Origin of the sequence: Haematospirillum sp. H1815, assembly GCF_012102705.1 — a bacterium.
GTDB lineage: Bacteria > Pseudomonadota > Alphaproteobacteria > Rhodospirillales > Rhodospirillaceae > Haematospirillum.
This window is the reverse complement of the sequence record NZ_JAAVTA010000003.1, coordinates 113,758-207,500: the sequence shown is the minus strand read 5'-3', so window position 1 is coordinate 207,500 and position 93,743 is coordinate 113,758. Positions and strand designations below refer to the sequence as shown.

96 protein-coding genes and 1 tRNA gene (1 of these 97 running past the window's edge) are annotated in these 93,743 nt (G+C 56.1%); 44 read left to right on the top strand and 53 right to left on the bottom strand.

What is annotated here, in order from left to right; all coding sequences use genetic code 11:
• Both nagA and arsC read left to right on the top strand, forming a co-directional pair.
• Nucleotides 1-346 carry the 3' end of an N-acetylglucosamine-6-phosphate deacetylase gene (nagA, locus tag HEQ60_RS04825; protein WP_168070059.1) on the top strand. 839 nt of this gene lie to the left of the window's left edge, so the window shows 346 of its 1,185 coding nt (coding positions 840-1,185); its start codon lies beyond the left edge, outside the window; the stop codon is at nt 344-346.
• Between the two features lie 15 nt (nt 347-361).
• Entirely contained in the window at nt 362-709 is a 348-nt protein-coding gene (gene arsC, locus HEQ60_RS04820) for an arsenate reductase (glutaredoxin) (protein ID WP_168070057.1), read from the top strand.
• A gap of 51 nt (nt 710-760) precedes the next feature.
• On the opposite strand, the gene rho is transcribed toward arsC, so the two are convergent.
• The 4 genes from rho to hemE all read right to left on the bottom strand — a co-directional run bounded on the left by rho (nt 761) and on the right by hemE (nt 4,885).
• Nucleotides 761-2,017: a transcription termination factor Rho gene (gene rho / locus HEQ60_RS04815; RefSeq protein WP_168070055.1), complete on the bottom strand. Its 1,257-nt coding sequence runs from the start codon at nt 2,015-2,017 to the stop codon at nt 761-763.
• A 294-nt stretch (nt 2,018-2,311) separates the two neighbouring features.
• The gene (hemJ, locus tag HEQ60_RS04810) at nt 2,312-2,764 is read right to left on the bottom strand and encodes a protoporphyrinogen oxidase HemJ (RefSeq protein ID WP_168070053.1); all 453 of its coding nucleotides are present in this window, start codon (nt 2,762-2,764) and stop codon (nt 2,312-2,314) included.
• Nucleotides 2,736-3,830: a ferrochelatase gene (hemH, locus tag HEQ60_RS04805; protein ID WP_168070051.1), complete on the bottom strand. Its 1,095-nt coding sequence runs from the start codon at nt 3,828-3,830 to the stop codon at nt 2,736-2,738. Before hemH ends, hemJ begins: the two co-directional genes overlap by 29 nt.
• Nucleotides 3,827-4,885 carry a uroporphyrinogen decarboxylase gene (gene hemE / locus HEQ60_RS04800; RefSeq protein ID WP_209315414.1) on the bottom strand — a complete coding sequence of 353 codons (1,059 nt, stop codon included), beginning with the start codon at nt 4,883-4,885 and terminating at the stop codon, nt 3,827-3,829. The genes hemH and hemE overlap by 4 nt, the downstream gene beginning before the upstream one ends.
• Before the next feature lie 424 nt (nt 4,886-5,309).
• On the opposite strand from hemE, the gene HEQ60_RS04795 reads away from it, so the two are divergent.
• Genes HEQ60_RS04795 through dnaQ form a run of 5 tightly spaced genes read left to right on the top strand, consistent with a single transcriptional unit; the run spans nt 5,310 to nt 8,894 of the window.
• Complete coding sequence (locus HEQ60_RS04795) at nt 5,310-6,134, top strand: pyruvate, water dikinase regulatory protein (RefSeq protein WP_416046633.1); 825 nt, start codon at nt 5,310-5,312, stop codon at nt 6,132-6,134.
• A gap of 17 nt (nt 6,135-6,151) precedes the next feature.
• On the top strand, nt 6,152-6,754 hold the full coding sequence (locus tag HEQ60_RS04790; RefSeq protein ID WP_168070044.1) for a Maf family protein: 603 nt from the start codon (nt 6,152-6,154) through the stop codon (nt 6,752-6,754).
• Nucleotides 6,751-7,599 carry a shikimate dehydrogenase gene (locus HEQ60_RS04785; RefSeq protein ID WP_168070042.1) on the top strand — a complete coding sequence of 283 codons (849 nt, stop codon included), beginning with the start codon at nt 6,751-6,753 and terminating at the stop codon, nt 7,597-7,599. The genes HEQ60_RS04790 and HEQ60_RS04785 overlap by 4 nt, the downstream gene beginning before the upstream one ends.
• Entirely contained in the window at nt 7,596-8,195 is a 600-nt protein-coding gene (gene coaE / locus HEQ60_RS04780) for a dephospho-CoA kinase (RefSeq protein ID WP_168070040.1), read from the top strand. Before HEQ60_RS04785 ends, coaE begins: the two co-directional genes overlap by 4 nt.
• A 6-nt stretch (nt 8,196-8,201) precedes the next feature.
• Nucleotides 8,202-8,894: a DNA polymerase III subunit epsilon gene (gene dnaQ / locus HEQ60_RS04775; protein WP_168070037.1), complete on the top strand. Its 693-nt coding sequence runs from the start codon at nt 8,202-8,204 to the stop codon at nt 8,892-8,894.
• A gap of 33 nt (nt 8,895-8,927) precedes the next feature.
• Here dnaQ and hslU read toward each other — a convergent pair whose 3' ends face one another.
• Together hslU and hslV are read right to left on the bottom strand one after the other, a co-directional pair.
• Nucleotides 8,928-10,238 carry an ATP-dependent protease ATPase subunit HslU gene (gene hslU / locus HEQ60_RS04770; protein WP_168070035.1) on the bottom strand — a complete coding sequence of 437 codons (1,311 nt, stop codon included), beginning with the start codon at nt 10,236-10,238 and terminating at the stop codon, nt 8,928-8,930.
• Complete coding sequence (gene hslV / locus HEQ60_RS04765) at nt 10,239-10,787, bottom strand: ATP-dependent protease subunit HslV (RefSeq protein WP_168070032.1); 549 nt, start codon at nt 10,785-10,787, stop codon at nt 10,239-10,241.
• Nucleotides 10,788-11,022: 235 nt separating this feature from the next.
• On the opposite strand from hslV, the gene HEQ60_RS04760 reads away from it, so the two are divergent.
• Entirely contained in the window at nt 11,023-11,235 is a 213-nt protein-coding gene (locus HEQ60_RS04760) for a hypothetical protein (protein WP_168070030.1), read from the top strand.
• Nucleotides 11,236-11,271: 36 nt separating this feature from the next.
• Here the strand turns inward: HEQ60_RS04760 and HEQ60_RS04755 are convergent, their stop codons facing one another.
• On the bottom strand, nt 11,272-11,748 hold the full coding sequence (locus HEQ60_RS04755; RefSeq protein ID WP_322099293.1) for a helix-turn-helix domain-containing protein: 477 nt from the start codon (nt 11,746-11,748) through the stop codon (nt 11,272-11,274).
• A 405-nt stretch (nt 11,749-12,153) separates the two neighbouring features.
• On the opposite strand from HEQ60_RS04755, the gene purH reads away from it, so the two are divergent.
• The gene (purH, locus tag HEQ60_RS04750) at nt 12,154-13,740 is read left to right on the top strand and encodes a bifunctional phosphoribosylaminoimidazolecarboxamide formyltransferase/IMP cyclohydrolase (RefSeq protein WP_168070027.1); all 1,587 of its coding nucleotides are present in this window, start codon (nt 12,154-12,156) and stop codon (nt 13,738-13,740) included.
• A gap of 36 nt (nt 13,741-13,776) precedes the next feature.
• Here purH and HEQ60_RS04745 read toward each other — a convergent pair whose 3' ends face one another.
• A complete protein-coding gene (locus HEQ60_RS04745; RefSeq protein ID WP_168070024.1) occupies nt 13,777-15,180 on the bottom strand; it encodes a hypothetical protein in 1,404 nt (467 codons plus the stop codon).
• Between the two features lie 129 nt (nt 15,181-15,309).
• Nucleotides 15,310-15,483, bottom strand: coding sequence for a DUF1674 domain-containing protein (locus HEQ60_RS04740; protein ID WP_168070021.1), 174 nt, complete (start codon nt 15,481-15,483; stop codon nt 15,310-15,312).
• A gap of 131 nt (nt 15,484-15,614) precedes the next feature.
• Here HEQ60_RS04740 and htpX point away from each other — a divergent pair, with 131 nt between their 5' ends.
• On the top strand, nt 15,615-16,577 hold the full coding sequence (gene htpX, locus HEQ60_RS04735; RefSeq protein ID WP_168070019.1) for a zinc metalloprotease HtpX: 963 nt from the start codon (nt 15,615-15,617) through the stop codon (nt 16,575-16,577).
• Nucleotides 16,578-16,669: 92 nt separating this feature from the next.
• On the opposite strand, the gene HEQ60_RS04730 is transcribed toward htpX, so the two are convergent.
• From HEQ60_RS04730 to HEQ60_RS04700, 7 genes are all read right to left on the bottom strand, one after another.
• On the bottom strand, nt 16,670-17,803 hold the full coding sequence (locus HEQ60_RS04730; protein WP_168070016.1) for a ParB/RepB/Spo0J family partition protein: 1,134 nt from the start codon (nt 17,801-17,803) through the stop codon (nt 16,670-16,672).
• Nucleotides 17,800-18,600 carry a ParA family protein gene (locus HEQ60_RS04725; RefSeq protein WP_168070014.1) on the bottom strand — a complete coding sequence of 267 codons (801 nt, stop codon included), beginning with the start codon at nt 18,598-18,600 and terminating at the stop codon, nt 17,800-17,802. The genes HEQ60_RS04730 and HEQ60_RS04725 overlap by 4 nt, the downstream gene beginning before the upstream one ends.
• Nucleotides 18,590-19,198 carry a 16S rRNA (guanine(527)-N(7))-methyltransferase RsmG gene (rsmG, locus tag HEQ60_RS04720; protein ID WP_416046632.1) on the bottom strand — a complete coding sequence of 203 codons (609 nt, stop codon included), beginning with the start codon at nt 19,196-19,198 and terminating at the stop codon, nt 18,590-18,592. The genes HEQ60_RS04725 and rsmG overlap by 11 nt, the downstream gene beginning before the upstream one ends.
• Before the next feature lie 120 nt (nt 19,199-19,318).
• On the bottom strand, nt 19,319-21,193 hold the full coding sequence (gene mnmG, locus HEQ60_RS04715) for a tRNA uridine-5-carboxymethylaminomethyl(34) synthesis enzyme MnmG (RefSeq protein WP_168070012.1): 1,875 nt from the start codon (nt 21,191-21,193) through the stop codon (nt 19,319-19,321).
• Nucleotides 21,194-21,354: 161 nt separating this feature from the next.
• Entirely contained in the window at nt 21,355-22,698 is a 1,344-nt protein-coding gene (gene mnmE, locus HEQ60_RS04710; protein WP_168070098.1) for a tRNA uridine-5-carboxymethylaminomethyl(34) synthesis GTPase MnmE, read from the bottom strand.
• Nucleotides 22,698-23,075 carry a (2Fe-2S) ferredoxin domain-containing protein gene (locus tag HEQ60_RS04705; RefSeq protein ID WP_168070010.1) on the bottom strand — a complete coding sequence of 126 codons (378 nt, stop codon included), beginning with the start codon at nt 23,073-23,075 and terminating at the stop codon, nt 22,698-22,700. The genes mnmE and HEQ60_RS04705 overlap by 1 nt, the downstream gene beginning before the upstream one ends.
• Before the next feature lie 36 nt (nt 23,076-23,111).
• Nucleotides 23,112-23,366 carry a DUF6489 family protein gene (locus tag HEQ60_RS04700; RefSeq protein WP_066133642.1) on the bottom strand — a complete coding sequence of 85 codons (255 nt, stop codon included), beginning with the start codon at nt 23,364-23,366 and terminating at the stop codon, nt 23,112-23,114.
• 182 nt (nt 23,367-23,548) lie between these two features.
• Between HEQ60_RS04700 and HEQ60_RS04695 the strand changes: the two genes are divergently transcribed.
• Complete coding sequence (locus HEQ60_RS04695) at nt 23,549-24,013, top strand: methylated-DNA--[protein]-cysteine S-methyltransferase (protein WP_322099292.1); 465 nt, start codon at nt 23,549-23,551, stop codon at nt 24,011-24,013.
• Between the two features lie 38 nt (nt 24,014-24,051).
• Here the strand turns inward: HEQ60_RS04695 and HEQ60_RS04690 are convergent, their stop codons facing one another.
• From HEQ60_RS04690 to HEQ60_RS04680, 3 genes are all read right to left on the bottom strand, one after another.
• Nucleotides 24,052-24,441 (bottom strand): helix-turn-helix domain-containing protein, encoded by a 390-nt coding sequence (locus tag HEQ60_RS04690; protein ID WP_168070004.1) that lies wholly within the window; start codon nt 24,439-24,441, stop codon nt 24,052-24,054.
• Between the two features lie 13 nt (nt 24,442-24,454).
• Complete coding sequence (gene secB, locus HEQ60_RS04685; protein WP_168070002.1) at nt 24,455-24,967, bottom strand: protein-export chaperone SecB; 513 nt, start codon at nt 24,965-24,967, stop codon at nt 24,455-24,457.
• Nucleotides 24,968-25,051: 84 nt separating this feature from the next.
• Nucleotides 25,052-25,525 (bottom strand): FxsA family protein, encoded by a 474-nt coding sequence (locus HEQ60_RS04680; protein ID WP_168070000.1) that lies wholly within the window; start codon nt 25,523-25,525, stop codon nt 25,052-25,054.
• A 129-nt stretch (nt 25,526-25,654) separates the two neighbouring features.
• Here HEQ60_RS04680 and HEQ60_RS04675 point away from each other — a divergent pair, with 129 nt between their 5' ends.
• Genes HEQ60_RS04675 through hemW form a run of 5 tightly spaced genes read left to right on the top strand, consistent with a single transcriptional unit; the run spans nt 25,655 to nt 29,995 of the window.
• Nucleotides 25,655-26,314 (top strand): Tim44/TimA family putative adaptor protein, encoded by a 660-nt coding sequence (locus HEQ60_RS04675; RefSeq protein WP_168069998.1) that lies wholly within the window; start codon nt 25,655-25,657, stop codon nt 26,312-26,314.
• 14 nt (nt 26,315-26,328) lie between these two features.
• Nucleotides 26,329-27,480, top strand: a complete 1,152-nt coding sequence (locus HEQ60_RS04670) for a murein transglycosylase A (RefSeq protein WP_168069996.1) — start codon at nt 26,329-26,331, stop codon at nt 27,478-27,480.
• 30 nt (nt 27,481-27,510) lie between these two features.
• Nucleotides 27,511-28,233 carry a ribonuclease PH gene (gene rph / locus HEQ60_RS04665; RefSeq protein WP_168069994.1) on the top strand — a complete coding sequence of 241 codons (723 nt, stop codon included), beginning with the start codon at nt 27,511-27,513 and terminating at the stop codon, nt 28,231-28,233.
• Between the two features lie 3 nt (nt 28,234-28,236).
• Nucleotides 28,237-28,833: an RdgB/HAM1 family non-canonical purine NTP pyrophosphatase gene (gene rdgB, locus HEQ60_RS04660; protein WP_168069992.1), complete on the top strand. Its 597-nt coding sequence runs from the start codon at nt 28,237-28,239 to the stop codon at nt 28,831-28,833.
• The gene (gene hemW / locus HEQ60_RS04655; protein ID WP_209315411.1) at nt 28,826-29,995 is read left to right on the top strand and encodes a radical SAM family heme chaperone HemW; all 1,170 of its coding nucleotides are present in this window, start codon (nt 28,826-28,828) and stop codon (nt 29,993-29,995) included. Before rdgB ends, hemW begins: the two co-directional genes overlap by 8 nt.
• Before the next feature lie 24 nt (nt 29,996-30,019).
• On the opposite strand, the gene HEQ60_RS04650 is transcribed toward hemW, so the two are convergent.
• Both HEQ60_RS04650 and HEQ60_RS04645 read right to left on the bottom strand, forming a co-directional pair.
• Nucleotides 30,020-30,589 carry a Smr/MutS family protein gene (locus tag HEQ60_RS04650; RefSeq protein ID WP_168069990.1) on the bottom strand — a complete coding sequence of 190 codons (570 nt, stop codon included), beginning with the start codon at nt 30,587-30,589 and terminating at the stop codon, nt 30,020-30,022.
• Between the two features lie 71 nt (nt 30,590-30,660).
• Nucleotides 30,661-31,233 carry a hypothetical protein gene (locus HEQ60_RS04645; RefSeq protein WP_168069988.1) on the bottom strand — a complete coding sequence of 191 codons (573 nt, stop codon included), beginning with the start codon at nt 31,231-31,233 and terminating at the stop codon, nt 30,661-30,663.
• Nucleotides 31,234-31,506: 273 nt separating this feature from the next.
• Here HEQ60_RS04645 and hrcA point away from each other — a divergent pair, with 273 nt between their 5' ends.
• Both hrcA and grpE read left to right on the top strand, forming a co-directional pair.
• A complete protein-coding gene (gene hrcA / locus HEQ60_RS04640; protein ID WP_168070096.1) occupies nt 31,507-32,547 on the top strand; it encodes a heat-inducible transcriptional repressor HrcA in 1,041 nt (346 codons plus the stop codon).
• A gap of 54 nt (nt 32,548-32,601) precedes the next feature.
• The gene (gene grpE / locus HEQ60_RS04635) at nt 32,602-33,261 is read left to right on the top strand and encodes a nucleotide exchange factor GrpE (RefSeq protein WP_168069986.1); all 660 of its coding nucleotides are present in this window, start codon (nt 32,602-32,604) and stop codon (nt 33,259-33,261) included.
• 59 nt (nt 33,262-33,320) lie between these two features.
• Here the strand turns inward: grpE and HEQ60_RS04630 are convergent, their stop codons facing one another.
• Nucleotides 33,321-34,013 (bottom strand): YggS family pyridoxal phosphate-dependent enzyme, encoded by a 693-nt coding sequence (locus tag HEQ60_RS04630; protein WP_168069984.1) that lies wholly within the window; start codon nt 34,011-34,013, stop codon nt 33,321-33,323.
• Nucleotides 34,014-34,050: 37 nt separating this feature from the next.
• On the opposite strand from HEQ60_RS04630, the gene HEQ60_RS04625 reads away from it, so the two are divergent.
• The gene (locus HEQ60_RS04625) at nt 34,051-34,674 is read left to right on the top strand and encodes a thiamine phosphate synthase (protein ID WP_168069982.1); all 624 of its coding nucleotides are present in this window, start codon (nt 34,051-34,053) and stop codon (nt 34,672-34,674) included.
• Between the two features lie 84 nt (nt 34,675-34,758).
• On the opposite strand, the gene HEQ60_RS04620 is transcribed toward HEQ60_RS04625, so the two are convergent.
• On the bottom strand, nt 34,759-36,033 hold the full coding sequence (locus HEQ60_RS04620) for a porin (protein ID WP_168069980.1): 1,275 nt from the start codon (nt 36,031-36,033) through the stop codon (nt 34,759-34,761).
• 326 nt (nt 36,034-36,359) lie between these two features.
• Entirely contained in the window at nt 36,360-37,631 is a 1,272-nt protein-coding gene (locus HEQ60_RS04615; RefSeq protein ID WP_168069977.1) for a porin, read from the bottom strand.
• Nucleotides 37,632-38,047: 416 nt separating this feature from the next.
• Here HEQ60_RS04615 and HEQ60_RS04610 point away from each other — a divergent pair, with 416 nt between their 5' ends.
• From HEQ60_RS04610 to ftsY, 9 genes are all read left to right on the top strand, one after another.
• Nucleotides 38,048-38,641, top strand: coding sequence for a DUF3576 domain-containing protein (locus HEQ60_RS04610; protein WP_245183755.1), 594 nt, complete (start codon nt 38,048-38,050; stop codon nt 38,639-38,641).
• Nucleotides 38,642-38,794: 153 nt separating this feature from the next.
• Nucleotides 38,795-41,374: a leucine--tRNA ligase gene (gene leuS, locus HEQ60_RS04605; protein ID WP_168069975.1), complete on the top strand. Its 2,580-nt coding sequence runs from the start codon at nt 38,795-38,797 to the stop codon at nt 41,372-41,374.
• On the top strand, nt 41,361-41,948 hold the full coding sequence (lptE, locus tag HEQ60_RS04600) for an LPS assembly lipoprotein LptE (RefSeq protein WP_168069972.1): 588 nt from the start codon (nt 41,361-41,363) through the stop codon (nt 41,946-41,948). The genes leuS and lptE overlap by 14 nt, the downstream gene beginning before the upstream one ends.
• Nucleotides 41,945-42,979: a DNA polymerase III subunit delta gene (holA, locus tag HEQ60_RS04595; protein WP_168069970.1), complete on the top strand. Its 1,035-nt coding sequence runs from the start codon at nt 41,945-41,947 to the stop codon at nt 42,977-42,979. The genes lptE and holA overlap by 4 nt, the downstream gene beginning before the upstream one ends.
• A gap of 64 nt (nt 42,980-43,043) precedes the next feature.
• Complete coding sequence (fdxA, locus tag HEQ60_RS04590) at nt 43,044-43,373, top strand: ferredoxin FdxA (protein WP_168069968.1); 330 nt, start codon at nt 43,044-43,046, stop codon at nt 43,371-43,373.
• A 413-nt stretch (nt 43,374-43,786) separates the two neighbouring features.
• Entirely contained in the window at nt 43,787-44,281 is a 495-nt protein-coding gene (locus HEQ60_RS04585; protein ID WP_168069966.1) for a CarD family transcriptional regulator, read from the top strand.
• A gap of 117 nt (nt 44,282-44,398) precedes the next feature.
• Nucleotides 44,399-45,244 (top strand): diaminopimelate epimerase, encoded by an 846-nt coding sequence (gene dapF, locus HEQ60_RS04580; RefSeq protein WP_168069964.1) that lies wholly within the window; start codon nt 44,399-44,401, stop codon nt 45,242-45,244.
• Nucleotides 45,241-46,530 (top strand): tRNA (N(6)-L-threonylcarbamoyladenosine(37)-C(2))-methylthiotransferase MtaB, encoded by a 1,290-nt coding sequence (mtaB, locus tag HEQ60_RS04575; protein WP_168069962.1) that lies wholly within the window; start codon nt 45,241-45,243, stop codon nt 46,528-46,530. The genes dapF and mtaB overlap by 4 nt, the downstream gene beginning before the upstream one ends.
• On the top strand, nt 46,530-47,651 hold the full coding sequence (gene ftsY / locus HEQ60_RS04570) for a signal recognition particle-docking protein FtsY (RefSeq protein WP_168069959.1): 1,122 nt from the start codon (nt 46,530-46,532) through the stop codon (nt 47,649-47,651). Before mtaB ends, ftsY begins: the two co-directional genes overlap by 1 nt.
• A 5-nt stretch (nt 47,652-47,656) precedes the next feature.
• Here the strand turns inward: ftsY and HEQ60_RS04565 are convergent, their stop codons facing one another.
• From HEQ60_RS04565 to HEQ60_RS04530, 8 genes are all read right to left on the bottom strand, one after another.
• Complete coding sequence (locus tag HEQ60_RS04565; RefSeq protein ID WP_168069957.1) at nt 47,657-48,352, bottom strand: class I SAM-dependent methyltransferase; 696 nt, start codon at nt 48,350-48,352, stop codon at nt 47,657-47,659.
• Nucleotides 48,349-48,879, bottom strand: a complete 531-nt coding sequence (locus HEQ60_RS04560) for a low molecular weight protein-tyrosine-phosphatase (RefSeq protein WP_168069955.1) — start codon at nt 48,877-48,879, stop codon at nt 48,349-48,351. Before HEQ60_RS04560 ends, HEQ60_RS04565 begins: the two co-directional genes overlap by 4 nt.
• A gap of 50 nt (nt 48,880-48,929) precedes the next feature.
• Complete coding sequence (locus HEQ60_RS04555) at nt 48,930-49,694, bottom strand: hypothetical protein (RefSeq protein ID WP_168069953.1); 765 nt, start codon at nt 49,692-49,694, stop codon at nt 48,930-48,932.
• 40 nt (nt 49,695-49,734) lie between these two features.
• On the bottom strand, nt 49,735-50,664 hold the full coding sequence (locus HEQ60_RS04550; protein ID WP_168069951.1) for an L-lactate dehydrogenase: 930 nt from the start codon (nt 50,662-50,664) through the stop codon (nt 49,735-49,737).
• Between the two features lie 94 nt (nt 50,665-50,758).
• Entirely contained in the window at nt 50,759-51,439 is a 681-nt protein-coding gene (locus HEQ60_RS04545) for a phosphatase PAP2 family protein (RefSeq protein WP_168069949.1), read from the bottom strand.
• Nucleotides 51,436-53,085, bottom strand: coding sequence for an ArnT family glycosyltransferase (locus tag HEQ60_RS04540; RefSeq protein WP_168069947.1), 1,650 nt, complete (start codon nt 53,083-53,085; stop codon nt 51,436-51,438). The genes HEQ60_RS04545 and HEQ60_RS04540 overlap by 4 nt, the downstream gene beginning before the upstream one ends.
• 119 nt (nt 53,086-53,204) lie before the next feature.
• Nucleotides 53,205-53,681: a helix-turn-helix domain-containing protein gene (locus tag HEQ60_RS04535; protein ID WP_209315410.1), complete on the bottom strand. Its 477-nt coding sequence runs from the start codon at nt 53,679-53,681 to the stop codon at nt 53,205-53,207.
• A 52-nt stretch (nt 53,682-53,733) separates the two neighbouring features.
• Nucleotides 53,734-53,937 carry a hypothetical protein gene (locus HEQ60_RS04530; RefSeq protein WP_168069945.1) on the bottom strand — a complete coding sequence of 68 codons (204 nt, stop codon included), beginning with the start codon at nt 53,935-53,937 and terminating at the stop codon, nt 53,734-53,736.
• Between the two features lie 398 nt (nt 53,938-54,335).
• Here HEQ60_RS04530 and HEQ60_RS04525 point away from each other — a divergent pair, with 398 nt between their 5' ends.
• Together HEQ60_RS04525 and HEQ60_RS04520 are read left to right on the top strand one after the other, a co-directional pair.
• The gene (locus tag HEQ60_RS04525; RefSeq protein ID WP_168069943.1) at nt 54,336-55,025 is read left to right on the top strand and encodes a helix-turn-helix transcriptional regulator; all 690 of its coding nucleotides are present in this window, start codon (nt 54,336-54,338) and stop codon (nt 55,023-55,025) included.
• 106 nt (nt 55,026-55,131) lie between these two features.
• A complete protein-coding gene (locus tag HEQ60_RS04520) occupies nt 55,132-55,761 on the top strand; it encodes an acyl-homoserine-lactone synthase (RefSeq protein WP_168069941.1) in 630 nt (209 codons plus the stop codon).
• A gap of 41 nt (nt 55,762-55,802) precedes the next feature.
• On the opposite strand, the gene HEQ60_RS04515 is transcribed toward HEQ60_RS04520, so the two are convergent.
• The 5 genes from HEQ60_RS04515 to HEQ60_RS04495 form a co-directional block, all read right to left on the bottom strand.
• Entirely contained in the window at nt 55,803-56,546 is a 744-nt protein-coding gene (locus tag HEQ60_RS04515; protein WP_168069939.1) for a helix-turn-helix transcriptional regulator, read from the bottom strand.
• Between the two features lie 163 nt (nt 56,547-56,709).
• The gene (locus tag HEQ60_RS04510; RefSeq protein ID WP_168069936.1) at nt 56,710-57,579 is read right to left on the bottom strand and encodes a 3-hydroxybutyryl-CoA dehydrogenase; all 870 of its coding nucleotides are present in this window, start codon (nt 57,577-57,579) and stop codon (nt 56,710-56,712) included.
• A gap of 200 nt (nt 57,580-57,779) precedes the next feature.
• Entirely contained in the window at nt 57,780-58,715 is a 936-nt protein-coding gene (locus tag HEQ60_RS04505) for an electron transfer flavoprotein subunit alpha/FixB family protein (RefSeq protein WP_168069934.1), read from the bottom strand.
• 1 nt (nt 58,716) lies between these two features.
• On the bottom strand, nt 58,717-59,466 hold the full coding sequence (locus HEQ60_RS04500; RefSeq protein WP_168069932.1) for an electron transfer flavoprotein subunit beta/FixA family protein: 750 nt from the start codon (nt 59,464-59,466) through the stop codon (nt 58,717-58,719).
• A gap of 148 nt (nt 59,467-59,614) precedes the next feature.
• The gene (locus HEQ60_RS04495) at nt 59,615-60,214 is read right to left on the bottom strand and encodes a cob(I)yrinic acid a,c-diamide adenosyltransferase (protein WP_168069930.1); all 600 of its coding nucleotides are present in this window, start codon (nt 60,212-60,214) and stop codon (nt 59,615-59,617) included.
• A gap of 121 nt (nt 60,215-60,335) precedes the next feature.
• Between HEQ60_RS04495 and lptG the strand changes: the two genes are divergently transcribed.
• Genes lptG through HEQ60_RS04480 form a run of 3 tightly spaced genes read left to right on the top strand, consistent with a single transcriptional unit; the run spans nt 60,336 to nt 63,701 of the window.
• Nucleotides 60,336-61,445, top strand: coding sequence for an LPS export ABC transporter permease LptG (gene lptG / locus HEQ60_RS04490; RefSeq protein WP_322099291.1), 1,110 nt, complete (start codon nt 60,336-60,338; stop codon nt 61,443-61,445).
• A 7-nt stretch (nt 61,446-61,452) separates the two neighbouring features.
• Nucleotides 61,453-62,976 (top strand): ArnT family glycosyltransferase, encoded by a 1,524-nt coding sequence (locus HEQ60_RS04485; RefSeq protein WP_168069927.1) that lies wholly within the window; start codon nt 61,453-61,455, stop codon nt 62,974-62,976.
• Nucleotides 62,973-63,701 carry a phosphatase PAP2 family protein gene (locus HEQ60_RS04480; RefSeq protein ID WP_168069925.1) on the top strand — a complete coding sequence of 243 codons (729 nt, stop codon included), beginning with the start codon at nt 62,973-62,975 and terminating at the stop codon, nt 63,699-63,701. Before HEQ60_RS04485 ends, HEQ60_RS04480 begins: the two co-directional genes overlap by 4 nt.
• Here the strand turns inward: HEQ60_RS04480 and HEQ60_RS10850 are convergent.
• A complete protein-coding gene (locus HEQ60_RS10850; RefSeq protein ID WP_168069923.1) occupies nt 63,656-65,005 on the bottom strand; it encodes a S1C family serine protease in 1,350 nt (449 codons plus the stop codon). The genes HEQ60_RS04480 and HEQ60_RS10850 overlap by 46 nt on opposite strands.
• A 207-nt stretch (nt 65,006-65,212) precedes the next feature.
• On the opposite strand from HEQ60_RS10850, the gene HEQ60_RS04470 reads away from it, so the two are divergent.
• Together HEQ60_RS04470 and HEQ60_RS04465 are read left to right on the top strand one after the other, a co-directional pair.
• Complete coding sequence (locus HEQ60_RS04470) at nt 65,213-65,542, top strand: phosphoribosyl-ATP diphosphatase (RefSeq protein WP_168069920.1); 330 nt, start codon at nt 65,213-65,215, stop codon at nt 65,540-65,542.
• 54 nt (nt 65,543-65,596) lie between these two features.
• Nucleotides 65,597-65,959, top strand: a complete 363-nt coding sequence (locus HEQ60_RS04465; RefSeq protein ID WP_168020832.1) for a histidine triad nucleotide-binding protein — start codon at nt 65,597-65,599, stop codon at nt 65,957-65,959.
• 13 nt (nt 65,960-65,972) lie between these two features.
• Here HEQ60_RS04465 and HEQ60_RS04460 read toward each other — a convergent pair whose 3' ends face one another.
• Nucleotides 65,973-66,956, bottom strand: a complete 984-nt coding sequence (locus HEQ60_RS04460; protein ID WP_168069918.1) for a hypothetical protein — start codon at nt 66,954-66,956, stop codon at nt 65,973-65,975.
• A gap of 136 nt (nt 66,957-67,092) precedes the next feature.
• The gene (ribA, locus tag HEQ60_RS04455) at nt 67,093-68,238 is read right to left on the bottom strand and encodes a GTP cyclohydrolase II (protein ID WP_168069916.1); all 1,146 of its coding nucleotides are present in this window, start codon (nt 68,236-68,238) and stop codon (nt 67,093-67,095) included.
• A 212-nt stretch (nt 68,239-68,450) separates the two neighbouring features.
• On the opposite strand from ribA, the gene HEQ60_RS04450 reads away from it, so the two are divergent.
• Both HEQ60_RS04450 and HEQ60_RS04445 read left to right on the top strand, forming a co-directional pair.
• A complete protein-coding gene (locus HEQ60_RS04450) occupies nt 68,451-69,143 on the top strand; it encodes a response regulator transcription factor (protein ID WP_066133514.1) in 693 nt (230 codons plus the stop codon).
• A gap of 104 nt (nt 69,144-69,247) precedes the next feature.
• Complete coding sequence (locus HEQ60_RS04445) at nt 69,248-71,662, top strand: DUF4175 domain-containing protein (protein ID WP_168069914.1); 2,415 nt, start codon at nt 69,248-69,250, stop codon at nt 71,660-71,662.
• Nucleotides 71,663-71,675: 13 nt separating this feature from the next.
• Here the strand turns inward: HEQ60_RS04445 and HEQ60_RS04440 are convergent, their stop codons facing one another.
• The 7 genes from HEQ60_RS04440 to HEQ60_RS04410 all read right to left on the bottom strand — a co-directional run bounded on the left by HEQ60_RS04440 (nt 71,676) and on the right by HEQ60_RS04410 (nt 79,279).
• Nucleotides 71,676-72,155, bottom strand: coding sequence for an RNA pyrophosphohydrolase (locus HEQ60_RS04440; protein WP_168069911.1), 480 nt, complete (start codon nt 72,153-72,155; stop codon nt 71,676-71,678).
• Nucleotides 72,156-72,203: 48 nt separating this feature from the next.
• Nucleotides 72,204-74,162 carry a divergent polysaccharide deacetylase family protein gene (locus HEQ60_RS10845; protein WP_168069909.1) on the bottom strand — a complete coding sequence of 653 codons (1,959 nt, stop codon included), beginning with the start codon at nt 74,160-74,162 and terminating at the stop codon, nt 72,204-72,206.
• 98 nt (nt 74,163-74,260) lie between these two features.
• The gene (locus tag HEQ60_RS04430; RefSeq protein WP_168069907.1) at nt 74,261-75,607 is read right to left on the bottom strand and encodes a S41 family peptidase; all 1,347 of its coding nucleotides are present in this window, start codon (nt 75,605-75,607) and stop codon (nt 74,261-74,263) included.
• Between the two features lie 9 nt (nt 75,608-75,616).
• A complete protein-coding gene (locus HEQ60_RS04425) occupies nt 75,617-76,801 on the bottom strand; it encodes a murein hydrolase activator EnvC family protein (RefSeq protein ID WP_168069905.1) in 1,185 nt (394 codons plus the stop codon).
• 25 nt (nt 76,802-76,826) lie between these two features.
• Nucleotides 76,827-78,410 (bottom strand): 2,3-bisphosphoglycerate-independent phosphoglycerate mutase, encoded by a 1,584-nt coding sequence (gpmI, locus tag HEQ60_RS04420; protein WP_168069903.1) that lies wholly within the window; start codon nt 78,408-78,410, stop codon nt 76,827-76,829.
• A 100-nt stretch (nt 78,411-78,510) separates the two neighbouring features.
• Nucleotides 78,511-78,999 carry a bacterioferritin gene (gene bfr, locus HEQ60_RS04415; protein ID WP_168069901.1) on the bottom strand — a complete coding sequence of 163 codons (489 nt, stop codon included), beginning with the start codon at nt 78,997-78,999 and terminating at the stop codon, nt 78,511-78,513.
• Nucleotides 79,000-79,090: 91 nt separating this feature from the next.
• A complete protein-coding gene (locus HEQ60_RS04410) occupies nt 79,091-79,279 on the bottom strand; it encodes a bacterioferritin-associated ferredoxin (protein WP_168069899.1) in 189 nt (62 codons plus the stop codon).
• A gap of 527 nt (nt 79,280-79,806) precedes the next feature.
• Here HEQ60_RS04410 and HEQ60_RS04405 point away from each other — a divergent pair.
• From HEQ60_RS04405 to HEQ60_RS04395, 3 genes are all read left to right on the top strand, one after another.
• Nucleotides 79,807-79,980 carry a hypothetical protein gene (locus tag HEQ60_RS04405; protein ID WP_168069897.1) on the top strand — a complete coding sequence of 58 codons (174 nt, stop codon included), beginning with the start codon at nt 79,807-79,809 and terminating at the stop codon, nt 79,978-79,980.
• A gap of 61 nt (nt 79,981-80,041) precedes the next feature.
• Entirely contained in the window at nt 80,042-80,695 is a 654-nt protein-coding gene (locus HEQ60_RS04400; protein WP_168069895.1) for a LolA family protein, read from the top strand.
• A 325-nt stretch (nt 80,696-81,020) separates the two neighbouring features.
• Nucleotides 81,021-81,707, top strand: a complete 687-nt coding sequence (locus HEQ60_RS04395; RefSeq protein ID WP_416046631.1) for a fumarylacetoacetate hydrolase family protein — start codon at nt 81,021-81,023, stop codon at nt 81,705-81,707.
• A gap of 3 nt (nt 81,708-81,710) precedes the next feature.
• Here the strand turns inward: HEQ60_RS04395 and HEQ60_RS04390 are convergent, their stop codons facing one another.
• The 3 genes from HEQ60_RS04390 to HEQ60_RS04380 all read right to left on the bottom strand — a co-directional run bounded on the left by HEQ60_RS04390 (nt 81,711) and on the right by HEQ60_RS04380 (nt 88,329).
• Nucleotides 81,711-82,949, bottom strand: a complete 1,239-nt coding sequence (locus HEQ60_RS04390) for a UbiH/UbiF/VisC/COQ6 family ubiquinone biosynthesis hydroxylase (RefSeq protein ID WP_168069890.1) — start codon at nt 82,947-82,949, stop codon at nt 81,711-81,713.
• Nucleotides 82,950-83,054: 105 nt separating this feature from the next.
• Nucleotides 83,055-85,541 carry a DNA translocase FtsK gene (locus HEQ60_RS04385; protein ID WP_168069888.1) on the bottom strand — a complete coding sequence of 829 codons (2,487 nt, stop codon included), beginning with the start codon at nt 85,539-85,541 and terminating at the stop codon, nt 83,055-83,057.
• Between the two features lie 289 nt (nt 85,542-85,830).
• Nucleotides 85,831-88,329 carry a Lon protease family protein gene (locus HEQ60_RS04380; protein ID WP_168069886.1) on the bottom strand — a complete coding sequence of 833 codons (2,499 nt, stop codon included), beginning with the start codon at nt 88,327-88,329 and terminating at the stop codon, nt 85,831-85,833.
• 315 nt (nt 88,330-88,644) lie between these two features.
• Between HEQ60_RS04380 and HEQ60_RS04375 the strand changes: the two genes are divergently transcribed.
• The gene (locus HEQ60_RS04375) at nt 88,645-88,959 is read left to right on the top strand and encodes a 4a-hydroxytetrahydrobiopterin dehydratase (RefSeq protein ID WP_168069884.1); all 315 of its coding nucleotides are present in this window, start codon (nt 88,645-88,647) and stop codon (nt 88,957-88,959) included.
• Between the two features lie 7 nt (nt 88,960-88,966).
• On the opposite strand, the gene HEQ60_RS04370 is transcribed toward HEQ60_RS04375, so the two are convergent.
• Nucleotides 88,967-89,692 (bottom strand): J domain-containing protein, encoded by a 726-nt coding sequence (locus HEQ60_RS04370; protein ID WP_168069882.1) that lies wholly within the window; start codon nt 89,690-89,692, stop codon nt 88,967-88,969.
• Nucleotides 89,693-90,033: 341 nt separating this feature from the next.
• Nucleotides 90,034-90,109, bottom strand: a tRNA-Thr gene (locus HEQ60_RS04365).
• 154 nt (nt 90,110-90,263) lie between these two features.
• Between HEQ60_RS04365 and HEQ60_RS04360 the strand changes: the two genes are divergently transcribed.
• Nucleotides 90,264-90,809 carry an HAD family hydrolase gene (locus HEQ60_RS04360; RefSeq protein WP_322099290.1) on the top strand — a complete coding sequence of 182 codons (546 nt, stop codon included), beginning with the start codon at nt 90,264-90,266 and terminating at the stop codon, nt 90,807-90,809.
• A 13-nt stretch (nt 90,810-90,822) separates the two neighbouring features.
• Here HEQ60_RS04360 and HEQ60_RS04355 read toward each other — a convergent pair whose 3' ends face one another.
• Complete coding sequence (locus HEQ60_RS04355; protein WP_168069880.1) at nt 90,823-91,815, bottom strand: ankyrin repeat domain-containing protein; 993 nt, start codon at nt 91,813-91,815, stop codon at nt 90,823-90,825.
• 172 nt (nt 91,816-91,987) lie between these two features.
• On the opposite strand from HEQ60_RS04355, the gene HEQ60_RS04350 reads away from it, so the two are divergent.
• A complete protein-coding gene (locus HEQ60_RS04350; RefSeq protein ID WP_322099289.1) occupies nt 91,988-92,773 on the top strand; it encodes a sulfite exporter TauE/SafE family protein in 786 nt (261 codons plus the stop codon).
• A 33-nt stretch (nt 92,774-92,806) separates the two neighbouring features.
• Nucleotides 92,807-93,397 (top strand): SCO family protein, encoded by a 591-nt coding sequence (locus HEQ60_RS04345; protein WP_168069878.1) that lies wholly within the window; start codon nt 92,807-92,809, stop codon nt 93,395-93,397.
• Nucleotides 93,398-93,743 lie beyond the last annotated feature (346 nt).

Here is a 93,743-nt window from a genome sequence, read left to right as displayed (position 1 = left end):
ACCTTTCCTTGTCAGCGATTCTATGCCCCTGTTGGGAACCGGAGACAATGCATTTTCACTGTATGGAACGCCTGTGTTCCGACGGAATGGACGGCTGGAAACAGAGAATGGAACGCTTGCCGGCTCCGATATCTCTATTCTCCATGGACTTAAATGGCTTCTTTCGATGACAGACATACAACGGGAAGAAGCCTGGCGTATGGCCTCTCTGTATCCATGCCAGTTTCTGGGACTGGATCAGAGCATGGGACGGATAAAAAAGGGAATGAGCGCCAACCTTGCCCTGCTAAGTCAAGATATGGATATATTGGCAACGTGGGTGCACGGTGTCAGTACCTCTCTGTAAGCTGAAAGAACGTTTATGACCTTTACCCTTTGGCATAATCCACACTGCTCAAAATCACGCCAGGCGCTCTCCCTTTTGCAAAGCAAAGGGTTAGAACCTGATGTGGTCCTGTACCTGCAAACACCCCCAACACCTGATGTCCTGAAATCTGTCCTCTCAAAACTTGGTATGAGAGCCATAGAGCTGGTGCGACAGAAAGAAGCGCGTGAAGAGGGAATGCCTCTGGAAACATTGTCAGACAATGAGCTCATTGCGTTTATGTGTGCTCACCCTAGGGTGATTGAACGACCTGTTGTCATACATAGGGAAAAGGCATGTCTTGGCAGGCCGCCAGAGAATGTTCTGGAACTTTTTACGGCATAAAAAAGGAGGGGATAGCCCCTCCTTTTCCTTTCTCAAGACACGCAAGCACAATCAGTTGTTCATGGCTTCAAAGAAGTCATTGTTATCTTTCGTTTCTTTCAACTTCCCAAGAAGGAAGTCCATACCATCTTGCGTACCCAGCGGGTTGAGAATACGGCGCAGAACCCACATTTTCTGTAAAGTCTGGCGATCAACCAAAAGCTCTTCCTTGCGGGTACCGGAACGATTGATGTCAATTGCCGGGAATGTCCGCCTGTCGGCAAGTTTACGGTCCAGGATCAGTTCGGAGTTACCGGTTCCCTTGAACTCTTCGAAGATCACTTCATCCATACGGGAACCCGTATCGATCAGAGCCGTTGCAATAATGGTCAGGGACCCGCCTTCTTCGATATTGCGGGCTGCACCGAAAAAGCGCTTGGGCCTTTGCAGGGCATTGGCGTCAACGCCACCGGTCAGAACTTTCCCTGAAGATGGAACAACTGTGTTGTAGGCCCGGGCAAGACGGGTGATGGAATCAAGGAGAATAATCACATCACGTTTGTGCTCAACCAGCCGCTTGGCTTTCTCAATCACCATTTCCGCAACCTGAACATGGCGGTTGGCCGGTTCATCGAATGTTGAGGAAATAACCTCCCCCCGGACACTGCGGGCCATGTCGGTCACTTCTTCCGGGCGTTCGTCGATCAGAAGAACAATCAGATAGGCATCGGGATGATTGGCGGCAATTGAAGTCGCAATGTTCTGCAACATCACCGTTTTACCGGTTCGCGGTGGCGCGACAATCAGGCCACGTTGCCCGAAACCAAGCGGCGATACCATTTCAATAACACGGGGCATCATATTCCGGTTGGTCGGATCATGCATTTCCAGCTTGACCTTCCGCGCAGGATACAGAGGCGTCAGGTTATCAAAGTTAATGCGATGACGGACCGATTCCGGATCCTCGAAATTGATCGTGTCGATACGCAACAAAGCAAAATACCGCTCCCCGTTATTGGGGGCACGGATCTGGCCTTCAACCGTGTCACCAGTCCTCAGGCCAAAGTGACGAACCTGGGTCGGACTGACGTAAATATCATCCGGACCTGGAAGATAATTGGCCTCCGGAGAACGCAGGAACCCGAAACCATCCTGCAGAACTTCCAGGACACCGGTTCCATAAATCGCCGTACCACGTCCGGCAAGCGACTTCAGGATACCAAACAGGATATCCTGTTTCCGCAGACTGCTGGCATTCTCAACATCAAGTTCTTCGGCCAGTTTCAGAAGATCGGCCGGTGTTTTCTTTTTCAGGTCCTTCAGATGCATACAGGTCTACCAGTCAGTATGCCCCGGTTCCGGTCTTCGCCTGTTCTGAACGATCAGGGGGCACGGTCGGAGACGATGGAGAAGCCGCCTGGACCTTTTCTGCACTGGATACAAATCCCTTGCTCTGAACGGCATGAACCAATCTTGGGGAACAAGGACAGAAACGTGTCTGGAAAAGGCAGCGGATAAGGGAGGGAAGAAGCCCGGACCAAATGCATGGCCGTGACTTCCATACCGGTACCGTTAAAATGAACTGAGTCCCATGTCAACGTTTTCCGTATACGGCGCAACGTTTCAGAACGGTTTGATAATAACCAGAATAATAATTCCCAGAAGAAGAAGCGTCGGAACCTCGTTGGCAATGCGGTAAAAACGATGGGAACGCATATTCTGCCCGGCTTCGAAATCCCTGCGCCAACGGGCATAAAAAGCGTGGCAAACCGCCATGCCAAGGGCCAGGACAATCTTCGCATGCAACCACCCCTGCCCTTTCAGCCAGTCCGGAGCCAAAAGAAGGCCGGTTGAGAATACAATCACCATTGAAGGATTCATGATTGCCCGCAACAAACGGCGTTCCATGACCTTGAAGGTTTCAGAAAGCGCTGAATTCCCTTCCCCTTCTGCAGCGTGATAAACATAAAGTCGTGGCAGATAGAACAAGCCGGCCATCCAGGTGATAACCGCGGTCACATGCAGGGCCTTGATCCACAGGTATGGGTCAGACCCCACAGGCATCAATGCAAACATCCGCTTTATCCTTTGTCATACGATCCGATGCATGGGGGCACCGGATTTTATCATCGCGGCACAATTTCCGGTCATGGCAGGAACGAAGCTGACCGGGGATCAAGAGCGTTTTTCGGACCTGGTCAGCTAACCCACTGATAAAACGCGGATTACACTGGACCGTCATAATCCTGTCATAGGACGGCACGCCGCTTTCACGGGCAAGGGCCCCATATTCGATGTCCAGTTCCACCAAGGTCTCGGAATGTTCGGACACAAAAGCAACCGGCACCATCACAACCGCAACCCCGTCCCTTCCGGCCCGAATAATTTCATTATCCGTTGACGGGCCAATCCATTCCAGGGGACCAACACGGCTTTGATAGCAGATCGTCCAGTCCAGGTTTGCAGTATCCACCCCCAGAAGCCCAAGACACTCGACCAGCGCATGACAGGTCTGCTCCACCTGATCTTGGTAAGGATCTCCCGCTGCAATGACTTTTTTTGGCAATCCGTGGGCCGAAAAAAGAACGCGTACATTTGTAGAAAGTTGCGACAGGGTGTCACGAATTTTCAGAGCCAAGGCATCGATCAAGCCAGCTTCATCGGGATAACAGCACAATGTGGACGTTGGCACATCAAGCTCCTGCTTCAAGGCTTCTTCTGTCCAAAGCTTGAGTGAGGATCCTGATGTCGTTGATGAATATTGCGGATAAAGGGGAAGAAGAACAATCTGGTCTGGTGCAAAGTCTTTAACAGCGCACACTGTTTCAGCCGTCATCGGATGCCAATAGCGCATGGCAACAAAGACTTTTACCGTATCGGCCATATCAGCCAATGCCCCTTCAAGAGCATTGGCCTGATTTCTGGTTTGTTCAAGCAGTGGGGATTTTCCTCCCAGATGCTCGTAAATTTCACGGGCAACCGGTGCTCTCCGCGAGGAAATAAACTTTGCCAGAAGCCACCGCACAAGCTTTGGTGCACCAATAATCGCCGGATCATTGAACAGGTTGAACAAAAAGGGCTTTACAGCTTCTGGATGATCTGGTCCACCCAGATTGAAGACGACAACAGCCAACCTTTTCACGATACTCTCCCGGGGGCAAAAGCACGGACACGCTCGACAAGATGACTTACGTTTTCCGGTGGCGTTGCAGGTAAAATGCCGTGCCCCAGATTGAAGACAAAGGGACCACGCCCAAGGGAATCAAGAATGGCATCAACGGCTTGGTCAAGGTACTCCCCCCCTGCCAAAAGAGCAACCGGATCCAGATTTCCTTGTACCGTCATGTGTGGCTGCAGTGTCCGGGCAGCCCATTCCAAGGGTACTGTGGTATCCAGACTCACTGCGTTACAGCCACTCTCGCGGACGAACCGCTCGTACAGAAGGCCAGCTCCGCGCGGAAATCCTATGATCGGGATATGGGGGTGACGATCCTTTACCGCACTGACAATGCGTTGCACAGGTTCCAAAGCCCATCGGTAAAATTCTTTTTCGGGCAGCACCCCCGCCCAACTGTCAAAAATTTGCAGCGCTTCAGCACCGGCTTCTATCTGCCCACAAAGGTAGTCAACCGATGCGTCCTCCAGAAGGGTTATCAATCGCGCGAAGTCTTTTGGTTTTGAATACGCCCAGGCTTTTGTTCTAGAGAAATCCTTTGAGGATTTCCCCTCTATCATGTAGGTCGCAATAGTCCACGGTGCCCCACAAAAACCGATCAGGGTTGTGTTCTGTGGAAGCCGTGAAGCAAGACTGGATACCGTCCTGAACACCGGATCAAGGTGAGAACGAATTTTGTCGGGATCCAGGGTATCAAGGGACTGTGGTCCTTCCAGAGGTGGTAAACATGGTCCCTCCCCTTCGCGGAAGGATACGTTCTGCCCAAGCGCATCAGGAATAACCAGAATATCTGAAAACAGGATCGCCGCATCCATTTGATAGCGGTTTATGGGTTGGAGTGTGACCTCTGTTGCCAAATCTGGCGTATAGCACAGTGAAAGGAAGTTGCCTGCCTTTGCCCGTGTTTCCCTATATTCCGGTAGATAGCGTCCAGCCTGACGCATCAGCCACAGGGGAATTTCTTCTGTTTTCTGTCCTGCAAGAGCTTTCAGCAAGGGCTTTGTAACAGGTGGCACGGTCAATCCTTTTCCTTGTTTTCCATCTAAATATAAAAGTTTCTTGTTAAAGGAAATGTAGTGACTTGTTGATCCCTGTGAATAAAGGGGATTACCGTTGTTCATGATCTTGTCCACACTATCATGGTGGATAATCATGTCGTCGTAGATCCACGTGGAAAAACAGGGGAAAGTATGACGTCATGCCCCTATGTAACAAGAGTCGATCTTTTTGTCACAGGCTGTTGATGATGTGGGTTTCATCCGTTGTGGCAAATTGTACACGGTCTTCACATTCCGTATCTGATCTTTATGGACAAGGGGATTATCCGGTGACTGAAATCGGGGAAAACAGGTATGAAAAATAGCCTGTTTTTAAAAGTGGGCTCTTATCCCCTGTTATCAACGGCGTTTGGGTTATCTTGTGGACAAGAGGGACAATGTGGTGATGGTGGATATACGGGTCCTGTCAATCCATCTGGTATCTGATTCCAGCGGAGAAACCATTTCCGGTATTGCCCGTGCCTGTCTGGCCCAGTTTGAACACCTTGCCCTGCGCCAGCACGATTGGTTCCTGATACGTACATCAGGGCAGACCTGTCGGTTGATACAGGGAATCAGAGACGATCCAGGGCCAGTTTTGTATACGGTTGTTGACCCTGATATCCGCGCATCCCTGGAGCACGAATTCATGAGCCTGGATGTTCCGTGTATACCGGTTCTGGACCCGGTTCTGAATGCCCTGTCCGTGTATCTGGGAAGTCCGGTCCATGGCAAACCTGGGCGACAGCATGTTGTTGATGCCCATTATCTGCGCCGTATGGATGCTATCCAGTTTACAATTGATCATGATGACGGTCAGTTGCTGGAAGGTCTTTCCGAGGCAGATGTCATTGTGTTCGGGGTTTCAAGAACATCCAAGACACCGATGTGTATGTATCTCGCCAACCGTGGCCTGAAAGCGGCCAACATTCCTGTTGTTCCGGGTGTTATCCTGCCATCTGATCTGTTTTCAATCCCTGGGCCACTGATTGTGGGCTTGACCCGGGATCCTTCTGTTCTCGCCGATATACGGCGTCATCGGCTGAAAATGATGGGGGGAGATATCGGTTCTGTGGATTATGCCGACGAGGATCGGGTTCGGGACGAAATGATTCAGGCCAGAAGGCTTTTTACCCGGCACGCCATTCCGGTTATTGATATGACCCGCAAATCGATAGAAGAAGCAGCCGCCACGGTTATGCAGCTTTATGCACAGAAACGGGGCAGTGTGTAACAGGAGCTACGGAAACAGTGTCCCAACCCGGTCTTGTCCTTGCCTCTGGCAGTATGATCCGTCGCCGTATCCTCAGTGATGCCGGTATACCGTTCCATGTCGATATTCCAAATGTTGATGAAGGCGCCCTGAAACAGTCCTGCCGTAACGATGGCTTGACGGTGGAGCAGACCGCGATGGAACTGGCCTGTACCAAGGCGCTTCAGGTGTCAGAGCGTTATCCGGAAACCCTTGTCTTGGGGGCAGACCAAATTCTGGAGTGTGACGGGATATGGTTTGACAAACCCGGTGATTATGGACAGGCAAAAAAGCAGTTGATGATGCTTTCCGGAAAGAGGCATCGCCTGGTATCCGGTGTCGCCTTGTGCATGAATAAGCGTGTTCTGTGGAAATCTGCAGATAATTCTTTTATGACAATGCGTTCGATCTGTGAAAAATACGTTGAAAAGTACCTGGATAAAGCTGGAGATAAGATCTTTTCATCTGTTGGATCTTATCAGGTGGAAGCTTTGGGCATTCATCTTTTTGAACAGATGGAGGGGAACTGGTTCACGATCCTTGGCCTTCCCCTTTTGCCAGTCCTGGATGTTTTGCGTCAGCATGGGATTGTGGATCCATGATGATCAGTGGGCATGCAAAATTAGCCGGTGTTCTGGGATGGCCGGTATCCCACTCGGCTAGTCCTTTTTTGCATGGGTTTTGGCTTGAGACCTATGGTGTTGATGGTGCCTTTGTTCCCCTGCCCGTTCACCCGGATGATCTTGAAATGGTTGTGCGTGCCTTGCCGCGTATGGGGTTTTGTGGTGTCAACGTGACAATTCCGCACAAGGAAGCGGTATTGAGGCTATGTGATACGCTTTCGGAAACAGCCCGTGCGGCAAGATCGGTGAATACCCTGACGTTTTCCACAGATGGATCCATACACGGCGATACGACGGATGGGGATGGCTTTATACGCAATATGCAGGACCAGGCTGGTCTTGTTGATCCCAAAGGTCCGGCGTTGGTTCTTGGTGCGGGTGGTGCGGCCCGGTCAGTCGTGCTCGCTCTGATCAGTGCCGGGTTTCAGGATATTTTAATTGCCAATAGAACACCTGAAAAAGCAGAAGCTATAGCGCGTGACCTGGGGGCGGGAATTACGGTTGTTAAATGGGATAACTACAAGCCATTTTTTCCGTCACTGTCTCTGCTGGTCAATACAACAAGCTTGGGAATGACAGGCTGTCCGCCGTTGTTGCTGTCCCTTGATACTCTGTCGGAACAGGCTGTTGTGTGTGATATTGTGTATAAACCGCTGGAGACGACACTTCTTGCTACAGCACGCAGACGTGGCAACAGGGTGGTTGACGGCTTGGGAATGCTCCTGCACCAAGCCTGCCCCGGGTTCCGGACTTGGTTCGGTGTTATGCCCACTGTGGATAATCTGTTGCGTGATCACGTTATCAAGAGCCTGCATCTGACATGATTATCTTGGGAATCACAGGCTCGGTTGGAATGGGGAAATCCACAGCCTGCCGTATGCTGCGTATTCTTGGCGTTCCCGTTCATGATGCTGATACGACGGTGCACGCTTTGCTTGGCCCGTCGGGTGCAGCCGTTCAGGCTGTTGCTGCGGCCTTTTCTGGTGTTGTCCGTGATGGGGTTATTGATCGAGTGGCCCTTGGCGCCTGCGTTTTCCCTGATCGGGAGGCTCTTTCCCGTCTGGAAAACATTGTTCATCCATTGGTTCGTCAATCGGAGCAACGTTTCCTCAAACAGCATCGGCGTGCGGGCTTTCCCCTTGTTGCTTTGGATATTCCCCTATTGTTTGAAACAGGGGGGGAGGATCGCTGTGATTATGTTGCTGTTGTCAGTGCGCCATTTTCCATCCAGAAAGCCCGGGTTTTGTCCCGTAAAGGAATGACGGAGGAGCGTCTGTGCGCTATTCTGGCACGGCAAATGCCGGATCATGAAAAACGCAGGCGTGCGGACTGGGTTGTGCCTACAGGGCTTGGGCGTGGGGTAACTTTTCGCAGCCTGCACCGTATTGTTCGGTTGCTCTCTTCAGAACAAGTGGGTTGAAACAGGATGCGTGAGGTTGTCTTTGATACGGAAACAACGGGCTTTGATCCCGCAGAGGGACACAGGCTTGTTGAAATCGGATGTCTGGAATTGGTTCATCTTGTTCCGACAGGAAGAACCTTTCATACGTATCTGGACCCTCAACGGGATGTGCCGGCCGATGCGGCCCGTGTTCATGGGCTGACAACAGAGTTCCTGTCCGGGAAGCCTCTGTTCTCTCAAAAAGCGCAAGAATTTCTGGACTTCATCGCGGATTCCCCGCTGGTTATCCACAATGCTGCTTTTGATATGAAGTTCATCAATGCGGAGCTGGTTGCACACGGCTTTCCGCCCGTTCCGTTCGAGCGGGCTGTTGATACGCTCCTGATGGCACGCCGCCAGTTTCCCGGTGCACCAGCAAGCCTGGATGCTCTGTGCAAGCGATTCAATATTGATAACAGCCGTCGTGACAAGCACGGTGCACTTCTGGACTCGGAACTTCTGGCTGAAGTTTATCTGGAATTGCGTGGTGGCCGACAGCCTGGCCTTGTACTGTCAAATGCTCCTTATTCCGGGATGGTTGGCGGGGAGACAGCCTCACCTCGTACCTACCGGGAACCCCGTCCGCATGCCCCCACCCCAGAAGAAGTGGAGGCACATCAGAACTTTGTTCGTAACATGGTAAAAGAAGCGTTATGGCTTCAACACGATAAGAGCTGAGACAAAATTTTCTTGCCCGGCGCAAATTTCGATTTAGAGGATAAAGCGGGAAAGATCAGCCTTGTTTGCCATGCCACCCAGCCTTTCGTGTACATCGTTTGCTGTCAGGGTAATACTTTCTCCAGCCCGATCGGTTGCCGAGAAGCTGATTTCCTCCAAAAGTTTTTCCAGAACTGTGTGTAAACGTCTGGCACCGATATTCTCGACAGCAGCATTGATCTCGGTTGCAAGTTTGGCCACAGCATCAATGGCGTCATTTGTAAAAGCCAGTGTAACGCCTTCGGTCCCGATAAGGGCCTTGTATTGCTCGATCAGGTTGGCTTCTGGCTCTGTCAGGATGCGGCGGAAATCATTTTGGCAAAGCGGCTGAAGCTCAACACGAATTGGAAGACGACCCTGCAATTCCGGAAGGAGATCGGATGGCTTGGCAACGTGGAATGCACCGGATGCAATAAACAGGATATGGTCTGTTCGCACCGGGCCGTGCTTGGTGGTCACAATGGTTCCTTCGATCAGGGGCAGCAGATCTCTCTGAACTCCTTCCCGGGATACATCTGCACCTCTGTTTTCCGACCGGACTGTGATTTTGTCCACTTCATCCAAGAAGACGATGCCATTGTTTTCTACAGAGAAGATGGCCTCCTTGACCACCTGTTCCTCGTCCAGAAGCTTGTCTGCCTCCTCACGCAGGAGAATGTCGTAACTGTCCTGTACAGTCATTTTGCGCGTTTTGGTCATTCCGCCAAATGCTTTGCCAAACAGGTCATTCAGATTGAGCATCCCCATCTGTGATCCGGGCATTCCGGGGATATCAATTGTTGGCATGGATGGATTGGCTGTATCACGGAGCTGCAGTTCAATTTCACGGTCGTTCAGGCTGCCCTCGCGCAACATCTTGCGGAATTTTTGACGTGTTTCTGTGCTTGCCTTTTCCCCGACCAAGGCATCGAGAACACGTTCTTCAGCGTTTACCTCGGCCTTGGCATTAACCTGTCGCCTCAGGCGGACGCGTGTGTCTTGAACAGCTGTTTCTGTCAGGTCGCGGATGATGCTTTCAACATCACGGCCGACATACCCCACTTCGGTGAATTTTGTTGCTTCAACCTTGATGAAAGGCGCCTCGGCCAGTTTTGCTAGACGGCGCGCAATCTCTGTCTTTCCGACTCCCGTTGGTCCGATCATGAGAATATTCTTGGGCAAGATTTCTTCACGCAAGGCTTCGGGCAATTGTTGGCGGCGCCATCTGTTTCGCAGTGCTACGGCTACAGCCCGTTTGGCATCAGCCTGCCCGACAATATGGCGATCCAGTTCAGAGACAATTTCACGGGGGCTGAACGCTGTCATTTACAGGCTCTCCAGAACAATATTTCGGTTTGTGTATACGCAAATATCGGCAGCGATCTTCATGGAGCGTCGCGCTATCTCTTCTGCATCAAGGGCTTCGATATCAACCAGCGCCCGTGCGGCTGCAAGGGCAAAGCTTCCCCCCGAACCGATACCAATCAGGCCATCCTCGGGTTCAAGAACGTCACCGGTTCCTGACAGAACAAGGGAAACATCGCGATCAACAACGGCCATCATGGCTTCCAAGCGGCGCAGATAACGATCGGTTCGCCAGTCCTTTGCCAGTTCAACACAGGCATGGGCCAGCCGGCCAGGATGTTGACGGAGCTTTTCTTCCAGGCGTTCGAACAGGGTAAAGGCATCAGCGGTTGCCCCTGCAAATCCAACCAGTGCAGTGCCGTCACCAATGTAACGCACTTTTGTTGCATTGGATTTTATGACCGTGGAGCCGAGAGTGACCTGCCCGTCTCCGGCAACAACAACCCGGCCGTTTTTTCGTACAGAAAGAATTGTGGTGCCGTGCCACACGGCAGGAGATGAATCAGACATAGGTCAGCGTTTCCAAAAAGCATATTGTACGGAAACGCGTTGTTTCCGAAATCCCTAGATGGGGCATTGTGATAGGCGGGTCAACACTCTATCGACAGCGAACAATCAAGGATTGTGTTTTTCCGGAAGAACTATTATAGTCCATCCCTGTCAGGGTTTGGCTTTTTTGCGCAAGGCGGCATAGGATCACCTGCTTGCGAGTGCCTGAGTCGTTTGCCCAAGGGAGGTATAGGGTGTGAATTCGGTTCTTCGCTCAGATTATACAACTGATACGTTCGATTCTCGTGACGTGCGCCGCCTTTTGCGAGGAATCCACGGTGTCTTGGAAGGCCTTAAGAAGGATCTTGAAGAGGGAAGGGCGATAGATCGACGCTGCGGTGAAGTCATTCACTTCCTCGATGTTTCACAGGCCATTGTAGAAGAAATTATGGCCGATCACGTGGTGTGACCGGCCATGGTGCTATACTTTCTGTGAATTCTTGATTTAGTCGCGTCGGCTCATACTGTTCAGCAATTCCAGAATGTTACGACGCATTTCGCTGCTGGGGAGTTTCCAGAAAAGGCGGACCAGCTCCATGGTTTCGTTACGTGAGAGAGGATCTTGTTCATAGGCGGGCACGGGATTTTCGCCTAATCCTGCGTTTTGTGGCAGGTTCTGTGTCGGACGATGCTCTGTGACATCGTGCCCAATATCCTCAAAGAAAAAAGCAACATCAACACCAAGAACGCGCGCAATATCATACAGGCGGGATGCCGATATGCGGTTATGCCCACGTTCGTATTTTTGTATCTGTTGAAACGTAACGCGGACAGCTTCTCCCAGCTGCTCTTGACTCAACTTCATCAGGCGTCTGCGCAGTTTCAGGCGCTTCCCGACGTGTACGTCAACAGGATCGGGCCCGTATTCTTTCGCCGTGATTGGTTGTCTGCGGCGGATCTTTATTCTGCTCTCACTATTCACCTTGTGACACCATGATGTTTTCAGATTTTAGAAATATCGTCATTCTTGATTGAACAATAACGACCCTTTTTTCCTTATGCTAGTTGAAAGGTACGACAGGTAGCTCGTATTGAGTGCAATTGATATCTAAAATGTACATCAAACACATATGGTTAAGATGATTAGGGTGCTTGTCTGAATTTCCCCTTAAGGTAATTGATTTTTATAAAATACAACCCAATTCACCAAGCATCCTCATTGCTTGTTTTGTAATAAAAATTAATCTCGGTGGCGTTTGAAACAGCAATATGTGCACGTTTTTGTATGCAATATGAAATGATGCCATGGTTCATGGGGATATACGCGGGTGACCGCTTTGTGCTATCAGCGGATCTAGCTCTCACAAGATTCAGGAAAGATCTGTCCATGTCTGCTTCTGGTGCTATTCCCCATATTCGTAGGGCGCTGGTTTCTGTTTCTGACAAGAACGGCCTTGTTGATTTCGCACGCTTCCTTGTGGGTAAAGGTGTGGAAATCCTGTCTACTGGTGGATCTGCTGCGCTTCTTGCCAAAAACGGGATCGCTGTGCGTGAGGTTTCTGACGTAACTGGTTTTCCTGAACTGCTGGATGGGCGTGTCAAAACCCTCCATCCCAAAATTCATGGTGGTCTCCTTGGCATACGGGGTAACAGGTTTCATGAAGAACAAATGGAGCAATACGGGATCAACCCAATAGATCTTGTAGTGGTCAACTTGTACCCGTTTGACGAAACAGTTGCGGCAGGTTCTGATTTCCAGGATTGCGTAGAGCAGATTGATATCGGTGGGCCGGCCATGATCCGGGCTGCAGCAAAGAACCATGATTCTGTAACGGTCGTTGTTGATCCGTCTGACTATGTCCGTGTCATGGAGGATATGACTGTGCATGACGGGGCAACCAGCCATGATTTGCGTCGGCAACTGGCTGCTGCGGCTTATGCCCGGACGGCATGCTATGATGCCGCTATCTCAGATTGGTTCTCCCGGCAGGTTGGAAGTACCTTCCCGTCTCGTATGGTTCTTGCCGGTCGTTTGAAGCAAACCATACGCTATGGAGAGAATCCTCACCAGAGTGGGGCTGTCTATCTTACTGGGGAGCAGCGTCCCGGTGTTGCAACAGCAATACAGATTCAAGGCAAGGAGCTATCCTACAATAACTTTAACGATACCGATGCAGCTTTCGAGCTCGTTGCCGAGTTTTCTCAAACTGCCTGTGTTATCGTCAAGCACGCCAACCCGTGCGGGGTTGCTGTTGCCGACACAGTGCATGAGGCATACCGCAAGGCCCTGTCGTGTGATACAGAGAGCGCCTTCGGTGGCATTGTTGCTTTTAACCGCTCTCTGGATGCAGAGACAGCACGGGATCTCTGCGACCTGTTTCTTGAAGTTATTATTGCGCCGGGTATTGATCCTGAGGCCAGCCGTATTCTTTCCGCAAAAAAGAATGTCCGTGTTCTTGTCACATCCTCTCTTCCGGATCCCCATTCAGGTGGGCTACAGGTCAAGGCGATTGCGGGCGGTCTTCTGATACAGGACCGTGACACCTTGGTGACAGGCGAGGATTTAAGGGTTGTCACCAAGCGCCAGCCATCGGAACAGGAAATGCGCGATATGCTGTTTGCCTTTACGGTTGGTAAGCATGTCAAATCGAATGCGATTGTTTATGCGCGGAATTTTATGACCGTTGGTATTGGTGCAGGGCAGATGAGTCGGGTTAATTCCTCCCGCATAGCGGCATTTCGTGCCGCCCAGGCGGCAGAAGCCAACGGCGAGAGGCAGAGCTGGGCTGTGGGGTCTGTTGTATCCTCGGATGCATTTTTTCCCTTTGCAGACGGTCTGCTTGCTGCGGCAGAGGCTGGCGCAACGGCCGTGATACAGCCGGGTGGTTCCATTCGTGATGAAGAAGTCATCAAGGCTGCAGATGATGCTGGCCTTGCCATGGTCTTTACCGGCATGCGTCATTTTCGTCATTGAGACGGTGGAAGAGTGAGATGTTTCACGTGAAACATCTCACTCGGGCTTTTCTACTTTCGGGGCAGAGGCCCCTGCTTCCTGTGAGCCGATCACGCGTTCGACACGGGCTATGTTTTTCTGGGTGACAGTTACATTCTTGGTCATGCCTTCGGCGGCATAAACCTCCAGAGCTAATGAAAAACGCTCCAAGGCTTCCCGCAGTGTGGCCATGTCATTGCTTCGCTTTCCTTCAGCAAAGCGGCATGCGCCGATATTATTCTGTATGTTAGCCCATTGTTTTGGTTTTTTGTCGCGGCTCCAGACTTCGGTGATGGACTCAAAAACGCGACTGGCACGTCCCAGTATTTCGCTGTTTCCCGAGAATTCTCCTATCTGGGTCATGACGGACCCCATGTTGTTTTGAAGCTCCGCCCATGAATCTGGTCGCCATGCTTTGTTCCAGGATCGCGAGGCTTCGAAGTAGGCATCAACAGCAGAACGCATGAAGGGGATTTTGCCCGTTGACTGTCCAAGGCGGGCCAAGACCCGGGCCATCTGTGTGTTCAGAAACGCGTTCTCGTCGGGGAAAAGTTCCAGCGGGTATGTTTCCGCCGCCATACGGAAGTGGCTGACAAACTCTTCTGTTTTCTGGAAGTCATCGCTGCGTAATGCCAGCTCGGTGGATAAAACGGCAAAGCGTGCCCGTGCGGCACCAACCTGTGCTGCTGTCAGGCCTTCCTTGGCCTTGGCCAAGGCATCCTTGGTCAGGTCGAGAGCCTTTTCCAGCAAAGCCTTTTGATCTGTCCGGAACCCGGAAGTTATCAGTGCCCCGGCATAGAAAAGCTGAATCGATGCTTCCCCGGCAGGGGACAGGCCGCCCATGCTGCCAACAAGCTCGTCTATGCTTTGTGGAAGCTCCCTTAGCCGGTCTGAACGATTACGGCGTGTCCCATCTGTATCACAGCATATAGCCGTAAGGGCCGCAACCGCTACAATCTCGTCCGTTCCATTCAGCGGGAGTGGGAATTCGACAAGATCACCGGAGAACAGGGCACAGCTCACAGCTTCCGTATCCAGCCTGGCGGGGATAAGCCGCAGGCGAAGGGTATTGTTGGCGGTGATATGTCCACCCAGAATGCCGCCAACTTCTTCAGAAGCAGCCATTATTCTGGCTTTTCTGACCATGGCCGCCAAGGAGCTTGGCAGAACCTCGTTGTCATCTACAGGCGCTGTAATCTCGGTGGTACGTACGATCGACAGGCCGGGTATTTTGGCCAAAGACTTTGCAATGGCCTCTGTTACCGAGCCATTTGTGTCATTCTCGAATGTTAGCAGAAGAATGCGAAGCGCAGCTGACCCGCCGGAATCGTCTTCATCGACGTCCCCGGCCCCCCCCGGTTTTCCTGAAAGCGCTCCGAATATTGCCTTCAGGATATCCATCAAAACATCAAGAAATGACATGGATGCCCTGTAGCCTAGCTGATTTTTCCTGTAAGAACGGTACGGTTATCATGCCTTTCCTTCAAGACCAGGGCCCCGATTCGTGCCGGGGATGCCACGAATCATCATCAGGAAGCCATTCTTGAACTCCTAGAAATCACTGCATCGTCCGTTGCGTTCCCAGTCACCGAAGCGTGTTGGTTCTGCACCTTTCGGGCCACCAATTTCGGTTACAGAGGCTTCTTCTTGTTGGTTTTCTGGATCTGGATCAGAGGATGGGGTTCCAGCCGGGTTACCCGGGACAGGGTCTGGAGGAGCAGACATAATAAAATCCTTGCAGAACAGAATAGTAACAATGAGTACTTGACGTGTGGACGTTGTGTCCCACGTCATAGCATAGACGGAACGCAGGCGTGTGTCTGCGTCAGAAGGTAACAGGCTAAGGATTTCAGGTTATGCGTTTTGCCCGTACGGCTGTTCTTCTCGCTGCGATGACCGGGCTTTTTCTGGCTGTTGGCTATCTGGTAGGCGGAGCTGGTGGTGCGCTGATGGCCCTTTTTATGGCCGGGGCGATGAACATGTTTGCGTACTGGAACTCCGATCGTCTGGTTCTGTCCATGTATGGGGCTAGGCCCGTTGATCGTACGTCTGCCCCCGGGCTTTATGGGATTGTGGAGCATCTGGCACGCCGTGCCTCCATGCCGATGCCAAAGGTCTATGTCATAGACAACCCACAGCCCAATGCCTTTGCAACTGGCCGTAACCCCGAGAATGCAGCTGTGGCCGCAACCACAGGCCTGTTGGCTCTTCTGAACGAAGAAGAAATTGCCGGTGTGATGGCCCACGAACTGGCCCATGTTCGTAACCGTGATACCCTGACCATGACCATTACGGCGACGCTGGCCGGTGCAATCTCCATGCTTGGTAACATGGTTCTTTTCATGGGATCATCACGGGGTTCTGAAGAAGGTAACAGCAGCAGCCCACTCGGGTTTGTTGGGTCCCTGCTGCTGATGATCTTGGCCCCCTTGGCCGCAATGTTGGTGCAGACCGGAATTTCCCGTAGCCGGGAGTATGAAGCCGATCGTATTGGTGCTGCCATTTGCGGCAACCCTCTGTGGCTTGCCAGTGCTCTTGCAAAGCTGGAACGCGGAGCTAGCCAGATTGACAATCATGCAGCAGAAGCCAACCCGGCAACGGCCCATATGTTCATCGTGAACCCTTTGCACGCACGGTCGATGGACAACCTTTTCTCAACGCACCCCGCAACGGCTAACCGGATCAAGGCCCTTCAGGATATGGCGCAGCAATACGGCATACATCCGCACGACCGTAAAATAAATTCATCTGAAAGAGATGGGGGACAAACGTCACCATGGGAAAAAGCGCCGGGTCACCGCAGAGGCCCTTGGGGATAAGAGCTGTTTGTCATGACCCAAAATGAAACGGGAGACTTTGTCTATGGTCTCCCGTTTTTTATATAAGTTCTGCGCAGGTATTCTGAGCGTATCTAGTCGAAAAGACCCGCCATTTCGTTTTCCTCGTTCTTCAGCGCATCGTCCCATGCGTCAATCAGCGCATCTTCAGGCAGAAGAAGGGATGGGTTCTTCATCTCTTCTTTGCGGGACGTATGATCCTGTTTCTTCGCAAAGCCCATGGCAAAGGCATAGTCGCCATCTTCTTCATTCCCTTCTGCGCGGCGCTGGTCTGAGCTGTTGTCTGTCGGGTTATTCAGGCGGTAGAGGATATCATCAAGCTGCGCCAGACTTTCATAGTGAATAAGAATACGCCCGCCGCGCCCTTCAAACTCAATATTGACTTTTAAGCCCAAGATACGGGCAAGGTCTTTTTCCAGGGCCATGGTGTCAGAGTCTTTGCCCACCCTGCCCTGTTCGGGCTTCGGTATCTTTTTGGCCGGGGCCTTGCGCTTGCGGACGCCCCCTTTCTCTGTTGCCAGGCGTTCGGTCTGGCGAACATTCAGACCTTTCTTGACCACAACATCAGCCAGTGAGACCGGGTCTTCCGCATTCAACAGAGCGCGGGCGTGTCCGGCAGAAAGGGACCCATTGCGCAGGAGAACCTTGACGGGGTCCGGCAGTCCCAGAAGGCGCATCATGTTGGCGACATGACTTCTGCTCTTGCCCAAGGTTCGTGACAGATCATCCTGATTGTGCTGGAACTCTTCCTGTAGGCGACGATACCCTTCTGCCTCCTCAAGGGCTGACAGGTCGCGACGCTGGAGGTTTTCAATCAGAGCAACCTCAGCGGCATCCCGATCGGAAAAATCACGAATGAGAACAGGGACTGTCTGTCTCCGGGCAATTTGTGCGGCCCGCCAGCGCCGCTCTCCGGCGATGATTTCGTAGCGTTTTGAATCCTCGGGAAGCCGGCGGACCAGAATAGGCTGGATGATGCCTTTCTCGCGTATACTTTGGGCCAGGTCGTCCAGGCCCTCTTCATCAAACTGTTGGCGCGGCTGGAACCGACCAGATTGCAGAAGTTCTACAGGAACATCAACGGGGGTGCGTATGGTTGCGCGCGTGTTTCCGGACTTTCCTGTTTCGGAGACAGCTTCATCACTGTCTTCCCCGAACAGGGCAGAGAGCCCCCTCCCCAGTCCCCGGCGTGGTTTCTCCTCGCTCATATCGCCATCTCCCGCTCACGTTTGAAAACTTCCCCGGCCAGGTGAACGTAAGCCTGTGCTCCGGAGCTGCGCAGGTCATACAGCAAAACAGGCTTTCCATGCGACGGTGCTTCGGATACCCGTACGTTACGCGGAATAACCGTGTTGAAAACCTTGTCACCAAAATAGCCGCGTACGTCACTTTCGACCATACCCGACAGATTATTGCGTTTGTCGAACATGGTCAGAACAATACCCTGAATGCCAAGGCGTGGATTAAGGGTCCGTTTGACCCGGTCAATCGTCTTCATCAAATGGGAAATGCCCTCAAGGGCAAAGAATTCACACTGAAGAGGAACCAGAACCTCGTGTGCGGCAACAAGGGCATTCAGAGTCAGCAGACCTAGTGCGGGGGGGCAGTCTATCAGGACATAATCATAGTCTTGTATTGCTGATGACAGAGCTTTCTTCAGGCGGAATTCCCGCTCTGTCATATCCACAAGCTCCAGCTCTGCCCCTGCAAGATCAACGCCTGACGGGATAATGCTCAGTCCGGGGACGGATGTCCGACACACAACTTCCGCCAGTGGGAGATCTTCAGTCAGGATTGCGTATGCATTGCGCTGACGTTGTGCACGTTCGACGCCCAGTCCGGTTGATGCATTCCCCTGTGGATCCATGTCGATGACAAGGACACGCTTTTTGACCGCAGCCATTGCTGTGCCAAGATTTATGGTGGTTGTGGTTTTCCCGACCCCACCTTTTTGGTTGGCCACGGCAATAATTTTTGGGCCCTTGGCCGGTAGATCATAGCTCACGGCGTACCTCGCTCAGTCGCAGAATGGTCGCGTTTGCATCGGTCAGGCTGGGGAACGTTTCGGTGCGTAGTGTCCATGTTTGTTGGGCTCCGGTCAACTCGATATCGGCAGTCTGTCCTTTGGGGAACAGGCAAATTGTGTGTTCAGTCCTGAACCTGGATGAAAGATCCAGCAGCTTGTCCAGCGATGCCAATGCCCGCGACGTGACAACATCGACAGGGCATACCGTGGCCGTTTCAATACGGGTTGCATGAACGGTGACGGATATACCTGTCTCTCTGGCGACCTCACGCAGGAATGCGCACTTGCGTTGGTCTGATTCAATAAGATGAACGGTATCAACCCCCATTATTGCTAGGACCATGCCGGGAAATCCGGCACCGCTTCCCATGTCTACCAGGGTCTTTGCTCCTTGAGGGAGCAGTGTCCACAGTTGTGCAGAGTCAAGGAAATGTCGACGCCAAAGATCTTCAAGGGTAGATGAGGAAACAAGATTGATGCTTTTCTGCCATTTGCAGAGGAGGTCTGCATAAATGGAAAGACGCTCCATCGTTTCACGTGAAACGCGCGATGCGGCCTGAAATTCTTCGAATGTCAGCGGGACAGACAACGACGGGGTGCTCCGGTGTATCGGATAGGTGTTTCACGTGAAACAACGGGGGGGAAGGGCTGAAAACCTTCCCCCTATATACCCGGTCATGCCTTTATTGGAAAGCCTTCAGGCTGCGGTGTCGCGTCGTTTGCGGACATGAACCAGGAGAGCCGTCAGGGCTGCGGGTGTGATCCCCGGTATTCGCGCGGCAGCGCCCAGTGTTGTGGGTTTGGTCGCATCCAGCTTGAGTCGGACTTCAGCTGAAAGACTTCCAATGCTGTGATAGTCGATATCATCTGGCAGAAGAAGGTCTTCGTCTCGCCGATAAGCCGCAATGTCGGCCATCTGACGCCCTATGTAACCAGCATAGCGTCCTTCGATTTCCAGCTGTGCTGCAATATCAGGAGTAATCACGCCAAGTTCTGGCCAGATCTGATGCAAGCGGTCAAACGTCACATTTGGATAGCTGAACAGGGCAAGGGCATTGCGACGAACCCCATCTTGGTTGATGCGGATGTCGTAAGGCTCCAGTTCTTTTGGTGTCGCGGAAAGGCTCTCCATCAGCGCCCGGCCTTCCGCCATGGCTTTTTCTTTCTTACGGAAAGCTGTCGTGCGGTCTGAACCCACGACACCGATAGCGATCCCCTTCCCTGTCAGGCGCAGATCCGCGTTGTCAGCACGCAGTTGCAGCCGATATTCCGCGCGGCTTGTGAACATCCGGTACGGTTCCTGTGTCCCCAGTGTGACAAGGTCGTCAATCATGACACCAAGATAACCTTCGGCCCGATCGGGCACAAAAGCATCATCTGCGGCAGCACCACCCGCCAGAAGGGCTGCGTTGATCCCGGCCACAAGACCCTGTGCCCCTGCCTCTTCGTAGCCTGTTGTTCCGTTGATCTGGCCGGCAAGGAACAGACCCTTTGCTTTCTTCAGTTCAAGCGATGGGCGCAGTTCCCGTGGATCAACAAAATCATATTCGATGGCATAGCCCGGGCGCAGGATCGTAACAGCCTCCAACCCCGGAATGGAGCGGATTAGAGCCGTCTGCACGTCTTCCGGCAGACTGGTTGATATGCCATTCGGGTAGACGGTCGGGTCGTTCAGGCCCTCTGGTTCCAGAAAGACCTGGTGACGGTCCTTTTCCGCGAAACGAACCACCTTGTCTTCAATGGAAGGGCAATAGCGTGGCCCGACACTCTGGATCTGGCCGGAGTACATCGGGGCACGATCAAGATTGGCACGAATGATGGCGTGCGTTTCTTCAGTGGTCCACGTCATACCACAAGCGATTTGGGGCGTTGTAATCTGCCCTGTCATGAAGGAGAAGGGTTCCGGCGGGTCGTCGCCAGGCTGCATCTCCAGCCCCTTCCAGTTGATTGTTCGCCCGTCAAGGCGAGCGGGGGTGCCGGTTTTCAGGCGTCCGAGAACAAGCCCCAGGCGCTCCAGCGTATTGGACAGGCCAAGTGATGGCGCCTCATCAATCCGTCCGGCAGGCCATGTTTTTTCACCCAGATGAATGACGCCCCGCAGGAATGTGCCGGTTGTCAAAACAACCGCACCGGCCCTGTATGTACGTCCGCTTGCTGTCAGTACGCCCGATACACGCCCGGACCGGTCCAGGATCAGGTCTTCGGCTGATCCTGCCTCTATGGTCAGATTAGGTGTACCGGCCAAGATGTCCTGGACAGCCTTTCTGTACAGGGATCGATCGGCCTGTGCTCTCGGTCCGCGTACCGCCGGGCCTTTACTCCGGTTCAGCATGCGGAACTGGATACCGCCTTGGTCTATTGCCCGCCCCATGACGCCATCGAGCGCATCAATTTCACGCACAAGGTGCCCCTTTGCCAAGCCGCCTATGGCGGGGTTGCAGGACATATCCCCTATGGTTTCTGTGCGTTGGGTCAGCAGAAGTGTGCGAGCGCCCATACGGGCTGCTGCGGCTGCCGCTTCGGTGCCGGCGTGTCCGCCCCCGATTACGATAACGTCAAAGTGGCTTTTCATTGCATTAAACAATCAGTGGTGATCACTATCCTGTCTTGGCGACAAGCGGCCAAAGCATGCACATGCATAGCATGAAACGCAAGCCGGTGGTATACGGCCAACCCTGTTGCAGGGGATAACGCTATGACAGACCAGTCAACTTCATGATTTATATTGATTTTTTATTTACCGATACAGAAGTCGCTGAAAATAACATCCAGTAGGTCATCAACTTCTACCCGGCCTGTAATACGGCCCAAGGCACGGGCTGCAAGACGAACGTCTTCCGCCATAAGCTCAAGCATTGGGGCGTGTATAGCGCGTAACAGGCTGTCGCGGCAATCCTCCAGGGCATCTCTGTGCCTTTGGCGTGTCAGCGCCGGGGGGACATGTGCCCCTGCATTCAGACGCTCCGCCACCATGGCTGTCAAGGTTGACAGCAGTTCCGCCATGCCCTCCCCGCTGTGCGTTGACAGCAACAAGGGGCGCGTGCCGGAAATCGTCACCATTCTGTCTGGATGCGTTGTTGCCACGTCGCTCTTGTTCAGTACTATCAGCGTGCTGGAGTCGACAAGAGACAGGGTTTCTTCATCCAGTTCAGGCCACTCTGTCAGGTCAAACACAGTAATCTTGAGGTCGGCAGTACTGGCACGTACCCGTGCCCGGCGTATTCCCTCTGCCTCTATGTCCTCATTGCTGCTGCGCAGACCGGCCGTATCGGCAATGGTGACCGGGAATCCTCCCAGATCCAGATGGACTTCGATGATGTCGCGTGTGGTGCCGGCCCGGTCGGAAACAATGGCGGCTTCCCGCTGTGCAAGCGCATTGACCAGGCTGGATTTTCCGGCATTGGGACGACCGAGGACAGCAATCTGGATACCGTCACGGATGCGCTCACCACGCCGGTTGTCGGAGAGGTAGGCATCAATGGTTTGCGCCAGTTCTTCCAGCCCGTTTCGTGCCGAACGATCCAGATCAGGCGGGATGTCTTCATCTGGAAAGTCTATGTGCGCTTCCATCCACGCCAGACGTCGAATCAGCTCCTCTCGCCAGCTGTCATATAGGCGTGCCAAGGCACCGTCCATTTGCTGGAGCGCCTGGCGGCGTTGAGCATCTGTTTCGGCCTGTATCAGGTCTGCCAGGCCTTCGACCCGGGTCAGATCCAGTTTGCCATTCAGAAAGGCCCGGCGCGAGAACTCGCCGGGTTCGGCAATCCGCACCCCATCCAGATGACGAATGGCCTGCAGCAAGGCATCGGTTACGGCCTTTCCGCCATGTCCCTGGAATTCAGCGGTATCTTCGCCTGTAAAGCTGGCCGGCCCCGGGAACCACAGGACAAGCCCATCATCGATCACATCTCCTGTTCCGGGGTCACGAAACAGGAATCGTGTTGCCTTGCGTGGCTCTGGCAGGTGGCCACAGAGTGAGGTAATCACGTCACGTGCCCGTTTTCCGGAAACGCGGGTTACGGCAACACCAGCCCGGCCCGGCGCTGTGGCTGTTGCAACAATGGTATTGTTGGTGATCATTGGGACGCCTGACGGGCTTCCAAGTCAGCGGGGATGCGATCCTGTGGATTCAGCATCAAGCGCTCCACATGTTTTCCGTCACGGATATGGTTGACCAGAATGGCATCAATATCGTCCCGTGTTCGTGGTGCGTACCACACACCTTCGGGGTATATGACCAGCACGGGTCCAAGCTCGCACCGGTCCAGGCACCCTGCTTGCTGAGTGCGGATGCGGTCTGTCAGTCCCAGTTCTTTTGCGCGTGCTTTCATGTAGTCACGTAGTTTTACGGCCCCTGAACGGGCGCACGAACCACGGCTGTGGCCTTCCGTGCGTTCGTTTGTGCAGATAAAAACATGGATGCGGTAATAAAGGTCGGGATCCGGGCAGGACACGGGATATTCCTCGTACAGGATTCTTCGGCGCTCCTTTTATGGGCCCCTGTTGCCGCTTTTGTCATCCCCTGTGAAGTGTGACCAGAAAAATTTCTGCATCTGCTCCAGCCCCTGAACCTGGGCCGGTAACCAGCTTTTCATAAGGGTGTCCGGGTCAATGGCCTGTAACTGATTCATCATTTGTTTATGTATTTCGGCCAGAAGAGCATCCTGCATGGGGCGGACGTCCGGTAATCCCAGAAAGGTGCGGGCTTCTTCAGGTGTACAGTCGATATCAATCTCGATTTTCATGCCAACCCTACGATCTGGTTGATACGGAAAGCGCTCTTCCGGAGAAAGCCACCGGTCTTGTCGTGCCTGCACACTCTACCTGTGAATATCCCGGGTAAAATTTGTTTTGTGTCAGACTTGCCTGCATGGCAAGACCGCCGCTAATTTGGCTTTGGTTTTGTCTGTCTGGATGGATTTTTGCAGTGTCTCATATTGTTTTGCATAGCCCCCTCGGATGGATGACCCTGTTTGAGGCTGATGATTGCCTTGTCTCCCTGGATTGGGGGCGGGGCATGGAGGCGGGCTGTGAGGAGACTCCCCTTCTGAAAGAAGCCGGGAAGCAGCTGCAGGCATGGTTTGATCGTCGTCTGGAGAACTTTGACCTGCCCCTTGCCACGGCTGGCACCGCATTCACTGCCCGTGTACGGGATGCCCTTTGCGCTATTCCTTTTGGCGCAACGCAAACCTATGGCGACCTAGCGCAGACCGTATTATCATCTCCCCGTGCTGTGGGTATGGCGTGTGCGCGCAATCCCCTGCCTATACTTGTTCCCTGTCATCGGGTTCTGGCTGCGGGGGGGCATCTTGGCGGTTATTCTGCGTTTGATGGCCTGCAGAGTAAGGCCTGGCTTTTGCACTTTGAGCAAAGTGCGGCGGTTACGTCCTGACAGGATGTTTCACGTGAAACAGGAAGAGACGCGAGGCATCAGGAGCGTCGGCTGCGTTTTGCAGGCAGGGGGGGCTGTATACGTGCCAACAGGGCATCCAGAGTGGCAATAGCTTCATCATCCAGGTATCGAATGCAGGCCCCGAGACGGTTGGCAAATGCCGTGGTCTGCGGTGACAGACCAGAGGTATCAAGTGTTACTTTGGGTCTTGAAACCTCGGCCAAGTTTTTCAGGGCTTCGGCTTCATCCCAGATAAGTCCGAAATAACCGCATAACTCAAGAACAAGGCCGGGGCCAGGTTTGCCCCGTTTTCCATGTTCCAGGGCAGACAGATAGGCCGCAGATACATTGAGATCAGCAGCCATCTGTTGCAGGGTTATGCCCCGCTGGCGTCTCAGGTCACGAATTCTGGCTCCAAACGGGGTCACGTGCTGTGTCCTGTTATACCTGTGCCGGGGTGCTTTCTTGTTCGGAGCGTGTGGCCTCTGCCAGTCGGTGCCGATAAAGAGCGGCAAAGTCGATCGGCTGTAGCATCAGCTGCGGGAAACCGCCGTCGCGTGTTACATCGGCGATAATGTTCCGGACAAACGGGAACAGCATTCTTGGCGCTTCGATTAGCAGCAGGGGCTGCAGGTGATCCGCTTCAACCGGGTTTGCCTGAACAACGGCACCGTAGGCAAGCTCCAGCATAAAGGCTGTCTCGGCCCCAACGTCAGCCTTGACCTCGACGTGTAAAAGAACTTCGAAGACATTGCCGTCCAGGTGGCGCGCCTTGACGTCAGCCCCAAAGGATACCGCCGGAGCCTGTTCGCGCATTTTATGGAAAATGACCGGCGTTTGTGGTGCTTCGAAAGACAGGTCCTTGATGTACTGGCTTTCAATGGCCAGCATCAGTGGCGGCGTGTCTGATGTATTGTCTTCCGGTGTCGTTGCATGATTTTGTGCATCAGTCATAAGGGGCTCCCTGTTTCAGATGGTTGGCATACCCCTAGCATGGAATGCATGACCACGGAACCCTGCGTTATCCCCCTTGTTCATTCAGCAGGATCGGGCCTGGCCATTCCGGTCATATCCGGCAGAAACATCACGGTATTCACCATCTATCGCAGGAGCTGATGTTGGATGGCCTTCTTCTGCTTCTGACGAAGCAGGTTTTCCTTCCTGTTTCTTGCGCCTTTGGGCCAGAAGGGCTGCTGTGGTGCGACGCATGGACGGAATCAGTAGGAAAAGCCCTAGGGCGTCCGTCAGAAAACCCGGTGTGACCAGAAGCAGGCCTGATACGACCATAAGGGTTGCTTCGACCATGTCTTGTAGGGAGATCGTGTTCTTTGCCCAGGTTCGTCCATCCAGAGGTGCCAGCCCGGCCCTGTTCAGGACAAGGACTCCGCACATCCCCGTTCCAACAACCAGAAAGACGGTTGGCCACAGGCCGATCGCAAGATCAACAAGGCGAAACATGGTTATCTCGGCAACGGGAAAGATAACAAATAAAATAAGAAGAACCTGTGTCATGCTTGCCCTATACTGCTACAACCCTTATCTAGACCTTCAGAGGCTGGTCCGGGATCCCCGATGCCAGCGTGTGTGTGGTCTGTGGCGGTGGTGTTACAGACCCAGTGTTTACCGACAGTCAGGACTGCCATGAACCAGGGAATCGCGTTCATCGACATCATCTTTTTGGCCCTTGTCGCAGGGTTTTTGATCCTGCGGCTGCGCAGTGTCCTGGGCCAGAAAAACGGCAATGAGAGGCCACGCGATCTGCACGGCCGTACGCTGGACCAGGATACCGGGGACAACGTGATCCCCCTGCCCGGTCGTTATGACAGTGACATTTCGGATGAAGACCTGTCTGTCCCCGGGCTGGCGGATTTGATGAAGGCTGACCTTTCGTTTGTGCCCGAGAAATTTCTTGTTGGCGCCCGGCGCGCCTTCGAAATGGTGATCGAAGCCTTTGCCCGTGGCGACAGGGAGACCCTGCGCTTTCTTCTGGCCGAGGACGTATACCGCAGCTTCGAGGAGGAAATCCAGACCCGGGAGAGCAAAAACCTGTTTCTGGAGACGGGACTTGAGTTTATCCGTTCAATTTCCTTCATAAAAGCTGAACGCGCCAAGGATGTTGTCTTGGTATCCGTTCGCTTTGTAAGCGAGCAGATATCGGTCACCCGTGATTCGGAGGGCCGAATCGTCGAGGGAGATCCCAATGAGACGGTCGTGATTACTGACGATTGGACATTCATGCGGGATCCCTGTTCTGATGACCCCAACTGGAAGCTGGTTTCAACAGCGGCTCCATCTGCCTGAATGGGTTTTTTTCTATGACTGTATCTGTTCGTACCGTTCTACCCCGGCTGTTGGCCGGGGTTTGTCTGTTGGCCTTGGCTTCCTGCGGTGGTCGTGGACCGGGTGAACCGCCTCTCATTCCCTCTGAGCAGAAGCTGAAGCCAGTGTCTTTTTCGGCTCTTCCCGGTTGGGGTCAGGATGTGCAGGCAGAGGCCCTGCCAGCTCTCAGGCGTTCCTGCGATTCTTTCCAGCGTCGTTCTGATGCCAGGCGATGGGTTGGCCCTGGTTCCTTGGGCGGGACCGTAGAGGACTGGCAGCGGTTCTGTTCCGACCTGCGTCGTGAATTTCCACCTTCACACTCTGCATCCTCTGCTTCTGTCAGGGAATTCCTTGAGGCGCGTATGCAGCCTTGGTCTGTCAGTTCTTCCGGTCGTCCTTCCGGTACATTTACCGGGTATTACGAAGCGGAGCTGAAAGGATGCCTGAAGAAAACACTGCGCTGTCAGGTGCCTCTTTATGGGCCCCCGCCGGGCGTTGTCACGGATACCAGGAAGGTTCCTCCCCTGCCCTCGCGCGCGGCTATTGAAAGTGGTGCCTTGAACGGGCGTGCGCCTGTCCTGATGTATGCCGAAGATCCTGTTGATGTGCATATCATGCAGATACAGGGGTCGGGCCGTGTTATTCTGCCCGACGGGAAGGTGCAGCGGCTTGGTTTTGCTGGCAGTAACGGCCATGCGTTCAAGGGGCTGGGGCGTATCTTGCTGGATCATGGCATTCTGGGGCCCGGGCAAGCCACCATGCCGTTCATTCGTGCGTGGCTGAAGGAAAACCGGGATCGGGCGGGTGCCCTGATGCGTGAGAACCCGCGCTATACGTTCTTTCGCGTTATTCATGGGGATGGGCCGGTAGGGGCTCTGTCGGTTCCCTTGACAGCCCGGCGTTCCATTGCAGTCGATCCGCGGTATGTTCCGCTTGGGGTGCCGCTGTGGCTCAATTCGGTCGATCCAGATCATAAACCCCTGCGCCGGCTTATGGTGGCACAGGACACAGGATCGGCCATCAAGGGCGTTGTTCGTGGTGATTTCTTCTGGGGTCCCGGTGAGCAGGCCTTGGCCAAGGCCGGGCGCATGAAAAGTGCGGGAACCTGGTATTTGCTTTTACCCCGGCAGAGTGCGCCGACCCATTAACTTTTCCAGCCTGACAGAGAGATATATTCCATGAGACCTTCCGGCCGCCTTGCTGACCAGCTTCGCCCCGTGACCCTTGAGACCGGCTTTATCAAGCATGCAGAGGGGTCGTGTCTGGTGAAGTTCGGAGATACCCACGTTATTTGCACGGCCTCTGTCGATACCCGTGTTCCCCCTTGGTTGCGGGGGCAGGGCAAGGGATGGATTACGGCAGAATACGGTATGTTGCCCCGTTCAACAGGAACACGCACCGACCGTGAAGCCGCCCGGGGCAAGCAATCCGGGCGCACACAGGAAATACAACGTCTGATCGGACGCTCCTTGAGGGCCGTAACAGACCTGTCCAGGATGGGCGAGATGCAGGTTCGGATCGACTGTGACGTACTTCAGGCGGATGGAGGAACCCGTACGGCCTCCATTACCGGGGCCTATGTGGCCTTGGCCCAGGCATTCCGTCATGCCTTGTCTGCCGGGCTTGTGTCTGCATTTCCCCTGACAGACAGTGTTGCAGCCGTATCGTGTGGTTTGGTGAAGGGTGTACCGGTTCTGGACCTGGACTATGAGGAGGATTCATCAGCCCAAGCCGATGCCAATTTTGTTCTGACCGGTACCGGGAAGGTGATTGAAGTGCAGGGAACAGCCGAAGAAGCGCCCTTTACCCGTGCGGAACTGGATGCCCTTATGGATCTGGCGGAAAAAGGTGTGCGTGAGCTTGTCGCCTTGCAAAACCAGGCCTTGCTGGTGGAGGCATAAGGCATGGCACGCCGGTTTGATGGTTCCCGGCTGGTTGTTGCCAGCCATAATGCCGGGAAGGTGCGGGAAATCCGTGATCTTCTTCGTGCCTTTCAGGTTGATGTTGTGTCTTCTGTCGATCTGGATTTGCCGGAACCCGAAGAGACAGCGGCAACATTTTCGGGTAATGCAGCCATCAAAGCCCTTGCTGCTGCAAGGGCCTCCGGGCTTCCTGCCCTCTCCGATGATTCCGGTCTGTCAGTTTCTGCGCTTGGCGGCGAGCCGGGTATTTACTCGGCTCGCTGGGCTGGCCCGGAGAAAGATTTTGCCGGTGCCATGCGTACCGTTCATGAGCGTCTGGGGGACCATCCTGACCGGTCAGCCTGCTTTGTATGCGCCTTGTGCCTGGCCTGGCCAGACGGGCATACGGAAACATTTGTCGGACAGGTCGATGGGTCCATCTGCTGGCCACCGCGTGGTGACCGTGGTTTTGGCTATGACCCGTTTTTTGTCCCGGACGGTGATAGTCGTACCTTTGCCGAGTTTGTTCCGGAAGAGAAACATGCCATCAGCCACCGTGCCCGTGCATTCCAACAGCTTGTGAAGGCGTGCTTTGACTAACATACCCTCGCTGTTTGGTTTGTATGTGCATTGGCCCTTTTGTGTATCAAAGTGCCCGTACTGTGATTTCAACAGCCATGTTACCAATCATGTTGACCATGATCTTTGGTGTCAGGCGCTGCTGCGTGAACTGGATTACTACGCGGCACTTACCCCAGGGCGTGTGCTTGGCAGTATTTTCTTTGGCGGTGGTACGCCTTCGCTGATGGTGCCGCGCACGGTTGAGGCTGTTCTGGAGCGTGCTGCTGCCCACTGGACATGGGCTGCGGACATTGAACTGACGCTGGAGGCCAATCCTGGCGCCATAGACCGCGAGCGTTTCCAGGCTTTTCGGCATGCCGGTATCAATCGTGTGTCGCTGGGCGTCCAGTCCCTTGTACCGGAAAGTCTTGGCTTTCTGGAACGGCGGCATGGTGTCCGTGAGGCACTGGAGGCGATCGAGACCGCAGCCCGGCTGTTTCCCCGCTTCTCCTTTGACTTGATCTATGCTCGTCCCGGACAGACCCCCGCACAGTGGGAGGCTGAGCTGTCGCAGGCTCTTGATCTGGCTACGGGTGGCCATATCTCGCTGTATCAACTGACCATCGAGCAAGGAACCCGTTTCCAGCAGGATGTGGCTCGGGGTGTCTTTACCCTTCCCGAAGATGATCTTGCGCTGGACTTGTGGGCCGTTACCCATGCCCTGACCGCAGCCAGCGGCATGCCCTATTACGAGGTTTCAAACCATGCGGTTCCCGGGCAGGAAAGCCGCCATAATCTCCTGTATTGGCTTGGTGGTGAATATGTTGGTATTGGGCCTGGTGCGCATGGTCGGATCTGTGTTGATGGAACGTTTCATGCAACACGCCAGCATCGTGCACCAGATGTATGGCTGAAAACAGTTCTGCGTGATGGCCACGCAACACGGCAAAAGGAACCTCTGACGTCACGCGCGCGGGCTGAAGAGAACATCATGATGGGCCTGAGGTTGCGTCGTGGTATTGACCCGGATGCGTTCCGCTTGGCCTGCTACGGTTTTGATCTGTCTGATCTTCTGGACTGGCCAATGCTGGCCGTGTTGCGTGCCGAGGGGCTTGTGGCAGAGGGCTGGCCACTTCGGGTCACGGATCGTGGTATGCCGGTGTTGAATGCGATTATCGGGGCCTTGGTTCAATCATCGTGATGTGCTGTCGTTTCACGTGAAACATCAGAACCTGTTGCGGCGGAGAAGGATGTAAAAAGCCCCTTCTCCGCCATGCTCTGGCTTGGCGGCGCTGAACGACAGGATATGTGGCCGGATGCGGGCATCATTCAGCCAGCCGGGGAGAGCCCGTCGCAAAACGCCCTCGCCCCGCGTTCCCTTGCCGGTGATGACAAGAAGGCACCGGTAGCCGTTGCGTATTGCCCTGTTCATAAAATCCAGAAGATTGGCGTGGGCTGTATCCTTGCCCATACCATGCAGATCGATGCGGGCATCCACATGCATTTTACCCCGTTTGAATTTCAGGGCTGTTCTATAGTCAACGCCTGGGCTCTTTCCTGGCTCCAAGGGCAGAAACGGTTTGTTTCTCTGCGTGGCTACCCTCAACAAGGCGGGTGCCTGGGGAGGTGTGCCTACAGGTACGTCCATGTCCGGGGGATGTGTTTCCGGTTCATTGGCTGTGACAAAGGGCAAGCGACCGGGTATGGGATTGACCGTGCGGGCAATCTCCTCCCAAAGTCGGGCTTCGTCCTGTGTCAGGGTACGCCGGTAATGCCGCCGTTTATTCGTATCCATTGCCTCAGGCCGCTCTCTTCCAGCGGCGAGCTGTAACACGCATTGTTCACCGGGTCTATGTGCCGGATGGATTATGTCGGTCTGATCCTGCGTCCGGGCGCGGGTTGCTCATCGCCTGTGACGGCCTGTGACCGCACAGGTGGTACAAAATCCCCACTCCCTGACAAGGATGCCCTGAACGGGGCTCCCACGTCTTCACCCGGTGCGGGTTTGGGAAGGTTGCGACGGACAAAAGAGCGCCAGTCCCCCTGTGGGGCCTCAACCATTGTTGTCGGGCGGTCCGTAATGTAGAGGGCGAATCCCCCGAATTCCCACAGAGTTTCAAAGGCAGCGAAGCTATGCCCGATAACACGGCGGGCGCGATCGTGAATCTTGCGCTGGGTCCATGGGCGAAGCAGCACGCCGTAAAGCAGCATGGTGAACAGAAGTGCCATGGTTCCCGCAACAACACCCCCAAAGATGAGAACCAGAAGCGATACGATGACAGGAACCAGGAGTGGACCAATAGCCTCCCACGGATTGAAAATCGGGGAGGAAACGCCGTTCAGCTTTCGGTAGTTGACCAGAAGCCCGATCATGTTGCGTTCGTGGGCGGCAACAATCCTGTTGTACAATTCTCTGTCTTCAGCGGTGTGGCGAACCATCTTTCCCCCGGCTTTTCCGGCATTCTGTCATGCAACGGACAATAGCAATGTTTCACTGTTCACACCCCTACGCCAAGCTTTTTGTTTGTCATGCAGCCGCTTCCCGGATCTGTTTATGTTACCTGGGTACTGCATTCTGCATCGAAAGAGGGCGTATCTCCGCCGGTACGTTGACGTCGGGGGAGTGGCTGACTACATTCCAACACGTATGGGACCATTGTGTGGTACGGTTCCGGATTCGATGCAAAAGGTTCGGGCAAGGCCGTGAAAACCATGCTGCCAATAGCAGAGCTGAACGAGCGTAGCCGCGAGGTTTTGCGTCTGGTCGTTGAGTCGTGGGTCCATGATGGGGAGCCGGTTGGTTCCCGTACCGTGTCCCGTCGCCTGTCGGTTGGCTTGTCGCCGGCCAGCATTCGCTCTGTTATGGCTGACCTGGAAGATCTGGGGCTTCTGTATGCGCCTCATGTCTCGGCGGGTCGTCTGCCGACTGAACATGGTTTGCGTATGTTTGTCTCTGGCCTTCTGGAAGTTGGGCGCCTGAGTGATGACGAGCGCAGCCGTATCGATAGCCATTGCCAGTCAACCGGGCGTAGTCTGGAGCAAATGCTGTCCGAGGCAACGACGGCTTTGTCCGGCTTGTCGCGTTGTGCCAGCTTGGTTCTGGCTCCCAAGACAGACAGCACTTTGCGTCATATCGAGTTTGTCAGCCTGGGCCCCGGGCGTGCCCTGGTGGTTATGGTGACCAGCGATGGTCTGGTCGAGAATCGCCTGATCGAGGTGCCGGCCGGTCTTCCACCCAGTGTTTTGCAGCAGGCCTCGAATTTCCTGTCGGTTCGTCTGGGCGGGCAGACCTTGGCTGATGTGCGCCGCCTTGTTTCTGCCGACCGTGACAGCCGGCGTGCCGAGCTTGACGAGCTGACAGCCCGGGTTGTAGAGGCTGGTCTTGCGATATGGGGTGGTGACGAGGATCAGGGTGCGCTGATTATACGGGGGCAGTCCAACCTGTTGCAGGATGTGCATGCCATCGAAGATCTTGAACGTATCCGTTCCCTTTTTGAAACTCTGGAGGCGCGTCAGCAAATGTTGCGCCTCCTGGATCTTGTGCAAACGGGTGAAGGTGTCCAGATCTTTATTGGTTCGGACAATGACCTGTTCGGGGCTGCAGGATGTTCCCTGATCGTGGCCCCCTATCAGAACAGCCGCGAACAGATTGTCGGGGCGATTGGGGTGATTGGGCCGACACGGCTGAATTATGCCCGTATTATCCCGATGGTGGATTATACTGCGCGGGTTATCGGGCAGCTTATTGGATAAAAAAGGCTGTGGTCTGCCGTGCGTGGGCCTGCCGGAGTATTGTATGGAAGAGACATGACCGAAGAGACTGACAAGATCATTCCAACCCCGGACACGGCACCTGATGCAGTTGTTCAGGAGACTGAAGCCACAGAGCTTCCGGAAGTAGAGGGTGCCGCAGAAGCAACACCCGAAGCCCGCATTGCCGAACTGGAAACCGAGGTGGAACGCCTGAAGACCGAGTATCTGCGTGCCTTGGCGGATTCCCAGAATACGCGGCGTATGGCCCAGAAACAGATTGAGGACAACAATCGCTACGCGGTGACCAACTTTGCCCGTGATGTGCTGGCTGTTGCCGACAATCTGGGGCGTGCCCTTCTGGCTGCTCCGGCAGAGTCACGGCTGTCTAATGCAGAGCTTGGAACCTTGGCGGTAGGTGTCGAGATGACAGAGAAGGAACTGTTGTCCGTCTTGTCCCGTCATGGCGTAACCCGGATCGAAAGTCTGAATTGTCCCTTTGACCCGCATCATCATCAGGCCATGCAGGAGGTTGAACGTACAGACGTCCCGACAGGAACCGTCGTCCAGGTTTATCAGGATGCGTGGACCCTGCATGATCGTCTGTTGCGTCCGGCCATGGTTGTTGTTTCCAAGGGCGGGCCAAAACGTGACGATGTCCCTGCAGGTGGAGACGATGCGCCAGCGCCGGTTGGTCACATTGACCAGTCTGTCTGATCAAGGCTGACAGTCCCAAGATACCCTGTTTGAAACCCCTGGCTTTGGTCAGGGGTTTTCTATGGAGTCCGGTGTCCGAAGATTGCCGATCCAACCCGGACGTGGGTGGCCCCATACCGGATGGCTTCACTGTAGTCGGCGCTCATGCCCATGCTCAAGGTATGAAGCTGGTGACGTTGTGCCAAGGCCTGCATGGTTTCAAAGAAGGGTCCGGGCGGATGATTGACAGGGGGAATGCACATCAAACCAGCTATTGCCAAACCCTGCTCACGGCAATCCTGGATGAAGCCGTCGGCCTGATCAGGCGCTATGCCGGCTTTCTGTGGTTCATTCCCGATATTGACCTGTACCAGACAGGGAAGAAAACGGTTCTGGCGCTTCATTTCTGTGGCAAGCGCCGTGGCAATCTTCGGACGGTCCACTGTTTCAATGACGTCGAACAGGGCAACCGCTTCCCGGACTTTGTTTGACTGCAGAGGTCCGATCAGGTGGAGTTCAATGTCAGGAAAGTGTGCTCTCAAAGTCGGCCATTTTGCGGAAGCCTCCTGCACCCTGTTCTCGCCGAAAAGGCGTTGCCCGGCATCCAGAACCGGGGTAATGGCCGATGCAGAAAATGTCTTGGACACGGCAACAAGGTTTACTGATACAGCGTCCCGCCCCGCTTTCAGCGCACTGTGCGCGATCTGTTCCCGTACACTGTGCCAGTGCTGTACCGTGTCCGGATGTCCCGGTAAAAGATCAGGGGAAGCCATGCGTGTTCTATCCTGATTCAAAGGAGTGTGTCGGCAGATGTCCTTTCGGACCCTAGCGATACGGGCTGCGAAACTCAATGCTTCTGCACGTGGAAGCGGGCCTGTGGAATGCCCTGTGCCATGGCTTGTCTTCATGACAGACCCACGTGTGGGGGATCCGGTCGCTATTGTACCCCGGCTGCCGCCGGGCAGCGCGGTGATCCTGCGTCACTATGATGACCGGTTTCGCTCTGACTTGGCCTTGCGCCTGCGCGATGCTACCCAGAAGCGGGACATCCGTTTGCTGGTGGCAGCAGACCATGATCTTGCCGTGGCCTGTGCTGCCGATGGTGTGCATCTGCCAGAGGGTCTCTTACGTCGTGCCCTGTGTCCGGAGCTTGTTGATTGGCGTCGAGCTGGTGGGCTGGTGACAGCAGCTGTTCATTCGCACCAAGCCTTGGTTATGGCGGGCAGGTTTGGTGTGGATGCGGCACTGGTTTCACCGGTTTTTCCGACAGTCAGCCACCCGGGCTCTGCCGTGCTGGGAGTTCTCCGCTTTCGGGCCCTGGTACAGAGGTCCCGGGTGCCGGTTCTGGCTTTGGGTGGCATTTCGGTATCCACCCTGCCCCGCCTGTATGGAAGCGGTGCCTGGGGTGTTGCAGCGGTGTCTGCGTTGGCCTGAGCATGCCGCCTGCAACAGAAAAGGGCAGCCGAAGCTGCCCTTTCCCCATACCTGAAACCGTTGCCGGTTATCGGGTATCACGCATCAGAACGCCAGGGACAGACCGGTAACGGCCACCCAGCCCTTGTTGCGATCGCTGGCTTCCTTGGAGTCCTTGTCTTCGAACTTGGTGTAGCCAACGCCACCGACCAGCATGACGCCCGGGCCCATGGTGTATTCCGAGGTCAGTTGAACGGCGCGCGAACGACGGCCCTTCATGCTTTCGCTCTTCAGGTCGCCCTTCAGGCCAAGATCAGCCTGCTTGAGATCGAGGTAGGACACCGCGATGCCGTACGGGCCAGTCTTGTAGCCAACGCCGGCTTCCCAAGCGGAATGATCAAGGGAACCCTTGACTTCCTTGTTGGCAGCTGTGGTGACGCCCAGCTTTTCCTTGATCATGTGGTAACCACCACCGACGGTCACGCCGGAGTAGGACAGGCTCAGGCCGGCCTGGTATTCGTTGCGGCCCTTGCTGGTTACTGTGTTGGTACCAATGGTCAGATCTTCAGCCTTGAGCTTGCTGCCACCATTCAGCCAGCCGATATCGGCCTGCAGGCCGACGCCACCGAAGTCGTTGGCATAGCCAAGACCAACGCCATAAGCACGGGCGATCTTTTTACCGGTCGGCTGTTTTTCGTCGTGCTTCTTCTGGTTGACGTCCGGAACATAGCTGGCGCCAAGGGTGAAGCCGGCGATGGAAGGCGACAGGTAGCTGATGCTTTCCGTGCCATTGCCGGTGGTGATGTAGCTGGCGTCGATGAAGTCGGTCTGCCTCAGCAGCTGGGCGGCACGGTATGCAGCTTTTTCATCTTCAGGGTCAGTAGCATCCGGAGCATCACCAATATTGCTTTTCGGCTTCAGCACCCAGTCGCCGCCGATCAGGCTGCCTTCGGAAATGCCGCCGCCGAACAGGCGGTTGCCCATGTGCGGGGAACGGGCGGCCAAGGCGGTCATGGCGTTGTCGTCCACGCCGGCGATCACGGTACCAAATGCACCACCCAGAGAGATGGCATACTTGGAGATATGGTCGTCGTTGGTGTTGTTGGTGCCGCCGGCTTCCAGTTCATACTTCACGGCAACGGTCAGGCCGTTGTCCAGGGTGGTCTTGCCCTTGAAGTGGATTTCGTTGTCGCCCTTGACGTCTACCTTGCTGGCTTCTTTCTCGACAGCCTTCAGGTAGGTGTTGCTCTGGGACGCATAGCCAACGAACACGGAGCCAAAGCCGCCAACGGACAGCTGGATCGGTTCAGCGGCAACGGCGGAACCGGCAATGGCCGAAGCAGCGACAAGGGCGCTGGTGCCAACAAGAATTTTTTTCATAACAGTTCTGATCCCTGTCTATCTGGTTATGCATGCACATCACACAGTGCCTTTCCAGACCGGAAAGGCGTGCATGCATGTGATGCAGTGATGGCTATCTAGGGGATCAGCGCCTGTACCGTCAATCGTGTAACAATGATATTTCACACGTATTTTTATAAGTGTTGCAAATACAACACATACAAATAACCAGAAATATATAGTCAAATATCTAATGCCGACGTTCGATTGTTTGTTGTGGCAAAAAGAAGGCAAAAAAAGGGAGCTGACGAGCAGCCCCCTTTCTGTTTTTCGGCGTGGTCCCACCGTGGCAGGACCACGTTTTATCAGAACGCCAGTGACAGACCGGTCACCGCAACCCAGCCGCTGTTCTTGCCGAGTTTCCGCTGATCCGCCGTCAGGCCGGCGGCGTTACCGCTGATGGTCTTGTCATCGTACTTGGCATAGCCCAAGCCACCGACCAGCATGACACCTGGACCCATGGTGTATTCCGAGGTCAGCTGGACAATACGGGTCTTGTCCTTGCCCGAGGAGGCTGTTGCAGCAATGCCTGATGTGACCGCTACGATGTTTCTTTTCTTGTCTACCGACGTTTCAGTATAGCCAAGCGCGATACCATACGGGCCGCTCTTGTAGCCAACACCCACTTCCCAGGCATCAGCATCGCTTGTGATCACTTTTGTGGAGTCCGTTGCCGGAGTTCCGGTTGCTGTGCTGTAGTCTTGGTCAATCAGGCGATAGCCACCGCCAATCATGAACCCGCCATAGGACAGGTGCAGGCCGGCCTGGTATTCATTGTGGCTGTCGGCTGTTGGATGGTCGCCGGTCAACCAGCCAATGTCGGCATTGATGCCCAGATCCCCGAACTTGCCGGCATAGGCCAAGCCAACGCCATAGGCATCCAGGGTGTTGCTGCCAAGGGGCTGGTCTGCCTTGTTGCGTCCTTGGTCGGCGTCTGGCACATAGGTGGCGCCAAGCGTGAAGCCAGCAATGGCCGGGGTCAGGTAGCTGATCGATTCGCTGTCACCATTGGTGTCAACGTATGTGGCATATCCGCCTTTGGCACCATCTATTGTCACAAGATCAGTGGCGCTTGTATTTTTTGCCGACAGTGACTTCGGCTTCACAATCCACAGACCTTCGGCCATGTCACCATCCGACAGGCCGGCGCCAAGAAGGCGGCCACCCATGTGCGGTGCACGGTTGGCAATAGCGACCAAGGCATTGTCGTCAGCGCCGGCGATGATGGTCCCGAAGGCCCCGCCCAAGCTGATGTGGTATTCGTCTACAACCTTGCCGGAAGGATCCTTGCCGCCGGCTTCCATTTCCACCTTGAAGCCAACGGTCAGGCCGTTGTCGAGCGTGCTCTTGGCCTTGAAGTGCAGTTCGTTGTCACCTTTGACGTCAACTGCGCTCACTTCGCTGCCGTTCCCAAAGCTACGCAGACCATTCAGGTACTTGTCTTCCTGGGAGGCATAGCCTGTGAACACCGAACCAAAGCCGCCGACAGACAGCTTCAACGGCTCTGCCGCATTGGCCACACCGGCCAGCGCAGAGGCCGCAACAAGGGCACTTGTGCCGATAAGAAGTTTTTTCATTGTTTCAACATCCCTGAATCTGGTTGGCCGGAACCCCGGCATTGCGCACGCGCGCGTTCCATACAGGAGAACGTTTCAGGCCCTTTTTTCCGGGTGGCAGCCCAAACGAAAGCAGGGCGCAGGACGGAAACCTTCCCCCGAAGGTGGGATTATCAATACATCCATGCCGTGTTGCGTCAACATATTGCACGCGAAATTGTGCTTATTTATCCACACTGTGGTCTTTGTGCAACGCTTTCTGTCGCCCCCGCAATATGAACAGGATGGGCACTGTGAAGCCTTGGGTACGAAGTTCTGTCCGTGCAGACAGTTTTTCCGTTCCCCCTTTCTTGCAAGGACTGGTATAAGGGCGGGTATCACCGTCTGCGGCCCTGTGGCCCGGGCCCTGACCCGACAGCAAGAGTTTACGGATCGCTATGAAACGTATCGATAACATCCTTACCGGTTCTTCTGTTCGCGCCTGCCGTGGCCGGCAGTCCATGGCCACTGTGCTCCGCGCCGGGCTGGTTGCGCTTGCCGCATTGACCTTGACCGCCTGTCAGGGAACCGATGTTGACAGCCGCCCCTATGAAAAGCGTGCCGATGGCAGCTGGGGCCGTGGCGAGGAAGAGCGCGACACCATCTTTGGCAAGGGTGGAATCAACCTGTTGGGTGGAAAGTCCAAGGATGAAGATGCTGGCGGGGCCGGTGTTGCCGTCAACGCGTTCCTGTGGCGTGCGTCTCTGGACACGGTTTCATTCATGCCCCTTTCTTCGGCGGATCCATTTGGTGGTGTCATCATCACGGACTGGTACACGCCTCCGGAAACGCCGGATGAGCGTTTCAAGGTCAATGTTTACATTCTCGGTCGTGCACTTCGCTCTGATGGTCTGAAGGTTTCGGTTTTCCGTCAGGAGCGTGGTCGTTCCGGGCAGTGGGTTGATGTCGCTGTTGCCCCCGCCGTGACGACCGAATTCGAGAATGCGGTCCTGACCCGTGCCCGCCAGCTGCGCAGCGCGGCTGGTTCCTGAGATCTTTTTGTTTTTGTCTGTTGAGCGGGGGATGGGCCGGTCGTCGCGGTGCGGCGTTGCCCTCCCCGTTTTCCGTTTTTCCTGTTTCCCCGGCTGTGGTGTTCTGCTTTGCCCGGCGGTATGCAGGACAGAAATACTGCAAGGCTGATACGTATGACACGCCCGGATCGCTACAATATCAAGGAAACGGAACAGAAGTGGCAGAAACGCTGGGAAGACCAGCGTTGTTTTGAGGCTCGCCTGGACCCGTCGCGCCCGAAGTACTACGTCCTGGAAATGTTCCCCTATCCTTCGGGGCGTATCCACATGGGGCACGTCCGGAATTATACCCTTGGTGATGTTGTCAGCCGGTTCAAGCGGGCGCGGGGATACAATGTGCTTCACCCTATGGGCTGGGATGCCTTTGGCTTGCCCGCCGAGAACGCGGCTATCGAGCGTGGTGCGCATCCCGGTGCCTGGACCATGCAGAACATTGACGCCATGCGCGCCCAGATGAAGCCAATGGGTCTTTCTGTGGACTGGCAGCGCGAATTCGCAACCTGCTCGCCGGACTATTACCGCCATGAACAGAAGATGTTTCTGGATTTCCTGAAAGCAGGCTTGGCCTATCGCAAGGAGTCGTGGGTCAACTGGGATCCGGTGGACAATACGGTGTTGGCCAACGAGCAGGTGGTGGATGGTCGGGGCTGGCGTACCGGTGCCCTTGTGGAGCGGCGTAAGCTCAGCCAGTGGTTCCTGAAGATCACCCATTTTGCCGACGAGCTTCTGGACAGCCTGAAAACGCTGGACCGCTGGCCCGACAAGGTCCGCACCATGCAGGCAAACTGGATCGGGCGGTCCGAGGGCGCGCGGGTGCGTTGGGCCGTACAGGGCCGGGATGATGTGATTGATGTTTTCACAACCCGTCCGGATACCTTGTTCGGGGCCTCTTTTGTCGCTCTTTCGGCGCATCATCCTTTCACGACCTCTTTGGCGGAAGGGAATCCGGATCTGAAAGCATTCATTGCCGAATGTGATCGTCTTGGAACGTCGGAGGAAGCTGTCGAGACAGCCGAAAAGAAGGGCTTCGATACGGGGCTGCGTGTTGTGCATCCCCTTGATTCGTTATTGAGCATCCCGTTGTATGTGGCCAATTTTGTGCTGATGGATTATGGCACCGGTGCCGTATTCGGCTGTCCTGCCCATGATCAGCGCGATATGGATTTTGCCCGCAAGTACGGCCTCTCGGTTCGGACTGTTGTAGCCCCCGCCGATGGCGATGCCGTTGCCTTTATCGCGTGTCAGGACCAAGCCTCCGAGGCATGGACCGGTGATGGGGTGATGGTCAATTCATCATTCCTGGATGGCATGGATACGGTTGCCGCTCGCAGGGCTGTGATTGCGCGGCTTGAAGAATCGGGAGCTGGCGAAGGGACCATCCAGTATCGTCTTCGCGACTGGGGCGTCTCGCGTCAGCGGTACTGGGGCTGTCCGATACCGGTGATCCATTGTCCGGCGTGTGGTGCTGTCCCTGTGCCTGATGCTGATCTTCCGGTGTGTTTGCCCGATGATGCCTCCTTTGACAAACCGGGTAATCCACTGGAACATCACCCGACGTGGAAGCATGTCGCCTGTCCTTCGTGTGGAACGGCCGCGCAGAGGGAAACGGACACCTTCGATACGTTCTTCGAATCATCTTGGTATTTTGCCCGCTTCTGTGACCCCAAGAACAGCACGGAAGCCTTTGCCCGGGAGCTGGTCCGTTACTGGTTGCCGGTTGACCAGTATATCGGCGGAGTGGAGCATGCTGTGCTCCACCTCCTGTATGCCCGTTTCTTTACCCGGGCCCTGAAGGCTTGCGGGTATCTGGATCTTGATGAACCCTTTGACGGACTGTTTACCCAGGGCATGGTTTGCATGGAGACCTACCGGTCCTCTGATGGCCGTTGGCTTGAGAGGGGTGAGATAGACAGGACGCCGGATGGATCTTGGGTGTGCGTGGCTGATGGCAAGCCCGTTGTCGTCGGCCGGTCCGAAAAGATGTCCAAGTCAAAGAAGAATGGTGTTGATCCTGACAGCATTCTTGAAGCCTATGGGGCGGATGCTGCCCGTTTGTTCATGCTTTCGGATTGTCCGCCAGAGCGTGATTTTGACTGGAGTGATGCCGGTATCGAAGGAGCTTGGCGCTTTGTCAACCGACTGTGGCGCATGGCTGGTGAGGCTGTGGTTGTGGGTGCAGACTCTGCCCTTCCCGTTGATACATCCGCTGCCGGTTCTCTGGTGCGCTTTACGCACAAGACGATAGCCCAGGTTACTGAAGATCTGGAACGGTTGCGCTTCAATACGGCGGTTGCCCGTGTCCGCGAGCTGGTCAATGCCGCTGCTGCTTTGGACAAGGCGGATGGCCAAGCCTGTGCCGCTTTCCGGTTTGCTGTGCAGACGGCTGTACACTTGCTGGCGCCGATGACCCCCCATATTGCAGAGGAACTTTGGGAAGAGTTCGGGCATACTGCCATGCTGGCTGAATCGTCATGGCCTGTTTTTGATCCTGCGCTCCTGGAAGATGAGACGGTGACCATGGCGGTGCAGGTTCGGGGTAAGTTGCGGGGTACGATTGAAGTTGCCCGTTCGGCCTCCGAGGAAGAAATCCAGTCTATAGCCCTGGCGCTGGACACGGTTCAGGCCCAGATTGCCGGGCATCCTGTGCGGAGGGTTGTCATTGTTCCGGGCAAGATTGTCAATGTGGTGGCCTGATCGAACGAAAGTTGTACGGGCTGGTGTTCTGGCCTGTACCCTGTTGTTGGCCGGTTGTGGCTTTTCGCCCTTGTATTCGGTGGGAGAGACTCAGGATGCCGGAGTGGCCAAGAAGCTGGCCGCAGTGGATGTAGGTGTTATCGAGAACCGGAGCGGGCAAATTCTGCGCAATGCCCTGGAGCGGAAGTTGGAACGTGCAGGTGGTTATGTCCGCAAGCGTTACAAGCTTGACGTCACGGTAACAGAAAATCGTTCGGATCAAGCCTTCCAGAAGGAGGGATTTGGTACCCGGGCCTCCCTTCGAACTGTTGCGAATGCTGTGCTGGTTGAGATTCCCGGGACGAGCCAAAATCAGGTTGCCCCGCAAGACCGGACGGGGAAGCCAAAAGTTTTGTGGCGGGGCTACTCCCAATCGCTGGTGGCTTGGAACCTGTTGTCCGAGAACTATGCTGCGGTTGTGTCCGAGCGTGATGCCAGGACCCGGGCCATGGAGCAATTGGCCGATGATATTGCGCGGTCTTTGGCTGTGTACTTCTCTTCCGGGGTTTCCGGCGAGCGGGACCAGGTACCGTGAAAATCAGTGCAGAGCGTGCGGATGCCTTCTGCCAGCGGCCTGACACGTGTGTCCGGATAGTCTTGCTCTATGGTCCGGATGAAGGGCTGGTGCGCGAGCGTGCCCAGACACTGGTGACGTCTGTCGCTGGTGATCCGGGTGATCCGTTCCGGGTTTCCGAATTATCCTGTTCGGCTGTTACAAAAGACCCTGCCCGGTTGGGTGAGGAGATCTCTGCCCTCTCATTGACCGGGGGGCGGCGTGTTGTCCGTATACGTGATGCCGGTGATTCATTGTCCAAGGGCTTGGCTGATCTGGTAGAAGACTGGAGGGGAGATTCCCTTGTCGTTCTTCAGGCCGGTGTCTGCGATGCCAAGTCATCCCTGCGCCGCTTCTGCGAGTCCCATGCGCTGGCTGCTGCTGTGCCCTGCTATCTGGACGAAGGTGCTGCGCTGGAGGCTGTGATACAGTCGCACATTACGCGTTCGGGTTTCGAGGTATCCCGCGATGCGATGGCCTGCCTTCTGGCTTGTCTGGGTGGTGATCGTTCGGTAACCCGGCAGGAGCTTGAAAAGCTGATCCTGTATGTTGGGGCCGGTAGTGGTGCGATGATACAGGCAGACGATGTTCTGGCCTGCATTGGCGATGCTTCGGCCTTGGCTATTGATGATTTCCTGTTTGCTGTGGCAGATGGAGATATTGCAGGCTCGCAACGTCTCCTGGACCGGCTTTCGGGGGAAGGCGTTGTGGGAGTATCCTTGTTGCGGGCTGCCGTGCGTCATTTCCAGCGCCTGCATCTGGTTGGCGGGGCTTTGGCTGCCGGGTATGATCGCGAGCGGGCCTTGGGCTTGTTAAGGCCGCCTGTGTTTTGGAAGCTGAGGGCACGTTTTCTCGCCCAGCTTGCCCGGTGGTCGCCGAATCGAACTGTCCGCGCCCTTGATCTTTTGCTGGAGGCGGAGATGAGCTGCAAGTCAACCGGCATGCCAGAGGTTGAGATTATAGCGCGGGTTTTCCTGCAACTGTCCCAGGCCGCAAGGGTCAGGGCAGCGTAGTAGCCTTCCCGGACTGTTTTGTCGCCGGGAGTTGATTGTCCACAAAGCGGAGATAAAGCCGCAGATGACGTACGTTGTTACTGAAAACTGTGTAAAGTGTAAGTACACCGACTGTGTAGAGGTGTGCCCTGTTGATTGTTTTTACGAGGGTGAGAATGTTCTGGTTATCAATCCGGACGAATGCATAGACTGTGGCGTTTGCGAACCGGAATGTCCGGCTGAAGCTATTTTCCCTGATTCTGAACCAAGAGCGGCCGAGTGGGCTGAGTTCAACCGGGAGCAGTCAAAGCTCTGGCCCAACCTTACCCGCAAGAAGGACCCTCTTCCTGACGCGGATCAGTGGCAGAACAAGCCGGGAAAAAAGGATATGGTCAGCTTGAAGCCGGGGGGATGAATATCCCCTCTTTACCTGTGCATCGGCTTGCCTCTGCGTTGGGTGCATGCCACCTATGCATAATTGAAAATCATTGATTCATATGGACTTATGTTGGGCGGTATTATTCCCCCACAGAATCTATTGCATTTTCGTCTGACGTTGCAGGGCCGTTCGTGGTATAAACACTGCCGTTAACCCGGGTTGCGGCCGGGTCTTTGTTTCTCGCCTTTGAATTTTACGTTCTTGGCCCGGAATATTCCGGGTTCTTCTGGTTTTGGCCTTTTGGCGGCCATAATTACCGGCTTTCTCCGCTTTTGGTGGAAGCTGGGCGGGTGTGGTTTTCCTGGCCCCGTCTGTTTTTGGGAAGCGACTTCAGGTGCCGGTCATGCGGCTGGTGCTGAACGTTTGTATTTGAGAAAGAGAGAACAAGAATGTCCAACCTGACCTTTGCTGCCGGTGATTACGTCGTGTACCCTGCTCATGGCGTGGGCAAGGTTCTGGAAATCGAGAAGCGGGTTATTGGTGGTCAAGAGCTGGAGCTGTTTGTCATCAGCTTCGAGCGTGACCGGATGATTCTTCGGGTTCCGCTTGCGAAAGCCAAGGCATCGGGCTTGCGGCGTCTTTCAACCCGTAAAACCATGGATACGGCCTTGACAACGTTGACCGGGCGTGCCCGGATTCGGCGTGCGATGTGGAGCCGTCGGGCTCAGGAGTACGAGCAAAAGATCAATTCAGGTGATCCGGTTGCGATTGCCGAGGTTGTGCGGGACCTGTACCGGAATGCCAGCCAGCCGGAACAGTCGTACTCCGAGCGCCAGATCTATGAACAGGCGCTGGAGCGGCTGTCCTGTGAACTTGCTGCCCTGGAACAGATTGAAACCGATGCGGCGGCGGCCAAGCTGGAAAAGCTCCTTCTGGCAGCCTGATTGGTTTTGTTCTGCTGTTTTTTGATCCGGTGCGCCCGCTGTACTCAAGCGGGCGCTTCCGTTTTTGGGGAAGGCGGGGCATAGTTCGCGAACTTGGGCAAAGAGTGAGGGTACGCGATGACCGGGGCGCTTCCATTCCGAAAGATGCATGGTCTGGGGAATGACTTTGTTGTCATTGATGCCCGCAAGGATCCGATTGCCCTTGACCCTGGTATGATTGCCCGCCTTGGTGACCGTCGGTATGGTGTGGGGTTTGACCAACTTGTGGTCCTGGAGCCTACGCAGCATCAGGCGGCTTCTGTTTTTATGCGTATCTTCAATCCGGATGGATCCGAAGCCGGGGCTTGCGGTAATGCCACACGGTGTGTTGCAAGTGTGCTTCTGGATGAAAAGTCTGATCTATCCGCCGTTCGGATCCAGACCCATGCCGGATTGCTGGAGGCTTTCCGTGGCGTGTCAGCGGGCGGTGTTGTCGTCGATATGGGAGCCCCGTCCCTGGATTGGCAGGCTATCCCTGTATCCGAGGCGGGCGACACGCTGGAGGTTGACCTGTCCGTCGGCGATCTTTCCAGGCCATCCTTGGTGTCGATGGGAAACCCCCACGCTGTTTTCTTTGTCTCCCGTCTTGACGATGTGCCCCTTGCTGTTCTGGGGCCACGTATCGAGAACCATCCGTTGTTCCCGGATCGTACCAATGTTGAAATCGTCGAGGTCTGCTCCCGTGATCATCTCAAGATGAGGGTTTGGGAACGTGGCGCCGGCCTAACGCCTGCATGTGGATCGGGGGCTTGTGCTGTGCTGGTGGCCGCTGTGCGGCGGGGGCTTGCCGATCGTCGGGTCTGTGTTGTTTGTGATGGGGGGGAATTAACCGTTGAGTGGCGTGAATCCGATGGCCACGTTCTGATGGGCGGGCCGGTTGCTTCCGTGTATACCGGTCTTCTTGATGAGGCCTTTACAAGATGACAGAATCCCTTGCCGTTGATGTATCCCGTGCTGTTGATTCACGGGACGAGCCGCACCTTGTAACGTTCGGGTGCCGGATGAATACCTATGAGTCCGAGGTGATGCGCGAGCATGCGCGCGCCGCAGGGCTGGGCAATACCGTTATTGTCAACACCTGTGCCGTCACGCGGGAGGCGGAGCGCCAGGCCCGGCAGGCTATTCGCAGGTTGCGCCGGGAGAACCCCGGGGCGCGCATTGTGGTGACGGGTTGTGCCGCCCAGCTGGATCCCGATAGTTTTGCCAAGATGCCCGAGGTTGATCGCGTTCTGGGGAATGCAGAAAAACTGAAGGCAGAGAACTGGCGCTTTGGTGCCAACCAGCCGGTTCTGGTTGATGACATCATGACGGTCAGGGAAACGGCCGGCCATCTTCTGGGGGGATTTGAGGGGCGTGACCGTGCCTTCATCCAGGTCCAGCAGGGCTGTGATCATCGTTGTACGTTCTGCATTATTCCCTTTGCCCGTGGTCCCAATCGTTCGGTTGCCCTTGGTCCTATTGTCGAGCAGGTGCAGCAGCTTGTTGACAAGGGGTACCGGGAGGTTGTGCTGACCGGTGTGGATATCACCGCTTATGGTCAGGATCTGCCGGGCAAGCCTCCCCTTGGGCAGATGGTGCGTCGCTTGCTCCAGCTGGTGCCGGATCTGCCGCGTCTGCGTCTGACATCCCTGGATCCTGTCGAGATCGATCCAGACCTTGTTGATCTCTTTGGCTCCGAGCCTCGCTTGCTGCCCCATGTTCATCTGTCAGTTCAGGCCGGTGATGACATGATCCTGAAGCGGATGAAGCGCCGGCATCTTCGGCAGGATGTGCTGGATGTGTGTGCGCTGCTGCGTAGCCGGCGACCGGATGTCGTGTTCGGAGCTGATCTGATCGCGGGCTTCCCGACTGAAACGGAGCCCATGTTCGACAACACCCTGCGTTTGGTGGAAGAGGCAGGGCTGACCTATCTGCATGTTTTTCCCTATTCTGTTCGCCCGGGGACACCTGCTGCAAGGATGCCTGCTGTGCCCGGTGATGTGATCCGCGCCCGTGCAGCCCGCCTTCGTGAAGCGGGAGCTTCTGCCCTGTTGTCCTTCCTGGAGAAGCAGGTGGGGCGTACTCTCTCGGTTCTTTTCGAAACCGAAACAAGTGGCCATTCGGCCGAGTATGCGCAGGTGCGTGTTGCAACGCCGGTCCAGCCCGGGGTTATCCATGTGGTCCGGATCCTGTCTTCGTCCGGGGTTGGTCTTGAAGGAACGGTTGTCTGATGAGTGAGCATGAGGTGTCGGTGCAGCGCAAAAGCTGGTTTGGGCGGCTTTTGGGGCGTGGGGACGGCAAGGTATCTTCTTCGGAACCTGATCAGAGCGTCGGGGCCGATCAGGCATCTGTTCAGCCTTCCCAGCCAACCGATACGGAAGCACCGGCTGTTCCTTCTGCCGATCCTGTGCCTCCGGCTCCGTCCGGAAAGGGCTGGTTGCAGCGGCTGCGTGACGGGTTGTCCCGTTCTTCGGAACGTCTTTCTTCTGGAATTGGGGACCTTTTCCTGCGCCGGCGTCTGGATGACCAGGCTCTGGAGGACTTGCAGGATCTGTTGATTACCTCTGATATCGGCGTTGCTACAGCGACCCGCCTGACCGATGTCTTGGCCCGGGAACGATTTGGCAAGGATGTGACATCAGAAGAGGTACGCTCCGTGCTGGCCGGTGAAATGACCCGCATCCTTGAACCCGTTGCTCTTCCCTTGGTTCCGGATTCTGCGTGTCGGCCTTTTGTGATCCTGGTTGCCGGGGTTAACGGGGCTGGTAAGACGACGACAATTGGAAAGTTGGCCCGTCAGTTCCGGGATCAGGGTTTGTCTGTGACCCTGGCGGCAGGCGATACCTTCCGGGCTGCGGCCGTGGAACAGCTGAAGGTGTGGGGAGAGCGTACAGGCTGTCCTGTTGTGGCCCGCGATTCCGGTGCTGACGCTGCTGGTCTGGTTTTTGATGCCCTGCAGGAAGCGCGCGCTCGTCAGGATGACGTGCTTCTGGTTGATACGGCTGGCCGTCTGCATAACAAGGTCGGTCTGATGGAGGAACTGGCAAAAATTCGCCGTGTCCTGTCCCGTATTGACTCACAGGCCCCACACAGCACGCTTCTGGTGCTGGATGCAACGGTTGGCCAGAATGCCCATCAGCAGGTTGAGGCATTCCGCCGGATGGTTGATGTCAGCGGGCTTGTTCTGACCAAGCTGGATGGAACAGCCAAGGGCGGCGTTGTGGTGTCCTTGGCTGCAACATATGGGTTGCCGGTGCACTACATCGGGGTTGGAGAGACAGCAGAGGATCTGCGACCGTTTTCTGCGACGGATTTTGCTCGCAGCCTGATGGGGCTTCCAGATCACGGCTGAGACTTTTATACCTGAATATCTTCCGGATCTGTTTTGGTATCAAAATGAACCAGGACCGTGAAGTCATCAGGCAGGTAGTTTTCTTCCAGCCGCACTGATCCTTGTCCCCCTCTGTCCTTGATCCACGTGTGCGCCCTGTCCAGCCACAGGGACGGGTCTGCATAGAACATAGGGCGTTTTGTTCTTGCTCTGTGGTGCAGAAGATTGAAGGCAAGCCCTTTTTTGCATGTTTTGGCAAAGTGGTCCAAGCTGTTCCTTACATAATCTTCCCAGACTTGGGGGGGCGTATTGTCATGGAAATTGAAGGTTCCGGACACAAATCCATAGTCAACGCTTTCTGTGTTTCCCCTCGCAAGAACGAAACGCGCCCGTGTATCGTGGCCCGTGCGTTGCCGGGCGAGGGTTATCATTTCTGTTGAGATATCGTAGCCGATATAGCGGGCAACGGGTGGTGTCTTGTGATCCTTGATCCTGTCCCACAGGGCACCCCATCCGCACCCCAGATCGCTGACAGCGACGGGGATATCCGGGGCGGCGCGATCCAGAAGGGAGAGGAGAACGTCAAACCGCCGGTGCTGAACTTCTTCTGTAGACCAGCCTACCCCAAGAGGCGTATCCCCCTGAACCCGTACAACCCGCCCGTACCGGGTGGCAATGGCCCGTACAAAGGGGGGCAGGCTCGGGAACGCAGCCTCTGTCATGAGGTTGACAGGCCTGTTTTCGCAAGGCGTTGCCGGATGTGCTCAAGCAATCCGCTGCAGCCGTCTTCTATCATCTCGAACACTTTCTCAAAGCCGTCCGGCCCGCCGTAGTAGGGATCGGGAACATCATCAAGTGACCAATTGCGGGCAAATTCAAGAAGCCGCCGTATCTTGTCCGGCCCTACGTCCTGTGGCCTGATTGTGTGGAGCATTTTCTCATGGCTGCGATCCATGGCAATGATCAGGTCAAAGGCCCGGAAATCGTCAGGTCTGACCTTGCGTGACCGGATTGTTGACAGATCCACTCCACGCTGTGCCGCTGTTTCGCGGGACCGTGCATCGGGATATTCACCAACATGGGCTGCTGTTGTTCCGGCTGAGTCTGTTCGGATATACTGGCTCAGCCCTTCTCGTTCCACCAGTGTGCGGAAAACCCCCTCGGCCGTTGGTGAGCGGCATATGTTCCCCGTGCACACAAACAGGACGCACATATCTTGGCGGGATGATTCCTTGTCCTGAAGGGGCATTGTCTTCGTCTCTCTTCTTGCGTTTCCTGCGCTATGGATTGCGCCACAAGCTAGGATCCATCTGTTTGACCCTTCACAGGGCATACCCCGTCTGATGCTCCTTCCACCCACCGGGCGATAACGCTGCGCAAGGCACCATCATCCCATGGCATGGCTGTTTCCTGATTATTCGGAAAACCCGGAACCGGATCCGCTGTCAGGCTGAGCACGGATGCAAAACGTTGCCCGTTGGTCTCGTTGACAAAGATTTCCAGACGGGGAAATGGATCGCCGCCGTTTGCAAACGTATTGGTCCCGTATGTGATGGCAAACCCGCGTGTGCCGAACAGGCTTGGAGCCCGGTGAGCAATGCGACCCTTGCGGCAGAATGTCGATTTCTCGAGAAGGGATGATGCTACCTCTGATTCTGTTGGCAAACCAACAGCATCGTCCAGTCCCGAAACACCGGATACGACATCAGGAACAGGTGCCGTTCCTTGATGTGCATCCGCTTGCTGGGGCGGAGCCGACACGGCTGCTGTGCCGTGTGCCGTTTTGGCCTCTTTTGGTGGTGAGGCTTTCTCCGGCTTGGCTGGTTTTTGGTCCTTCACCTCGGCGGGTTGTTCTGCGGCCTGTGTCTCAGGTTCTGCATTGGCCGATGTTGCTTCGGGCGGTGGTGGCGGTGGGGACAAGGCCGAGACCATGGACGGAATCGCCGGTTCCTCTTTCTTGGGGCCCAGATCGATAAAGAACACGGCCAGACCGGCCACCACCGCTGTCAAAACAAACGCGGCGAGCCAACCAAACAACCCGGATGATGTACGCTCTTCTTCCATAGAGCCGATATTTCACGATGTTATGGCGCTTGTCACGTCTTCAGGGTGTGCGTCCCGAAGCTTGGACAAGTACTGCGGCCGAGTTCCGCAATTCCGCCCGTTCCACGTCATCCAGTTTTGGCATCAGGGTGCCGGCGATACCCTTGGCGCCGACAAGCCGGGGCAGGGAAAGAGCCACGGGTCCGATACCTTCCACGCTGTCCTCGACGCGGGATACCGTCAGGATGGCATCCTCGTCAGCGCGGATAGCCTGGATAATACGCGCAAGCCCGCCACCGATGCCAAACCACGTTGCTCCCTTGCCTTCAATGATCCGATATGCGGCACGCCGTACGCCGGCATCAATGCGTTGACGGACATCCTCGCTCAGTGGGCGCCCAACCTGTTGCGCGACATCAGCCAGCGGCACACTGCCTGCCGATGCGGATGACCAGCACAGGACTTCGGAGTCGCCGTGCTCCCCCAGAACCCATGCATGGATGGAACGCGAGCAGATCCCCAGATGCTCCCCCAACAGTGCACGGAAACGGGCACTGTCAAGAATTGTGCCTGATCCAATGACCCGGTCACGGGGAAGACCGGACAAGCGCCATGCCACCTCGGTCATGACATCGACCGGATTTGTGGCAATCAAGAGCACCGGATCGGGGACGACATTCAGGATCGCCGGAATAATATCGGCAAAGACGGCTGTGTTGCGTTCCAGAAGTTCCAGCCGTGTTTCGGTTGGCTTCTGTGTAACGCCGGCGGTAATGATGACAACACCGGCACCAGCCAAGTCTGACCAGCTTCCCGCCCGCACGCGTGCAGCGTGGGCAAATGGTGTTGCATGAAGAATGTCCTGGGCTTGGGCTTCGGCCATCCGTGCGTTGTGATCCACCAGCACAATTTCACTGGCATCACCCCGCATCACAAGGGCATAGGCCGCTGCGCTGCCGACCATCCCGGCGCCGATGATTCCGACCTTCATCACAAACCCCTATAAATTATGTGTGTACAGGGGAGGACGTAGCACAGTCTTCCCTCTTGTTCCAGTGTCTATACGGTTTTTCTGGCTTGTTGAATCAGCGCACTGTCAGAGGCGTTGTTCTATTCTGTTCGAACCAGCGGTGTACGCCTATGGTTACGACAATTGCCAAGGTTCCCCCCATGACAATGTCGGAAAGATAGTGAGCGGTCACGACAACGCGAGAGAAACCGACCAGGCAGGCTGTTGCCCCCCATATAAGTCGCCAGCGTGGAAACAAGAACCACAGGGCGGCCATGGAAGCAAAAATTACCTGCGCATGACCGGAGGGGAAGGACGTATTTCCCGAGAACGGTGCAAAGCCATAGAGATCCTCGGCAAACAGCATTTTCGGACGATAGCGGCCAAAAACTTGTTTGAGAAGGGTGACAGCGAGTCCAGATGCCACCAGTGCCGTCAGTGCAAAACTGAAGCGGCGTGTCCGGGCCCGCCATACATCATAGCTGTCCATGGTCAGGGCCAGCTTCGATGCTGACATACAAACCAGAACGGCCAGAAGGAACCCGATATACCAGGGCCACCCGAGCCCAATTTCCGTGACAAAGGCAAAGAAGTGCCCCATGGATGTATCCCGTATGTCACGCATAAAGAAGGCCAAGGGTCGGTCAATTGTCCACTGCAAAAGCAGGGACAGGATGAAGGCGCCAAACAGTGCGCTTGTGCAAGGCATGCTGCGGGCCCATGTCAGCCATGCGCGTGCGGGACCATCACCTTTCATTCCGGTATTTTCCCTTTGATAAAGACATGCAGCACAACAGACTTCCCGCGTGAGTAATTCAGGCCGCTGATGGTGGTCGCTTTCTGTATGTCTGGCTGACGGGATGCCACAGACAGAAAAGCGGGAAGTTCTCTTTCCTCTATAGCAGCAGCGCCTGCTGTCCCCTGCATCAGGGAATGGGCTGCGCCCGCTCCATCCTGTAGCAGGGTTTCGGTTCCGCACAGGAAGACAAGGCTTGGTTCATGATAGCCAGCTGCAGCAAGGCGTTTGCCCGGTGCATAACGATCAACGGCAGATGCAATCTCCTGGCTGACCCACAGGCTTTTCAGGTTGGGCAAGAGAGTTCCGATGATCATCGGGAAGGCCACAGCGGCTCCCGCCATGGCAAAAACAAGCGCAGGCAGAAAGTGCTGGCGCAGGATACTGCGCCACACCAACGCCATACCCCCCCCCAATGCGACAGCAGGCAGGAGCGACCATAAGAACAACTTATCCTCAAGGTATATGGGCAGGGCAATCGCTGCTCCAGCAAGCCCAAGGCCCAGCAGACTCCAGACGCCGTACCACAGCATGGGGGCAAGCCGTGATAAATCGACGCGGGTTGAGTCGCGAACGGCCAGAACCGTTGTTGCAATCATCAAGGCCAGAGGTGGGTACAGTGGCAGCGTATAGTGAGGCAGCTTGGTTGGAATCAGCTCCATGACCAGCCAAGCAGGGATAGTCCAGGCGAGGAGAAAGCGTAGCCCGGGCAGGGCACGTTCTTTCCACGAGCGCCACACCGCAGGCCACAGAAACAGGGACCCGGGCCAAAGCGTTACCCCGACCAGAAGCAGATAATATCCTGGCGGGGCACCGTGGCTTTCCTGCCCGCCGAGCAGTTTGGGAATCAGGTCTTCTTGTATGGCTCGTGTTATGAAAGCGCCTTCTGTTTCCGCAGAGACGGCTGCCATCCACGGGGCGACCATGGCGATGCTAAGCACCACTCCCATCACGGGGCGTAGACCGTGCAGCCATGATGCCTTGCGATCTGCCAGACACAAGGTTATGACCGCCAAGATGGCAATCATGGGCGTGACCGGTCCCTTGACCAGAATAGCTGCACCCATTGCAAGCCATAGAGCCGGAGAGACCCATGACGGAGCTGCTTTCCCGCCACAGGACTGCATGTAAACCATTCCCATCCCACCCATGATGGCGGTGGTCAGGGCAAGAAGGACGGCATCCGTTTTGGCCAGGTGACTTTCGCTGAACAGGAGCAAAGAACTTGCCATGACCAAGGCGCCGACAAAGCCGGTGCGCCGGTCAAACAGACTGCTGCCGAGTCGGAACACCAGAAGCACTGTGGCCAGTGCGGCAAGAAACGATGGAACACGATACGGCCACGCAGCAGTATCGGCAGGGTGGCTGAACAGGTTGACAGCAGCGGCTTGTAACCAATAGATCCCGACAGGCTTCTTGGCCCGTAGCTCGTCTTGGAATCGAACAACAATGTAGTCGTTGCTTTCGGCCATTTGCCGCGTGGCCTGCACAAAACGCGCCTCGTCACGGTCCATGACTGGCAGCGTTGCCATGCCGGGCAGATATAGGGCGCAGCACACCAGGGTCAGAATAACCCAGGGCCGGATACCGGAAAGCAGGGCTTGCACAGATACCTCGCTGATGAAGAGGCCAGGACCAAAGCGATGGAATGCCGGTTTTACCCGAAGAAACAGGTGCGCGCAAAGCCTTGTCGGTTTTTCTTCAGAACCAGGAGGCCTGTTGTGTCTTATCCTGCGCGGCGCTTGGTTTCCTTGTGAGCTTTTGGTGTTTCCTTTTCTGTGTCCTGCTGTATGTCGGCCAGAACGCGCGTCAGATCAAAAACCCGGCGCCGGACAGACTTTTTGTCAATTTTGCTGTAGGCAATCAGCAGAGCCACCGACTCACGGCTCAGTTCCGGAACGGCCTCTTGCTGGTGTATCTCGTCGCGGGACAGGGCATCGGGCAGATCATCAAAGAAATAGGTTACCGGAACCCCCAGAGCCTGGCTGATATCCCACAGGCGGGATGCGCTGATACGGTTTGTTCCTCGTTCGTATTTCTGGATCTGCTGGAAGGTCAATCCTAACGCATTGGCCAGAGTGGTCTGGCTGATGCGTTGTACGGTGCGGCAAAAACGGACCCTAGCGCCAACGTGAATATCAACCGGGTTTGGTTGACCTTCGCCGTACCCATAGGAATTCTCGGTTTTCATCGACGTTTTCATTGTTTAATGTCCCCATCGTTATTGTTTAATGTGAAAAGTGGTGTCATAGTACCTACGGTCGTGAAGCCGTATAGCGGTTCAGGGCATCGGCGATGGTTTGTGCGACGGCTTCGTTTTCATGAGCCGACAGTGTGCAGACCGGGTTTCCGAAGGTCATGGCCAAAAGGCGCCCGTCGGTGTCGTACTGGCAGAACGTACTACGGTAGACACAGCGTCCGTGTGCGTAGAACGGTTGTTCAGTGTTGTGGTTGTTCATGGTCTTTTTCCTTGGCACACCTCCCGTGTTCACCCGTTACAGCATGGTCAATTGCACAGCACGCCGCCGCCCCGACGGCCGAGACGCGGGGCGCGGATACAGCTTCGAACAAAGCAGATGAAAGAAGAAGGCTGTGTACAGACGGGTGCCGGCCGTCTGCAGAGGGGCGGGCACGTTCTCATCGGGTATAATCAGGTCTCTTGCTCATGGTACCAAATATGTTTTTCTCTTTTCCTGCTGACAGGCGGGTGGGGTATGTGTGCAGCCAAAACTTCGGTAGAAAACGTCCGCCCCGGTTGATACGATGCTGCCGTTACAGCGCAGGAATGTGTCGCTACACCATCATGCAGTGACAGAAATTGCAAGTATTTCCAGCGCCTTGTCAGGGAATTATTTTGGTGGTTGAAGACGTTAAAAATTTAACAGCTTGTAAAAACAAGGACGAGTTGTTTGACAGCCTCTGTTCCATTGCATCTGGTCTGGGGTTCGAGTTTGTTGTTTTTGCTGGTGTTATAGGCGATGACAGTGGGTCTTCTCTTATGGGTTACCCGTTTGTCCTCAGTTCTTATCCAGTGGAGTGGAGGCAACGATATACGGAGCGCGCTTACCATGAGATAGACCCGGTGGTTAATCTAACGCCCGTTACGTCAACCACATTGCACTGGGGTGAGTTGCGTGGCCTGAAGTCTGACTTCTTTGATGAAGCATCGTTATTTGGTCTGCGTACTGGATTTTCGATACCGATTCAGGTGCCGCGGCGGGTTTATCTTTTCAGTTTTGCCACCGCAAGAGACGAAGTGGTCAGCGAGGATGCCCAAGCGGCTCTTGAAGGGCAGTCTTTCGTCTTTATGCAGACGTATATGCGCAGGTTTTCTCGGGCACAGACTTCGATTAGCCTTCACGATAAGACGCTCAAGGTTCTGCATATGTCGCTGGCGGGAGTCAGTACGGTCGATATCGCGGACTCTCTCGGCATAACGGTTCACGGCGTGTCGTGGCATTTGCGCGAAGCTCGGGAGAAGCTGCATTGCCAGACGACGCTACAGGCCTGTGGCAAAGCCTTGGCTTTGGGGCTTATAACGCTTTAGATTTGGGTATGGCACTATGTTGGCTGCCTTTTATTCGGAGGGCCAAGGGGGTGCGAAAGAATGGTACCGCTTCACTAGGGGGGCGGAAGTTTCGGGTACGTTGTCTTTGCATGAAGATGTTGTTCCACGTCTTCATGATATGCAGTTCCGCCTGATTCGTTGGGACAACATATGGGAGAATGCAGGCTTGTGGCAAGACTATCACAGGCTGCGTCATGATATCTTTGTCGGCCGTCGCCGCTGGTATGTGCCCAGTCATCAGCGATGGGAATTCGATCAGTATGATAATACGAGAGCGCTCTATTTAATCATTGAAAGAGCCGAAGAGTGTATCGCTTGCGTTCGTTTTATCCCGACGATCTATCCTTATATGCTTGAGAATCATTTTCCTGATTTGATGGGGTGCGCAATCCCCAAGAGTTCCTCTGTATGGGAATTGACGCGTCTTGGCGTTAAAAGGGAGCTTGCCCCCAAAGTGCGCCGCCTTGTCTTGCTGTATCTATTGCGGAGCAGTGTTCTGACTGCTTTGAATGAGGGCGTCAGGACTTTTCTGGCCGTTGCGCCTGTTGGGATCTTTACCAGAACTTTTGCAATGAATGGACTGCCTGTATCGATTTATAAAGACCGAGAGAGATGCGTGGGAGGTGAGAAACTGGTTGCCGCAAAGATATCATTCAACAGTAGATCGCTGATATCAATATCTACAGATATTTATGATTCCTATTCTCATTTATAGCTACAGTCACGTTCTCTTTGGTGATGCTTGGATTGCCTACTCTAGACAGTATTCCCCATGCCGTAAGATGAGTGTGCTGATATTTTTCTTCTAAGATACTGTGCAACGTAATACTCGCTTATTCCCAGATCACTGGCGATCTGGGTTCTGGACAGGCCGGACAGGGCCATCTGAAGAACTTTGTCGTATGTTTGCTCCGGGGTGCTTGGCTCCGGTAGCTGGCGGCGGTCAGCACGGGTATACTTCTGCAGAAAGTTAAAGGCCATGCTTTCCAGGGTAGACCGTGCTTCAGCGCTGATAGCTGTGTTCCGGCTGGTGGCAAAGCTCATCAAATAAAGCCGACCGGCGATGGTAACGGGGATTGATAGCCCGGCCCGCAAGCCGAACGTCGATGCCTCGTTGAAAAAATCGGTATTCAGGGCGCTCACGGTCTTCCAGTCCAGGGTAGTTTCGCTGACGGGCGCCAGATAAACCACCGGGTCGATCGTGTGATAAGCCTTTTGTACATATCTCTGGACCCATGCGCTGGGATAGGACGCTGCAATAATGGGACAGCCTGTCTCTGCCATCACGGCATCTTCGCCCTCGATACCGCCAAAGGCGGCAAACTCGAACCCCAGTGCTGTGCAGTTGGTCAGCAAATCCTGGAATAACAGGCTAATATCTTTGTAGGAGTTTACGATTTCAAACCGTTTGACCGCTTCCACAACCACTGCCCCCTGTTCTGCCAACCCGGCAGACACATGGCACTGACTATGACGCAGGGCAAACGTTCCGGCTGGCATTCTTGTGTGTTCTCAACACAAAAAATACCAGCTTACATTATGAATTCCAGAGAAATATTTAAAATACTCTTATAGGGTGTTTGCGTGCCGTGTACGCCTTTTGTCTCGACTGAACAAAAGCGGGGTATTCAATCCAATAAAGGATGTAAGGTATTTGCGACTTCTAGCGGGTCGGGACCGGTTTTTCCCCGGAATAGTCATAGAACCCGCGGCCGGTCTTGCGGCCCAGCCATCCCGCTTCTACATACTTCACCAACAGCGGACAGGGGCGGTATTTGGTGTCGGCAAGTCCTTCGTGCAGGACATGCATGATGGCCAGGCAGGTATCCAAGCCGATAAAGTCTGCCAGTTCCAGCGGCCCCATCGGGTGGTTGGCCCCAAGGCGCAGGGCATTGTCAATGGACGTGACCGACCCCACTCCTTCATAAAGCGTATAGACAGCCTCGTTGATCATGGGCAGCAGGATGCGGTTGACGATAAACGCCGGGAAATCTTCGGCAGAAACGGCTGTTTTGCCGATCTTCCCGGTAAATTCGTGCACCTTGCGGAAGGTTTCTTCGTCCGTGGCAATACCACGAATCAGCTCCACCAGCTGCATAACCGGGACCGGATTCATGAAGTGCATGCCCATGAAACGGCCGGGGCGGTCGGTTGTGGCGCCAAGTCGTGTGACTGAAATCGATGATGTGTTGGTGCACAAGATGGCGTCGGGCTTGAGAGTGGCGCAGACGGCGGCAAAAATCTTGCGCTTGATTGACTCATCTTCCGTCGCAGCTTCGATGACCAGGTCGGTATCCGGGAATGCTGTGGTGGTGGACGTGCTGATACGTGTCATGGCGGCCTTGACCTCGTCCTCGGTCAGGTTTCCTTTTTTCTGCTGGCGCCCAAGATTGCGTCCAATCAGGTCAACCGCCTTGTCCAGTTGCTCTTGGCTCAGGTCAACCAGCTTGACGGTATAGCCTGCCACAGCGCAAACGTGGGCAATGCCGTTTCCCATTTGCCCTGCCCCGACAACACCAACGGTCTTGATCATGACCAGGCTCCCCTTCCGGTCTGTAATGCCGTACCCGCTGCCGGCGCCTGCATCATATCAAATCAGAGAGGTGTATCAATGGTCAGTACTGCTTATACGTGTTTTCCTGTGGTGCCGGGCTGCATATGGACGGGATAATACAAGAAAAGGGGGAGCTGTCTGCTCCCCCTCTGGTGGCTTGTTGTTGACGGGCGCTGTGTTCAGCGGGACAGCTCTTTCTCAAGCTCGGGCAACGCCTGGAACAAGTCTGCCACCAGGCCGTAATCAGCAACCTGGAAAATGGGTGCATCCTCGTCCTTGTTGATGGCGACAATGACTTTGGAATCTTTCATGCCGGCCAAGTGCTGGATAGCCCCGGAAATACCAACGGCTATGTAAAGCTCCGGCGCTACAATTTTCCCGGTCTGACCGATTTGAAGATCGTTGGGGACAAAACCAGCATCGACCGCAGCGCGTGATGCCCCGATTGCTGCGCCCAGCCGATCGGCTACAGCTTCAATCAGTTTGAAGTTCTCGCCTGATTTCATGCCGCGCCCGCCCGAAACAATCACCCGGGCCGAGGTCAATTCCGGCCGGGCCGAGCTGGACAGCTCTTCCCCCAAGAATGTTGACAGGCTGGGATCCTCACCCGGCGCCAAGGCTTCGATGCTGGCATTTCCGCCTTCCGGGGAAGCCGCGTCGAAAGACGTGGTGCGGACGGTTATGATCTTGAGCGTATCGTTGCTTTGCACGGTTGCCATGGCATTGCCGGCATAGATGGGCCGTTCAAAAGTATCCGGGCTGATGACGGCAGATATATCAGACAGCATTGCCATGTCACTTAGGCCAGCCACCCGTGGCATGACGTTTTTCCCCGATGTGGTGGCTGGTGCCAGAATGTGGGTGTATCCCCCGGCCACGGAATGGATCAGCGTCGCAAGTGGTTCGGCCATCGCATGGGCGTAGCAGGGTGCATCGGCTATCAGAACCTTTGTGACGCCTGCAATACGGGATGCTGTCTGCGCAACCCCGGCACAGCCCGAACCTGCAACCAGAACATGGATATCACCGCCAGCCTTCGTGGCGGCAGAGACGGTGTGCAGGGTTGCGTCCTTCAGGGTCGTGTTGTTGTGTTCGGCAATAACCAGGACCGCCATGTCAGATCACCTTTGCTTCGGTCTTCAACTTGCCGACAAGCTCGGCCACATCCGCAACCTTTATGCCAGCCTGGCGCTTGGGAGGCTCGGTTACCTTCAGCACTTTCAGCCGGGGAGAAACATCAATGCCAAGATCTTCGGGCGTCAGGGTTTCAAGCGGCTTCTTTTTGGCCTTCATGATGTTGGGAAGAGAGGCGTAGCGCGGCTCGTTGAGTCGCAGGTCAACGCTGATCACGGCAGGCAGGGCTGTTTCAATGGTCTGCAGGCCGCCATCAATTTCCCGCGTGATTTTGGCCTTTCTGCCGGCAAGCTCCACCTTTGACGCAAAGGTTGCCTGCGGCCACCCGATCATGGCGGCCAGCATCTGCCCGGTCTGGTTGCTGTCGTCATCGATGGCCTGTTTACCAACAAGCACGAGATCTGGTTTTTCACGATCAACAATGGCCTTTAGTGCCCTGGCAACGGCCAAGGGCTGAAGATCAATGTCTGTCTGAACCAAGATGGCGCGATCGGCCCCCATGGCCATGGCGGTGCGCAGCGTTTCCTGGCAGGCGGAAATTCCGAGAGAAACGGCAACAATCTCGGTCACGGTGCCAGCCTCCTTCATCCGGATTGCTTCTTCCACCGCAATTTCGTCGAAGGGGTTCATCGACATTTTAACGTTGGCCAACTCAACGCCGGTTTCATCTGTCTTGACGCGAACCTTCACGTTGTAGTCCACGACCCGCTTTACTGCCACAAGGACTTTCATCTGCTCTTCCCTGCTCCGCTTTCGGTCTGTTTTCTGCCCCCTCTGCCTGGAACATGCCGGGCACACGATGTCCGGTATTTCCTTGCAGGGCCAGACACTCTATCGTCTGTTCTGTCCACGCGCCAAGGGTTTGTTCCGCGCTTCCTGCTCAACGGTTCTTGTGGTCTGTTTCATTCTGGCGATTGGCCCCGGGGATCCACAGGACATCGCCGTTTTTCTCCACATTCGCGTGGCGGGCCAGGACGAAGAGATGATCGGACAGGCGGTTTGTATAGGACAGGGTGCACGGGTTAATGGTCTCGCGCAGGGACAGGCCAACGATAAGTCGCTCTGCCCTTCGTACAATGGTTCGAGCCATGTGAAGGTGCGCGGCCATTGGTGATCCACCGGGCAGGACAAAAGATTGCAGGGGGACAAGCCCTGCATTGATCTGGTCGATTTCTCGCTCCAGCCGCTCTACGTGTTCATCGGTGATGCGCAGGGCTTGTATTGGCGGGTCACTTTCAGGCATGCACAGGTCAGCCCCAAGATCGAACAGGTCGTTCTGAATCCGGCCCAGCATGCTGTCAAAAAATGCGGCCTGATTCCCTGAGGAATACAGGCGGGCAATCCCGAGCGCGGAGTTCGCCTCGTCGATGGTTCCGCATACATCGACCCGTGCGTCGGTCTTGGGAACCCGTGCCCCGTTTCCAAGTGAGGTCTTGCCCTTGTCGCCGCTACGGGTATAGATGCACGTAAGCTGTACCATTCGTCATGTCCCCGGGGGCTGTGAGAGGGTATAACGGCCAAGAGCCATGGTGGCCCCGGTCCGGTTGGTTTTAGACAAACTTATTGCCAACCCCGCATTCTTGTCACGGGAAAGGAAGTCAGTGCTGCGTCTCCATACCACATTGTCCCTGTATATCGGGCGCCATTTTGCCATGGCGTTGCTGGGGACGCTGGCTGTTATCCTTGCGCTGGTCCTGATGCTTGATTTCGTGGAGCTTTTGCGGCGTGCTGCCGGGCGCGATGCGGGGGCGGATGTCTTGTTCGGCCTGTCCCTTATGAAACTGCCGACCATGGCCCATCAGGTGCTGCCTTTTGCCGTTCTGGTGGGGGGTATGATTGCCATGTGGCGGCTCAGTCGCAGTCATGAGCTGATCATTATTCGCGCATCGGGTGTTTCGGTATGGCAATTTCTTGCCCCGATGGTTCTGTGTGCCGCTGTTGTCGGAGTCCTGGATGTAACAGCGGTCAATCCGCTCTCGTCCGCTCTTTACCGAAGCTATGAGAAGCGCCTTGACGAGGTCTGGATGCCTGCACGGGCTGGTGCATTCAATCTGTCAGAATCGGGCATGTGGCTGCGTGAACCTGTCACGGACGGAGGGCAGACGGTTGTGCACGCCGGGCACGTCCGTCAGGATGGCGATGTTTTGCATATGCGCGACCTGATGTTCATCATGCTTGACTCCCATGGGGTCCTGTACCGTCGCATTGATGCAGGCCAGGGCGCGATGAAGGACCGCGCCTTTATCCTCCGGGATGCCTGGATCATGGAGCCCAATCATCCTGGTGTCCGTATGGATGAAGTGCGCCTGCCGACCGGGATGACCCTTGCCCGTGTCCAGGAAAACTTTGCCAGCCCGGAAACTCTGTCGTTCTGGGATTTGCCGGGTTTTATACGCTTCTTTGAAACATCGGGTTTCTCGGCCCAGCGTCACTGGATGCACCTGCACGGCCTGTTGGCATCGCCAGTTTTGTTGTGCGCCATGGTCATTGTGGCGGCTGTGTTCTCGCTGGACCCTGATTTACGCTCTGGCCGGGGTTTGTCCCGTATTCTTGGTGCTGTCGGGGTTGGTTTTGTTCTTTACTTTTTTACCAGGTTGTCCTTGGCGCTGGGGTTGTCATCGGCGGTGCCCCTGTGGCTTTCAGCCTGGACACCAACGCTGGTGACGCTTTTGCTTGGAACAGCAACCCTTTTGCATCAGGAAGATGGTTGAACCTGTCATGACACGTGAGTCTTGTTGTCGGAACAGCTGGTCTTCCCCTGCATTCCGGGTTGCGTTGATGGTTGTTCTGGCTGTTACCGTGTGGCGTTTGTTCCAGTTGTTCGGGACGCCGGTTAACCTGTCGTTTGACGAAGCGCAGTATTGGAGCTGGTCAACGGATCCGGCGTTTGGTTATTTCTCCAAACCGCCGTTTATTGCCTGGGTTATTGCCCTGACGACCGGCCTTGGCGGTGATTCCGAGCCATGGGTCCGGATCGGGGCGACATTGGCCCATGCCGTGACCGCCCTGTTGGTGTACGGAATCGGGTTTGTCCTGTTTGACCGCGACCATGCGGATGCTGGGTCCGGACGCCGTTCGGTTGGTGTCTGGAGTGCGGTGATCTATATCACCTTGCCGGCGGTTTTCCTGTCATCGATGCTTGTATCAACCGATGCATTCCTGTTGATGTTCTGGGCGCTGTCTCTTCTGGGGTTGGCTTGCATTGTAACGGGCGGGTCTGCCTGGTGGTGGCTGGCTGTTGGTCTTGGTCTTGGCTTTGGCCTTTTGTCCAAGTACGCCATGGTCTTTTTCATTGTCTCGATTGTCCTGACACTACTTTGGCATCCGCCTTGGCGTCGCCTCCTGAGGTCTCCCGGATTGTGGGGGGCACTGGTTCTCGGAGCGGCGCTTTATGCGCCGAACATCTGGTGGAATCTGGCGCACGGGATGGCCAGTTATCGGCATACCGGGGATAATGTGAATCTTGGGTCTGATGTCTTCAATCCGTTGAATATGCTTGCATTCCTGGCCTCCCAGGCGGGGGTTTTTGGTCCGCTCCTGCTGGCGGTTCTGGTGCTTGCCCTTTGTGTTCCCGCACGGTCACGCTTGCACGTGGATTGGCGTTTCCGCTTCCTGGCGGCTTTCGTCGTGCCGGTTCTTGTGATCATGTCTGTGCAGGCCCTGATATCGCGGGCCAATGCAAATTGGGCAGCCCCGGCTTTTGTCGCTGCGGTTCCTCTTGTTGTGTCCTGGTGCTTGGGGACAGGATCCCGCGCGTGGATCTTGCGGGCATCAATTGTGCTCCATGTTCTGGTCGCATCCTTGGTCTATAACGCAGACAGTCTGGCCGCAGTCTTTGGTGTGCGGGTTCCCCCGGCACTGGATCTCCAGAAGCGTGTGCGTGGGTGGGACGATGCCGGTCTCTGGGTTCGTGAGCTGAAGGCACAGAACCCCGATCGGCCGCTGCTGTTTGATGACCGCAAGACCATGGCAACACTTTTGTACTACGCCCGCCCCTTGGCCTGGGACAGCTTCATGTGGCACCCCGGTGATGTTGTGCACAATCACTATGAACTGACGATGCCGCTTCCTGATGTGCCGGGCGGTCGCTTCCTGTATGTGACCCGCCATGATCCGGGGGTGTTGTACCAGCGGTTCCAGTCTGTTGAGCCTGTGGCTGTGTTCCGCTCTGCCGGGATGGCTGGAGGGACGCTGGAGTTGTCGGCGTGGTATGTGGACCATTTTCTGGGATATGTGCCATGAAAGTGCGGGCGTCATGCGTTTGGCGTGCTGGCATGCACCTGTCCTGGCTTCTGTTGTCCGCAGTTGTTTTCTGGACTTTTCCGGGCATTGATCTGGGTATCAGCGGGTTTTTCTGGACACCGTCCGACGGGTGGTTCCTGGCCCACGATCCCGTGCCCGAATTTGTGCGCAAGGATTTTCCCCGCCTTCTGATTGGTGGGGTTGTTCTTCTTGTGTGCTTATGGGGTATTTTGCGTCTGTGTCACCGCCCTTTGTCTTGGTTGACTGGGCGGGTCTGCGCCTATCTGGTGGTCAGTCTGGCAACTGGTCCGGGGCTTCTGGCCAATGTTCTGTTCAAGGAGAACTGGGGTCGCGCCCGTCCTCGCCAGATTATGGAATTTGGTGGTGACAGTGTGTTTACCCCGCCGTTTGTGATGACAGACCAGTGTATTTCAAACTGTTCCTTTGTGTCTGGTCATGGCGCACTTGGATTCTGGATGACGGCCCTGACCTTTGTGGTTCCCCTGCGGTGGAGAGGGCGGGTCTTCCTGATGACCTTTCTGGCCGGATCGGTTGTAGGCCTGGTGCGGATCCTGCAGGGTGGGCACTTTTTCTCCGATGTTTTTTATGCTGCTGTTCTGGTCATCGGGGTTAATTATCTTCTTGCGCACTGGATTTTGGGAATCAAAGGTCTCTCCTGTCAGAAATCTGGTACCTGCAGGTCTTCGTCGTCCCACCCATCTTGACGCGTATCATTGGGGTGACGAATTTTCAGGTTCAGGCATTGCAGGGCATCCCGGATGGGAATGAAGAAATTTAGCCCGCTTGACGCTTTCCCCGGTTTTTCACTGATGCCGATGACATTGCCAGAGGCATCAAGCAATGGGCCGCCGGAATGACCACCATGAATATCCGCATCGGCCTGAATGCGCTGGAGACCATGGGTATTATTGCCAAACCGGCTGATGATCCCGCGGCTGACGGTTCCGGCCATGGACCGGCTGCGGGGGGTGCCGATGGCATAAACAGGCTCTGCTATACGGGCTTGGCTTTGCCGGATTGGCAGGGGAAGATGCCCCGCCTTTTCGACCTGTATCAGGGCGACGTCCCGCGCTTCGTCATAACGTACGATATCGCCGGAGAATGTCCGACCGGTGTTCAGTGTGATACGTACAACGTCCATTCCTTCCACAACGTGGTAATTGGTCAGGATCAGGTCCGGGGCAATAAAGAAGCCTGATCCATGGTCAGTTCCATTGTCGATCGTGACAACAGACCGGCGTACATTCTCGACATGCTGATCAAGGGGTGTGTCAAAGAGAGAAACCGACGGCAGCCCTATCTCGTCTCCGGTTTTTGTAGCCAGTGCGCTGCTGCGGGTTGGGCGCGGAGCCATAACCAGACGGCGCATCCCCTCACTGGCGGCAAAGTTGCCGGCAGCCTGTGCAAATGCCTCGCCCACCAGAACGGCAGCAGCGTCAACGACGGGTGCCCGTAATGAAAAGAACCCGGATGTCCTGTCCTCGTACACGATCTTTCGTTCCACAACGGAAAGGACTTGCCAGTACACGCGAACGGTCCCGGATCCGCTTTGTGCATCCAGCCTGCTGCCTGTCCATAGATTGAGGGTGTCGCACAGGTTGAAACGAATGTCTTCGATCTGTGCGGATACCAGATAGACAGCCCGGGGCATGTTGCCGACCCGATCCCCGAACAGGTTCGCAGGGTCGCCGGTTACGGCATAGCCGGCCATGCTGAACTGTTCATGGAACATGTCGTTGAATTCAAGGCTCTTTATTTTCCGGCTTGTTGCGTCACCAGTCCAGTGGATCTGTCGTCCGCCGTCCACACATTCCAGCCCCATGCGGTATCCCCCGATCAGGCTGCCCCGGCGCACACGGATTGTTCCCTTGTGGAAACGAATGGGAGCCAGGACCGCATCTTCAGGAAAAGGGGGAGCGTTGGCGTAGGGAACCTTATCAACCTTGATGCCGTCCACGCAGCCGGCAAGACCGGCCACTGCGACCATTGCCAGCAGTCTGTATCTCACGTTATGCCCCATATTTATAATTGATGATAGAAGTATAGTCTTTTACAAACAATCTCAAGGATCGTTTGCGGGGCTATAGTGCCAGAGCCGTGGATACGACCTGCCGGTTCTCGCTTTTCCGGTACGGTACGTATAACATTGTGGTTTCGTGATGAGACCCTGCTACCCGGGCGGTGTGCAGGGTATGTATACAAGGACATGCGTGCAATGGCTGAAGGCAGCCCGGATATTCTGGAGAACCTGTTTGCCCTGATCAACAGCCGGAAGGATGCTGATCCGGAAAGTTCTCATACAGCAAGGCTTTATGCCAAGGGGCGCAAGAAAATAGCCCAGAAGGTTGGTGAAGAAGCGGTGGAAGTCGCTATTGCATCACTGGTGGAAAGCCGTGAGGACGTTGTCGGTGAGAGCGCGGATCTCCTGTATCACCTTTTGGTCCTGTGGTCAGACTGCGGTGTTATTCCGTCCGATGTATGGCAGGCCATGCATTATCGTTTCGGTGAAGATGGCATCGACGGGAAGAAGGCACGCCCGTTATAAGCTGACCAGGCGCCATGCTTTTCATGTTTGTTCCGGTGACGCAAGGAGACAACGATGAGTTACGATTCCGGTAATATTTTTGCCCGTATCCTGCGTGGCGAGGTTCCCTGCAACCGTGTCTATGAAGATGACCATGTTCTGGCCTTCCACGATGTCAATCCGGCCCGCCCGGTTCATGTCCTGGTCATTCCCAAGGGAGCCTATCGATCCGTCAACGAAATGGCTGCCGATGGCAAAGATGTGGAAATTGCCGCCCTGTTTCGTGCCATCGAGAAAGTGGCAGCCCTGACCAAGGTTCGTGACAGCGGTTATCGTGTGGTTTCCAATGTCGGTGCGAACGGTCATCAGGAGGTGCCGCATCTGCATTTCCATGTCCTTGGCGGTGGGCCGGTTGGCCCCATGGTGAAGCGGGACTGATACCGTCTTGTCTTTATCGGGGGAGCTGGTCTGCCTTTCGGTAGGCCTCGCTGGCCTTGTGCAGGGCGGGCATTTCAGCGCCCGTTCCATGCGCAGAGATTCCCGATTGTAGTAGGTTGACCGCTACAGGAGACGTTGTGGTCAAGGATACAAGGCCCTGGGCTTCAAGGGCTTTGCGCTGCTGGGCTTTGCTGTCTCCCTTGTCTCCGTTGTTGTCTTCGTGCCGTGTGGCTGACTTCTCTTTCTGGTCCATGTTGTGTCGTGGGGTGGCTTGCGGTTCTGGTGTTGGCGCAAGGTGTGAGGATTCGCGTACCAATTGCTCCAGGGCCGTCATGGAGGAAACCTCACCCATCGGGCGGATGGCCGATGCCGGAATGCGGGATGGTGTAATCGGTCTGGATGTTTTTGGCATGACGGCTGTGGCTGGATGGGCAGGAAACATGCGCACGGGGGTGATGATTGCGGTCGCATCAGTTGCGGCCATTGATGGCCCGGTAACGGTCTGTGTTGCTGCAGGCTCCGGGATTGGGGAGTATGAAGATACGGCTTCATCTTCTGTCTCGGTCGGGGAGACAGTCTCTTCCTTGACGGATGCAACCTGGGCCTCTGCTGCCTTGTTGTTCCGGATGGCGTTTTGTCCTGCATCTTCGCCATTGAACATGGCTACGACGTGCTCATCGATCGGGGCACCTGTAATTTCTGCTACCCCGACATCAAGGGCGGCAAGACCAAGCCCGATCGGGCCAAAGAACAAGGCCCCACCGGCCAGTTTTGCTTCACCCCGGATTGTATCTCCGGTCAATTCCCGGTACAGACTTCCAACAATTGGTATGTGCTGCAGCGGGTTCACGACGTCCAGGAAATCCCAGAAGGACAGGGAATTTTCATCCGTTGCCTCGGCTGAGGCGCTTGTGGCGACAGTTCCCCCCCCGGGTTCCATGCTGATACCCGGTAGATAGGGGGCATTGTTCCATCCTTCATACGGACTGACGGGCATGGTCCTGTTTGCCTTGTCCTGACAGTATGCTGCCCTTGGGTAATGCAACGATTATGCCATTTTGCCCAGGGCGCCTTGCCGCGCAGTATGGTGGCGTAGATCGTTTTTGTCGGTCGGCAAAATGTGCCGCCTGGTCCTAGAGGATGTGCCCACCTTTTTCGGCTTTGGTTCGCAGATAGGACAGGTTGTGCACGTTGCTGGCAAAGACGTGGGCCACACGTTCATCAATGCGGATGCCATGACGGGCGAGCGCGGCAACCTTGTCAGGATTATTTGTCAACAGACGAACCCGGCTGAAGCCCAGTTGCAGAAGCATTTCGGCGGCAGGCAGGAACAGGCGCTCATCATCATGGAATCCCAGCTGCCCGTTGGCATCCATGGTGTCAAACCCACGGTCCTGCAAATGATAGGCGCGTAGCTTGTTGACCAGGCCAATACCCCGGCCTTCCTGTGCCAAGTACAGAAGAACCCCGCTTCCCTCGTGGGCGATGACATCGATAGCCCCGCGCAGTTGGTCACCACAGTCGCAACGCAGCGACCCCAGCAGATCCCCGGTGAAACATTCCGAGTGCAGACGTACCAGCACGGGTTGTTCCGGATCCGGGTTTCCGATGATGATGGCCAGATGCTCGATTCCACCATCGGCTGGGCGGAAGGCTACGATACGGGTGTTCTCGGCACCCTGCAGCGGAACCCGGGCATCCCCAACCGGGCGAAGACTGCGGGCTGCCGCCGGCAGGTAGGACAGGATATGGGTACTATCAACGGTCAGAAGGTCGCGCTCGGCAGCCCAGTGTCGTATATCGGTATGCCCGTGCAGAGGAGTGGCCACCACAACAGGCAGCAGGCGCGCAATCTTGGCCAGAAGGACGGCAGCGTGTTCCAGACTTTCCGGTGCTCCTTCATGCATGGAGTTTTCCGCACATGCCATCGCCGGGCGGGCATGGTCTGTTCCGTGTACGGGATCACCAAGCATGGTCACCTGATCGACCGTAAGAGGGGTGGGAGACCGGAACGCTATGACTGGTGCGTCTGTTGCCTCGTACCCAAGAGCCTCTGCCCGTCGGCCTGTCATCAGCAGAGCCGGCGCTGTATCTATCAGATGACCAAAGCGTTCCAGGCTTTCTTCTGTAAGTGTTTCGGCTGACTGGATCAGCAGGCCTTTCCCCGTAAGATCTGTTAAAACAACAGTGCCACCGCGCCGGAACTCGGCAACAACACGGTCCACGGCCACAAGGGCAGACGGAGGTGGAGAACTGGTGGGTGGGACGGGTCTGGTCATGCTGGAATGTCGGAATCCTGACTACCGGGTCGGGTCATGGATGACCCGGTTTGTAGAAGAAAGTGGTCACGGGCTTGGCGTCCGCGCTTCCCGATGGTAGATAGGACAGTATTGGCGTTGTGAAAAGACAGTGTTTTTGCACTGGCGGGAATTTTTCCCCGGTTACCCCCGCATTTGTAGCGTGTTGTCTTGAGGCAGAGGAGTGTCCGCCCATGGCCGATGGCCGTTTTATACTCCTTGTTGATGATGATGTGGTTCTGCGGCGCACTCTTGCGATGCAGCTTCAGGACCAGGATGATATTGCCACTGTAACCGAAGCGGCTTCAGGGGGTGAGGCAATCTGTGCCGCGACATCCTCCCCTGTTCCGCTGGATCTTATTTTGCTGGACCTAGGCCTTCCGGATATGGACGGGCGTGATGTCTGTCGCCAGTTGAGGGCAGGGGGTGTGCGCTGCCCTATTATTATGCTGACAAGTCTTGATAGTGAATACGATACGGTAACGGGCTTGGAAGCCGGGGCTAATGACTACGTGACCAAGCCGTTCCGTATGGCTGTGTTGCTGGCCCGTCTCAGGGCGCATATGCGTCAGCACCGTCAGTCTGATGATGCTGTGTTTGCTGTTGGCCCCTATCGTTTTGTGCCTGCGTCAAAGATGTTGGAAGAAGCTTCGGGGCGGAAGATTCGCCTGACGGAGAAAGAAGCTGCAATCCTCAAGTATCTGTACCGGCAGGGGCGGGCAGTGGACCGGGAAACCCTGCTGCATGAGGTGTGGGGATATAATGCCGCTGTCAGTACTCATACGCTGGAGACTCATATCTACCGGCTGCGTCAAAAGATTGAACCTGTCAGCGGCGAGACAACCCTGTTACTGACTGAAGAAGGGGGATATCGGCTCAGCCCCTGATATTCCGTTACTTTTCAGGATTTCGGCACCTTGTGATGGTCTTGTTTGTGACAGCGTGCCTGCGCCGTCTTCGTCCTTGATGGATGGCCTCGTAAACTGGGGGCATGATGATGCCCCTGCTGATTCTGCCCCGCATCCTGCAATGGCGGCTGTTCCTGTCCTGGCTCTTCCTGCTTTGGGAACGTCTATGGCAGGCATTGTGGATACCTTGGTCTGTTGTTCTCGGATTTATCGCACTGTCCCTTCTGGGGGGGATACCGGCCTCCGGAACCGGTTGGCATCTGGTGTCGTTCATCCTGTTTCTGGTCATTCTTGTGTTTGCCTTGTGGTACGGGCTGTCCAGTTTTTGCTGCCCAGACATATGGGATGCCTTGCATCGCCTGGAGCGTGGGCATACAGCACGGCCTCTGACTGCCCTGTGTGATCGTCCGTTTGTTGTGCTTGATCCCGCAACGCATGAACTCTGGCAGAGGCATCACCGGCAGATGCTGTTTGAAGCCGGGTTCTTGCAGGTATCCTGGCCTGCTCCCCATATCGCGGACCGTGATCCTCTTGCGGTCCGGGCGGTTCCGGTCCTGGCCCTGGCGGTTGGTTTATTTGTCTCTGGCCCCCAGTCTGCAGACCGTCTGTCTGCGGCCCTGACGCCATCCTTGACCGGATCCCTGAGTGCCGAGATTTGGATAACACCCCCGGAGTATACCCGGTTGCCCTCTGTTCGCCGGGTTATGGACGGGGGCACGCTTGATGTACCGGAGGGAAGTTCCCTTCTGGTCCTGGTTCATGGCCCCGGTCTGCCGGTCGGGTATCTTGGTGATACCCCTGTTCCCTTCGAGGACAGTGGCCATGATACAGCCCGTATGACAGCTCTTTTAACGGATGATGCCGGATCTGGTATTGAACTCCGGATACAGCGCGGGCTTTGGTATAGCGCCAGGCAGAAGTTGGCCATCCTTCCGGATACACCACCGTCTGTTGCAGGAGGATCCCTTGTCGCGGCCACGACACCGGATGGTCCGGACCCCCGTCTTTCGTTGCATGTTGCTGCTGCTGATGATTACGGCGTGACAGAAGCCCGCCTCGAATTGCGTCGTCCGGGGGAGCCGGAAATGGATATGGACTTTGTTGCCCGTTCCTATCCACTTCCTGTTCCCGGTTTGCCTTCGCCCCATGTTGATACCACCGTTCTGTTGGATCTTGCTGGGCATCCCTGGGCTGGGCACGATGTTGAGGTCAGGGTGTTGGTTTCTGACGGGGCCAGCCACACAGTATCTTCAGACTGGTATGCAACGCATTTGCCAGAGCGGCAGTTCACGCATCCGGTCGCGGCTCTTCTGGCGTCGGCCCGCAAGATTCTTTTCACGGGGTCACCTGCACAGAAAGCAGAGGTCTGGAGACGCCTTGATGACCTGTCCCTCAGGCCGGATGATTTTGGTCAGGACCCAGTTGTCTTTCTTGGGTTGCGGATTGCGGCATTGCGTTTGTCACCTGCCTTTGCTGTGCATCCACCTGAATCTGTGGCCGATCTTCTCTGGAACCTGGCCTTGCGGATAGAGGATGGCACCATCGACAATGCACGAACCCAGCTGGAGCAAGCCAGGCTGGATCTTCTTAATGCAGGGGATCCCAAGGCGGTGGCGGATGCCATCAACGCGGTTCGTCGTGCCCTTGTGTCTCTGCTACAGGACATCGTCGGCCGTGGTGGTGGATTGTCTTTGGATGAGCTGGATGAGTTGGCGGACTCCCTTGGACCAAATATTCAGGCTGGTGACCTTGCCTTGGAGAAGATGCTGGCTGAACTGGAAGAGCTGACCCGCCTGGGGGCACAGGATGCCGCCCGTGCCCTGGCCGAGCATGTTGATGCTGTGCTCTCCGGATTACGGAATGCGCGCTTTTCGTCGGCATCCGGCGAGCTGCGGGACATGAGGGATATCATGACCGGGTTTGACCGTCTTGTCCGGGGCCAGGAGCAACTTCTGGAAGATACCTTTTCCACAATGGCAGAAGGGACAGCCCTGCCGTCTGTAGCACGCCATTCCGGGTTCTGGACTTTCCCTGCCGCAGAGTTGGCGGGGCGGCAGGAAAGCTTACGCGGTCAGCTGCGGGCACTGGGCGGGCAGGTTGGCCGTAAAACCGGTTCGGTTCCGGAATGGTTCGGTGTTGCCGGGGATCATATGGATACGGCATCCCGTGCGCTGGGTGAATCCCGTCCTGATCTGGGGCAGCAAGCTCAGGGGGAGGCATTGGAGGCTTTGCGCCAGGCCCGTCGTGATGTTTCACAAACCATGATGCAGAACCTGGGGCAGACAATTGGCCTCTTGCCGGCTTCTGCGGGGGCAGGGGGGCTGGATCCGGCAGGACGTCCCGGTGAAGGCATGACCCTTCATGGTGAGAAGGTCCCGACCAAACCGGAACGCACCCGGGCGCGTGACCTTCTGCAGGAGCTGCGACGGCGTGCTGCCGAGGGCAATCTGGATCGTCAGGAGCAGGACTATCTGCAGCGCTTGATCCGGATGTTCTGACACTTTTCCGGTATCAGGCCAGGTGCGGGGCAAATGCGGCGCAGACCTGGCGATAGATAGCTTGCTTGAAGGGTACAACAAGGTCGGGGACATCGCGAAGCGGCACCCATCGCCAGTCTGAAAATTCAGGGTGTTCCGTGTCCAGACAAATGTCACGGTCGTGTCCTGTGAAGCGCATCAGGAACCATTTTTGTTCCTGCCCCCGCCAGCGCCCTTTCCAGACCTTTCCGATCAAGTCATCGGGCAGGTCATAGCGTACCCACTCTTCCATCTCCGCAATGATTTCAGCCTTGTTGGTGCCAATTTCTTCCTTCAGTTCGCGCAGGGCTGCATCTCGTGGGTCTTCACCGCGATCTATGCCTCCCTGTGGCATTTGCCAGGCGTTTTGTTCCGTATCAAGGCGCTGTGCGACAAAAACCTCGTTGCGCTGGTTTACAAGCATGATGCCCGCACAGGGACGCCAGGGGAGATCTGTTTTCAGGGACGGGGTCATCAGTGGTCAACACCCTTCAGGGGGGGGAACAAAAGACCGACGACCCTATCAGCTTGCCGACGTGTTGACCACAGCGGTTGCGGGAACCAGCCGTGTTCCGTTGGTTGCCAGCCCTTTGTTCCAGGCCATCAGGCGTTCGAAGGTCAGGGGAGACGGGAACAGGACAACCAGCGCCGTGCCGCGTGTCTTGGCCATGTGGGCGGCATATTCAAGGCGTGCATCAACAGAAGAACGCCAGGAGCGGGCTTCTATGGTCAGGTCAGAGACCGCTACAGGGCCTGTATCCTTGCGATAGCCGGACAGATTGCCCTTCTTGTCAGCGCCGTCTGTGGCAGGGGGCATGCCAGCCTGAATGTACAGGATCCCGGATTTCCCTAGGGCATCGAGAACGGCCTGCATCGGCAGGCCCGAGCCGGTAAAGTGACCGGGACGCCCCAGAAGCCCGACGTATCCCCCAGCCTTGCCCATGACCATCTCCAGACGCGTCAGGTTTTCGGACGGTGGCAGCGCTGTCAGCAGACCAAGGGGACCGGGGTCTGCCGAAGGAAAGGTCAGTTCTTCCATGGGGAGGTCCAGCATGACCTCGTGCCCATAGGAGCGGGCCCGCTGCACCAGGTTTTCAAGCTGCGGGGCATAGGGACTGAACGAGAGCGTAATGTCAGGTGGCAGTTTGGTGATGGCTGTTTCCGTTGCCTCCGGGTGCAGGCCAAGCCCCCCGATCACAACCCCTATTTTGGGTCCCTTGGTGTCGGGCGCAGGCCTGCGATAAACCTTCCACGGCATTTTTCCTTCGCTGCTGATCATGGGGAGCGGGCCAAAACGCGATGTCCTGATCAGGCTTGGATCCGGTGCGGGTTCCAGTCCTTTCGGATCACCCTTGTTTACCGGAATAGCTGCATAGCTTGGCATCGCCTGTCCCGGTTTGCGGGGTTCTGGAAGAACCGGGTCCCGGAATGGGGGTAGTCCTGCAATAACCGTAGTCTTTGCTGGCTCGGGTGCTTTTGGTGCCGCAGGAGGGGGCTGTGCCGTTTCCACGGCCGGTGCGGCGGCTGTTTCGTTCGGGGGCGGAGGTGTGGGTTCGGCTGGTTTCTCGGCAGCCTCAGTTTTTCCAGCCTCTGTTGTCTGTGCAGGGGGTGTGGCCTGATCTGTCGGAAGCGGTTGTGTTCCGTCCCCGGCCAGCCATGGGCGCCGGTTTTTGGATCGTTCCCCGGATGGATCCGATGCGCCTTCGGCCAGTTTTGGCTCTGGAAGCGGTTCCGGATTGGCTGGTGGGGGAGGCATCATGAGGCTGACCTTGTCGCCCGATGCCATGGGCTCTGGCGCAGGGACAGCAACAGCTTCGCCCTTTTCATTGATGACAACCAGCCCTGGATCAACCTCAGGCGGCAGTGGTTTTGGCTGCATGAACCACCACAAGGCCCCGCCTCCCCCACCCAGAAGGAGTATGGCTAGAACGGACCCGATCAGGGCCTGCTTCCTCTGGCGATTGCGCCAGTCCTGCTCTGCCCTGTCCGGGCCTGACAGGACCGGGGGTAAATCAAAGTCATCCAGATCTGGGCTGCCACCTTCATCCTCAATGCCGACGACATCATCCATGCCTGCGGCTTCGTCGTCAGGCATCACGGCATCAGCTGGAGATGGGCCTGGACCGGCGGGAGTACCGGGTTCTGCTGCGGCTCCATCATCCCCGGCTGTTTCCGGAGGGGGGAGATCAGCAACTTCCGAGGCAATCAGGGCCAAAAGGGCAGGATTGTCAAGGGGATCAGCCCCTTCGCCCGCCGCGTTGGCGTCATCCCCCTTGCTGCCCTTTTTTCCCTTCTTTTTCTTTTTTCCCTTGCCCAGAATTTTGTCCAGAAGGCCAGGCTTCGGCTTCTTTTCCTCTTCGATACGCCGTACTTCTGACTCCGGTATTTCTTCCGGCTCGGGGCGAAACGGCAGCTCATCCTCGCCAGAACTGTCTGCCGATTCCTTTTTGCCGCCGAACAGCGATTTCAACGAAAACGCCACGCCATTCCCCAGAAGTCAGGATGTCGGACAAGAGTAGCCCGACGTCAAACAGTAATCAGATAACCCCTAACGAAATCCTTACTGCCCGGCATTACAGGCTATTGGAGCCGTGTTTGTTTCTGGCGTTCGAGTGCAACCCCTCTCAGGATATCCAGGGCCCGTGCCAGTTGCAGATCTTCCTCGGGTTTGCCTTGGGCTACGCCGACATGGGGGGCTGCCTGCTCCGCTTTCTCATCCGCCAAGTTCGGCTGTGATGTCGAGCGCTTGCTTCTGTTGACCTTCTCATCCGGGTTGCTGAGCGCATTGGGCAGATCGGCCTCACTGCGGCTGCGAACTGGTTGGGAGCTGGCGTTGACCTCGATATCAGGCTCGATCCCGACGGCCTGGATCGAACGGCCGGAGGGGGTAAAGTAACGCGCGGTTGTCAGGCGCATGGCGCCGTGCCCGGCCAGCGGAATGACCGTCTGGACCGATCCCTTTCCGAAGCTGCGGGTTCCGACCACAATGGCCCGATGGTGGTCCTGCAGGGCCCCGGCAACGATTTCCGAGGATGAGGCAGAGCCATCATTAATCAGGACCACCATGGGAAGCCCCCCGGTCAGGTCGCCCTTCTGCGCATTATAGCGTTGGGTATCATCACTTCGGCGTGACCGGGTGGAGACAATTTCACCGGAATCAAGGAAAGCATCCGACACGGCGATAGCCTGGTCAAAAAGACCGCCAGGGTTATTGCGAAGATCCAGCACAAAGCCACGGATCTTGTCCGGCCCAATATCCTTGTTGAGTTTCTCGATCCCATCCCGCATGGCATCAAATGTTTTTTCGTTGAAGGCTGTCAGGCGAATATAGCCAATATCACCTTCTGCCTTGGCGCGGGCTGAACGGATCTTGATAACATCACGAACCAGTTTGACCTCGAATGGATCACGTCCCTCCCGGCGTATGGTCAGCACAATTTCACTGCCGGCCTTGCCGCGCATATGCTCGACAGCATCCTGAAGAGTCATGCCCAGAACCTGTTTGTCATCAAGGCGTATGATATAGTCACCTGGTTTTAATCCCGCCCGGAAAGCTGGTGTGTCATCAATGGGAGAGACAACCTTGACCAAGCCATTCTCCATCGACACCTCGATTCCCAGGCCGCCAAATTCCCCCCGTGTCTGGGTTTGCATGTCACGGAAGCTTTCGGCATTCAGGTAGGACGAATGAGGGTCGAGACTGGTCAGCATGCCGTTGATGGCGGACTCCACCAGCTGCTGGTCGGTGACATCCTCGACGTAATCGCGTCGTACACGTTCAAAGACGGTGCCGAACAGGTCAAGCAGACGATAGGTTGATGCGTCGGCTTTAGCTTGTGCCTGCAACGAGGGGAAGACCAGTGTCACCCCCACAGGCAGGGACAGAAACAGGACGGCCAACGCCGCAATAAGGGACTTCCGCATCATCAGCCAGTTCTAACCTTTGCGAGCAGAGAGCCAGGGGAGGGGGTTAACGGGTTGCCCATCCCGGCGTAATTCCACATAAAGCCGCGTACCGTCACCCGGCCCCATGATGCCGACCGGTTCTCCCGAGCGAAGGCTCTGACCAACAACGGCATCGATACGGGACATACCGGACAGAAGGACATGATAGCCACCGCTATGCTCCATGATCAAGAGTAGCCCGTATCCCCTGAACGGTCCGGCAAAGGCAACTGTTCCTGTAGCCGGGGCAGTTACCTGTGCTCCGGGGCGTGTCCGGATGGTCACACCACGTGCGCTCAGCCCTTCTTCTGTTTCTTCGCCGTAGCGCATCACAATCTGTCCGCGCGCCGGCAAGGCCATTGTGCCGCGCTGGCTGTCCAGTGACGGGCCGGGTTCAGGTGCGGGCGGTTTTGGCATGGCCAGCCGTGCCAGCCGTTTTGTTTCTGCTTCACGCCGGCGCCGGTCTTCCTCCAGTTTTGCCAGAAGATCCCTGAGATCCCCGGCGTTCCGGGCCAGTTGTTCAGCGCGACTGGCAGCCGCCTTGCGCTCGGCTTCAGTGCTCTCGGCCAGTTTTGCCTTGCGTGCGTAGAGTGTTGCCAGTCGGGCATGCTGACGGTCCAGTCTGGTCACGGCTGTGGCCAGTTCGGCGCGTCGGGTGGACAATTCACGTCGGATGGTCGACAAACCTGCAAGTTCCTTGCGCAGGGAGCCTGCTTTCTTCTGAAGTTCGGGAATAACAGCGCGTAACAGGATGGCGCTTCGAATCGTATCGTCATGGTGGCCGGGTTGCAGGACCAGAACTTCCGGTGGACGTATGGCCAGACGTTCCAGGCCGCCCAGAACGGTTGCCATCTGGCTCTCGCGGTCTCCCAAGTGTGCCTGAAGATCTTTCTCTTTCTGACCCAGGTCACGAACGCGCCGTTCCAGAGCCGAGAGCAGTTCTTCGTTGTCCTGTGCCGAACGGGCGGCGGCAACGATTTCTTCGCGCAGTGTTTCCAGTTCCTTTCCCAGCCCGCTGGCCTTTTCGCCCAACTGTTTTTCATGATCCCGGCTTTCCTGAAGCTGCTTTTCCAGCTTTTTCAGCTCCTTTTCGGATGCAGAAGGCGGTGCAGCACCGGTTGGCGGGGCTGCTGCGCACAGGACAGCAAAGACAAGCAGTATACGAAAAACCAGCATGACCTCCCGGACAGGGCTATGTCTGTCAGCCAAAAGCCACAGACCCCCGTGTCGCGTTGGTTGCCTCCTGGTCAAGCAGGCAGCGTCCGGTCATGGCAGCGGGTTGGGGCAGCCCCATCAACGCAAGGACCGTGGGAGCCAGGTCGGACAGCCTGCCATCACGAAGCCGGGTCACAGCCTTTGGCCCGTTCACCAGGAGAGCGTGAACCTTGCCGACAGTATGCTGGGTATAAGGCTCTCCGGTTTCAGGATCTTTCATCAATTCTGCGTTACCGTGATCAGCCGTGACAATCATGGTTCCCCCGCTGTCACGGATGGCCTGCTCCAGGCGGCCCAGCCCGTGATCAACAGCTTCAGCGGCTTTGATGGCGGCTTCCAGGATGCCTGTATGTCCCACCATGTCTCCATTGGCATAATTGACGACGATCAGGTCATAGCGTCCTGAACGGATGGCCTCTTCCAGGTGGTGTGTGACCTCCGGCGCAGACATTTCCGGCTGCAGGTCATAGGTGGCAACCTTGGGGCTGGGAACCAGAATACGGTCTTCGCCGGGATAAACGGTTTCTTCGCCCCCGTTGAGGAAGAACGTCACGTGGGCATATTTCTCCGTTTCGGCAATGCGGAGCTGTGACAACCCGGCGCGGGAGACGACCTCCCCAAGGATGTCGGACAGGGGGTCGGGCGGGAACAGGGTATCCATGAAGGCGGTATGGGCCCTAGAATATTCGGTCATACCCAGTGCCGCCGAGAAAGCCGGGCCATTCCCGCGGCTGAAACCATCAAACCCCGGATCCAGAAGGGCCCGCGTTATCTCCCGCGCCCGGTCAGCCCGGAAATTGGCCACCAGAATCCCGTCACCATCCTTCATGCCTGCATAGTTGCCCAGAACACACGGGCGCACAAACTCGTCACCGACAGCTGCGGCATAGGATGCATCCATCGCTGCGACAGCATTGGGAGCACGCTCGCCCTTTGCGTATACCATCGCGTCGTATGCCAGCTGTACACGATCCCAGCGGTTGTCACGGTCCATGGCGTAGTAACGCCCGCCAAGCGTTGCAAGGGAAAGATTGGGGACGTCACGGGTTTTGGTCAGGAATGCTTCGATGAAACCCCGTGCGGAACGGGGTGGCGTATCCCTTCCATCCGTGAAAATGTGCAGGCAGACCTTCAGTCCTTCTGCTCCCAGTGTTGCGGCAAGGGCTGCCATGTGATCCTGATGGCTGTGCACACCGCCGGGAGAGAGAAGCCCCATCAGGTGAACCGTTCCACTGCCCTGGCGAACCTTGCTGACAAAGCGACCGAAGGACTCTATGCGGCCAAGGCCGTTGTCTGCAACACAGGCATCAATGCGGGGCAGATCCTGCATCACGATCCGCCCGGCACCAATGTTCATATGCCCGACTTCCGAGTTGCCCATCTGGCCGTCCGGCAGGCCAACATCAAGTCCCGAGGTTTCCAGAAGACTGCCGGGACACTCCGCCAGCATGCGGTCCCATACCGGCGTATGGGCAAGGGCGATGGCATTGTTGTCACGCTCGGGCCGGTACCCCCAGCCATCAAGGATGCAGAGGACAACAGGGCGGCCGGGGCGAGAGGGAGATGTCATGGCAGAAACTCGTACTTTCCGGATCAACTGAGGACACGCCGGGACTATAGGCCAAAGTGTGCAGAAAGCGAATATTCCTGAGACAATCTGTATTAAAGGATCAGGATGTTGCGCCGTCTGCCGGGGCCATTTGTGACTGGATATAGTTCTGTAGGCCCACCTTTTCCAGAAGGGAAATCTGGGTCTCCAGATAGTCTATATGCTCTTCTGTGGCATCGAGGATTTCTTTCAGTTTTTCCCGCGAAATGAAGTCACGCGCTTTCTCGCAGGCGACAATGGCATCCACAACATCATTGCGGGCTCCATGTTCCAGTTTCAGGTCATTTGCGAGAATTTCCGCAACATTCTCCCCGATCATCAACTTGCCCAGGTCTTGCAGGTTCGGAAGTCCTTCCAGGAAGAGGATCCGCTTTACCATCCAGTCGGCATGGTGCATTTCTTCAATCGACTCCCGGTACTCATGCTGCCCCAGACGCTCCAGCCCCTGGTCCTGTAGCATGCGTGCGTGAAGGAAATACTGGTTTATGGCTGTCAGTTCATTTCTCAAGACCTTGTTCAGGTGCTTGATGATCTCTTTGTCGCCCTTCATGGTGCTCTCCACAGCAAACATTCCCGTTGCCGCGAATACTACTGCCGTAGAACATGTTTTTCCAGTTTTCGGAATAACTTGAGAAGCGTTCTCATGATGCCCTTGGCATCGAGGCCTGTTGCTCTCCTTCGTCCAGGATCACCCTCATGCAGTCTATGCACTTGCCGCACCGTGGTTGCAGTCCGTGTGCGCGGAAGACCTGGGAGGGGGTTCTGGCGCCTGAATCCCGTGCGGTCCGCACATCGCGGCATTTCAGGTCATTGCAAAGGCACACATACATGAATGGGACGCTCCATACCCACTAACCAACTGATTTCGGGACAATCCGCAATGGATATCGGGAAAACTGCCTGCTTGGAATGTAATGCAATCCATTATCATCCTCAAGTTCAACATGCGGCTATCTGGCGCCTTGGTCACATTGCCGGGGTGGTCGGTTTTGTTGCTTTGTATCCGGGTTCCGGTCCTGCCTTTCGCTTCTTGCAGGGAGCCGATGTCGGGAATGTCGGGAGAGAGCGACACATCGGCAGGAGAGGCGACAGGCAGAGGCCGGAACCCGGGGTACAGGAGACGGGTTGATAATCACCCGGTTCAGCAATCCAGATCAGCCCTTTCAAACCCGCACCGGTCCGCACCACATGGGCCCATCTGAATCGTGAACGAGGTGACTGTATCGTTCCTTGCCGATAAATGCAATTGCAAATCGTTTGCAATTTTTCAGGGCCAAAATTACACTGCATGCGTTGATTGGGTATTTGCTCAAAGTCCGGGATCAGGGATGTCCCGGCCCGTTCGGGGGACGCGAGTATGGTTATATGCAGGGGGCTTGATCCCCGTACACTGGGAACATTGATGGTGGCACTGGCGGAACGGCGTCGTGGGTCGGACGAAAGCATTCCCGATGATCAGTCTTGTGTTGCACCACAGACACGCTCGTCGCCAGATCATTCGTCCTTCCGGAATACCTTGCCTCGGGCTTGATGCTCCGTTACCTGTGAAGTCAATTCTTGACTGCTGTACGGGCAACGTGGAGTTTCCGGCTTTGATCCTGCTGTTTTTGCGACGCTGTATTCTGGCTGCGTCTTTTCTTGTTCTCATGTGCTCCGGTCTGACGGCTTCTGCTTCCCCATCCGGTGCGGTTCCCTATCGTCCGAATGCAGAAGAGACGGCGCTTCTGAAGCGAGCCGAAGAGACACTCGGGACTGTACGCACGATGCAGGCCCGCTTTCTTCAAATCAGCAGTGATGGATCTTCCAGTGAGGGCACCGTGTCCATTCAGCGACCGGGCAAGATGAGCCTCACCTATGACCCGCCGTCAAAGATTAAGGTTGTCGCGGATGGGACGTGGCTGGTCTTTATTGATAATGAAGTGGGGCAGGTCAGCAATCTCCCCCTTGATTCAACGCCGGCCGGCATTTTGCTGCGCAAGAATCCCCGTTTCTCTGATCCTGATATTGTTCTGAAAGATATACGCCGTGCTGCCGGTGTTGCGGAGATCGAGCTGGTGATGGCGGATGATCCTGCTGCCGGGTCCTTGATGCTGGTCTTTACCGAACACCCCTTCGAGCTGCGCCAGTGGCGGGTTCGTGATGCCCGTGATCTAGAAACAGCGGTGTCCTTGTTTTCCGTCCGTACGGGGTTGTCTTTTGACCAGGGCCTGTTCTCCTGGAGCAATTTGCCAGCACGATATAGATGATATTTCAATGCATTGCATGCCTATTGTTGGTGTGCCATGCAAATTGCAGGGGTCTGTTATGCGACACCGATGCTGGTGTTGCTGCGGGCTATGCCATAGATCCTGTCGTCACGGACAGGGCGCAACTTGTGCCCGTCCTTCCCCCCGGAAGGTGGCCTCCCCTGCCCCTTCCGAGCTCCTTTACCGGAGCAGAGCGCCCGGTTCCCCCCTGACCGGGCGCTCACCCCTTTCCGCAAAACAGATCCTGTTGTCTCCTGCATCGTACGGCTTTAATGTCCTTGCATATGGTGCGTCTTGGCGTCCTGCTTCAGATAAGGAGAGCGTGGTGGGTTTTGTGATTCCAGAATGTCCTCCCTCATCTGTTGCTGTGCATGGAACAAGCGACCGCTTTCCGGTTCGTCGTATTTTCTGTGTCGGGAGCAATTATGCCGCTCATGCCCGTGAAATGGGGCGTGACCCAGCCGCAGAGGCACCATTTTTCTTCTCAAAACCGGCTGATGCGGTTTGCGAAAACGGGTCTTCCATTCCGTTCCCGTCGGTCACCTCCAACCTTCATCACGAGGTCGAGCTGGTTCTTGCCCTGAAGGCCGGGGGTGAGGATCTTGATGAACAGGCTGCCGGGGCGTGCTTGTTCGGGTGCGCTGTCGGCATTGACCTGACGCGACGGGATCTACAGGCTGAAGCCAAGAGCATGGGGCGCCCTTGGGATATGGCCAAGGGATTTGACTTGTCTGCCCCGGTGGGAACCATCATGCCCATGGAAGCGGCGCCATTGCGCGGTGCTATACAGCTGGCTGTCAATGGTCGTGTTCGTCAGGACGGGAAGCTGGAAGACATGATTCTGGGGCCGGTTGGCATTCTGGTTCATCTGTCGCGCTTGGTCCGTCTTTCTCCCGGGGACTTGATCTTTACCGGTACGCCCGAAGGTGTCGCCGCCTTGCAGCCCGGTGATAAGGTCCATGCAAGTATAGAGGGGATTCCGGCGCTGGAGATTATGCTGGCTTCCCGCTGACGCCTAGACGGGCAGACCGCGCATCAGGCGGGGCAGATCACCAACTTCGCCCATGGCATGGCGCATGAAGAAACGACGGAGACCCGGCATCTGGTTGACGGCGGCCAGTCCCATGGTCCGGGCCAGCCGAAGCGGGACATTATCATTGGAGAACAGCCGCACCAAGGCGTCGGTCATGCCCAGCATCAGGACATTATCGAAACGGCGCCAGCGTTGATAGGACTCAAGGACAGTTCCGGTTCCGACATCCAGCCCAAGCCTGCGGGCCTTGACAATCTCCTCCACCAGAGCGGCGACGTCCCGCAGGCCAAAGTTCATGCCCTGCCCGGCAACCGGGTGCATGCCATGGGCCGCATCGCCAACCAGAACCAGCCTCCGGTCTGTATAGCGAAGGGCGTGTTGCAGGGATAGCGGGTAGGAGAACCGGGGGCTGACAACATCAATCTTCCCCAGGAAGGTGCCAAAGCGCTGGACGAGCTCCTCCTGGAATGCGTCATCAGTCAAAGCGAGAAGGCTTTTGGCTGTTGTACTGCTCTCGGTCCAGACGAGTGAGGAATGATACCCACCCACCAACGGCAGGATGGCAAAGGGACCTGCGGGAAGGAAACGTTCGTGCGCAATGCCACGATGATGCTTCTCATGGCGCACCGTCAGTACAATACCGGTCTGATGATAGGGAAGGCCCTGCGCAACAGGTATGCCGGCCATATCCCGGATCCGGCTGTTGCGCCCGTCGGCCGCCACCAGCAGCGATGTCCGGATAACGCGGCCATCATCCAGCTTGACCAGAACGGTGTCTATGCTCCGGCTGGTTTCCACAACACGGGCTGGAGCAGCCAGTGTTGCCAGCTTCAGCTCTTTCAGGCGGGCCAGAACAGCCTGACGGATGACCGTGTTCCCGGCCATATAGCCCATGGGGCTTCCGATCTCGCGGTGATCATAGTGCAGGTGCAAGGGGCTGTTGCTGTCCGTGACCCTGATATCCAGTATGGGCTGTACGGACTCACGCATGTGCTTCCAGATACCAACGGCGTCCAGAACCTTCTGGCAAGCCAGTGCAATGGCAGAGCAGCGACCATCCTGTGTGGGGGCTGTCAGCGTGGCGGGTTGCTCCGTATCCACACACAGGACCGGTATGCCATGTGTAGCCAGTGCGCACGCCAGCGTTCCACCAACCAGTCCTCCCCCGACCACAACAACGTCTGCTTTCAGGGTGGTATCGGAAAGGACAGTTGTGTTCATGGGGACTCTCCGCCGGGCAGGGTATTCTTGGTGCGGACTCTGTCGGCAACCGGCTGTGTTGTCCAGAGAAACCAGTTGCCCTCCGGCCCTGTGGACAGGACGCCTCTATCCTGCTTCATCATGTGGGGGAGGAAGAAGAACCTCGCGCTTTCCGACGTGATTGGCCCGCGACACCATGCCTTCCTTTTCCATTTGTTCAATGATGCGGGCGGCGCGGTTGTAACCGATCTGCAGGTGGCGCTGGATGAAGCTGGTCGATGCCTTCCGTTCCCGTGCGACCAGGGCAACCGCCTGGTCAAACAGTCCACCCGGGCTGTCACTTCCCGCATCCAGTCCCTCCGTTCCCGGAAGGGCCTGCGTTTCCGTTGTGTCCTCAAGGATGGCACCCACATAATCGGGCGCACCCTGGGCACGCAGGAACGTGGCGACCTCTTCCACCTCGGCATCCGATACAAAGGGCCCATGCACACGGGTGATCCGTCCGCCTGCTGCCATGTACAGCATATCACCCTGCCCCAGAAGCTGTTCAGCACCCTGCTCACCCAAAATAGTACGGCTGTCGATCTTGCTGGTGACCTGGAATGAAATGCGGGTCGGGAAGTTGGCCTTGATGGTACCGGTGATCACATCGACGCTGGGGCGCTGAGTAGCCATGATCAGATGGATCCCTGCCGCTCTGGCCATCTGTGCAAGGCGCTGGATGGCTGATTCCACATCCTTTCCGGCAACCAGCATCAGGTCGGCCATTTCGTCGACAATCACCACGATGTAGGGAAGGGGCGTGGTGTCCAGCTGCTGTTCTTCGAAAACAGGCTTGCCGGTCTCGGGGTCAAAGCCGGTCTGCACTGTTCGTGTCAGAGGCTCGCCACGGGTGCTGGCCTCGCGCAGTTTCTGGTTATAGCCCCCGATATTGCGGACACCCATCTGGCTCATGGCGCGGTAGCGGGTTTCCATCTCCCGCACGGCCCATTTCAGGGCAACCACGGCTTTTCCCGGGTCGGTTACAACCGGGGACAGAAGATGTGGAATACCATCATAGACAGACAGCTCCAGCATCTTGGGATCTATCATGATAAAGCGCACCTGGTCCGGGGTCATCCGGAACAGCAGGGAGCAGATCATGGTGTTGACAGCCACTGACTTTCCGGACCCCGTTGTGCCTGCGATCAACAGGTGTGGCATCCGGGACAGGTCAACCTGCACCGGGCTTCCGCCGATATCGCGGCCCAGCGCCAGGATCAGACCCTCTGGATGTTCATTGAAGCTGTCATCGGACAGAAGGGCCCGGAAGCTGACCATTTCACGTGTACTGTTTGGTAGCTCGATCCCGATTGTGGACTGCCCCGGTACAACGGCGATGCGCACACTCAATGCACTCATCGACCGGGCGATGTCGTCTGCCAGACTGATCACCCGGCTTGTCTTGGTTCCCGGTGCGGGATCAAGGGCATACAGGGTGACAACCGGGCCGGGTCGAATTTCCACAATCCGCCCGTTGACACCAAAGTCCTGCAGCACACTTTCCAGAAGACGTGCGTTGGTGGACAGGAGGCGGTCATCCTGAAGGGCGCCTTGCAAGGCAACAGGCAGGGATAGGAGATCTAGGGGCGGGATCTGGAAGCCCTGGTGCCGTGCAGGAGCCAAGTCATGGACAGATTGGGGAGTGGGGGCCTGTGCATGAGCGCGTGATGCGTTTTTGTGTGTTGTCGGAGGCACAATGGTGATCGTATCTCCCTCGTACTCCGTTGTTTGTTCCAATGGCACCACAGGATCCGGAGCGTGTGATGGTCCCGGAACAGGCTCCATCCTGGGTTCTGTTCTTGTGTACGGATCGGGCCCCCGGCGCTGGGCGGATCCTTCGTTCAAGCTGGAAGAGGGGGAATGCCACGCAAGGTTTTCATTGTTTGTATCTTCATACTCGGTACCCTTGGCAGGGAACGGGCGCCAACTGACAACAGCTTGTATGGCTCGACCCGTTTGACGGCCGGCGGTGGACAGGGCTTTTGCCAGAGCCCGAAATTCCCGCCAGCGCAGCATGGAGGTCCACAGGATCAGGGCTGTACCGGCCAAGCCGCACAACAGGACCACAACCCACATCAGGGAGACAGATCCTATACCGGTCATCAGGCTCTGATGTGCGCCTTCCAGTAACAGTGATCCAGTCAGGCCCCCAGTTCCGGTTGGAGCTGTCCATGAAACAGGCCGAGGCAGCCAGGCGGGAACAATGCTGATCATCATTGATCCTGGTATGCACAGGACCAAGCGTAGCCAGCCCCATGTAATACGCCCGGCCAGAATCAGGCGGATGCCCCAGGCAGACAGCATCAGTACTGGTAGGGCAGAGGCCATGCCCAACCCCTGTATCATGGCATCGGCAAACAATGCACCGGGTTTCCCCAATGCGTTGTTGACCAGGTGAGGTCCGGCTGTGTTCAGGGATGGATCCGTTGGTACATAGGTAGCCAAGGCTGTTCCAAGGGCAAAGGACCCAGCAAGCAGAATCAGGCCACCAAGACGACGCCCGATCAGGGCCAGAGCGTGTCTGGCTCCGGAGGACAGGAGGCTGTTGTTGTCTGCTTGGGCGCGGGCCATGAGGGAAGGGTTCCTTGTACAGCAGGGCAAAAATTACAGAACGGGGACAGGGCGTTTCTGTCTTTCGATGATCACGAATCCAGGCAACCAGGCACCCGTATTGCCGCAGATAGCGGCGTCGCATGTTACTCTCTTCCAGTCGTGGAGGGGAAGCACACCGACGCATGTTTCCTGCCATAGGGACGGTATGGATGGCAAGGCAATCGCCGCAGTCAGCCTATACGGAACGTGCTCCGTCTTGCTGTCCGTGTCCGGGCTGACTGCGATATTGGTGCCTGCTGTGCTGTCATCAGGACCGTCGGTCGCCGGCTGCTCCCTGTGTTCCGCCCCATGATCCCGTGCTGTCACTGTTACCATCGGCTTCCTGTGCAGCAATTCGTGCGAATGTTTTCAGGCGTGATGCTATACGGCGGTTTATGCTGCCCGGTGTCCATTGGCCGGTCGTGCTGTCCTGTTCCCCGGCAGGGAGTCCGGTAAGAAGGGCAATGCCGTCATCGACATGTGTGATCGGCCACACGTGGAACATCTGCCGGCGGCAGGCATCAACAACATCTTCACGCAGCATCAGATTGATGATGTTGGTTTGCGGGATAATGACGCCCTGTCGTCCTGTCAGGCTGCGGGCCTCGCAGAGGTCAAAGAAACCCTCGATCTTTTCATTGATGCCGCCAACGGCCTGAACAGCGCCGAACTGGTCAACCGATCCGGTCACCGCTTTACCCTGGTCAACAGGCGTATCGGCCAGAGCGGACAAAAGCGCATACAGTTCGGTGGAGGAAGCAGAATCTCCGTCGATCATGCCATAGGATTGCTCAAAAGTAATGCTGGCCGAGAACAGGATCGGCCCGTCATTCCCGAACCGGCTGCGCAGGAACGAGGACAGGATCAGCATGCCCTTTGAGTGGGTTGGTCCTCCCAGGTCAACTTCCCGTTCGATATCATCAAAATCACCGCGCCCCACCCGAACCCTGGCTGTGATACGTGATGGCTTGCCGAATTCTTCCGTTCCGATGCCGATAATAGCAAGTCCGTTGACTTGCCCGACTGCCGATCCATCGGTCTGGATGGTAATGGTGTTGCGGGTAATATCTTCCTGCATGGCAACAGGAATACGGTCTGATCGCCGGCGCTGTGCCTGTATAGCCTTCTTGACGTGCTTGGCTTGTACGGTTTTGCATGCTTCCTGCCCGGCAACCCATGCCGCCTCACGCAGCAAGTCGGTCAGCGCCCCCACGCTGGCGGTCAGCTTCCCGGCATCTTCTGCCAGACGGCTTCCATGCTCGATGATGCAGGCTACCGCTTCGGCTTCCAGGGGAGGAAGGTTTTTGCGTTGTCCTATCTCTGCCAGAAGGAGGGACATGCCGCGTATGGTGCGTGGTTCGCGGGGGAAGACGGTGTCAAAGTCGGCAACAACCTTGAACAGCTCACGAAAATCAGGATCGCTTTCTGCCAGCAGGTAATAAAGGGCTGGTTCTCCCAGAAGAACCACCTTCAGGTTCAGGGGAATGGGTTCGGGTTCCATGCTCTGCGTTGACATGATGCCCCATGATGTTCCGGGGGCTTCGATCCGGATTTCCCGGTTGCGCAGGGATCGTTTCAGATCTTCCCAGGCAAAGGGATTGGCCATCAGCTTCCGTGCTTCCATGACCAGGAAACCACCGTTGGCCCGGTGCAGGGCGCCGGGGCGCAGCAGGTGGAAATCGGTGCTCAGGGTTCCGAGATGTTGGCGGTATTCAATACGGCCCACCAGGCCGGGCTGTGTCGGGTGATCCTCGATGATCAGCGGAGCCCCGGCGGCATCCCCGTGGTCAATCAGGACGTTGACATGATAGCGCCGGAAACGGAGATCATCACCGGCCTTGCGGATCATGGCGGGTACGTTCTCGTCGTCATCCTCGTCACCGTCCGGGAGGAACAGGACGCTGTTCTCAAGAATATCGGCCCGCACGGCATCAAGATATTCCATGGCTTCACGGCAGTCATCGCCGGAAAACGCGCCCCGGATGGAAGCCATTTCACGGTCCAGGACAGATCCGGTCAGTTCGTGGTCCAGGATGCGGCCTTGCTCGCGTTTTTCGCGTTCCCACTGTGGGATCCGTCGCACGGTTTCTTCCAGGGCATCCTGCAGGCGGCTGATTGTTTCCTTCAGGGCTTTCTGCTCGTCCTCGGGCAGATGGCTGAAGTCATCCGGTCCCAGTGCCTCTCCGTTTCGCTCCGGTGCCAGGGTCAGGCCCATCGGTGTGCGAACCAGGGCAATGCCATCGGCCTCTGCTGCCCGACGGTGTTCGTCCAGGGCTGTTTCACGGCGCTGGCGGAAATCCTCTTCGATGTTGCGCTGGCGGCTGTGATATTCCTCGGTTTCAAAGGCTGCGGGAAGGGCGTGACGCAGTTCTTCCACAAGGGCCGCCATGGCTTTTGCAAATGCCCTGGCCCGACCTGCCGGCAGGCCCAGTGCCTTTGGTCTGTAATTGTCTTCAAAATTATACACATAACACCAGTCCCGTGCGGGTGATCTTGATGCTGCGGCTTCCCCTACAAATCGCCGGATAAGGCTTGCTTTTCCTGTACCTTCCGGACCCATACAGAACAAATTATAGCCTAGGGCAGACATGCTGATTGCAAAGTGTACTGCCTCAACGGCACGCGATTGGCCAACAGGGTGGAGGGTTTCTTCATGGCTGGGGGGAAGGTCGGATGAAATCGCAAAGGGGATTTCTGCCGGGTGTACTGTACGGCGCAGTATCTCTGGATCAAGAGATGTGACGGGGGTCCTGGCAGGCGGCATCATGGCATCCCTTGAGAGGAGCAGGCAGACGGATCAGGGTGTTGACTTGACCCGCCCCATGTCATCGTTGAACAATCCAGGACAGAAACCCGCTGTGCAAACGGTGACATGGGGCACCAAGTTTCCAGGATCTTTGCCGGTTGTGCATCAGTATTCCGGTCCGGGACGACGGCAGAGAAATATAAGGCTGTGCTTCTTTGTTCCTGTACGGACAGGCGGATCCTTGTAGCATGCCGTGGTTCGTGTGTTTCTTGGGCTATTGCAATTCTGCCCTGGTGATGCCGGGTTCGGCAGGGCAGGCGAAGAGAGGGAAGAAAAATGGTCGTTCCCCTGACAACGAGCCGCAGGGCTGAACTGGGGCAGCAGCTTCCGCTGTGGAGCATGGTGCCCGGTCGCGATGCCCTGTTCCGCAGTCTTGTGTTCTCCGACTTTAGTCAGGCGTTTGGTTTCATGAGCCGGGTTGCTCTGGCTGCCGAGGCGATAAACCATCATCCTGAGTGGTTCAACGTCTGGAACCGTGTCGAGATAACCCTGTCCACCCATGATGCTGGTGGGTTGAGCGAGCGTGATGTCGATCTTGCTCTCCGGATTGACCAGCTGGCGTTGGAAGCCGGGGTTCGTTCCGGTATCTGAACATCTTTCAATGTGGGCGCGCCTTGCGCAGGAGATCCATGGCCGCATTGAGTTGGCTCATCCGGCTATGACTTCCGTACGGGTTGTCCGGGTGGTGGACCGTGGCCAGCATACGGAAACGCAGCCTGATCATGCGGGCGTCAGGGTCAGAGTAGGGAGGGAAACCCAGAACGTGCAGGGCTTCGGCCCGTGATGTGATGCCCCCGGGAATAGGGTCGAAGGCGAGGACGCTGACCGTTGCACGAAGTTGCTCCAGCTCGTCGTGAAGCTCGCGCCTTTCAGCATCGTAATCGCGCGACTCTTCGTTATGCAGGGTGCTGATGGATGGCGCCGGTTCGGGAGGTGGCACGGGGGGAGGAGGAGGTGACGGAGCTTCCTCTTCCGTCGGTCCCAATTTCAGCTGTAACGCTCCATAGTCCAAGGCAAGCGCCAGGTTGAGGGCCTTGCGTATAAAAGGGATCTCCAGCCCCGATGGGAGGCGAACCTGCAAACGTGGCTTGCGCCGCCAGGGGCGGCCTTCGGCCCTTCCGGACTTCAGCACTACCGTTTCACGGTCATCCCGGACAGGTTCCCCCGGGTCTGCAAAGGATTCAATAACGTGTTCAGGAACGACCAGCATGACGGACCGGGCCACGTCGGCGGCATTGACGCGTCGTCTGTGGGCCAGGGCAAGAATGGAATCCCGGAAGTCCGATGGACAGGACAGGGTGTAGGACTGCTTGATCTCAGGCATGGGTTAATCCTGGTGCGCTCGGATGGCCCCGCCGGGCCGCATACATGGGAATAGCAAGGAGGCAACGTCCCGGGTCAGCAATCACAGAAACCTCTGTCCTGCTGTATGCAATCTGCCCTTGTAGTCAAGGCTGCGCAAGAAATGTATTGAACCGTGCGGCCATGTGTAGCCGGCAGGTCAACAATGCCGGTCATAGGGTGTGGTTTGGAGGTTTGTCTCTGGTGATGGTTCAGGCGTGCGGCCGACAGAGCGTGCATACCCCGGATTCGGCGAGGGCAACCCCTGTCACCGTCACTACGTATGAATTCAGGGATATGTTTCCGGAACTGGCAGGAGGAAGATGGTGCCGCAGAAGGGACTTGAACCCCCGACCCACGCATTACGAATGCGTTGCTCTACCAGCTGAGCTACTGCGGCATACGCTCCATGCTTCCTGTTTCGGGGCGGATGGGCTATCCCATACATCCCAGGATGCGATTTTGACCCGAAGCATCGCCAAGGCGCGCACAATAGTGCCGCCATTCCGGTTTTGCAAGGGGCTGGTTGTGGAGATTTTCCGAAAGGACGCGCTGTGGCTGCCCGTTATATCATGCTGGACCGTGATGGAACGTTGAATGTTGACGTTCATTACCTGTCCGATCCGGATGATCTCTGTCTGGAACAGCACGCTGTGGCCGGACTAAAGGCTCTTGCCGGGGCTGGTTTTCGCTTTGTTGTGCTGACCAACCAGTCCGGCATTGCCCGCGGGTTGCTTACCCCGGCCCTCTTGTCTGATATCCATGCCCGTCTTGATGCAATCCTTGCCCTGGAGAACATTGTGATTGATGGGTATTTCTTTTGTCCTCACGGTCCGTCAGATGGATGCACGTGCCGGAAGCCTATGCCTGGCCTGGTGCTGGAGGCTTCCCGCACGTTGGGATTTGATCCGTCTGCGTCATGGATGATTGGCGACAAGGCGGCCGATATTGGCCTTGGTCAGGCTGTCGGGGCCGGAACAGTTCTGGTCCGTACTGGCAAGGGAACTGTGACGGAGGCAGAACAATCCTGTCGGCCTGACTTGGTGGCAGATCATTTGCTTGACGCAGCCCGCCTGATTCTGGCCCGCGAGTCGTCATGATCCCGGGGCCGGGTCAGGATGCACCTTCCAAGGCACGGAGGGTACGAGTATTGCCGCTTTCCCGGGCCATGTCCAAGGCATCACGGCCGGTGTAGTCTGTCATGCCTGTATCGACCCCTCTTGTCAGGAGAAACTCGACAACGGGGGCGTTCCCACGGCGTGCAGCCCGCATCAATGCACTCATCCCCTGGCGATTTTGCAGGTCAGGGTTAGCGCCGGCATCAAGCAGTTTCTTGGCAAGGGTCAGGTTGCCTTGGTCTGCGGCCCACATCAGGGCTGTGTTGCCAAAGGAGTCGGTCGCATTGATCCGGGCCTTGTGCGTGAGGAGAAGGTCGACCGCAGCATCCAGATCCCGACGCGTTGCCAGCACGATCAGAGGCTCCCTGTTGCGGCTCAGGGTATCCGGGCTGGTTCCTCCAAGAAACATCCGCTTCATCTCGGGCCAGTTTCTGGACACCATGACGCCAATAATGGGCGCTTCCAGTGGCAGGTCTATGTCGGCTATCTGAAGAGGGAGGGCACTCTCGTTCCGTAAAGATCCTGGGAATTCATTCTCTTGGGGCCCCCATGCTCCCGGATCAGGCGGCAGGCCCTGTGGTGGCCAAGAGGGTGTGTAGCCAGAGAGGGGACGCGTGTCGTCTATCTGGCTCTCCTTTTTCAGTTGTTCCCGATAGTCCCGTTCCCGTTCAACGTATTCTTGATATTCTTTCTGGAATTCCTGTTCCCGTTGTTGTTCCTTTTCTCTGATCGCTCTCTCAAACATGCTTTCCCGAGGTATGCTAGGGCTTGGGGTGTAGCTTTCTGTTCCCGTGGTGCCAAGTCGCAACCCGTTGCTCCTAGGATCGGTTGTCCGTAGCCAGCGATCTTCCTCCTGTCGCTCGTGCCATTTTTGAATCGCTTTCTCGCTTGCCGACCGTTCAGCATGAACAGGCGCAGTTAGCAGGCAGAGCATCAGGGCCATGGTAAGCACAGCGTGTATTCCGGTCATGACAGGACGACGAAACATGTTTCGGGGACTCTCCACAGAAGTGGTTCTTGCAGGCTCCGGGCATGCATCCTGTACAAGGTTTTGTCAAGGAATGTGGCGATTTCTTGGGGGTTGATGCCGGATACAGGCTGTGCGACACAACACCCTGTGTTGCCGTGACGATGACAGCAAGTCGGGGTTGGAGGTGGTTGTGAGCGGACCTGATATCCTGTCTGTCCTGTACGGTGGTGTTGCGCATTGTTCGGCCGTGATTTCCGGTCATGCTGGCCTTATGGGCGGGTTGTTCATGGCAGGGTTGGGGGGTGGCCTGACCCATTGCGTTGGCATGTGCGGGCCTTTTGTCCTGTCACAGGTTGCTTCAGGCCTGGAGCAGATCCCTGCATCGCAGATGCGCGAATGGCACCGTCTGACTGGTGCAGCGCTGTTGCCCTATCATCTGGGGCGGGCGACCACCTATACGGCATTGGGTGCGGCCGGTTCCGGTCTGGCTGGCTATGTGGTTCCGGCTTCTGTTCCGGGTTGGGTGTCTGCTGCTCTTCTGATGGTGGCAGGCTTTCTGTTCCTTGGGCAGGCCTTGCCCCGGATGCGTGTGTCTCTGGTGCCGGCTTCTTCGGGTGCTCTGGTCGTGGGGTCTTTGTCCGGTATTCTGGACCATCTGTTTATGGCGCCGAAGGGGTTGCGGGGTTATGCCTTGGGGGTTGTTCTTGGATTTATGCCGTGTGGCCTGCTGTATGCAGCTTTGGCTGCGGTATTGTCCACAGCAGACCCCATCGCAGGTGCTGCTGGCATGTTTCTATTTGCCATGGGAACGGTTCCGGGCCTTTTCATGACAGGTCTGGCCGGATATTGCGCGGGCATGCGCTGGAAGCAGCTTGTGCGGATCTGGGCTCCTGTCTTGATGATCCTGAATGCCGTTGTGCTGTTCTGGCTGGCCTTTCGCTCTCTTTCCGGCGAGGGTATTCAGCTTCCTTTTTAAGGTTGATTTTGCGTGTTTTGTGGGAAGTGGGCAATGCGTATATTGAAGGGTGTTCGTTATGCGGCTGTTGTCCTGATCGCTGTTGTATTGGCTTTGGTCGGGCGGTTTACGCTGTTGCAGCCAGAGACTTCTCCACCATCTCCCGGCGGGCCTTTTACCCTGGTTGACGGACAGGGGAAGACTGTAACGGATCAGGATTTTCAAGGCCGGTGGATGTTGGTATATTTCGGCTATACCTATTGCCCGGATGTATGCCCGACAGGGCTGCAGACTATAAGCCAGGCGTTGCGGCTTTTGCCGTCTGCAAAGGCTGAAAAGGTCCAGCCCCTGTTTATCAGTATTGATCCGCAGCGCGACACGCCCGAGGCGGTGGGGGCCTATGTTCAGGCATTTGACCCTTCCATGATCGGGCTGACAGGAACAGAAGAGCAGGTTGCTGCTGCTGCCAAAGCTTATAGGGTTTATTATCGGAAGGCCCCGGAATCCGGTCGGGCTGCGGATGATTATCTGGTTGATCACTCGGCCATGACCTGGCTTATGGGGCCGGATGGGCGCTATGTGACGTGGTTCGCGCATGGTCTGTCGGCAGAGGAGATGGCAGCCGGCCTTGCCCGTCTTCTCTGACAGGACAAGGCGTGCCCTGCGATGTGTCTGTATGGACGAGAGGCCTATAATCCCGGTTCCCGCCCTTCTTTTCTTTCGGGCAGGTGTCTGTTCTTGTGGGATGGGCCTTGCTGAACCGGCCGTGACGGGCTGAATGTGGTGCATACAGCCATTTTTTTTGTTTTACCCTCTTGTTCCGGTGCTTTTGTATGCTTGCATCCGGGGCCCAAGTGGCCAACATTGGGTGGTCCACGCAGTTTTACCGGGCGGCCTGCGGGTCAGGCGTTGTGCCCGGGATTGTACTGCAGGATCGTGTCCCGTCTGAATCTGGATTCTCTTTGTTCAGGGACGGGGCGGGGTTGCCGGC

Bases quoted from the DNA above. Each gene is read 5' to 3' on its own strand.
- HEQ60_RS04390 (WP_168069890.1), bottom strand. From the start codon at position 82,949: ATGAACACAACTGTCCTTTCCGATACCACCCTGAAAGCAGACGTTGTT.
- HEQ60_RS04500 (WP_168069932.1), bottom strand. From the start codon at position 59,466: ATGAAAGTCCTTGTGGCAGTAAAGCGGGTCGTGGACTACAACGTGAAG.
- HEQ60_RS04700 (WP_066133642.1), bottom strand. From the start codon at position 23,366: ATGAAAATCGAGATTGATATCGACTGTACACCTGAAGAAGCCCGCACC.
- HEQ60_RS04480 (WP_168069925.1), top strand. From the start codon at position 62,973: ATGAAAGTGCGGGCGTCATGCGTTTGGCGTGCTGGCATGCACCTGTCC.
- hslU (WP_168070035.1), bottom strand. From the start codon at position 10,238: ATGACAGCGTTCAGCCCCCGTGAAATTGTCTCTGAACTGGATCGCCAT.
- HEQ60_RS04625 (WP_168069982.1), top strand. From the start codon at position 34,051: ATGTCCTTTCGGACCCTAGCGATACGGGCTGCGAAACTCAATGCTTCT.
- dapF (WP_168069964.1), top strand. From the start codon at position 44,399: ATGACCGGGGCGCTTCCATTCCGAAAGATGCATGGTCTGGGGAATGAC.
- hrcA (WP_168070096.1), top strand. From the start codon at position 31,507: ATGCTGCCAATAGCAGAGCTGAACGAGCGTAGCCGCGAGGTTTTGCGT.
- HEQ60_RS04565 (WP_168069957.1), bottom strand. From the start codon at position 48,352: ATGACAGAGGCTGCGTTCCCGAGCCTGCCCCCCTTTGTACGGGCCATT.
- hemJ (WP_168070053.1), bottom strand. From the start codon at position 2,764: ATGTTTGCATTGATGCCTGTGGGGTCTGACCCATACCTGTGGATCAAG.
- HEQ60_RS04430 (WP_168069907.1), bottom strand. From the start codon at position 75,607: ATGATGCGGAAGTCCCTTATTGCGGCGTTGGCCGTCCTGTTTCTGTCC.
- HEQ60_RS04645 (WP_168069988.1), bottom strand. From the start codon at position 31,233: ATGGTTCGCCACACCGCTGAAGACAGAGAATTGTACAACAGGATTGTT.
- gpmI (WP_168069903.1), bottom strand. From the start codon at position 78,410: ATGACATCTCCCTCTCGCCCCGGCCGCCCTGTTGTCCTCTGCATCCTT.
- HEQ60_RS04485 (WP_168069927.1), top strand. From the start codon at position 61,453: ATGACACGTGAGTCTTGTTGTCGGAACAGCTGGTCTTCCCCTGCATTC.
- HEQ60_RS04620 (WP_168069980.1), bottom strand. From the start codon at position 36,033: ATGAAAAAAATTCTTGTTGGCACCAGCGCCCTTGTCGCTGCTTCGGCC.
- purH (WP_168070027.1), top strand. From the start codon at position 12,154: ATGTCTGCTTCTGGTGCTATTCCCCATATTCGTAGGGCGCTGGTTTCT.
- HEQ60_RS04675 (WP_168069998.1), top strand. From the start codon at position 25,655: ATGAACCAGGGAATCGCGTTCATCGACATCATCTTTTTGGCCCTTGTC.
- htpX (WP_168070019.1), top strand. From the start codon at position 15,615: ATGCGTTTTGCCCGTACGGCTGTTCTTCTCGCTGCGATGACCGGGCTT.
- lptE (WP_168069972.1), top strand. From the start codon at position 41,361: ATGTGGTGGCCTGATCGAACGAAAGTTGTACGGGCTGGTGTTCTGGCC.
- HEQ60_RS04380 (WP_168069886.1), bottom strand. From the start codon at position 88,329: ATGATGCCGCCTGCCAGGACCCCCGTCACATCTCTTGATCCAGAGATA.
- HEQ60_RS04375 (WP_168069884.1), top strand. From the start codon at position 88,645: ATGGTCGTTCCCCTGACAACGAGCCGCAGGGCTGAACTGGGGCAGCAG.
- HEQ60_RS04460 (WP_168069918.1), bottom strand. From the start codon at position 66,956: ATGCCCGTCAGTCCGTATGAAGGATGGAACAATGCCCCCTATCTACCG.
- ftsY (WP_168069959.1), top strand. From the start codon at position 46,530: ATGAGTGAGCATGAGGTGTCGGTGCAGCGCAAAAGCTGGTTTGGGCGG.
- HEQ60_RS04550 (WP_168069951.1), bottom strand. From the start codon at position 50,664: ATGAAGGTCGGAATCATCGGCGCCGGGATGGTCGGCAGCGCAGCGGCC.
- HEQ60_RS04515 (WP_168069939.1), bottom strand. From the start codon at position 56,546: ATGCCAGCCGGAACGTTTGCCCTGCGTCATAGTCAGTGCCATGTGTCT.
- HEQ60_RS04405 (WP_168069897.1), top strand. From the start codon at position 79,807: ATGGTTATATGCAGGGGGCTTGATCCCCGTACACTGGGAACATTGATG.
- HEQ60_RS04410 (WP_168069899.1), bottom strand. From the start codon at position 79,279: ATGTATGTGTGCCTTTGCAATGACCTGAAATGCCGCGATGTGCGGACC.
- HEQ60_RS04535 (WP_209315410.1), bottom strand. From the start codon at position 53,681: ATGAAAACGTCGATGAAAACCGAGAATTCCTATGGGTACGGCGAAGGT.
- HEQ60_RS04680 (WP_168070000.1), bottom strand. From the start codon at position 25,525: ATGACACAGGTTCTTCTTATTTTATTTGTTATCTTTCCCGTTGCCGAG.
- HEQ60_RS04465 (WP_168020832.1), top strand. From the start codon at position 65,597: ATGAGTTACGATTCCGGTAATATTTTTGCCCGTATCCTGCGTGGCGAG.
- HEQ60_RS04450 (WP_066133514.1), top strand. From the start codon at position 68,451: ATGGCCGATGGCCGTTTTATACTCCTTGTTGATGATGATGTGGTTCTG.
- HEQ60_RS04650 (WP_168069990.1), bottom strand. From the start codon at position 30,589: ATGGATACGAATAAACGGCGGCATTACCGGCGTACCCTGACACAGGAC.
- arsC (WP_168070057.1), top strand. From the start codon at position 362: ATGACCTTTACCCTTTGGCATAATCCACACTGCTCAAAATCACGCCAG.
- leuS (WP_168069975.1), top strand. From the start codon at position 38,795: ATGACACGCCCGGATCGCTACAATATCAAGGAAACGGAACAGAAGTGG.
- dnaQ (WP_168070037.1), top strand. From the start codon at position 8,202: ATGCGTGAGGTTGTCTTTGATACGGAAACAACGGGCTTTGATCCCGCA.
- HEQ60_RS04610 (WP_245183755.1), top strand. From the start codon at position 38,048: ATGAAACGTATCGATAACATCCTTACCGGTTCTTCTGTTCGCGCCTGC.
- HEQ60_RS04355 (WP_168069880.1), bottom strand. From the start codon at position 91,815: ATGTTTCGTCGTCCTGTCATGACCGGAATACACGCTGTGCTTACCATG.
- mnmG (WP_168070012.1), bottom strand. From the start codon at position 21,193: ATGAAAAGCCACTTTGACGTTATCGTAATCGGGGGCGGACACGCCGGC.
- HEQ60_RS04745 (WP_168070024.1), bottom strand. From the start codon at position 15,180: ATGTCATTTCTTGATGTTTTGATGGATATCCTGAAGGCAATATTCGGA.
- HEQ60_RS04585 (WP_168069966.1), top strand. From the start codon at position 43,787: ATGTCCAACCTGACCTTTGCTGCCGGTGATTACGTCGTGTACCCTGCT.
- HEQ60_RS04510 (WP_168069936.1), bottom strand. From the start codon at position 57,579: ATGATCAAGACCGTTGGTGTTGTCGGGGCAGGGCAAATGGGAAACGGC.
- HEQ60_RS04555 (WP_168069953.1), bottom strand. From the start codon at position 49,694: ATGGAAGAAGAGCGTACATCATCCGGGTTGTTTGGTTGGCTCGCCGCG.
- rph (WP_168069994.1), top strand. From the start codon at position 27,511: ATGAGACCTTCCGGCCGCCTTGCTGACCAGCTTCGCCCCGTGACCCTT.
- HEQ60_RS04495 (WP_168069930.1), bottom strand. From the start codon at position 60,214: ATGGTACAGCTTACGTGCATCTATACCCGTAGCGGCGACAAGGGCAAG.
- hslV (WP_168070032.1), bottom strand. From the start codon at position 10,787: ATGTCTGATTCATCTCCTGCCGTGTGGCACGGCACCACAATTCTTTCT.
- HEQ60_RS04670 (WP_168069996.1), top strand. From the start codon at position 26,329: ATGACTGTATCTGTTCGTACCGTTCTACCCCGGCTGTTGGCCGGGGTT.
- HEQ60_RS04530 (WP_168069945.1), bottom strand. From the start codon at position 53,937: ATGAACAACCACAACACTGAACAACCGTTCTACGCACACGGACGCTGT.
- HEQ60_RS04505 (WP_168069934.1), bottom strand. From the start codon at position 58,715: ATGGCGGTCCTGGTTATTGCCGAACACAACAACACGACCCTGAAGGAC.
- secB (WP_168070002.1), bottom strand. From the start codon at position 24,967: ATGACTGATGCACAAAATCATGCAACGACACCGGAAGACAATACATCA.
- HEQ60_RS04440 (WP_168069911.1), bottom strand. From the start codon at position 72,155: ATGACCCCGTCCCTGAAAACAGATCTCCCCTGGCGTCCCTGTGCGGGC.
- coaE (WP_168070040.1), top strand. From the start codon at position 7,596: ATGATTATCTTGGGAATCACAGGCTCGGTTGGAATGGGGAAATCCACA.
- HEQ60_RS04385 (WP_168069888.1), bottom strand. From the start codon at position 85,541: ATGGCCCGCGCCCAAGCAGACAACAACAGCCTCCTGTCCTCCGGAGCC.
- rho (WP_168070055.1), bottom strand. From the start codon at position 2,017: ATGCATCTGAAGGACCTGAAAAAGAAAACACCGGCCGATCTTCTGAAA.
- HEQ60_RS04560 (WP_168069955.1), bottom strand. From the start codon at position 48,879: ATGCCCCTTCAGGACAAGGAATCATCCCGCCAAGATATGTGCGTCCTG.
- HEQ60_RS04740 (WP_168070021.1), bottom strand. From the start codon at position 15,483: ATGTCTGCTCCTCCAGACCCTGTCCCGGGTAACCCGGCTGGAACCCCA.
- mtaB (WP_168069962.1), top strand. From the start codon at position 45,241: ATGACAGAATCCCTTGCCGTTGATGTATCCCGTGCTGTTGATTCACGG.
- HEQ60_RS04785 (WP_168070042.1), top strand. From the start codon at position 6,751: ATGATGATCAGTGGGCATGCAAAATTAGCCGGTGTTCTGGGATGGCCG.
- HEQ60_RS04370 (WP_168069882.1), bottom strand. From the start codon at position 89,692: ATGCCTGAGATCAAGCAGTCCTACACCCTGTCCTGTCCATCGGACTTC.
- HEQ60_RS04345 (WP_168069878.1), top strand. From the start codon at position 92,807: ATGCGTATATTGAAGGGTGTTCGTTATGCGGCTGTTGTCCTGATCGCT.
- HEQ60_RS04425 (WP_168069905.1), bottom strand. From the start codon at position 76,801: ATGCTGGTTTTTCGTATACTGCTTGTCTTTGCTGTCCTGTGCGCAGCA.
- HEQ60_RS04730 (WP_168070016.1), bottom strand. From the start codon at position 17,803: ATGAGCGAGGAGAAACCACGCCGGGGACTGGGGAGGGGGCTCTCTGCC.
- HEQ60_RS04545 (WP_168069949.1), bottom strand. From the start codon at position 51,439: ATGAAAGGTGATGGTCCCGCACGCGCATGGCTGACATGGGCCCGCAGC.
- ribA (WP_168069916.1), bottom strand. From the start codon at position 68,238: ATGACCAGACCCGTCCCACCCACCAGTTCTCCACCTCCGTCTGCCCTT.
- rdgB (WP_168069992.1), top strand. From the start codon at position 28,237: ATGGCACGCCGGTTTGATGGTTCCCGGCTGGTTGTTGCCAGCCATAAT.
- bfr (WP_168069901.1), bottom strand. From the start codon at position 78,999: ATGAAGGGCGACAAAGAGATCATCAAGCACCTGAACAAGGTCTTGAGA.
- fdxA (WP_168069968.1), top strand. From the start codon at position 43,044: ATGACGTACGTTGTTACTGAAAACTGTGTAAAGTGTAAGTACACCGAC.
- grpE (WP_168069986.1), top strand. From the start codon at position 32,602: ATGACCGAAGAGACTGACAAGATCATTCCAACCCCGGACACGGCACCT.
- HEQ60_RS04615 (WP_168069977.1), bottom strand. From the start codon at position 37,631: ATGAAAAAACTTCTTATCGGCACAAGTGCCCTTGTTGCGGCCTCTGCG.
- HEQ60_RS04445 (WP_168069914.1), top strand. From the start codon at position 69,248: ATGATGATGCCCCTGCTGATTCTGCCCCGCATCCTGCAATGGCGGCTG.
- HEQ60_RS04630 (WP_168069984.1), bottom strand. From the start codon at position 34,013: ATGGCTTCCCCTGATCTTTTACCGGGACATCCGGACACGGTACAGCAC.
- HEQ60_RS04470 (WP_168069920.1), top strand. From the start codon at position 65,213: ATGGCTGAAGGCAGCCCGGATATTCTGGAGAACCTGTTTGCCCTGATC.